Raw genomic sequence first — 115343 nt, 5'->3', positions numbered from 1 at the left:
GCGGGCCCGCCGCCGCTCCCCGGCGTCCAACGTCGTCGGCGCAACCGGCGTGTCCGCGCGCACGAGCCACAGGGCGGGCGGTGGTGTCACCCCTGCATCACCGCTTCCACCAGGTCGAGGGCCAGGTCCAGGGTGTGCTGAATCTGCAGGCAGTGATCGGTGTACCAGTCATCCGTGGCCTCCGGGTGTGGTCCGGCGACCGCCACAGGACCGCTGCCGAACCGGGTCACGAGGGCAGCGGGGGTGCCGTTGTCGTAGGTGGCAAGGATCCTCGCGTCGGCGTTCTCTTCGAGGATGAAGAGGGGGCCGTCCTGGAAGAACACGGTGCGCGGGCGACCCCGCCACGTCACCTGGACCAACGTGTTGCCCTCGTCGTGGACTCCGGCCCCCGGAGAGCGGATGTACTGGTCGGTGTCGCCCGGAAGGAGACCAAACCCCGGGGTGACCCCGGCGAGGTAGCCGCCGAGGCAGAAGCCCAGATAGCGCCCGCCGCCGCGGACGAAATCGCGGATCGTTCGGCGCTGCCGACGCAGGGTTCGCCAGGCGGCGGCGAGTGTGCCCCCGCCGGGCTGGGCGTACAGCACGGCGCGGGACAAGGACTCGGCTGACAGCGGGCATGTCTCGTCCGGGCCGGTGAAGCGGACGTCCAGACCCCACGGACCGGAGGCGAGGAGTCCGGCGACCGCCTCGGGACAGCCGGGCAGCGAAGCCGGCCCGCGGTAGACGAGAGCGAGGCGACGGTGCCCGGCCGGGGGATCGGCGGCTGCCATGGCAGCCTCACCGCACCTGCTTCGTCGGTCCGGCGGGCACAGACCGCACGGTGGGCGGTATGCCGAGCCCTTCGGCGGGGAGCCCGTGCCAATTCGTTCCCGGCGTCAGCCGCTCGCCCTTCATGACCAGGGACAGTGCCCCGAGCCGGACACCGGCACCCACCACCGCGTCGTAGAGCACGATCGTCCGCGGGCCGATGCTTGTGCCGGGGCCGACGGTCACCGTCGACATCTTCATCACGCGGTCCTCGAACAGGTGGGTCTGCAGTGAGACGTGCAGGCCGATCGCGGCGTCGTCGCCGATCTCCACCAGGTCGAACTCGGTGAGGTACGTGGTGCCGATCCAGGTGCGCCGTCCGATGCGGGCGCCGAACCGGCGCAGCACCGGGGGCAGGAACGGCGTCCCCGCCAGGACACCCACACCTGCCGGGACCGCGGCCGCCTCGAACAGGCCGGTGACGAACTCCGTACGACGCACGAACAGGCTCCACAGGGGCTCGACGCGCGGCCGGTACCGTCCGGCGACCACCCACTTGGCCAGCGCGCAGTACCCGATGACGGCCAGCGTGGCGCCCATGGCGAGGAGCGGCGACACGAGCAGCGGCACCAGCGGCCCCGTCCGGCCGGCGATGCCGGCCAGGACCAGGAGGTAGAGGCAGGCACTGGTGGCGAGCACGGAGGCAGGCACGGTGGCGCGGAAGAACTCGATGGCCAGGCGGACGAGCACCGCCCTGCGCGTGGGCCGGAAGGTCAGTTCCTCGGGGAAATTCCCACTGCTCTGGCGCACCGGCAGCCGCAGTGCGGGCGAGCCCAGCCAGGTGCTGTCGGCGGGCACATGGTCCAGGGACGGCACCGTTCCCACACCGATCAGAGAGCCCGGGCCCAGCCGGGTTCCGGCGGGAACGAGCGCCGCGTTGCCCACGAATGCGCGCCGGCCGACTTCGGTGGGCAGGAATGCCACGCGGTCGAACGCGAAAGTGGCGACGCCGATGCCGGCCATGTCGGCGACGAAACTGCCGTCGCCGAGGTCGAGCAGGTCCGGGTCGATGTGTGCCGCAGTGGAGACCTCGGCGCTGCGGCCCACGCGGGCGCCGAGCAGCCGCAGCCATGGGGCCGTGTAGAGCGTGGCGTAGAGCGAACTGGTGAGGAAGAGGCTGTGCTCGAGCAACTTGTCGGCGAACCACTTGCGCACGCCGAGTGCCGAGCGGGCCGGGTGGATCCCGGGGGGTGTCCTCCGCAGGACCGCCCGCTTCCCGACGGCGACGATCAGGCACGCCGTGGTCACGAAGAGCGGGCCGGACAACGCGGATGCGACCAGACCGGCGGCTGCTCCGCCGTACAGCCAGGCCCACCAGAACAGGGCGACGCCCGGCAGGGCCATGGCGACCACCGCCGCTTCGAGCATGGCCAGGCCGAGGACGACGGCGGCCAACTGCCGTGGGTGCCAGCGGTCCGTCCCGGCCCCGGTGCTCAGCATCTTCTCGACGAGCGGGGAGAGTGCCTCCACCGGGCGTGCGGGCGATCCGGCACGGCGCGCCCCGGCGGGGACCGCCTCGTCGGGGCCTGCCACGGACTGCTCGCCGAGCCCGGACCGGGGGCCCAGGCACGCGCCGGGTTCGAGGACCGCGTTGGCGCCGACGTACGCCCGCTCTCCGACGGTGATCGGGGCGACCGTGACCCATCCGTCGGAGACCTGCCAAGGGCGCAGCGTGGCGCCGTAGCCGATCGCGGCGTCACGGTCGATGCGCAGCAGTGTGGGCAGGCCGACGAAGCTGGTGGCGATGGTGGCGCCAGGGCCGATGCGTGCGCCGAGAAGCCGCAGGTAGTGGCCCATCAGAGGGGACCCGCTCAGTACCCGCAAGGGGCCGATGTCGTGCAGCAGCACGTCCAGCGCCCACACACGCAGATACGTCGCTCCCCACAGCGGGTACCGGCCGGGCCTGATGCCCGCCGCCAGCGGTCGTGCCAGGGCAAGGGGAACGAGCCAGCGAATGGTGGTGTAACCGGCCAGCACGGCGATCGTCGACACGACGGCCCCCCAGCCCGATGTCCGGCCGTGGTTCAGCGCGTAGGAGATGGCCACCGGTCCCGTGAGCAGGAACAGCAGCCCGTAGAACGCCGCCGCCTGGGCCAGTCCGGCACGCGCGATCCGTGCGCGGCTGTGCCGGAGGGGCGCGGGCCGGGCCCGACCCATCGGGCGAGGCGCGTTTGCCGAGGAACGCAGACGTGCCGCGAACGAACGCACGGTCGGGTTCTCGTACAGGTCGCGCAGGGTCGGGCCGGTCCCGCCGTCCTGACCCCGCAGCAGCGATACGGCACGGGCGGCGAGCAGGGAGTGACCGCCGAGGTCGGTGAAGAAGTCGGCCTCTGCCGACAACTCCTCGGGGGCGATGCCGAGCGTCTGCGCCCAGGCGCCGCGCACCGTCGTCTCCAACTCGCCGCGGGCCGGCGTCACGCGGCCGGTGTCGATGAACCGGCGGCCGGTTGGTGCGGGCATCCGTGTGTGGTCGGCCTTGCCGCTCGGCATGACCGGCAGCCGGTCGAGGAAGTCCAGTGTCGAGGGCACCATGTAGGCGGGCAGCGAGCGGCGCAGGCGCTCGTGCAGCCGTCCGGCGAGGATGTCGTCAGGGATCACGCCGTCGCCGGCGCGCACCACGTAGGCGGCCAGGACGCGGTCACCGTCGTACCCGTTGTCCCGGGCCACAAGAGCGGTGGCCGCCTGGGCCGCTCCGGAGTCCTCCAGCAGTACGTTGTCGATCTCGTCCAGCGACACGCGATAGCCGCGGATCTTCACCTCGGCGTCGGCCCGGCCGAGGTAGTCGATCTCCCCGTCGTCGGTCATCCTCCCGAGGTCCCCGGTGCGGTACAGGCGGCCGCCGGGCGCCAGGTGGTGATCGACGAAGCGGTCGGCGGTCAGGTCCGGCCGGCCCACGTAGCCCCGGGCAAGGCCCGGACCGCCCAGACAGATCTCACCGACGGCTCCCTGCGGCACGGGCCGGCGCCGCTCGTCGAGGAGAACGACCGAGTACGTCGGCAGGGGGCGGCCTATGGTCACCGGGCGGCCCGGCCGGAGTTCCTGCCAGGTTGCCGTGACCGTGGCCTCGGTCGGCCCGTAGGTGTTGAGGATGCGCCGTCCTGGCCTGCTCCATCGTTCGACGAGCGAGGCAGGGCACGCTTCGCCGCCCACGACGACGCTGCGGATCCGCGGAAGGCTGTACGGGATCGTCGCCAGCAGCGTCGGCACGCAGTACAGGACAGTCACGTCCTGGTTCTGCAGGAAGTCGGCGAGTTCGGCGCCCAGCCGTCCTGGACCGTCCGGTCCGGCAACGAGCGTGGCACCGGCCGTCCAGGTCGGCCAGATCTCCTCGATGGAGAAGTCGAACGAGATGGTCATGCCCTGATACACCCGGTCCTGGGGCCGGACGCCGTAGATCGGGGACACGACGCGCAGGAAGTTGCAGATGCTCGACTGAGCGATCTCCACCCCCTTGGGCCTGCCGCTGGATCCCGAGGTGTACATGATGTACGCAAGCGGATCGTCCGCGCCCCGCTCCTCGGCGGCCGGGCGCGAGGACGGCAGCGGGTCGAGGTATCCGGCGCACGCATCGATCTCGATCACCGGGCACACCTGGCGCAGCCCCGCCCAGGCGGCGCCGGCAGCGAGAGCGGACGTGGTCAGCACCGCGGTGGCGCCCGCGTCACTCAGGATGAAGGCGACCCGGTCGGGCGGCGCGGCGGGGTCGATGGGAACGAACGCCGCGCCCGTCTTGCAGACGCCCAGCAGGCACACGTACATGTCCACGGACCGGGGCAGCAGCAGGGCCGCGCGTCTGCCCGGGCCAATGCCGATACGGCGCAAGTGGCGGGCGACTCGATCGGCTCGGGCGTCGAGTTCTGCGTAGGTCAGACGGCGCGGGCCGCATTCGAGGGCGACGGCCGAAGGCGTGCGGTCGCAGGCATCCTCGAAGAAACGGTTCAGTCCGCCGACGGTGCCCGCCGCCCCCGAGGTGGTGCGGTCTCCCGTAGGAACGACGGGCGGGGCGGCGGTGTGGGAGGCCATGGATTCTCCCTTTCCGGTGCGAAAGGTGCGCGGTCATTCCCGGTGACTCTTTCAGTCTGGGCGACGCCCGCTGAGAGGACGCTGAGAAGCGGATCGGCGCGTGATGGCGCAGCATTCGCGGGCGCCCGCGAACAGAGGGATCGACTGCGTGCAGGGCGCGAGTTCCAGCCGTATCCGTGAATTCCGCCCGTACTGCATGCCGGCTCAGGGCCGCCACACCGATACCGTCAAGTTCGGTCGGATGACGACGATTTGGTGGATTCGTCGCGGACGTCACTCGAACTCGGAAAACGTCCCGCTCCCCGCCATGGGGAGGGCGGCGGCCGTCGTGATCTCAACTCGGCGGAACCGCCCCGTGGCCGAGGAGATTCTGTGCCGTGAACCCCAGCAGCCTGCGCGCGGCCGAGGTGTCGACCGGCGCCGCGCGACCCGGCAGCGGGCGCCGCAGCACGGTGGTGGGGTGATAGCGGCGCAACAGCTCTTCCGTCGGGTACGGCACGATGATCTCGGGGGCGCAGAGGTGTACCGCGTGCGCCGCACGGCCGGGTACGTCCAGGGCCAGCAGCGCGGCCCTCGCCGCGTCATGGACCTCGAGGTACGTCCACAGGTCCCTTGCCCCCGCGGCCGGGTCGGCCGTGAGCCGGGCGGCGTGGGCGTGCAGCCGTTCCTCGAATCCGCCCACGTACGGATAGCGCAGGCACACCACGCTCATCCCGTGCCGCCGCGCCATCATCTGTGCTGTCAGCTCGTCGACCTGTTTGGACAGGCCGTAAGGGTCGGCAACCTGGGAGGCCATTGCCTCATCGACCGGTGCGTACGGCGGATGCGGATCCTCGACGTCCGTCCAGGGCAGGCCCGTGACACCCCAGGAGCTTGCCACCGCCGCATGCCGGATCCCGGCCCGGCCGGCCTCCTCCAGGACGGTGAAGGTGGAGAGGCTGTTGCCCGCGAAGACCTCAAATGCGGTGTTGCGGGCGGGAGTCGGGATCGCCGCCAGGTGGATGACCGCGTCAGCGCCTTCCAGGGCCGCCCGCACGGTCTTCGCGTCGGCCGCGTCACCGGTCACGACCAGGCGCGCCGCGAGATCACCGGGGTCATCGAGGACCAAGGCGTTCGCCTCGATCCCGCGCTCGGCGAGCAGCGCGAGGACTGCTCGCCCGATCCGCCCGGCGGCCCCGGTGACCATCGCTCTTCCGACCATCCAGTCACTCTCCTGCGTCGGTGCTTCTACTCGTAGGCGCGCACGGCGACGACGTGCGCCGACGCCGCCCCGTTGGTGGCTTCGACGACGACCCGGATCGCCGATGTGGTGATCGGCTCCGCCGGCGTGTGTGTCTCGCGTCGCCGCCGATTCTGTGTCGAACGGGCGATGACGCGCCAGGTGCCGTCAGTATCCAGTGCCTCGACGCGGTAGTCGCGAAGGAGGGTGGGGAGGGTGTCGAAGGGCGTGCGGTGGTGGTGCAAGTTGATCAGGTCCTCGTTGACGTCGTCGTCGGCGATGACCTCGATCCGGCCCAGAGCGACCGGTTCGGGCCAGGCCAACTCGAGCCAGGGAGAAGGGACGTCCGCCAGTGGTGCGGAGACCCACATGTGCGGTCCCGCGTACGGGCGGGCATAGCCGTCGGTGGCCTTGGCGGGGGAGTAGGCCGCGGTCTCTCCTGTTCGGAGGCAGAAGGTGCGGCGCAGCAGACCCATGTCCGTCCACTCGCGCAGCGGCTGCGGCGATTCGTCCGACGGGCGCAGGGGGACGCGCGTGAAGCACAGGACGCCGGGGGTCGGGCGGTCGGAGCGGTGCAGAGCGAGGGCGTCGTTGGCGCGGACCACCAGGAAGGCGTTGCGCGGGGTTTCGGGAGACCAGTCCAGGCCCGTCTTGAGCCACTGCCGGGCACCGGCGGCGACGGGCAGAGTGGTGGAGGTGACGAGGCGGCGCGGGACGTAGTTCTGGCCGAGTTCGGGGTCGTACAGATCGATCACGATCTCGGTGTCGCGGTCGGCGTCGACGAGCAGTTCCACCCCGGAGAGGTCCGGGTCCGCAGGGAGGACGAGTCCGGCGTCCGCCGCGAGCGGCCACAGCGCGTCGGAGTCCTCGACTGCCAGGCCGGTCAAGGTGGATGAGGCGGTGGCCCTCGCCCGCAGGGCCAGGTCCTCCGGGTCCGTCGAGGCGAGGCCGATGAGCGAGGCATCCTGGCGCAGCAGCGCCCGGTGCAGCTCGGGTATGGGGAGTTCGCGCGGGGTGACATCTCCGGTGGCGCAGAGTGCCGCCGCCGTGCCGGCCGCCTGTCCGATCGTGGCGCAGGTCGCCATGACGCGGGTCGAGCCGAAGGCGACATGGCTGGCGGAGATGTTGCGCCCGGCGAAGAGCAGGTTCTCGGTGTTCACCGAGTAGAGGCTGCGGTACGGAATGTGGTAAATGCCGTCCGCGTAGAGCTGTCTGGCCCCTGCCTCGGTGGCGAACATGCCCTGCGGCGGATGCAGGTCGATCGACCAGCCGCCGAAAGCAACCCGGTCGGAGAACTCGGTCTGGCCGAGGATGTCGCCCTGGTGCAGGACGTAGTCGCCGAGGAAGCGCCGGTACTCCCGTTTACCGGGGACCGAGCCCACCCACTCCAGGGTCATGTTCGCCGCGTCGAACTCTCCGGAGTTCTTGATGTGGTCCCAGATGCCGTGGATCACCGACCACAGTTCGTCGCGGATGCGTTCGTTGTCGTGGACGGTGTCGAGCTCGCCGCCGAACTCGATCCACCAGTACGCACAGCCGTTGTCGCCCGCCTTGATGATGCGGCGCTGCGGGATGGAGGTCCGGGTGATGTCCTTGGCGAAGTCCGGAGCAACGAATTTGACCGGGTGACCGGCATCCTTCGTATAGAAGAGGAGAGTTGAGCCCAGAGTGATGTCGTCGGCCGTCTCCGGAGCCCATGCCTCGTCGTACTCGGCGCGCGATTCCCGGCCAATGCGGTGGTGTGCGCCCGCCAGGTGGCCGATCAGGCCGTCTCCCGTGCAGTCGAGGAAGAGCGAGCTCTCGAAACGTATCCGCCGTTCCGAGCCCATCATCCAGCCGGTGACCGAGGTGATCCGCCGGGCCTCGTCCGGACCTTCGGCGTCGACCTCGCGCACGTCGGTGTTGAGGTAGAGCGTGATGCCGGGCTCGGCGCGCACGGCGTCCAGGACCACGGCATCCCAGTAATAGGGGTTCCCGTCCGGGTTGCGGAACTGGTTCTCCACGAGCAACTCGCCCATGATGCCGCCCTCGCGGGCATGGTGATTCTTGCCGTGGCCGGTCGCGCCGCACACCCAGACCCGGACCTCGCTGCTCGCGTTGCCGCCGAGCACCGGCCTGTTGTTGATCAGCGCGACGCTTCGGCCGAGCCGGGCCGCGGCGATCGCCGCGCAGACCCCGGCCAGGCCGCCGCCGACGACGGTGACGTCGTGCCGTGCGGTTTCATTCCTCATGTCGTACGTCACCTACTTCCAGTCGGGATTGGCGGCGAGACCGTAGTAGACGCGCGGGGCACCGTCGAGAGTGAGGGTGACCTTGCCGTCGGAGGCTTTCAGAGAGCGCTCCTGACCGATGCAGTTCAGCTCCCGCACCCTGCCGTCGACCGTCCCGGAGTGGGCCACGACCGTGGTCTTGGTCGTCCAGGTGTCGATCCATGGTTCGGGCGATGCGTACCAAGGATCCTCGCCGTGCTCAGGGTTGAGGATGTACCCGTCCTTGCGGCTCCAGATGATCGACACCGGTCCGCCGGGAGTGGTGAAGAGGAGCCCCTTGATGTCCTGGTCCGCGAAGGCGAGATGCCGGACGAACTCGGCCTCGTCCAGGACCCGGGCGGCGGTCGCGAAGGCAAGGAGCGAGGGCTTGGCGCTCGTGTCGCGGTTCATCAGGCCGTAGTGGTACTCGGGGTTGGCCGGGTCGGCCTCCTGGGGGTGGTGGATCGTCGAGTCGTGCAGCTGGTACCAGTTGACGGCGCGTACCTTCTCGGACTTGGCGAGGGCGAGCGTGAGCAGCGTGTTCTCGGCGGCGTGCCGGTAGGTGTCGCTCCACCACGCGTTGGGCCGGGTCGGTGCGTACGCCTCGGTGAGCCAGAGCTCCTTGTCGCCGCCGTACTCCTCCAGGACCTGGTTCGCCTTGCGCAGTGCGCCGAGGAAGTTCCAGTACGTGCCGGACGAACCCTGCGTCCACTCCTCGGGCGGCGGTGCGAAGTCGGGGGTGAAGTTGCCGCGACCGGGGTGGAAGGCGAAGGCGTCGATGAGACCCCAGCCGCCCGCGTCATGGAAGTTCTTGGTCCATACGTAGTCCATGCCGCCGAGGCCGGCGTTCATGACCTTCATCCGCGAGCCCGCCGCGTCGAGGCGCGTGGTGACCTGGCGCAGACCGTCCCTGACGTAGGCGTCGGCGCCGCGGCCCGACATCCAGGGCTGGTTGACCTCGTTGCTCACCTCGAAGTACGCGGCCTCGGCGTCCAGGGCCTTGGCGACATTCGTGTCGGCCCAGGCCGCGACCTGCTCCGGACTGCCGCCCACGGGGATGCCGCTCAGCTCCACGTTGTGCCCGATGCCGTTCGCGTCCAGAGTCGCGGTGTCGATGCCCGGGGCGCCTGCGTAGGCGATGCGGATCCACTTGATGCCGAGCGTCCTGACCAGGCCGAGTACGGCGTCCTTGCCGGGCTTGAGCAGCCAGGGGTAGTTGGCGAGGCCGAACATCGACTCCTTGCCCGCCTTGTACGTGAACTCCGGGAGCACGCTCAGATTCGTGCGGGCCAGCGCCTTGTCATTGCCGCTGACCGCTTCCACCTCGGTGAACACGATGTTCTGCGAGGGCGAGGTCAGAGGAAAGGAAGCGTTCCAGGCGGCGCCCGCCGCGAGGCTCTTGGAGAGCGTTCCACCGGCGATCTTCTTGCCGCCGAAGTCCCGCGCCCACCAGGTGAGCGTCACCGTCCTGGCCGCGGCGGAGCCGTTGACGACCTGTGCCTTGAGCGTCATCGTCTGCCCGGCCGCCTTGTAGAGGTTGAACGGCTGGTCGGTCCACACCTCCACGCCGAGGGGCCTCTTGGCAGCGAGCGCTCCCGCCCCGCGCGGCCGCAGATCACCGAGGACCAGATCGGCCTCGGTCACCGCGGTGCTCGCGCCGGTCGAGGTGCCGGGGGAATGGAGCCATGTGGCATTCGTGCTCGCCGGGTTGGTGGACGAAAGGCAGAAGAAGCCCTGCGATCCCGCCCACGTCTCCACGTACGCGCCGCCCGCGTTCACCTCGTACGGAATGCCGCCTCGGGCGTCCCGCTCCCAGACGGTCAGCGCTTCGTACGACTCCGCCGCGCTCGCCTCGTACACCGTGCGGGAGAACATGAAGCCGGCCGGTGTGAGTGTGCTGGAGCCGCTGACCTCCCACTTCATGTGTGCCTTGTGAGGGGTGACGTCGAAGGTGCCGCGCACCGTGACTCCGGACACGCCGCTCGACATCGTGTACGTGACCTGAATCGCGGGCCGCCCGTCGGGGAGCGTGATCCGGGCGGGCGAACCGCCGAAGGTGCGCTGCTGGCCGAAAGCGCTGTCCTTGATCATGAAGTGGTTGAGCAGGATGCGGTCGGCGCCCGCACCGTCCTGCACGAGGACGCTGCCGTCGCTACGGCCGATCAGGGTGATGCCGTCGGCTTCGATGGTGACCGGGGCCGCTGCGTACGCGGGATTGGTCGGCAGCAGTGCGGCGCCGGTGGCGACAGCCGTGCCCTGGATGAATCTGCGGCGGGCGACTGACATGGAGGTGCCCTTCTCTTGGTCGGGATGCTCCGAAGGCTCCGAAGCGGAAGATGTGGTGGGGAAGTTGAGGGCTCGGCCGTTGGCTCCGGTGGAACTCAGCCCTTGACTCCGGTGAAGCCGAGCCCGGCGACGATGTACTTCTGGCAGACGACGAAGACGAGCACCGGCGGGGCGACGGCGAGCACCATCGCGGCGATCAGCTGGTCCTGCGGAGCCTGTGTGGCGAGCTGGGCGAGAGCGACACTGATCGGCTGCTTCTCGGGGTCGGTGATGGCCACCAGCGGCCAGATGAAGTCCTTCCAGGAGTGCATCACCGCGAGCAGACTGATCACGGCGAGCACCGGCTTGCTCATGGGCAGCACGATCTTGGTGAGCAGTTGCCAGGTACTCGCCCCGTCGACCCGCGCCGCGTCGAACAGCTCCTTCGGCAGGGCGTCGAAGAACTGCTTGGCCAGGAGCACCGTGAAGGCGTTCGTGCCGGCCGGCAGCCAGATCGCCCAGTAGGTGTCGCCCAGGTTGAGGTGGAGGAACGGCACATCGATCACGGTCATGAAGAGGCTGACCATGTTCACCGTGTACGGCACGAACATCGTCGCGAGGATCGCCCCGTAGACAGCCTTGCCGAACCTCGGCCTGAGCACCGACAGGGCGAAGCCCGCCGTGGCCGAGACGAAGAGCTGCACGAACCACGATCCGCCGACCACCAGGAAGGTGTTCATCAGATAGCGGCCGACACTCAGATCGGTGTACGCCGCCGAGAAGTTGCCCAGGGCCGGCCGGTCCGGCCAGAGGGCCAGGGGCTGAGTGGTGAGCTCGGTGGGCGTTGAGACCGCACCCTTGACCATCCAGTACAGCGGTCCGATGCCGATGAGCAGCAGCAGGATCAGGGCGAACGCCTGGGTGGAGCGCACTGCGGCGCGTACGCCGGGGCGTCGGCGGTCGTTGGTGGAGACGAAGGTGGTGAGCGTGGTCATGACGTGCTCCAGCTGCGGGTGGCCCGCAGATACACCGCGGAGAGCAGGGCGAGGGCGAGCACCATCAGGAAGGAGAGCGCGGCGGCCTGGCCGTACTCGCCGTCCTGGAAGGCGTACCGGAAAATCAGCAGCAGGACCGTGAGGGTGGAGTTCTCGGGTCCGCCGCCGGTGAAGACGTACGGCTCGGTGAAGACCTGCACCGTGTTGATCAGCTGGACGAGCAGCAACAGTCCGATGACAGACCGGAGTTGCGGCAGCATCACATGCCAGATCCGCCGCCAAATCCCGGCGCCGTCCACCTCGGCGGCCTCATAGAGTTCGCCGGGGACGCCGACCATCGCCGCGAGGTAGATCAGGACGGCGCCGCCCATGCCCGCCCAGGTGGCCTCCAGGACCAGCGAGAGCATGGCGCTGCCGGAGGACTCCAGCCACGAGTACGGGCCGAGCCCGACCTTGCCGAGGACGTTGTTGAAGAGCCCGCTCCCGGGGTCGTAGAACCACTTCCAGAGCAGGATCGCCACCACTGGCGGGATGACCACCGGCAGATACACCAGGAAGCGGTAGACGCCCGCGCCGCGCCGCACCGTCGACATGATCGCGGCCAGGATCAGCGGCGCCGGGAAGCCGATCAGCAGGCCGAGGACCACGAAGAACAGGGTGTTCCCGACGGCGGTGCCGAGCAGCGGATCGTCGAACAGGGTACGGAAGTTGTCCAGGCCGACCCAGACCGCGGGCTCGACGAGGTTGGTCTTCTGGAAGCTGAGCAGCAGGCTGCGCACGATCGGCCACCAGGCAAAGAGCCCGAAGACCAGCAGCGCGGGGACGAGGAACAGCCAGGCCGTGAACTGCTTGCGGGAGCCGGTGCCACGCCGCCGCTGCGGCAGGGTTCGCGGCACGGGCTTCTCGGCCACTGCGGCCGGGCGCCGGGACGGAGTGAGCAGGGCCATGGGCCGACTACTTCTGGTCCGCGGCGAGCTTGGCATTGACGTCCTTCTCGGCCGAGGCCAGCAGGGAGTCGATGTCGGCATCGCGCTTGGTGAGCACAGCCTGGACCACCGGGTCGAGCACGGTGTACAGCTTCTGCGCCTGGAACGGCGGCTCCGGCTTCAGCTTCAACGAGGAGAGACCGTCGATGTACGGCTTGAAGTTCTGCAGCTTCACATTGACGTACGGCTTGATCGCTGCGTCGATCTCGGTCTGCCGTTCTTTGTCGAAGACCGGAAGCGTCGGCACACCCACCGCGGACTTCGGGTCGGCGGAGAGCGCCTTGGCCTGCTCGGCGGCGATGTCGGTGCTGTACTGCGGCTTGGCGTAGGCGAAGGTCAGCCACTCGACGGCCGCTGCCGCGTGCTTCTTGTCGGCGGACTTCGGGACCATGTAGATGTCGCCGCCGGTGAGTGTCGCATCGCCGCCGGACTGCGGCATCGGAGCCACTCCGAAGGCGTCGGTGTTCTCCATGCCGAACTGCATCTTCGCCAGTCGGTACGTCCCCGGGCTGCCCATGAACATGCCGACCTGCCCGGCAGCGAACTGCTTGATCACGTCGTTCTGATTGTTGAGCAGGGTTCTGCCGAGCGAATCGTCCTTCCAGCGCATGTCCTTGAGCAGTCGCAACCCCTTCTTCGTCGGCTCCCCGGTGAGCGTGGCGGCGTACTTGCCGCCCTGCTCCGTCTCCAGCTCGCCACCGAAGGCGTACGACAGCATCGTCAGTTGCCAGCCGCCCTGGTTGTCCTTGGACTCGTGGACGAAGCCCGCCTTGCCGGTACTGTCGCTGATCCTCTTGGCGGCTGTGCGGACTTCGGCCCAGGTGGCCGGCGGTCTGTCCGGGTCGAGGCCGGCCTTCTCGAAGAGCTCGCGGTTGTAGACCAGGCCCTGGGCGTACGGATTCTGCGGTACGCCGTACACGTCGCCGGCGCTGTCGGTGAGTGGCTGGAGGACCTGGGGGTTGAACTCCTTGAAGTGCTTCCACTCCTTGAGCTGCCCGGTGATCGGCTGCACCTGCTTCTGCTGGATGAGCCGCTGCGGTTCGGTCAGCGGCACCTTGATGACGTCCTCGACATTGCCGCCGGACAGCTTCGCGGAGAACGTCAGCGGGTCGAAGACCGTGGTCGAACCCTTGATCCTGATGCCCGGGTTGGCCCTCTCGAAGTCGGCCACCTGCTTCTTGAACAGGGCGACCCCCGGCTTGTCGGTGGCCGGCGGCATGCCCTGCACCCGCAGCACGAGATCGCCGTCCCCGCCGGCACTGCTCGGGGTGAGGGAGGAACAGCCCGCAAGGGTCGCGGTCAGTGCCATGCAGCCAAGTATGGCCGCACAGCGGGAGTTTCTGGGCATAACGGCTCCAAGAAGGGCAGGAGTGGGCTCGGTGCGGTGCAGTGCCGTGTTTTGCTTGTTGTGTGGTGTGCGCCGTGGATCAGTGGGCGGGTGCGGGTCCCGTCGAGGCGCGGGGGATCAGGCGGGAGCCGATTTCCACGAAGCGGGAAGTGACTTCAAGTCCCGGCCCAGCGCTGCCGGTTGAGCTCGCGATTGTCTCGATCAGGAGGTCCCCCGCGCGCGTGGCGATCTCTTCGGGGTCGATCCTGATCGTGGTGAGGCTGGGGGTGGAGACGGAGGCGAGCAGCGTGTCATCGATGCCGATGACGCTGACGTCGCGCGGCACGCTCACGCCGAGGTTGGCCATCTGGTGCAGCACGCCGAGGGCGACCAGGTCGTTGTGGGCGATCACGGCCGTCGCGTCGTGGGCGGCGACGAGGGTGGCGGCGTGCACCCCCGTCTCGAACCGCGGCTCGTACGGGCCGAGCTCGGACAGGGAGAGGTCGAGCGCTTTGAAGGACTCCTGGATGGACTTGCCGCGGCTCAGCTCGGCGCGGGACGCGTTGATGAAGACGCAGCGCCGATGGCCGTACGCCTTCAACTGTTCGGCTGCCTGTGCGATGCCGGCGGACAGCGAGATCCGGACCTCGGGGATGCCCGGCACATGACGGTTCACCACAACCAGCGGCATCTGGCCCGCGAGTTCATGGAGCCGGCCCTCGGTGAGGGTGGAGGCCCACAGGATCAGGCCGTCGACCCGTTTCGATACGGCCGCGATGGCGGCCAGCTCGTCCGCCTCGCGCTCGTCGCTGTCGGCGACCAGGACCGTGTAACCCAGGTGCCGGGCGCGGGCCTGCAGCGCCTTGATGATCGGCGGGAAGAACGGGTTGGCGATGTCCGGGACGATCAGGCCGAGTGTTCCGGTGCCGCCGCCGCGTAGTGAACGGGCCGCCGGGTTGGGGGAGTAGCCGAGCTTGGCCGCGGCGTCGAGGATGCGCTGCCGCGTCGTCGGCTGTACCTGGTCGGGTGCGGTGAACGCACGGGACACCGTCGACACCGAGACGCCTGCGGCGCTCGCCACCTCCCGGATCGTGACTGCCACGGACGGCCTCCTCGTCGTCTTGAGCCGGGGGACCCCGGTTGTCTCGCATCTGGATCCTGCGAATGCGGTTGATGTTTGCGAACGTTCCCAGAGCGTGTCAAGACGTGCGTCAGGACTATTTCATTGAGGAAAGCCTTCTGGATGCATGGGTCTTGTGCTTCGACTCGACTGCTGCCGATGATGTGTTCTCAAGAACGATGCTGAAATTGCGGGAACGTTTTCATAGAGGAGTGGCATGAAGATCACCGGCCTGGAAGTGCTGACTCTCCCCGACCACGGCGACAGCATGATGCTGGTCGTGGTCGACACCGACGAGGGCATCCACGGCTTGGGCGAGGTCGGCATCAGGTCGCGCCAACGGGCGGTCGCGGGCGGCCTCGAGCACCTCGCGGAGCTGATCGTCGGCGAGGACCCGCGACGGATCGAGCACCTCTGGCAGGTGATGTTCCGGCGTGGGTTCTTTCCCGCCGACCGCGTACTCGGCGCCGCCATCGCAGCGGTGGACGTGGCGCTTTGGGACATCCGCGGCAAGGCGCTCGGCGTACCGGTGCATGAACTTCTCGGGGGCCGGGTGCGTGATCACGTACCCGCCTATGTGCATGTCGGCGACGGCTACCACGACCGCGCATGGTTCCTGGACCGCTGCCGCGACCTGGTCGCCGAGGGCTGGCGTCACCTGCGGTTCGCCTCGCCGCACGACGCCGACGGCACGCTCGACGCCCGCCGCTGCCTGCGCGACTCGGTCGACCTCTTCCACCAGGTGCGGGACGCGGTCGGCGACGAGGTGGAGCTGATCCTTGACGTCCATACGCGCCTGGATCCGCCGGAGGCGCTGACCCTGTGCCGGGAGGTCGAGGCGGCCCGCCCGTACTTCGTCGAGGACCCGCTGCGTTGTGAGAACCCGGACAGCTACCGCATGCTGCGGACCCGTACTGGCGTGCCACTGGCCGCAGGTGAGCAGTACGGCTCCAAATGGGAGTTCAGAACACTCATCGAGGACGATCTCATCGATTACGCGCGCGTGGACGTCGGGGTGGCCGCGGGCCTGACCGAGGCGAGGAAGATCGCGGCGATGGCGGAGACCCACCACATCAAGCTCGCCACCCACAACCCGCTCGGCCCGGTCACCGCCGCTTCCTCGCTCCAACTCAACCTGGCCTGCCCCAATGTGGCGATCCAGGAGCACCAGACAGACCCCGATCCGGCCATCGCCGATCTCTTCACCGCGCGGCCGACGATCCTGCCCGGTCGGGTGGAGCTGAGCGAACTGCCCGGCATCGGCGTCGACATCGACCGGGAAGCGGCGCGCCGGTGCCAGGCCGCGGCGGCCGAGCGCCCGCACTTGCGCACGGCGGACGGGGCGTTCACCAACTGGTAGTCGGGCAGGGCCGGTCCGCAACGCGGGCCCGCCCCTGCGCAATGGAAAGCCGCGTACAACCCTTGTGTCCCATCCGGTACCGAACAGGAGACCGGACAACGAGCGGGTCCCCTTCCGGTTACTGGCTGGGAAGCCGCACACCATGACAACGGGGCATTCGTATCACTGCCCCGGCGGGCCCACAGCCCGCGTCTGCACACCAAGTACGTATTCCCACTCCAGAAAGTGAGGCGAGTTCCGTCGTGCTGTTCAGAGGAGCCGCGAGACCGGTCGAACTGGGCCTTGCCGGCGTAGCGTTCATGGGCGTGCTGATAGGCGCGTCGGCGACCCCGGCCGGCAGCCAGGAACGCGAGAAGCTGCAGGTGTCGGTCGTGTCGTCGCGGCCCGGCACGGTGTCGGGAGACGACGCCCTGATCCGTGTGGAGGTGCCCGCCTCCGTAGCGGCCGACAAGGTCCGGATCGAGGTGGAGGGCCGGGACGTGACCTCGAACTTCCGGCCCTCCGGCGAAAATGCGCTGATGGGCGTGGTGAAGGAGCTGTCCAAGGGCGACAACAGGCTCACGGCCAGGGCTCAGGGCGCGGGCTCCGGACAGCTGACCGTGAAGAACCATCCCATTACGGGGCCGGTCTTCGCCGGGCCGCACGAGCAGCCGTTCGTCTGTGACACCGCCGAGTTCAAGACGGTCGCCGGCGGCACCCTGGGGCAGCCGATCGACAAGGACTGCTCGGTCAAGACCCGCGTCGACTACATGTATCGCACCACGGCCGGCAAGTTCGTTCCGTTGCCCGACGAGAACGTCCGTCCCGCCGACCTGGCGACCGCCACGACGAGTGCGGGCAGGAAGGTCCCGTACATCGTCCGCGTCGAGACCGGCACCATCAACCGCGGCATCTACGAGACGGCCGTGCTGCACGACCCGAACGCCGGTACCCCCGACCCGCTGCAGCGTGGGCCGGGCTGGAACGGGCGCCTCGTGTACGGCTTCGGCGGGGGCTGCAACGGCGGCTGGTACGTCCAGGGCCGCAACACCGTCGGCATCATGAACGACACGTATCTGAGCAAGGGCTATGGCGTCGCATCGTCCACGCTGAACGTCTTCGGCAACAACTGCAACGACCTCTTGGCCGCCGAGACGATGAGCATGGTCAAGGAACGCTTCGTGGAGACGTACGGCGAGCCTGCTTTCACCATCGGAAACGGCTGCTCCGGCGGCTCGTACCAGACCCACCAGATCGCCGACAACTACCCGGGTCTGCTGGACGGCATCCTCTCCGGCTGCAGCTTCCCCGACGTCGGCTTCGGGACGATTCAGACGCTCAGCGACGCCCAGCTCCTGAACCACTACTTCAAGGAAGTCGCGCCGGACGCGTTCACCAAGGAGCAGCAGAGGGCGGTCTCAGGGTTCGGGAAGTGGGAGAGCATCGGCAGCCTGGCCAGGGCCGGCGGCCGTATCGACCCCACGGTGTTCTGCCCGCCCCAGCTGCCCGAGGGGCAGCGCTACGACCCCGACACCAACCCGGACGGTGCCCGCTGTGACGTCTACAGTCACACCGTGAACGTCTACGGCGAGGTGCCGGAGACCGGGAAGGCGCGCAGGCCGCTCGACAACACCGGTATCCAGTACGGACTTGAGGCCCTGAACAAGGGGACCATCGACATGGACCAGTTCATCGACCTGAACCGGCGCATCGGCGGCCTCGACGACGACGCCAAGCCCGCCGCGGAGCGCACCGTCGCCGATCTCAAGGCGGTGCGGACGGCCTACCGCACGGGCCGCATGCTGAACGGCGGTGCCGGCCTCGCCGACATTCCGATCATCGACTACCGCGACTACACGGACGACGCGTCGGCCGGCGACATGCACATGCGCTTCCACTCCTTCTCCACCCGGGCGCGCTTGGACAAGGCCAACGGCACCCACGCCAACCAGGTCATGCTCACCCGCTCCAATGGGCACGGATTCACTCTCGCCGGGATGCTGTCCGACATGGACCAGTGGCTCACCGGCATCAAGGGAGACGCCGGCAACGACGCCCCTATCGAGAAGATCGTCCGCCACCGGCCGCAGGGTCTCACGGACGCCTGCTGGAGCCGCGGCATCGGTGCGAAGAAGATCGCGGAGCCTCAGGTCGAGGGCATCGACAACACCGAGTGCAACACCCTCTACCCGGTGTGGACGTCGCCGCGGATGGTCGCCGGAGCCGATGTGGCCAACGACATCATCAAGTGCCGCAAGCGTCCCGTGATCCGCTCCGACTACCGAGTGCCGGTGACCGACGGCCAGTTCAAGGATCTGAAGGCGATCTTCGCGGACGGTGTCTGCGACTGGTCCAAGCCCGGGGCGGGCCAGCAGGACCTCGCCGGTACATGGCTCTCCTTCGACCGGAAGTGACAGGATCGCGGCAGGTGAGCCAAAACGGGGGCAGGCACGACCTCCTGCTTTGGTGTCAGTGGTGGTGAACTCCCGCGTTCGTCGAGTTCAGCACCTCTTTCAGGTCCGCTGAAGCATCGTCACCCCTCCTCTCTTCCCCTCCTTGTCGTCAATGAGGGGAAGAGAGCATCGGGGGTGGGGAGCGGCCTGGCTGCTTTCCCAGCCCCGGCGGGCCGTGTCCAGCGCCTGCCGGGGACCGGACGCGGCGGACGATGGCCGCGAGCGCCGGCCGACGGCGCCGACGAGCAGACCGCCGATCACCGGTCCCGCAACGGGGGCGACCTGTCCGGGCACGGCCACGATGCCGATCACCCGTCCGTGCTGCTCGGGCTGAGCCGCCTGAGTCAGGATCGTCATGCTCAGCGGCACAATCACGCCGCCGCCGATGCCTTGGAGGGCCGGGAACGCGATCAGGCTTGCCATCGACCAGGCGGCCCGGCACAGAACCGAACCGGCGAGGAAGGCGCTGAGCGAGAACATCCACGTGGCTCGGGTGTCGAAACGTTAGGCGAGACGGCCGGTCGCCGGGATGGCCATCGCGATGGCCGGCAGGTAGGCGGTACTGACCCACTGGACCGTGGTCACTGACGCGTCGAACGTACGTGTGAGGTCGGCTGTCCTGATCGTCGTAGGTGTACGTCTTGGCAGTGCCGCCCTGCCCACGTCCTCGCCAGCTGAAGTCGAACTGATCACCTCAATGCACGAAGCGGCCCCCGCCGCCCGGATCGAGTCCGGGCAGCGGGGGCCGCTTCGTCGTCGCCAGAATCCTTTGAGCCCGCGGTGGACTACTCCTCGCCCGTGATCGGAACCAGCCGGGACGTGGGTTCAGCGACGGTGAGTTCGATAGACAACCCGAGGGTCCTCCCGAGAAGGTTGCCACCAACTGGCCGGACCGAGAGTCCTGCGTCTTCACGCAGCACGGTCAAGTGGACGGCAAAGGAGGCGGCGCCGAAGCGGCCCAAAGCACACCCGCAAACAGCAGCCTGTCCATGGCGAGTTGCGCCACTCACGGATCCCGCTCTGCGACGTTCGGGCCATCGTGGGCAGCCCGACTGCGGGCAGGAGCCCCAGTGCTGTGCTGGCCGCCACCCGACTGGTGAACTGTCCAGTCCACGCCGGCGCCAACGCGGTAATGACGACACACAGCGGATCAGCGAAGTCCGGCGAAGAGATCGTTCTCGGGTACGGCCGCGCCAGTGGCGTCCTTGACACGTACGACGGTCTCCATGCCCATCAACTCGCCGAACCTCTCCTTGCCCATCTTGAGGAAGAAGATGTTCTCGCCCTGACTGGCGTGCGCGGCCAGCGCATCGAACTTCTGACCGCTGAACGCGGTGGTGTCCACCCACGTGGTGATCTCATCGTCGGGCAGGCCGATCTCGGCCATCGCGGCGGCCTCGGCAGGATCCAGTTCAGGCATGTCCCCACGAAACTCGCGCATGGTCTCCCCGAACCGCTGCATCATCGAGCGGGGCATCGTGGTCCAGTACACCTTCGGTGTCAGCGCGGTCATCTCCAGCGCCGCCATCGTGATGCGGTGGGCCTGGATGTGGTCGGGGTGGCCGTAGAAGCCGTTCTCGTCGTAGGTGACGACCACATCGGGTCGGTAGTGCCGCATGAGTTCCGCGAGTCGGGCCGCGCCTTCCTCCACGGGGGTCCGCCAGAAGGATCCGGGGGCGTCATTGCTCGGCCAGCCGATCATCCCGGAGTCGGCATAGTCCAGCAGCTCCAGATCGCTGACCTCCAGTACGTCACAGCTCGCCTTGAGTTCTTGGCGGCGCATCAGGGCAACGGCCGCCGGATCATGCCCGGGATCGCCCGGCTTGACACCCGCCGGTCCGTCACCGCAACCGCCGTCGGTACACGTCACGAGAACCGTGCGGATACCTTCCGCCGCGTACCGCGCGAGGACCCCTCCGGTTCCGGTGGCCTCGTCGTCGGGGTGAGCGTGCACTGCCATGAGCGTCAACGGCTGCTCAATCATGAAACAGTCCTCCTGCAGAAAAACGGGTTGGTCCGAGTGCGCGGCGGGCGTACCGCGATCCTGGGGCCCGGATCCTGGCGGGGCGGCCCCCTTGCAGTCTCCGCGTCCCCCCGCCCGTACGGCGCCGGTCCCTCGGTCGATGTAACCGTGCCGACCGGGCCGGCTGTTCCCGGCACAGCCAATTGGCCTTCCAGGCGCCGGAGTTTCAACGCGAACGCGGTACAGGCGCGACCTGCACGTGGCAGCTCCACGTCGGCCTCCGTGCCTTGCACCAAGCCGCCAGTCAACCGAGTTCAGTGCCGCATGCTGCGCATCGGCCGCACAACACGTGCCGTCGCCGAACCGTTGCTCCGCGTGCTCGAAAGCGGAGGGCCGGGGTACAACGGTGTCCGCGCCGAACGCTGCACGCCGTCGTAGCCCCGCCGCGCCACGAAGCCCCGCCGGATATCCGTCAGGGCTTCGTCGTCGCACGCACTCTGCCAGAAACCGGCACCATGAGGACGACGCTCGGTGCCCAGGATCTCGATGAACTCCGGCACGTCACGCCAGTGCCTCGAAACCCTACGGGTGTGTGCCCCTCCGCCCGCCGGGTGGTGGGTGCAGGTCTCACACGGTTGCGATGCCCGGGTCGCTCACGCCGACCTGACCGTTGTCGACGTGCCCGGCCAGACGCCGCAGGTATCCGGCGTTGCCCTCGACGACGACCGTCAGGTCGTACCAGCGTTTGGTGGCGCGCAGGTCCATGCTCTGCACGATGGTGGCGCCGGCGTGGACCGTGTGGGTTTGATGCTCGCCGCCGTACGCGTTGGTCACGGTGAGGTGCGCGTCGGCGGTCGACGGGTTGGTCAGGGTGAGCTTCAGGTTGCCGGCGTCGTGACGTACCGTCACCTCCGGTTCGGCGGTTTTGTTGTTGCCCCTGAAGGTGCGCAGGAAGCCGTTGGGGCCGTGGACCGTGAGGTCGTAGCTACCGCCGGAGTACACCGAGTTCCAGCTGTCGGAAACGGGCTTCCCGGCTGCTGCCGTGTACGTCCACGGGCCGTCGGTGCGCTTCTGCGAGCGCACCTGGAAGGCGGCGCCCGCCCGGTCCCCTGCGCTGAACGTCAGCTTGTACTTGCCGGTGGTGAGGTCTGCGGCCCCGTCGACGTAGGGAGCGTAGGAGAGCGGGCGGCTCGGCCGTGCCCCGGCCTCTTGCCGGGGCAGGGTGCCCTGGGCGGGTGGCTTCGGCACGTAGCTGTTGTGGCGGTCGCGGTCAGGCGGGGTGTAGCCCGCGGTGTCCGGCAGGTCAGCCGGGTCTGTGATCTTGAGGGAGAAGTCGAAGGCGGATGTGAGGTCACCGCAGATGGCGCGCCGCCATGGTGAGATGTTGGTCTCCTTCACTCCGAACCGGTTCTCCATGAAGCGCAGGATCGAGGTGTGGTCGAAGGTCTCGGAGCAGACGTATCCGCCGGTGGACCATGGCGAGACGACGATCATTGGGACGCGTTGTCCGAGACCGTAGGGGCCTGCGGCGTATCCGATACTGCCCTTGTAGTGGTCGAGTGTGGTGTCGACGGTGGACAGGCCTTGGCCGGCGGAGGCCGGCGGGTAGGGCGGCACGACGTGGTCGAAGTAGCCGTCGTTCTCGTCGTATGTGATGAACAGGGCGGTCCTGCTCCATACGTCAGGGTTCGAGGTGAGCGCGTCGAGTACGTGGGAGATGTACCAAGCGCCGTAGTTTGCAGGCCAGTTGGGATGTTCGGAGAACGCTTCGGGGGCGGCGATCCAGGAGATCTGCGGGAGCCTGGCGGCTTTGACGTCGGCTTTGAGGATGTCGAAGTATCCGTCTCCTGCCTTGGCGTTCGTGCCGGTGCGGGCTTTTTCGTACAGGGGGTCGCCGGGCTTGGCGTTTCGGTAGTTGTTGAAGTACAGCAGGGAGTTGTCGCCGTAGTTGCCGCGGTATGCGTCGTTGATCCAGCCCCAGCCGCCGGCCGCGTCGAGGCCGTCGCCGATGTCCTGGTACACCTTCCAGGAGATGCCTGCCTTCTCGAGGCGTTCGGCGTATGTCGTCCAGCCGTAGCCTGCTTCCTGGTTGCCGAGGACCGGGCCGCCGCCGGTGCCGTCGTTGCCGACGTGGCCGGAGAGCATGTAGTAGCGGTTCGGGTCGGTCGCACCGATGAACGAGCAGTGGTAGTCGTCGCAGATGGTGAATTTGTCGGCGAGGGCGTAGTGGAACGGGATGTCGTCCCGTGTCAGGTACGCCATGGTGCCGGTGCCTTTGGCGGGGATCCAGTTGTCGTACTTGCCGTTGTTGAACGCGCTGTGGCCGCCGGCCCAGTCGTGGTCGAGGCCCGCGATGAATTGCATGCCCAGGTCGTCGGCGTCCGGGTGGTAGGGCAGGGTTTCCTTGCCGCCGCTTGTCTGGTGCCATACCGGTTTGCCGCTGGGCAGTGTCACCGGGCGGGGGTCTCCGAAGCCCCTGACGCCCTTCATCGACCCGAAGTAATGGTCGAAGGAACGGTTCTCCTGCATGAGGACGACGATGTGCTCGATGTCCAGGACGGTTCCGCTGCGCCGCGCCGCGGGGATGGCTGCGGCGCGGTCGATGGAGCCGGACAGGGCGGCGAACCCCGTGGTGGCTCCGGCGATTTGAAGGAAGCGACGCCGATTGATTCCGGTCATGGCTGTGAGGGTCCTCCTGTTGTGTCGGTGATGTCCGTCCTTGAAGAGGGGCAGACGGAGTATTCAAGAGGACCCGGACTTGAGGAAAGTGGGCCGAGGTGACGGTCGAGCAAAATGTGGGCGGCCGGCGTGCGGGCCGTCAGGGCGTCGTGGGGGATTCCGGAGCCGTTCGGCCGCCGGGGCCAAGGCGCTGATCAAATGTTCGGGACCGTTCATGGGCTGGATGCTGCTCGTCGCTCCGGCGGTCGGCGCTCTGAAGATCGTGCCGCAGCCATGGAACGTGGAGGTCGTCCCGTTCACGTTCGGAGCGCGGGAGGCACCCCAATGTCACCCCCCACCGATATCGGCCGGCACCCGCTTGCGCGAGGTGCCGTCGCGTGAGTTCCCCGGCCGCGACGACAGGCCGTCCCGAGAGGGCTTTCTTCAGGCGCCCGAGTTGACGGTATATCAAATGGGTCATCCGTCCCGGACTCTTGACTCAATGTCAGGTCCGCGCCATTCTCGACGGGACCTACGCGCGAGTAAGTTGGCGCGCGCCCATCCCGGACAGCGAAGGTAGCCCGGATGACCCTCCTCCGCAGACGTGGACTGTTTGCCGTTGTCGTCACCCTCCTACTGGCTCTCGGTGTGGGCTCCCCGCCCGCCGTCGGAGCCGACAGCCCCTGGTGGGAGCCCACGGCACGGCCGACCGCCGATTCACAGATCAACGTCACCGGCGAACCCTTCCGCGGCACGGACAGCCAGGGCCGGGTCCGTGGCTTCGTCGACGCGCACAATCACGTGATGTCCAACGAGGGCTTCGGCGGCCGCATCATCTGCGGCAAGCCGTTCTCCGAAGCGGGCATCGCCGACGCCCTCGCGGACTGCCCCGAGCACTATCCCGACGGCTCGCTCGCCCTCTTCGAGAACGTCACCGGTGGTTCGGACGGCCACCACGACCCGGTGGGCTGGCCGACGTTCAATTCCTGGCCCGCCCACAACTCCCTGAGCCATCAGCAGAATTACTACGCGTGGCTGGAGCGCACCTGGCGCGGCGGCCAGCGGATCCTGGTCAACGACCTGGTCACCAACGGCCTGTTGTGCTCGATCTACGTCAGGGACCGCGGCTGCAACGAAATGGACGCCATCCGTCTCGAAGCCCGCAAGACCTACGAGATGCAGGAGTACATCGACAAGATCTACGGCGGAACGGGTAAGGGCTTCTTCCGTATCGTCACCGACTCCACCCAGGCCCGCCAGGTCGTCGCGGAGGGCAAGCTCGCCGTGGTGCTCGGCGTCGAGACCTCGGAGCCCTTCGGCTGCAAGCAGATCCTCGACGTCCCCCAGTGCAGCCAGGCCGACATCGACAGCGGTCTGGACGAGCTGTACAAGCTCGGTGTGCGCAGCATGTTCCTGTGCCACAAGTTCGACAACGCCTTGTGCGGGGTGCGGATGGACTCCGGCACCATCGGGACGGCCGTGAACATCGGCCAGTTCCTCTCCACCGGCACCTTCTGGAGTACGGAGAAGTGCAGCGGTCCGCAGCACGACAACCCCGCCGGTAACGTGGCCGCCCCGGCCGAGGTGACCAAGCTGCTGCCCGCCGGCACCAAGGTGCCCGGATACGACAGCAGCGCGCAGTGCAACACCCGTGGGCTGACCCGCCTCGGCGAGTACGCCGTCAAGGGGCTGATGAAGCGCAACATGATGTTCGAGGCCGACCACATGAGCGTCAAGGCAGCCGGCCGCGCCCTGGACCTGCTGGAGTCGGCGAACTACCCCGGCGTGCTCTCCAGCCACAGCTGGATGGACGACGGCTGGCTGGAGCGTGTCTACCGCCTCGGCGGCTTCAAGGCCTCGTACATGACCAGCGCCGACAGCTTCGCCAAGGAATCCGCCGCCACCAGGGCGCTGCGCCAGAAGTACGGCGTCGGAATCGGCTACGGCACCGACATGAACGGCGTCGGCGGCTGGCCGGGACCGGTCGGACCCAGCGCCCCCAACGCGGTCAAGTACCCCTTCCGCAGCGCCGACGGCGGCTCCGTCATCGACCGTCAGCAAACCGGCCAGCGCACCTGGGACTTCAACACCGACGGTGCGGCCCATGTCGGGACGGTGCCCGACTGGATCGAGCAGATCCGGCTCAGCGGTGGCAAGGACACCGTGCAGGACCTGCTCGACGGCGCGGAGTCCTACCTTCGTACCTGGAAGGCGACCGAACTCCACAAGCCCGCACCCAACCTCGCCGCCGGCGCCGCGGCGAGCGCCGGTGAAACGGAGTGGAACCCGTTCACCAGCTACGCCGCCGAGAAGGCCGTGGACGGCGACACCGGCACGAGATGGGCGAGCGGCTGGTCGGACGACCAGTGGCTGCGGCTCGATCTGGGCAGCTCCCGTACGGTCGGCAAGGTCTCCCTGGACTGGGAACAGGCCTATGCGCGGGCCTACCGGATCGAGGTCTCGGACGACGGGACCACGTGGCGGACCGTGTGGTCCACGGACAGCGGGGACGGAGGTCTGGACAACGCGGTGTTCAGCCCGGTGCAGGCGCGGTACGTCCGTATCCAAGGCGTGACGCGGGCCACCAAGTACGGCTACTCGATCAACGAGGCAGCGGTGTACAGCCGCTGAGCTACTCCCGCACCAACGTCAGGATCTGGTCTGCGACGATGTCCAGCACGTCGCCCGCCTTCTCCTCGTCGCCCAGCACGAGGAAGTTGAGGGTGAGCCCGTCGGTCAGCGCGGCCAGATACCTGGCGGCCGCGGGCTCGGGCACCGTCAGCTCCACGCCGAGGACCGAGGGGAGCTGACGGATCACTGTGGTGTGTGCCGTGAGATAGCGCTCGTACTGCCGCCGGGCGAGATGCTCATAGCCGGGCTCCCGCAGGGCGTACTGGGTGAGTTCGTACGTCAGCATGTGCTCGCCGGGATTGGCCAGCACGTGATCCCAGTACGCCTGGAGCCCGGCGCGGATCGTCTCGCGCAGAGTGGGCCTGCGGATGAGCGTGGTGAGGACATCCGACTCGGAGTGCTCGGAGATGGTGTCCATCACCGCTTCGAGCAACTCCTGCTTGGAGTCGAAGCAGTAGTGGAAAACGCTCAGCGAGACACCCGCCTCCGCCACGACGGACCGTGTTGTGGTCTTCGCGACGCCATCGCGGGCCATCACCCGGATCGCGGCCTCGACCAGTTGCCTGCGCCGCTGCACCGACGGCATCCGCCCCATGGCGCCTCCTCCCCTGACCGGCGCAAGCATACGCTGCGGGGCACGCGCGGCAGCGGGCTGCGAGGCCATGCGGCCCCACAGGTCATCGGACACCCGACAGATCCTGCCGGTGCATCACACAACCGCTTGGAATCACAACGAACGTCATTCCGAAGCGATCAGTCAGCAGCGGATCAGGGACCGGGGCCAACAGGCGGTCGGCCAGAGCTGCTGCGGCGCCGAACCGTGCCCCGTCCGGCGCGGTGGCCCCGCCCGGCATCATGGTGGTGCGTCTCAACGATGTGCTTCGGTGGCAGTGCCGACGAAAGGCATGGGCAGGTGGATGAGGGTCACCATCGTGGGCGGGGCGTCGTCGGGCCGACCTGCGCCCTGGGCCTGCACGCCTGCTCGTTGCCTGCGACCTCACGGGACTCCACGGTTCCGCAGCAAGACCGATGAGCCGAGACTCCGGGCGTGGTGTCGGCGTTCTCATCCCGGTGGCGTGCATGAGCTTCCCGCCGGAACCGGCAGCGGCGCGCTTGTCGGGGTAGACCGCTACGCCTCGGGCGTTCCTCGCCGTTGGTCAGGCTGCATGGCCTGAACCGGCCCTTATGCGCGGCCCCTTGAGTGGGACCCCCGATCGGACTGGGAGAATGATCAACTGTGCTTCGTCATGGCCGTGACGACGGATTTCACGGCCTGTCCGGAGGCCGTGGGAGAAGGGGAGGGCAGGGGATGAGAGACAGGTTGCGGACCCGGTTCCGGTATTGGTTCGACGGCACCATGGACCGGGGAACGCCGGCCCTGATCAGCTGGTTGGCGCTCTCCTCGGTCGCGCTCATCGCGCTGGCCTCGACCTTGGTCGTCCTGTTCACAGACACGGACGCGGAGGCCAACGGCGGCTGGCTGGGTGTCGCGTGGATGAGCCTCCTGCGGACCCTCGACGCCGGAACCATGGGCGGGGACACCGGCGGCCCGGTGTTTCTCGGCCTGATGCTGGCGGTGACGCTCGGCGGCATCTTCATCGTCAGCGCGCTCATCGGTGTCCTGACCACTGGTCTGAACCAGAAGCTCCAGGAGCTGCGCAAGGGCCAGTCGCAGCTCATCGAGCGCGGGCACACCATCGTTCTGGGCTGGTCGGACCAGGTCTTCACTGTGATCTCCGAGCTCGTCGAAGCGAATCAGAGCGAACGCCGCTCGTGCGTGGTGATCCTCGCGGACCGGGACAAGGTTTCCATGGAGGACGCGATCCGGGCCCGCATCCCCGACACCGGCAGCACACGCGTCATCTGCCGCTCCGGAAACCCTCTCGTGCGGGCGGACCTGGAACTGGTCAGCCCGGACACGGCGAAGTCGATCATGGTGCTGCCACCTGTGGGCGATGACCGTGACGTCGACGTCATCAAGGCCCTCCTCCTGCTGCACAGCCGCCAGTGGGCCGGGAGCCGCCCACAAATCGTCGCCGCCGTCCACGACTCGGAGAACCTGGCGGCGGCCCGACTGGCCGCCGGCAGGAGCGCCCTCGTGATTGACGCCGAGGACATCGCGGTCCGCCTCATCGCGCAGGCGCACCGGCAGACGGGCCTTTCGACCGTCTTCAACGAACTGCTGAGTTTCGTCGGCAACGAGTTCTACTTCCACGAGGAGCCCGCCCTGGTGGGTTCGACGTACGGGCACGCCTTGAACGCCTTCGACCTCGGCGTCCCGGTCGGGCTGGGCGCCGGCATGGGAGACGTACTGGTCAATCCGCCGATGGACACCGTCATCGGCCCCGGAGACCAGATACTCGTCGTCGCCGAAGACGATCTGCTCATCCGGCTGTGCGAGGCCCGCCCGGCGATCGTCGAGTCGGCCATCACGTCGGCTCCGGCGCAGTCACCGACGCTCGACCGGACCATCCTGATCGGCGAGAACTCCCGTACGGCAAAGCTGGTCACGCTGCTGGACAGCTTTGTTCAACCCGGTTCGACGCTGGACATCGCCGCGCCACGACGGCCGGAGGCCGCCCTGAGCGATACGCTCGCCAATCTCACGGTGGGGTTCAAGGCCTGCGAGCCGACGCGGAGGTCCTCGCTGGAGGCCCTGGACTTGGGCGGCTACCAGCACATCGTCGTGCTCTCGGATGACACCATCGCCTCCGGCCCCGCAGACGACCGGACCCTGGTGACCCTGCTCCACCTGCGGGACATCGAGGAGTCGCTCGGTGACCCGTATTCGATCGTCACGGAGATGAACGACGACGGCAACCGTGAGGTCGCCCAGGTCACCAAGGCCGACGACTTCATCGTGAGCACCAAGGTGATCAGCTTGCTGCTCACCCAGCTCACCGAGAACCGCCACCTGCACGCCGTGTTCACCGATCTGTTCAACCCGGAAGGCTCGGAGATCTACATCAAGCCGGCATCCGACTATGTGGTCCCCGGTGTCGAGGCCAATTTCGCCACGGTGATCGAGGCCGCACGGCGACGGGGGGAATCCGCCATCGGCTATCGGCTCGCCAGACGCGGTGAGGAGCCTCCCAACTACGGCATCTTCCTCAACCCGTCCAAATCGGCCCCGCTCGTGTTCGGCTCGAAGGACGCGGTCGTCGTCTTCGCCGAAGGGGAGGCTGCTCCGGTGGGCGGCGACGGGCGCGGCCGGTAGTCGTGGTGGCCCAGTGGCGGTGGCGGTGGTGGTTCCTGAGGGCGCCGCGGTGACAGCAGTCTGTGCGTCACCGCGGGAGCGCGTCGACCTCCTCGGCCGGGTCATGGCCGCTGAGGTCCGAACCCCGCAGGGCGACCCCGCCATGCCGGTCGAGGGAGTGTGTTCGTCGAGCGGGCCAGAGCATCGAGGTTCTGTTCCGCTTCTACGCCAGGTTCCTCGGCGGCCTCCAGGAGCACGCCAACCGCCTCATCGAACAGTTGATGAAGGATTGGGACCGCGCCAGTCGAGGCGAAGACGTAGTCGAGCGATCCGCCCTGGACCGGAAATGGACCGGAACAGCTGGTCCGGAGCGGGATAGCTATGGGAGAAACTGGGAGTTTCCACGTGAATCGATCTCGACTGTTTCTGAACCGAGCGACAGGCGCCTGACCGGTAAAAGCCCAGGTCAGGCGCCTCTTCTCGTGCGTCTAGAAGAAGCCCAGCTTCTTCGGCGAGTACGACACCAGAAGATTCTTCGTCTGCTGATAGTGCTCCAGCATCATCTTGTGGTTCTCCCGGCCGATCCCCGACTGCTTGTAGCCGCCAAATGCAGCGTGGGCCGGGTAGGCGTGGTAGCAGTTCGTCCAGACCCTGCCCGCCTGGATGGCACGGCCCGCCCGGTACGCGGTGTTGATGTCGCGGGTCCACACGCCCGCGCCGAGCCCGTACAGGGTGTCGTTCGCCGTCTTGATCGCGTCGTCGAAGTCCGAGAACGACGTCACCGCGACGACCGGGCCGAAGATCTCCTCCTGGAAGACCCGCATCCGGTTGTCCCCCTCGAACACGGTCGGCTGCACATAGTAGCCGCCCGCGAGTTCGCCGTCGTACTCGATGCGCTGACCGCCCGTGAGAATCTTCGCGCCCTCCTGCCGACCGATGTCCAGGTACGAGAGGATTTTCTGCAACTGGTCGTTGGACGCCTGCGCGCCGATCATCGTGTTCGTGTCCAGCGGGTGCCCGGTGACGATCTTCTCGGTCCGGGCGATGCCCGCCTCCAGGAATTCGTCGTAGTGCCCGCGCTGGATCAGCGCACGCGACGGACAGGTGCAGACCTCGCCCTGGTTGAGGGCGAACATGGTGAAGCCCTCCAGAGCCTTGTCGCGGAAGTCGTCGTCGGCGTTCCATACGTCGTCGAAGAAGATGTTCGGAGACTTGCCGCCCAGTTCCAGCGTCACCGGCTTGATGTTCTCGGAGGCGTACTGCATGATCAGCCGGCCCGTCGTCGTCTCGCCGGTGAAGGCGATCTTCGCGACGCGCGGGCTGGACGCGAGAGGTTTGCCGGCCTCCGCGCCGAAGCCGTTGACGATGTTGACGACGCCGGGCGGCAGCAGGTCCGCCACCAGCTTCAGCCATACGTGGACGGAGGCAGGGGTCTGCTCGGCCGGTTTGAGCACCACCGCGTTGCCCGCCGCGAGGGCGGGAGCCAGCTTCCAGGTGGCCATCAGGATGGGGAAGTTCCACGGAATGATCTGCGCCACGACCCCCAGCGGCTCGTGGAAGTGGTACGCGACGGTGTCGTCGTCGAGCTCGCCGAGGGATCCCTCCTGCGCGCGCAGCGCACCCGCGAAGTAGCGGAAGTGGTCGATGGCCAGCGGGATGTCGGCGGCCAGGGTCTCCCGCACCGGCTTGCCGTTGTCCCAGGTCTCGGCGACCGCCAGTTCCTCCAGATGGGCCTCCATCCGGTGGGCGATGCGGTTGAGGACCGAGGCGCGTTCCGCCGCCGGTGTGGCTCCCCAGGCGGGCGCCGCGCCGTGTGCCGCGTCCAGGGCCCGCTCGACGTCCTCGGCGGTGCCGCGGGCGATCTCGGTGAAGGGACGGCCGTCGACGGGGCTGGGATTCTCGAAGTACTGGCCTCGCGCGGGCGGTACGTACGCGCCGCCGATCCAGTGGTCGTAGCGGGATTCGTACGAGACGATGGCGCCCTCGGTGCCCGGCGCGGCGTAACGGGTCATCTCTCTGGCCTCCGGATCCGGTGCCGCCCGCCGTTGGACGGCTCTCGGAGTGAGAGTAGAGGGCAGGACGTTGCAATCCCGTTGCAACGGCGCGCCCCTACCTCTGTTCGGCCTCCAGCGCGCCGATCCTCGCGAACACGGCAGCACGCCGACCCGTGGGCACCGCCGCCGCGAGCGCACGCCAGACCGGCAGGTCGTTCTCGCCCCAGGAACTGTGGACCCAGTCGGCCAGCAGCGTCGGGTCACCGCGTGCGATCAGTGCGGCCCGCATCTGCGCGTCGAGCCGGTGTCGCAGCCGGATCACGGACGGGGCCTGCGAGCCGGGCAGCAGCGGACCCGCATAGGCGTCGAGTGCCGATGCCACCGCCCCGGAGGCCAGCCTGCGCAGGACCGTGTCGAAGTCGGTGTCGACCGGAACCGCGATCCGGTAGGGGCGGGAGAGGAGAAGTTCCGGTCCCAGGAGCCTGCGCAGCCGGGAGAGTTCGGCGCGCAGCGTCACCGGGGCCACCGGCTCGTCCTCGTGGAGTTCGACGAGGAGCTCGTCACCCCCGAGGCCCTCGGGATGGCGTGCCAGCGTCACCAGGAGTTCGCTGTGCCGTCTGCTGAGCCGGATCCTGCGGCCTCCCACGACGAGCAGGGCCTCGTCCCGCCCGAGCGTGCTGAGCCGCACCGTCCCCTCGGCCGGGGAAGGCGCCAGCAGCGCGAGCTGCGATTCGGCGGCACGCGCCACCGCCTGCACGAACGCCAGGCTGTGCGGGTGCGCGAGCCGGTCCCCGCCGGTGACGTCCACCGCGCCCAGCACCCGACCCGTGCACGGGTCGTGCAGCGGCGCCGCCGCGCACGTCCACTGCTGGACCGGACGCAGGAAGTGTTCGGCGGCGAACACCTGAACCGGTCGGTCCACCGCGATGGCCGTGCCCGGCGCGTTCGTCCCGGCCACCGACTCCGCCCACCGCGCGCCCTCCACGAAGTTCATCCGGCTCGCCGCTCGCCGGGCCGTGGCGTGTCCCTCCACCCACAGCAGCCTGCCGTGGGCGTCGCAGACGGCGAGCAGGTGCTCCCCGTCCGTCGCGTACCCGCACATCAGCTCGCGGATCACCGGCATGACGGGGGCCAGCGGATGCCCGTCGCGGTAGGAGCCGAGGTCGTCGGCGCCCAGCTCGACCGGGGCCGTGCCGTCGGGACTGACCCGGGCCCGCGCCGAGCGGCGCCACGACGCGCCGACCACCGGACGCACCGGCGTTTCCAGTCGGCCGGCCGTGGTGAACACCTCATGTGCGGACCGCAGTCGGCCGAGGTGCCGTCCCGGGTCCGTACCGGCGTCCAGGGCCACCCAGGGATCCGTCAACTCAGTCTCCCGTCCCGCCGCGTCGTGCACACCCATCGTGGCCGCAGCCGGTGTCCGCGGCAAGCGTGGTGCGGACGGCAGCCGGACGGGGGCCGCGGTGCGGGTGTCTCAGCCCGCCGAGTACAGATTGACGAGACGGATGTAGCGCACCCAGTCCCAGTTCGGCCCGGGGTCGGTGTGGTCGGTGCCCGGGACCTGCGCGTGCGCGAGGATGTGCGCCCGGTCCTTGGGGATGCCGTGACGGTCGCAGATCGAGGCGGTCAGCAGCGCCGACCTCTTGTACATGGCCGAGGTGAAGTACGAGGGCTGGTCCACCCAGCCCTCGTGCTCGATGCCGATGCTGCGCGTGTTGTAGTCCCAGTTGCCCGCGTGCCAGGCGACGTTCTGTTCACGCACGCACTGGGCCACGTAGCCGTCCCCGGAGCGCACCACGTAGTGCGCGGAGACCTGCTTGGCCGGGTTCTGGAAGATTCCGAGCGTGCTCGAGAACGTCTCCTGGGCCACATGGATGATCACGTATTGGACGGGATACGTCGAAGGGCGGTTGGACGCGGTGTAGTTGGACGTGGACGCAGGGGCCCAGTGGGCGAGGGGATAGTCCGTGTCACCGGCCGTCGATGCGGCCGCGGCGCGGGCCGAGGCCGGGAGCAGTGTCGCCGCGGCTGTGGCCGCCGCGCCCTGAAGGATCCTTCTGCGGTGCATGAACACTCCTGTTGCGTGTGGGGAAAAGAGCAGGGGAAGCGGTGAGGCGATCGGCGACGGGACGACAACGCCGCGGTCCCCGCGCGGGTGACGGCGCAGTCCGCGACGGCGTGTCCCCGGGGCAGCCGCTCCTCGCGGATCTCCGCGACCCGATGGCGTCGCGTGGCAGCCCGCTGCCCGAATCCTCCCGCATGCTCTGGCTCCTTGGTCCGATGCTCGGAGGACGTCGTCCGATGTGCGACCGAGCGTCGCGCGCCCCACCGTACGGGCGGCGTGCGGGAGACGGAAGACACTGAGCGCCCAAGTGGAGTACCACCGCGGCGGGTTGAGCAGGAGCGCGCGGTATGTCGCCGAGTCAGGCCACACCGTTCACGCCGCGCTGCTCACCTCGCTCTCCCCGTTCCCCTCTCCCCGTTCCGCTCACGCCGTTCCGCTCACGCCGTCGAGCGCCGCCGCCGGATCGTCGTCCGCCGGTCCTGCCGGAACCCAGCGTCCGTCCTCCTCGCGGAAGGGCCACCAGCGCCCGTCCCGCCCGTACCGGAGCTGCACACGGTCCTCCGTCGCCGTCCAGCGATTGCCCGTGCACCGCATCCGGGGCCGCTCGCTCTCCTCCCACGCGTCGGCCAGCCGCGACCGGGCACCGGCCAGCACCTGGGGGTCCGGCGTCCACTCCTCGTCGAGTACGGCGAGCCCTGCCGCCCCGCCGTATCGCCAGGCCCGTACCGCCGCGTCCAACTCGGCCCGCTGTCGCCCCGATGCGGCGGCCAGCCGGGCCGCCGTCCAGCGTTCGGGCCGGGTGTCGGCGAGCAGCCGCACGGCGTCCTGCTGCGGTGTCAGTCCGGTCGGCAACGGCTGCCGCGCATGGTCGGGGGCGAGGGCGTCGGCCAGCATACGACGGGCGCGTGCCGCGCCGTCCGCGGCCAGCAGTTCCAGGACCGCCGCATCGACGCCGGGTTCCGGTGCGGTCTCCGTGTCGAGCGACGGAACCGGGCCCGGTTCCTCGGGAAGCGGCGGCGGGGGAGGCAGCGGGGGCAGGATGTCCCGGGCGGCGAACGCCTCGTCCGCCCGCACACCGTGCCCCGGGTCCACCACCGCGTCGCCCCCGTCGGCGTCGGTGTCCGGTTCGGACGGCCCCCGCCCGGTGGCGCGTGCCGCGATGCGCAGCTGGAGTTCGTCCAGGAGGCCACGTTCGCCCCGTCCTCGCAGGAGCAGGAGGACGAACGGGTCCTGATCGAGCAGCCGCGCGACCTGGTAGCACAGGGCGGTGGTGTGTGGGCAGTGGTCCCATGCCTCGCAGCTGCACCGAGGGTCCAGATCGCCGATTCCCGGCAGCAGTTCCACCCCCGCCGCCGCCGCGTCCTCGACGAGATGGGGCGGCATCTCGCGGTCCAGGAGCGCCGCGACGTGCCCGGACCTGGAGGCGGCCACATCCAGGAACCGTTCCCAGTCCGCCTCGCCCAGTTCCTGGAGCAGCACGTCACCGCGGTGGCTCGACGCGTCCCGGTCCCGGACGACCGCGGTCACCCGGCCCGGACGCACGGATACCGCGCCGACCCGGCCCTCGCGCGCCAGCCCGCGCCCCTTCTTGAGCTGGGCGCCGTCCAGAGCGGTCTCCTCCAGGGCCTTCAACCACGCCCGTCCCCACCAGGACGACGCGAAGGCGCGGCCGCGTGCGGGCGGCAGCGCGGCGAAGGTGCGTTCCGGCTCCGGCGCGCCGTTCGCCCGTGCGGGACCGTCGGCGTCGTCGGCGTCCGCGTCGTACCCGTCGCCGTCGTAGGTCTCGTACCCGTCGTTCATCGTGCGCCCCCTCGCAGCTCCACCAGCTCGGCCAGTTCCGCGTCCGTCAGTTCGGTCAGTGCCGCCTCCCCGGAACCGAGCACCGCGTCCGCCAGCCCCTGCTTCCGGGCCAGCAGGCCGGCGATCCGGTCCTCGACGGTGCCTTCGGCGATCAGCCGGTGCACCTGCACCGGCTGGGTCTGGCCGATCCGGTATGCGCGGTCGGTCGCCTGCGCCTCCACCGCGGGGTTCCACCACCGGTCGAAGTGCACGACGTGCTCGGCCCGGGTGAGGTTGAGTCCGGTTCCGGCCGCCTTCAGGGACAGCAGGAAGACCGGCGCCTCGCCCGCCTGGAACCGCCGCACCATGGCCTCCCGCTCCGCGACGGGCGTGCCGCCGTGCAGGAACTGCGTGCGCACTCCACGCGTCGCCAGGTGCTGTTCGAGCAGCCGGGCCATCTGCACGTACTGCGTGAACACGAGCACGCTCGCGTCCGCCGCCAGGATCGTGTCGAGCAGCTCGTCCAACAGCTCCACCTTGCCCGAACGGCCCTCGATCCGCGGTTCGTTCTCCTTGAGGTACTGCGCGGGGTGGTTGCAGATCTGCTTCAGCGCCGTCAACAGCTTCATGACCAGGCCGCGCCGGGCGAAGCCGTCGGCATTCGAGATCGCGTCCAGCGTCTCCCGTACCACTGCCTCGTAGAGTCCGGTCTGTTCGGCGGTCAGCGACACCGCCCGGTCCGTCTCGGTCTTCGGCGGCAGTTCGGGTGCGATGCCCGGATCCGACTTGCGGCGCCGCAGCAGGAACGGCCGTATCAGCGCGGCGAGCCGTTCGGCCGCCGCCGGATCGCCACCCTCCGCGGTCCGCGCGTAGCGGGTGCGGAAGGTGCCGAGGCGGCCCAGCAGACCGGGCGTGGTCCAGTCGAGGATCGCCCACAGCTCGGACAGGTTGTTCTCCACCGGGGTGCCGGTGAGCGCGACCCGGGCGCGGGCGCCGATCGTGCGCAGTTGCCGGGCCGTCGCCGAGTACGGGTTCTTGATGTGCTGGGCCTCGTCGGCGACGACCAGCCCCCATCGGACCTCGGCCAGCCGTGCCGCGTCGAGCCGCATCGTGCCGTACGTGGTGAGCACGAACCCACCGTCGGCCGATCCCGTGAGGTCGCGCGAACCGCCGTGGAAGCGGCGCACCGGCGTGCCCGGGGCGAACCGCTCGATCTCCCGCTGCCAGTTCCCCATGAGCGAGGTCGGGCAGACCACGAGAGTCGGCCCGGTGTCCGGGTCGGTGTCGAGCCGGTGCAGGTGCAGGGCGATCAGCGTGATGGTCTTGCCCAGTCCCATGTCGTCGGCGAGGCAGCCACCGAGACCCAGCGACGTCATGGTGTGCAGCCAGTTCAGGCCGCGCAGCTGATAGTCGCGCAGTACGGCGGCGAGCGCCGTCGGCGCACCGATCGTCCGCCGGCCGGGGCGCGCCCCGTCGGACTCCGGGTCGGTCAGCAGCCTGCGCAGGTTCTCCAGCGGGCCGGTGGCGCGCACCTCGACCCGGCGGCCGCCGACCTCGGCGGAACCGGTCAGTACCGCGCCCAGACCGTCGATCGGTGTGACCTTGCCGTCCTGCAACTCGTGGGCGCGCCGTACCTCCTCGGGGTCGATCAGCACCCACCGGTCGCGCAGCCGCACGACCGGCCTGGCGGCCTCGGCGAGACGGTCCAGCTCGGCGCGGCCGAGATCCTGGTCGCCCAGGGCGAACCGCCAGTCGAACGCCAGCAGCGAGTCGGCCGACAGGAGCGGCGGGGCGTCCGAGGCGGCGCGGGCGGACCGATCGTGCTCCGGGTCCGCTCCGTCGTCGGGCGAACCGATCACGGCGCGTGCGGTGAGCGTGCGGACGAGCTCACGGGGCCAGTGCACCTGGACCCCGGCTGCGGCGAGGGCCCGTCCGGCCGGGCCGAGGAGTTCCGCGAGTTCCTCGTCGGCCGGTTCGACGGAGCCGGGCACCGCGGCCGACAGGAGCGGTGCCAGAGCCGGCCAGGCCCGGGCGGCCCGCCGCAGCGCGAGCAGCGCGTCCATCCGGGCACGGGGACCGAAGGCACCGGTGGCCGGTCCCGTCCAGACATCGGCCGCATCGGCAACCAGCGTCGGATCGTTGACGCCGTGGACCTGCACAACGGCCCGGAAGGACGGACCGTCGGCCGGATCGGCGTCCTCGCCGGTGCCCTCGCCGGGGGCCGCGGGGCTGGTCATCTCCATCCGCAGCGAGAGCCGTACGCCCGCGTCGTGCCCGGCCGCGACGTCGGTGGCCCAGCCCCGCTGCTCCGGGACGCGTTGCGGCGCGTCCGCGGCGAACGCGGGGCTCCCGGCGGCGAGTTCGGCGGCGGGCGTGCGCGGCAGGCCGTCCGCCACCGCGTCGAGGAACGCGCGCAGCAGTCTCTCGGGTTCGGGCAGCAGCACGGGCTGCGCCGCCGCGTCGAGCGGTACCGCATGGGCGAAGGGCGGCATCGAGGCGGCGAGCGTACGGATGCGCGACTGATCGTCGGCGGTCAGCGGGCCGGCCCGCCAGGCATCGTGGTCGGTTGCCGTGAGCCCGGGCAGCAACAGGCCGCGGGCGGCGAGTTGCAGGGCGAGGAGGGCGGCGGCGCCCCAGAACGCGGCAGCTCCCGAGGCGTGCTCGGAGACCCGCGCACGTGTCAGTACGGGCAGTGCGTCGCGCACCGGAAGCATCAGCGCCGGCACGGCGTACACCCCGGTGTCGGCACCCACGACGGTCAACTCCTCGACGGAGCCGGGACCATCGGGCGGACTGCTGCCGTCCGGGTGCCAGAAGGCGACGCGGCCGGTACGGGACGGATCTCCGGGCACGAAGACCACGGAACAGCCGGAGAGCGCGGAGACCTCGGAGAGAGTTGCGGCAGGGAACCTGTGCACAGAGATGGCCGAATTCCTCAAATTTGACTAGTGAGGGCTGGGGGCGCCGAGCGTACTCCACTCGAACGCGATCGACGTCCGGAATCGCCGTGATTCACCTCACTTCCGGGAGTCCGGGTGGTTCGGTACGGGGGTGGGCGGGGTGAGAACCCCGTCGTCGATGGGGGTGGCCCCCGGGTGTCCGGGTGCTGGCCCCCCGTGGGCGACGGGGGGTGGCCCGTGAGAGATCGGGGGGTCGGCCCCGAGGAAGTCCGGGGGCTGGCGCCATGGTCGCCGAACCTCCCCTCGCCCTACGTTTCTCCAGGTCAGCGCCGCTCTTCAAAGACCGGAGAACTCATGTCCCAGGCCACAACCCCCGTTGTGGAAGGCCCCAGCGACGGCACGGAAGACGTCGGCGGAGCCGAGGGTTCCTCGACCGCTCCGAGCCGGGGCAGCGACTTCGCACCCCTGCTCAGGACGGTCAGGGGGCAAGGGCTTCTGGAACACCGCGCCGGCTGGTACGCGGCAGGCATCGCCGCCAACCTGATCGCCCTCGGCGCGGTCGTGGCCGGCATGTTCCTCCTCGGCGACACCTGGTGGACCCTCCTGCTCGCACTGCCGCTGGCACTCTTCTGGTCCCGCACCGCGTTCATCGGGCACGACGCCGGACACGCCCAGATATCCGGCGACCGCAGGGCCGGCCGGGCCATCGGCCTGGTGCACGCCAATCTGCTGCTGGGCATGAACGAGGCATGGTGGAACGACAAGCACGTCCGCCACCACGCCAACCCCAACCACATCGACAAGGACCCGGACGTCGGAGTCGGTGCCCTGGTCTGGACGCAGCACCAGGCGGCCCGCCGAGAGGGCTTCGCCCGTTGGCTCACCCGTAACCAGGCAGGGCTGTTCTTCCCCATGCTGCTCCTCGAAGGCATCGCCCTCAAGATCTCCGGCTTCCAGTACCTGGGCCGGCAGCCCGCCCGGGAACGCGCACTCTCGGCACTGCTGCTGGTCGCGCACCTCGGTCTCTACGCGGCGCTGCTGCTCACCGTCATGTCGCCCGGCAAGGCGGCCGTCTTCGCGCTGCTGCACCACGCGCTCTTCGGGCTCCACCTGGGCATGGCCTTCGCGCCCAACCACAAGGGCATGGAGATGCCCGACCCCGACGGCGAACTCTGGGGCCACCTCCGGCGCCAGGTACTCACCTCGCGCAACGTACGCGGCGGCATCCTCACCGACTGGTTCCTCGGCGGCCTCAACTACCAGATCGAGCACCATCTCTTCCCGAGCATGCCGCGACCGCATCTGCGCCTGGCACAGCCCCTGGTGCGCGCACACTGCCAGGAGCTCGGCATGCCCTACACGGAGACCGGACTGATCGAGTCGTACCGGCAGGCATTGCGGCACATGCACGAGGTGGGCGAGCCGCTGCGGTGAGACTCGGGCAGGCTGGAACCTACGGGCCCGTACGGGCGTTCTCACAGCAGAAGCGGTTCGGGCCGCAAAGGAGGCATGGACCATGTCGAACAGTGCGAAGATCGCCATCGGGGGAGTCGTCGCTGCGGTCGTCCTGATGCCCTTCATCGGCTTCTGGCTGTCGTTGCTGGTCCTGATCGGGGTTCCGGCGGTCGCCTACCTGATGCTGGACCCCGCCCAGCGGCGCAGGCTCCGCCGGATCACCCGCAAGGAAATAGGACGCTGACGCCGGGGGCGCCGACGGGGGCCGTCCCGGCGATGCCGAAGCCCCCGGCGGACCGGCGCAGGTCGCCGGAGGGGTGCGCGACAGGACGCCCACGCAGGCCCCGCATGCCGGGACGGGCGAGCGAATCGGGGTGACGCGCAGGGCCCGCTCGGCCTCTTCAGGCGGGCCTCACCGCGATCGCCTCCAGCGACTCCAGCAGACCGGGCAGTGCCGCGCCGCGCCCGACCGGCAGTACCTCGCCCGGTTCGTCGTCCAGCAGGACGAATGCGACATCGTCCGTCCGGGCGACCAGTGACCAGCCCGGTCCGTCGGCACGCAGCATCCGGGCATCGCCGCCGGCGAAGGAGGAGCGGACCCGGCCCGGTGGCGGCGGCGCTTCGAGGTAGGAGTGCGCCTCGGCGAGCGCACGCCGCAGACCGGCGTGGGACACCGGGGACGTGTCCCCGGTGAACGCCCCGGCGGCCCCGCGGGGCGTGTCGCCCCGGTCCGGCGCTTCGGCGTCGTCCGCCGGGCCCGCGGAGGTGCGGGCCCGTTCCTCGTCGAGTTGTTCCCGCCACGCCGCCCACCGGTGTGCGATCTCGTCCGCTCCCATGCGCCGCTGGGCGGGCCCCCACGCGTCCGTGTCGGGGGGCGCCAGCAGAACCGGTCCGGTGCCCCCGGTCCCGGGGCCGGACGGTGGATTGTGCGGGGCGGGCAGATCCGGGGCCGCGACGGCGACGGGGAGCGGCCAGCCGGGCAGGGCGCAGACCATGGAGCGGTCGTCGGGGGAGAGGTCGTACTCCATCCCGCAGTCCCAGGCGGCGATCGCCGCGGCGACCACTGACACGTCGTCCACCGCGACGGTCCAGCGCGCACCGTCGGAGTCCTGCCCGAGGACCAGGCCGTATCCCTCGGCGTACGGTTCGAGGGCGAGCGTCGCACACGCGGCGGGGTAGTCGTCACCGAGCACGCTCGGGAACTGTGCGGGTGTCAGCAGCGCCGCGGTCAGCACGTACAGTGCGTCCTCGGCGACCGCATCGCTCGTCCCTGCCACGGCACCCTCCTCGTCCGGCACGGTTGTCCGTCGGCGCACCTTAACGAGCGGGTAACCCACTCGTCGAGGCCCTGACAAGTGGTTCGCCGGTCGAGGGGTGGCACTCCTTCCACGGTGGCGGACGGCGATCCGCTCCGATCGATGGTGCGATCGTCCGCGCGATCCGATGCTCCCTCGCCGACGTAGAGTGGGCCCTCCGGCAGAGGCGAGGGGCAATGCGGTGAAGAGGTACGACCGTCTGAAGGAGATCCAGCGGCTCGATCCGGAAAGGGATTTCCTGCGCATCTACCGGATCACCGCGACCTACGAGTTCCCCTGGGACATCGCCCGCGCACTCGAACTGGCCCTGTACCGCACCTATGCCGTGCCGAGCATCGGCCAACTCCTCGCCAAGACCGGGGAGCTGACGGACCGTTCGCAGAAGCGCTACGACGACACCGCGCTTCTGCTCGACACGGTCGTGGAGCACGGCTTCGCCGGCGAACCCGGGCGTACGGCCCTGCGCCGGATCAACCAGATGCACCGCAGTTACGACATCAGCAACGACGACATGCGCTACGTGCTGTGCACGTTCGTCGTCACTCCGAAGCGATGGCTCGACCGCTACGGCTGGCGTCGGTTGTCCGCCCACGAAATGCGGGCGTGTGCCGCCTACTACCGGACCCTGGGTGCCCACATGGGCATCAAGGACCTCCCGGAGACGTACCAGGACTTCGAGCGCACCCTGGACTCCTACGAGGCCGAACACTTCGGCTGGGACGAGGGGGGCCGCCGAGTCTCCGACGCCACGCTGGAGCTGATGGCCTCCTGGTATCCGGGCGTTCTTGCCCCCGTCGCGCGAAGGGCCGCCCTCGCGCTGCTCGACGACGCGCTGCTTCGCGCCTTCCGGTACGAGCGTCCGGGGCCGGTGGCCCGCAACCTCACCCACGGTGCGCTGCGGCTGAGGGCGCGGGCCCTGCGGTTGCTCCCGTCACGGACCACTGCGCACTACGCGCGGCAGAACCCGGAGATCAAGGGATACCCGGACGGGTACGAGGTCTCCGGGCTCGGGACGTTCCCCACTCCCGGCCTGCGGGGCTGTCCGGTCCCGCACCGCCGACGCGACGAGCCCTCGGCGAAGGAATGAGGACGTGCGGGACGGTCCGGGCGCGCGCCCTCTCCCCGCGAACCGGTGGAGCGGCGGGGAGAAGGCCGCGCACGACGCCCGTACGGTCCTCGGATCAGACGTTGACCCCGTAGTCGGACGCGATACCTGCCAGCCCCGATGCGTAACCCTGGCCCACCGCCCGGAACTTCCACTCCGCGCCGTGGCGGTAGAGCTCGCCGAAGACCATGGCGGTCTCCGTCGAGGCGTCCTCGCTGAGGTCGTAGCGGGCGAGCTCGATGCCGTTCGCCCGGTTCACCACACGAATGAAGGCGTTGCGGACCTGACCGAAGCTCTGGCCGCGGCTCTGGGCGTCATGGATGGAGACCGGGAAAACGATCTTGGCGACATCGGCGGGGACGGCTGCCAGGTCCACATTGATGGACTCGTCGTCGCCCTCGCCCTCACCGGTGAGGTTGTCGCCGGTGTGCTGGACCGAACCGTCGGGGCTCGTCAGGTTGTTGTAGAAGACGAAGTGCAGATCGGAGAGGACCTTGCCGGATTCCGAGCACAACAGCGCACTCGCGTCCAGGTCGTGGTCCGCGCCGGTCGTCGTGCGTACGTCCCAGCCCAGGCCGACCGTCACCGCGGTCAGGCCGGGCGCCTCCTTCGACAAGGAGACATTGCCGCCCTTGGCCAGGCTCACACCCATGAACATCCTCCATTGATCCAGTGGTACAGCGATCCGGTGAGCAGCGCGTCGTCGGCCGCCACCTGGGTAAACGACCGCGACACTTCCATGGTTCCCACATTTGCGCAATTCTTGAAGTGATCGATGAGGAGGGCTGACCGGCATCCGGGCGGCGCCTGCGGACTCCCCGTCCGGCCCGGGTCCGCCCCCGTCGGCGGGCGTCACCGTCCCCGTGGTAAGGGCATGCGCGCCGGACACTTCGTTCCGGTGCTTCGGGCGTGTTTCCGCCCGTCTTCCGCGGGAAGTGCTTCAGGCTGACTGTGAGCAGGTCCGATGATCCTTCAGAACAGCGGCACTCGCTACTTTGCGCAACTGTAAAACCACAGGGCGGTGGAACGCGTCTTCCCTCGGGGAGGCCGGGGGCTTCCGCCTTGAACCGGACGGACGGGGTGGCCGATGACGACAAGCAGCAGGAATGCGACCGGCAGGTCGAGAGGAAGCCGCCTGCGCCGAACCGCCGTGTCCGGGCTCTCCTTCCTGGTGCTGCTCGTCGCGGGTGTCGGGTGGGTCTACCTCAAGGTGAACGGCGGGATCGGCACGTTCAGCGCGGACGGAATCTCCGGGGACCGGCCACCGGGCTCGTCGGGCGGGCAGAACGTTCTGGTCATCGGATCGGACTCGCGCTCGGGGGACAACAGCGAACTGGGCGGCGGCACGGGCGCGGTGGGACGCTCCGACACCGCTTTCCTCCTCCATGTGTACGGCGACCGCAAACACGCCGTCGCGGTGTCGATTCCCCGGGACTCCCTGGTCGACATCCCGGCCTGCAGACTTCCGGGCGGCACATGGACCGCACCGCAGCACGACGTCATGTTCAACGCGGCGTTCTCGGTGGGCGAGACCGCCGAAGGAAATCCGGCCTGCACCCAGAACACCGTCGAACACCTCACGGGCCTGCGCGTCGACCACACCGTCGTCGTCGACTTCGCCGGTTTCTCCGCGCTGACCTCGGCCGTCGGGGGCGTGCCCGTCTGTCTGCCCCACGACATCCACCAGCGTGATCTCAGCCCGAAGATGCCCACGCAGGGCGCGCGGATCTTCGCGAAGGGCCCGCAGACCGTCTCCGGGCAACGGGCGCTCGACTACGTACGGCTCCGCCACGGGATTGGTGACGGCTCCGACATAGGGCGGATCAAGCGCCAACAGGCGTTCGTCGCCTCCCTGATCAAGAAGGTCAAGTCGCGCGGCATGAACCCGACCACGCTGCTGCCCCTCGCCGACGCGGCCACCGACGCGATGACCGTGGACCCCGGACTCGGCTCGGCCGACCGGCTGCTGTCGTTCGCGATGTCGATGAAGGACGTCGACCTGCACAACACCAAGTTCGTCACCGTCCCGTGGCGGTACGAGGGTGCCCGCATCGCGATCGTCGAACCCGATGCCGATGCGCTGTGGGCCGCGTTGAAGGCCGACCGGACGGTCGACGGCCGGGACGCCAGTGGCAAACGATCCGCCGGGGACGACCGGGCCGAAGAGGCTGGGACACCGACACCGACACCGGACGCCGACGCGCTTGTGGGCAAGGGCATCGACGTCGCCGTCTACAACGGCACCACGGTCACCGGACTCGCCGCCCGTGCCACCGAACTCCTGCGCTCCCGGGGCTTCAACGTCACCGCCACAGCCACGGCGAGCCGCCAGGACCACGCCACGACGGTCGTCGACTACGGGCCGGGTCTGCGGAGCGAGGCCGAGGCCACAGCGCGAGTGCTGCCCGGGGCCGGGACGACGGCGTCCGACGCCCCGGGAATCCGGGTCGTTCTCGGCAGCTCCTTCGTCCGGAACCCCGCGGTCGCGACGCCGGATCCCCACCCCTCCGGGGTGCCGTCCGCCGTTGCCGAGGGAGTCCGTTCGGCCGATGACAACCCGTGCGCCAACCTGTCGTACGGCTGACCTCCGTCGGCCCCCGAAACCTCGCGGCGTCGACTTCGGTACGGTTCGGCCCGCGGCGTCGTCACCAAGACATCCGGACCGGCCACATGGCCGAGGAGTGCTTGCCCGTTCGTGACCAGTGCGCAAGGCTTACGCGAAACGTGGGGCACGGGGAACGCATGAGCGGGGAGGAGCGGGGATATGGCGCTGGACAAGGAACTCGACTGGCTCCTTGACGATCTCACGAACAGGGTCGGGCACATACGGCACGCGCTGGTGCTGTCGAACGACGGCCTGGTGACGGGGGCGAGTACGGCGCTGGCGCGCGAGGACGCCGAACACCTCGCCGCGGTCTCGTCCGGGCTGCACAGCCTCGCCCGTGGCTCCGGACGCCACTTCGGTGTCGGCAGGGCCCGGCAGACCATGGTGGAGTTCGACGAGGCGCTGCTGTTCGTGACGGCCGCGGGCGAAGGAAGCTGCCTGTGCGTATTGACCGCGGCCGACGCCGATGTCGGCCTGGTCGCCTATGAGATGACCCTGCTCGTCAACAGGGTCGGAGAACACCTCGGTGTCGCGGTGCGCCAGTCGGGGAACGGGGAGGACGACCAGATCTGACCGGCCTCGGGAGTCGGGTAAATCGCTCGCACCGGGGAGGTCGCACGGGCATCCTGACCAGATGAGAATCAGGCAAGCCACCGACGAGGACTGGTCGGTCGTCTGGCCGTTCTTCCACGAAATCGTGGCCGCGGGCGAGACGTTCACCTACCCGCTCGATCTCGGGAAGGACGACGCCCGATGGTGGTGGCTGCTCGACCCACCGAACCACACGGTCGTGGCGGTCGACGACGACGGCACGGTCCTCGGCACCGCAAAGATGAACAACAACCACATGGGCAATGGATCGCACGTCGCCGGCGCCAGCTACATGGTCGACCCCAGGCACGCGGGGCAGGGGGTGGGACGGGCCCTGTGCACGTACTCGTTGGACTGGGCCCGCGCATCGGGCTTCCGGGCCATGCAGTTCAACGCCGTGGTGGAGACGAACGTCCACGCCGTCACGCTTTACGGGTCGCTCGGATTCGAGATCCTCGGTACCTTGCCCGAAGGGTTCGACCATCCCGCACACGGACTCGTCGGACTGCACATCATGCACCGACGCCTCTGACGCCCCTGCGTGGCTGTCGTCCGGCACCCACGTTCCCGTCGCGCCACGACCCGTGTGCGCAGGAGCCGACGGACGCCCCGCTGCCGCCGTCGCCGACGACTTCCGTTGAGTTTCCGTACGACGATGCCGGTGGGAACGGTGAGGATCATCAGTACACCGCATCCGACGAGGACGGCGGGGGCGCTGGTCCGGTCGAGGAGGAAGCCCCCGAACGCGGCTCCGACGGGGGAGGCCGTCAGGAGCACGGCGCTGCGCGCAGCCAGAACCGTGGTGAGCAGGTCGGCGGGTGCGCGGTCCTGGATCAGGGTGAGGGAGAGCGCGGCGTAGGGGCCGTAGACGAGTCCGGCGAATGCGAAACCGACCAGGGAAGGGAGGGCGGTGTCCGCGAGGGCGAACGGGAGCAAGCCGATGCCGTGGCCCCCGATGATGCCGAGTATCGTCGGCCACAGGGGAAGCCGTCGGGCCGCGCCCAGGGCGAGAGCGCCGATGAACGCTCCGATGCCGAAGGCAGCCCAATAGGCACCGAGCAGCCCCGCGCCCGCACCGAGGCCGTCGGAGACGAACAAGGGAAGGGCGACTTCGACCGGGCCGAAGACGAGGTTGAACACCCAGGTCACGAGGAGCAGGCCGAGGAGTTCCGGCTGACGGCGCAGAACCCTCAGCCCGTGCTGTGCCCCGCCGGTCACCGGGGGCAGCGGTGACCGGGGCAGGGCCGTGCGGCCGGTCCGGACGGCGAGCACGGCGAACGTGGCGGCGTCCAGGCCGATGATCCAAGCCGGGGACACCGCTCCCACGAGAAGGCCCGCAAGAGCGGGGCCGGCGATGGTGGCGCTCCACAGGCTGGTGCTGAGCACGCTGTTGGCAGCCAGGCGCTGGTCGGCAGGGAGCAGAGGACTGAAGAGTGCGTGCTTGCCGGCCTTGCCCCAGGCATGGAGCAGCGAGGAGGCACCCAGGAGCCCGACATACACGGCCGGGGTGAGCAGCCCCGCCAGGTGCGCGAGCGGTATCGCCCCCAGCAGCAGGGCCCGTAGCGCGGCGTCGGTGACCAGGAGCCGCCGCGCGGGAAGCCGGCGCATCCACCTGCCCAGGACCAGCGCGCCCAGGGCGCCGGGCAGGACGTAGGCGGCGACAGCGATGCCGGCCAGCGCGCCCTGGCCGCCGTCGGGCCCCAGCGCGAGCGCGAGCCACGCGACCGCGACCACGGTCATGCCGTCGCCGAGATCGGACAACGCGAAGACCGGCATCAGCCGCCGAAAGGTGCGGTCGGCGAACAGGGAGCGGTAGGGGCCCGGCAGCAGGCGTCCCGTTGCGGCTGAGAACATGCTGGTCACAGTCGTCCTTCAAGCACGCTTGAAGTCAAGACCGGACGGGGACCGAGGAAGGAGCGGGCATGCGGTATCTGCCCATCGGCGAGCTCGCGGACAAAGCCCGCGTGCGACCATCGGCGCTGCGCTACTGGGAGGAGCGCGGTCTGCTGCCCCGCGCGCGACGCGAAGGAGGACGCCGGGTGTGGCCCGCGACCACGGTCCGCCGGGTCGCCCTGATCAAGATGGCGCAGCGGGCAGGGTTCACCCTCGCCGAGATCACGCAATTGCTGGCCGATGACACCACTCCGTCCGCCACCCGCCAGTGGAGGGACATGGCTGCGCGCAAACTGCCCGAGCTCGATCGGCACATCGCGCAGACCCGGGCTCTGCGCCAGGCGGTTGCGGACTGCCTGGAGTGCGGCTGCATGAAATTCGATCAGTGCGTACTCCTCGACACCACGGATGCGACGCCAACCGGCACCACAGCAAGCGGGGCGTGAGGCCGTGGACGACATCACCTGTCGTGCGGCGGAGAGCGAGCGGGACAAGTCCGCCGTCATCAAGGGCGAGTTCGTCTCGGGCGCCGTCTTCGAAGTGGCCGTTTCCGAGAGCGGGTTCTCCCTTCGGCTCGCCGAGCTGGACCCGCCGGTTCACAAGGTCTTCCCCGACGAGGAGCCGGAGCACGCCGAGGTGGCGGAGGGCGGTCGCCGGTTCGTCGCGCTGGATCGCGATCGTGTGTGCGGCTATGTCGACACGGAGTACGAGCCCTGGAACCGTCGCCTGACCATTGCCGATATCGAGGTGGCCGGGCCATACCGGGGCCGGGGCATCGGACGCGCGCTGATGAACCATGCCATCGACTGGGCCCGGGAGTGCGGTGCCGGGCACGTCTGGCTGGAAGTGACGAACATCAACGTTCCGGCCATCCGCGCCTACGAACGGATGGGGTTCGTCCTCTGCGGCCTCGACACTTCTCTCTACAGCGGCACCGAGTCCGACGGGGAGACGGCGCTGTACATGAGCCTCTTCCTGGACTGATCCGCCGATCGGCGGCAGGCCCGGGGATTGGATGTGAAGGCGTAACGACCTGGGGAGCAGGAGCCCGCTGAACCGGGACCGGTACTCGCTGCGGTTCCGCCGCCACGGAGGCAGGAGAGCAACCGCGCGATGCGCAACCGTCCCGCGCCGCTGTGCTCATGCCGCCCGCGCCCGTCGGCATCCCGCAGTCCGAGCCGGGCACCCTGCCCGCCGGGTACCCGAACCCGCCGCGCAGAATGTCAGCGGAAGATCGTCCGGGTACGACGGGCGATACGGCACAGCGGTCGACCGGAGCAGCGCATGAACCATGACGATTCCGTTCTGTTGCACACGGAGGGGCACCTCCGGCACATCACGCTCAACCGCCCGCGTGCCCTCAACGCGCTGAACCACGCCATGGTGCTGCGCATCGACGAAGCACTCGCCGAGGCCGAGCGCGACGACTCCGTCATCGCCGTCCTGATCACGGGCGCGGGGGAGCGGGGCCTGTGCGCGGGCGGCGACATCCGCTCGATCCATGACGACGCCAGGGCCGGTGGCACGGCGTCGACGGCGTTCTGGCGCGACGAGTACCGGCTCAACGCCCGTATCGCCCGGTATCCGAAACCCTATGTGGCGATCATGGACGGGATCGTGATGGGCGGTGGCGTGGGCGTCTCCGCCCACGGCGACGTCCGTGTCGTCACCGAACGTTCGCGCGTCGCCATGCCCGAGACCGGCATCGGATTCGTCCCCGACGTCGGTGGGACGCGTCTGCTCGGCTCCGCACCCGGCGAGCTCGGCACCCACCTGGCGCTCACGGCACAGGCGGCGGGAGCGGGCGACGCATTGCTGTGCGGGCTCGCCGACCACTTCGTGCCGACGCGAGACCTCGCCGCCCTCACCGCGGAGCTCGCCGACTGCGGCACGCCCGGCGAGATCGAGGCGACGGTACGCGACCACGCCGGGCCCGCGCCGGACAGCGAGCTGGCGGCACACCGCGAGTGGATCGACGCCTGCTATCGCGCCGACTCGGTCGAGGAGATCCTCGACCGGCTCGACGGCAGTGGTGTTCCCGCCGCCGGGCGGGCCGCCGAGACGATTCGCGCCAAATCCCCGACCGCTCTCAAGGTGACCCTCTCCGCACTGCGCCGGGCACGCGAGCTGGACAGCCTCGAAGCGGTGCTGGACCAGGAGTACCGCACGTCGTGCACCGCCTTCGCCGGGGCCGATCTGGTGGAGGGCGTGCGCGCCCAGATCATCGACAAGGACCGCTCCCCGCGCTGGAGCCCGGCGGAGCTGGCCCAGGTCACGGAGGAGGACGTGGCGAGGTTCTTCGCCCCGCTGGGCGACCGTGAACTCGGGCTGGCCCCCGCCCGGTGGACGGTCGGCTGAACCGGTTCGGCCCCGCGCCGAAATCGGCCCCCTGACTCGTCCGTCAGCGCCCGCCACCAGGCATGCCCGGCCGGAGCGACCGCACGAGGTCGAAGAACCGTGATTCGTTGCCGCACAGTCCCGCGCGCTCCAGAGCGCCGTCGGCCTCGGCGATCGGTGAGGCGAGCAGTGGCACGTACAGCGGCCCGTCCTCGGGCTCCGCGAGTGCCGCCCGGGTGGCTTCCAGAAGGCGGACATACGCCTGGGCCGCGGCGAGTTCGTCGTTGCGCATCTCAGCATCTCCCGATCGGATCGGAGGTGTCGGACCCACCAGCATTCCCCATGGGTCCGACAACGCTCTCGCACGGCGGCGCCGGAGCACCCGTCAGGTGCCGTTCCGGGAGCCCGGCGACGGGAATCCGACCGGCGGTCGGACGACGGCCCGCACACGGCCCGCGCCCGTCACCGTCCGCCGGCCGGGGCCCCGGCCGGCGGCTCGACCTCCAGGAACCTGCGGCGGCGCGGCCCGCGGTAGAGCAGCACCGTCCAGCCCAACTCCCGCAGCGCGGCAGCGCACCGGCCGAGCTCACGTTCCTCGGCGTGCGCGGCCCCGCTGCCGACGGGACCGAGCCACTCGACCCGCACGCCGCCCGGTGTCTCCCCCCGCGCCACGCGGTACCCGGTCGCCGTCCGTGCTCCCGTGCCGTCGACGGCCGACGCCGTCAGACCCGATGCCTCCAGGGACAGGGCGACCGCCCGTATCGGCCGGTTCGTCTCCCACGGCGCGGGCACTCCCTCCGGGTCGGGGAGCGACGCGTTGGTCAGCCGCCGGATCTGCAACATCCCCTCGAACGCGGCCCGCACCGAAGGGGCGCGCCGATCGTCCGGCTCCCTCGGCGGGCCGTCGCCCGTCGCCGGTTCGAAGGCGGTGTCCTTCTCGATGCCCATCGGTGTCCCCTCCGCCACGCCGTACTGCCACCAGTGTGCGTCGCGCCACTGACATCGGTACCGACGCGCGCGTCGCCCGTGACCGTGCCGCCGGACGCGTCGCGTCGTCGAGGATGTCCTCGACGGTCGGCTGGACACGGGAACGCGCCGCACGGGCGCGAAGTCCCGGGGGCGGACGGGCGCCCGACGCGTACCGACGGGGCGACGGCCGGACGGGCCGAGGCGGTCCCGGCACCGTCCGGCGCGGTTCCGGCCGGTGGGAGCGGCGGAAGAGGACTGGCGACGACAAGTCCGCGCAGGGGCGGTCACCGGTGGACCACCGAACGGGACGGGGCGGCCGACCGCGTGCGTAGCGGCGTGAAGAGACGCTCCTGCGTCGGGGAACGGGAGGACGGGCGCCATGGCAGCCGGGGCCTTCGGCGGTGGTGACGGTGTGCCCACCGGCGCGCACGGGCGACGCCCACCGATAGAGTTGGCTGTCCGAAAACTCTTGCGCCCCGAAGGACCCACGCACCGTGCCCGACAACGTCCAAGGCCCCGGAAGCGGCCGCACGGCACTGCGTGCCGACTGTGCGAACTGTTTCGGACTCTGCTGTGTCGCCCTGACTCTCACCAGGTCCGCGGACTTCGCGATCGACAAGAAGGCCGGCGAGCCCTGCCGCAATCTCCGGGAGGACTCCCGCTGCGGAATCCACTCCGAACTGCGCACCCGCGGCTACCCCGGCTGCACCGTGTACGACTGCTTCGGGGCCGGGCAGAAGGTGTCCGGCGAGACCTTCGGCGGACGGGACTGGCGCGCAGATCCGGACACCGCCCGGCGGATGTTCCAGGTTTTCCCGGTGATGCGACAGCTCCACGAACTCCTCTGGTACCTCACGGAAGCACTGTCCCTGGAACCGGCCCGCTTCCTGCACGGCGAGCTCCGGCACAGCCTCGACGAGACGGAACGCCTCACGCGCCTTCCGGCGGACGAGCTCGCCGACCTGGACGTGGCCGCGCACCGCGAGACGGTCGCCGCACTCCTGCACGAAGCCGGCCGGGCGGTCCGGGCCACCGCACCCCGCGGCAAGAAGCGCGACCGCCGCGGCGCCGACCTCATCGGCGCCCGGCTCAGGGGCGCGGATCTGAGGGGTGCCGACCTGCGCGGCGCGTACCTCATCGCGGCGGACCTCACCGGGGCCGACCTGCGCCTCGCCGATCTGATCGGCGCGGACCTCCGGGACGCCGACCTGTCCGCCGCCGATCTCACCGGAAGCCTCTTCCTCACCCAGGCCCAGCTCAACGCGGCCGGGGGCGACACGGCGACGAGGCTGCCACCGTCGCTCGACCGCCCCGCGCACTGGGGCCGCTGACCACCGTCCCGGACCGCACCATCGTCGGCCCGGACACCACCGTTCCGCCCCGGGGCACGTCTCCCCTGCGGACGGGCACCGCCGGCGGCCGCGGTTCGTTGCACCTCGTGACGCACCCGGAGCGCCTTCGACGACCGGACCGAGGAGTCCCGCACATGCCCAGCAGTACCGACAGCACTACCGAGCACAGCCGTACCCGCCTGGTCGAGCGGCTCATGGAACAGTTCCCGCACGTACCCCGGGAAGCCGTCATCAAGGAGGACCTGCTGCGCGGAGGCGTGGCGTTCGACGAGTCCGCGCTCAGCGACAACGAGGACGGCGACGTCAAGCCGAAGTCGTACTTCATCTTCTCCTTCGACCACGGCACGCTCCCCGAGCTCGGCGCCGCCGCACTGCGCCGCCCCCCGGAGGAGATCGTGCTCACCGGCGGCCCCTACGAGCTGCGCCGGACCGTGGTGTCGGTGCGCGTCAACCCGGCTTCCCCGTATCGCGTCGCGGCCGACGACGAGGGGGTGCTCGGGCTTTACCTGGACGGCCGGAGGATTTCCGACGTCGGTCTGCCGCCGATGCCCGACTACTACCGTCACACCCTCGAGAACGGCAAGTCCGTGATGGAAGTGGCCCCCACCATCCAGTGGGGCTACCTCGTCTACCTGACGGTCTTCCGGGTCTGCCAGTACTTCGGGGCGAAGGAGGAGTGCCAGTACTGCGACATCAACCACAACTGGCGCCAGCACAAGGCGGCGGGGCGCCCCTACACCGGGGTGAAGCCGGTCGAGGAGGTCCTTGAGGCACTGGCCATCATCGACCGGTACGACACCGCGAAGGCGTCCACCGCCTACACTCTCACCGGCGGTGCCATCACGTCCCACATCGGCGGCCGCGACGAGGCGGACTTCTACGGGCAGTACGCCAAGGCCATCGAGGAGCGCTTTCCCGGCCGGTGGATCGGCAAGGTCGTCGCCCAGGCACTGCCCAAGGCGGACGTCCAGCGGTTCCACGACTACGGCGTCAAGATCTACCACCCCAACTACGAGGTGTGGGACCGTCGGCTCTTCGAGCTCTACTGCCCGGGCAAGGAACGCTACGTGGGCCGCGACGAGTGGCACCGCCGCATCCTGGACTCTGCCGACGTGTTCGGCGCGCGCAACGTCATTCCCAACTTCGTGGCGGGTGTGGAGATGGCCGCGCCCTTCGGCTTCACCACGGTGAAGGAGGCCATCGAGTCGACGACCGAGGGGCTGCGGTTCTTCATGTCGCACGGCATCACACCGCGCTTCACCACCTGGTGCCCGGAGCCCACCACCCCGCTCGGCAGGACCAATCCGGACGGGGCGCCGCTCGAATACCACATCCGCCTGCTCGACGCCTATCGCGCCACCATGGAGGAGTTCGGCCTCAGCTCGCCTCCCGGATACGGCCCGCCGGGAGCCGGCCGCGCCGTATTCTCCGTCAGTTCGTTCATGGACAGTCTTCCGGCACGTCCGGACGACTCCCAGTAGCACCGGGCCGGACCCCGGTGGGCGGGCGCTGCACCGGGATGCGGCGCCCGCTGCGGGACGCCGCATCCCGGACCGGGGCGGCGCCGCCCGGAGCCGGGGTGCCGCGCCGGGGCGCGCGGTGCGGCTGTTTCGACCCCGGCCGGGGTCGGCCCGACGGGGCCGGGCCCGCGACTCGGGGACCACCCCGGCCGTGCCCTGCGCCGGACGTCGGCCGGTGGGGCTTCCCACGCCTTCCCGCCGATGACGTCCGGCAGCGGTGGTGATTCGCTCGCGCGACGGGCTCGTGGGCAGGCCCTCGACGGGCGGAGCGGAGGCCGGAACCTGCACACCCGTGCCGTACGTCGTCAGGCACGCCATTCCGCCGTGCGCTCCGGCGACGCCTCGGCCAGCGCCTGCGACACGGCCTCGACGTCCCCCCGGTGACCGTAGACGGGCGTGCCCGGCTGCTGCCTCCACGACTCGTCGAGGCCACCCGCGTCGACCGTGTCGAAGCCCAGCTCGTCGATCAGCCCGCGTACGAGCTGTTTGGCAGCGGTGTCGTCACCGGCCACCGGCAGCGCCTGACGGCCGGGGCTTCCCTCCGGACGGCCGTTGTCGAGGATGTCCTGCGCATACGTCCCGTTGAACGCCTTGATCACCGGGTGGCCGATCTGCGCCTCCGTCCACCGGCTCTCCGGCAGACCGTCCTCGATCGGGGCGATCCGGCCGTCGCGCTGTTGCGGGTAGTAGTTGCCGGTGTCGATGACCACGACCCCCTGGGCGGCCCCGTCGAGGAACCCGGAAGGCAACTGGGGAACCGCCTTGAGAGGCACGGTGACCACGACGACCTGGGCTCCCCGGGCGGCCTCCGCGGAGGCAACCGCCGTGGCGCCGGTTTCCTCGGCAAGCGCCGTGAGTGTCTGCGGTCCGCGGGAGTTGGCGACGGAGACGTCGTGTCCCAGCGCGGTGAGGCGCCGGGTGAGATTGCCGCCGATGTTGCCCGCTCCGATGATGCCGATCTTCATGGGTCCGACCTTCCGCCGATGACTGGGCTGGTGTGCCTGTTCTCGTCGCTTCCACGAACCGTCGGCCGCGGCACGCTATTCCGGGAATTGGCAAAACGGTTCGCCTGTTCACCGCACGGATGGGACCGAACGGCCGCGGGCACGTACAGGCGGAGAAGCAGAAAACGGCGAGCCGATCTGGAGGCGGTGCCATGCTGCACGGTGTCGATGTCAGCGCATATCAGTCGTCCTTCGAGACGGACGGACTGGACTTCGTCTTCATCAAGGCCACGGAGGGTCGTTCGTACGTCAACCCTCGTCTGTCCGAGCAGGTCAAACGCGCCCGGGACGCCGACTGCGTGGTCGGCTTCTACCACTTCCTCTGGCCCGGCAACATCGCGGCACAGGCGGAGTACTTCCTGAGCAAGGCGCCGGAGAAGGCGGGGGATCTGCTCGCCGTGGACTGGGAGGAGAACGGCGAGGGCACGCGGGCGAGCAACGCCGAGAAGGACAGCTTCATCCGTGCGGTCAAGAGCCTGCGCCCGCACCACAGGGTTCTGCTGTACTGCAATCGTCAGTTCTGGCTCGACCACGACACCACCTCGTACGCCGGGGACGGCCTGTGGATCGCCGACTACGTGACCGCGGGGAAGCCGAGGATCAAGGCGTCCTGGCGCATCCATCAGTACACCGACCGGCCGCTCGACAAGGACGTCGCCGCGTTTGCGTCACGGTCGGCCCTGCGTGACTGGGCGCGGTGCTGACCGGGTTCGGAACGATTCACGGCGCGGACGGCCGGTCGGCAGCTTGCCGAGGTGCGGGGAGACGCCCGGGCCGTGCCGCGCGCGCCGACCGGGCCCGACGGGCGCAGTGGGCGTCGGCCCGGCCCTCGACGGCATCGGTGATTCGATCGACGAAGTAGTGAGCGGCAGTTCGGCACGCCCGGTCCTGGACCGGCGCCGACGAGCACGCCTGAGGGCACGTCGGAACGGTTCGGGGCGCCGCCCCGCGGCAGCAGGACGTCCCGTGGCTGCGTTCGGCGTGGGCCGGATCGCGGGGGGTCGCGGGGTGGCCGGTTTGGGTGGGCAGGTCCCGCGGCACGGCTCCGTCAGAGGCCCCGAACCGCTTCTTTGGCATGGACCTGCCGATGTCTCTGGGCTACAGTCCGTCTGCGGCCTGCCTGAGAGCGCTCTCAGGCATGGTCTCTCGGACACCCCGCTGTTCCTCTCCACGATGTCGGAACAACAGAAGGGTCATCGCCTTGACATGCTGGAAAGCGTTACGCATGAGTCTGGCTGCCACTCTTGCCATCGGTGCCTGGGCGGTCGTCGGTGTCACCCCCGCCTCCGCCACGGATCCGCAGGACCTCGCGGGCCGGGCCGACGTCTCCGAGGCTCCGGCGTCCGCGGGTCTGCTCGCCGCCATGCGCAGGGACCTCGGGCTGACGGAGCGGCAGGCCGAGGTACGCCTGGCCGCGGAGAAGGAGGCGATCGCCGTACAGGAAAGAGCCCGACGAGCCGCCGGGGAGTCGTACGCAGGCGCCTGGTTCGATCCGTCCACGGGCAAGCTCACCGTGGCGGTCACGGACGGCGGCAAGGCGGACGCCGTATCGGCGTCCGGTGCGCGCGCCCGGCTGGTGCGCCACAGTGCGCGTCGGCTCGACGCGACGAAGGAGCGGCTCGACAGGCTGTCCGCACCGAAGGGCGTCAGCAGCTGGCACGTCGACCCGAAGGCCAACCGTGTCGTTGTGGACGTCGTCGAGTCGGCAAAGGATGACAACGATGTCCGTGCATTCGTGGAGCGGGCCCGCGAAGAGGGCCCCGTCGCGGTGCGACACACATCCGAGGGGCCCCGGACCTTCGCCGCCGGCACGGTGGGAGGGGATCCCTACTACACGGGCAATGTCCGCTGCTCCATCGGATTCTCGGTGTACGGCGGATTCGTCACGGCAGGCCACTGCGGACAGGCGGGCGCGGAGGTCAGGGGCTGGGACGGCTCCGTCATCGGCAACTTCCAGGGCGCGTCCTTCCCGGGCGACGACTACGCATGGGTCGGTGTGGGCAATGGCTGGTGGACCGTGCCGGTGGTCCTGGGCTGGGGCACTGTCTCCGACCAACTGGTCCGGGGCTCCGCGGAGGCGCCCATAGGCGCGTCCGTCTGCCGATCCGGCTCCACGTCCCACTGGCACTGCGGCAAGGTACTGGCCACCGACGAGACCGTGAACTACAGCCAGGGTGCCGTCCACCAGATGACCAAGACGAGTGTCTGTGCGGAACCGGGTGATTCGGGTGGATCGTTCATCAGCGGTGATCAGGCCCAGGGAGTGACATCGGGCGGCTGGGGCGACTGTTCCGGCGGGGGCGAGACCTGGCACCAGCCGATCAACGAGATCCTCAACCGGTACGGACTGACGCTGCATACGGCGTGATGGCCTGACGGCCGCACCTCTTGCGGCCGGGCCGGGGGCACCGGGTCCGGCCGTGCGGCCACCGTTGCCCGGGCGCGGTGGATGCGACCGTCGCTCCGAGCGGTCGGCGGCGACGCGGCTCGGGCAAGGACGGTGCACAGGTCCGTCCGCCCCGCGCGCCGGAGGATCCGTCAGCCGCGCGCCCCCGACCGGTGAATCCGCTGGTCGGGGGCGCGGTGCCGAGCGGTGGCGGTCCGGGCGATGTCGCGGTCGCGTGTGTGTGCCGCGGCGTGCCGAGGCGGCAGACACGCGGATCGTCGGAATCCGCCTCGGAGGCGGCGTGCAACCGGCCGCGGCCGAACGGGAGGTGCCGCGGATGAGGGCGGCTCGATGCTGTCAATGAAAGACACGCCGTTCCCGGGGTGAGCGCGTTTCAGGAAGTCCCTCGGATGGGGCAATGGCATGTCAATTCGACTACCTCGCATGGAAGTTAGAGGCTCATCGGATAATCCATAAATAGCATTTGGCGTACTTTCTGTCCCTCGATCGGCGTTCCGGCGGTGCGAGCCAACGTGTCCGATATGACAGGTATGGGGTCCGTCAGTACGTTCAGTCTCGGGCCGACTGCTCAGCCGGCCTCTCTGAGACAGGAGAAGTGACATGGTTACCCGTTCCACCGTTGTGACCGCCGCCGTAGCGGCCGCCGCGGCCCTGGCGGCCACCGGCATCACCTACGCCTCGGCCGCCACCACCGAGCCGGTCCAGGCGGCCCCCGTCGTCCAGCAGGCCCCCGCCCCCACCACGGCCCTCACCGGCGGCGACGCCGGCAAGGGCAACGAGGGCAGGGGCAACGAGGGCAGGGGCAACGAGGGCAGGGAATACGGAAAGGGCCGCGACCGCGGACGCGAGCACCACGAGGGCCGCATCCACATCAACGAGCGTACCTACGCCGCCGAGCGTGGCGGCTGCATGGTCATTGTCAGCGGGCTCGGCTCCAAGAGCCTCAACATCCGCAACGACAGCCGCCGGACTGTCGAGGTCTTCCGCGGCGCCACCTGCGACAACGGCGCCCCGATCGCGACCGTCGGACCGCACAGCTCCAGCGACGGGGTCTTCCCCGGCCACGTCAAGGGCGGCGTGCACGTCCACAACGGGGTCGTCGGCAGCTTCCGCGTGATCGGGCACCACGGCGACCGCGGGGACGACCGCGGGGACGACCGCGGCGGCGACCGCGGCGGCGACCGTGGTGGAGACCGCTACTGACCCGACCGTCCATCCGACCGCACATCACACACGCAACCCCGGCCCGCCGGAATCGGGCCGGGGTCGCGTGTGTGCGGAGCAAGCCGACGAACGACCCCTCGCACGCGGTCGGACGGGTTCCGTAGCGCGTCCCGGTCGGTCGGTCCACGACCGACCGACCGGGACGCCCGGACGCACCGGACGGCGGGCCCGTGGAGCGGTGCGGACGGCTACGCGCCCGGCTTGACGCAGGTCCGGTCGCTCGCGGGCAGCTTGCCGGTGACCAGATAGCGGTTGACCTGGTCGTCTACGCAGGCGCTGCCGTACAGGCCGTAGATCGCGTGCCGGTTGGCGCCCTTGAGGGTGATCAGCCCGGAGCTCGGCAGCATGGTGTGCAGCGCGACGCTCCCCGTGTAGGGGGTGCGCGGGTCGCCAGTGGCGGCCACGATCAGCGCCGGGACATCGTGGCGCACCCGGGTCGGCTCCTCGCGGGGCCGGTCCCAGAAGGCGCACGGCCCGATGTTGTTGGTCAGCGGGCCGACCACCGGGTGCGCGGCGCGACTGCGCTCGATGTCGCGCCAGTAGCGCTCCGGGTCGCGCGGGGCGGCCACGTCCCCGCAGAGGATCGCGGACTGCACACTGCCGACCTGCGCGCCTTCGTCGGTGAGCATGGACCGCAGCGCGCCGGCGAACTGCGGCGACAGTTGGGTCGGCCGCCCCTTCGCCGCTTCGGCCAGTATGGAGACCTGCTCGGCGAGGGCCGCCCGCGCCTCGTCGGTGTCGTCCGCGTCTCCCATGAAGACCACCAAGGGCACCAGGGTGTCGTCGAGCCGGAACGTCTCGGTCCCCGTGCCCACGGTCAGCGGGTGGCGGGCGGACGCCGCGATGACACGGTCGATCGTGGCGAGCACCTGGTTACCGGTGCGGCCGAGGCCGTAGGTGCTGTGTCGCTGTGCCGCCCAGGCAGCCCAGTCGGCGATCGCCCGGTCGTTCTCGCGCTCCACGCCCCGCATCAGCCGCGGGTTGTAGCGGCGGGGGTCGAGCGCGCCGTCGAGCACCACCCGGTCGTAGCGGCCGGGGAACATCTGGGTGTAGACCGTGCCCAGGTAGGTGCCGTACGAGATGCCCAGGTAGGAGATCTTCCGTTCGCCGAGCGCGTCCCGGACGACGTCCATGTCGCGGGCGGTGTTGCGGGTCGTGATGTGCGGCAGCACGGACGCGTTGGTGGCCCGGCACTTGTCGGCGAGGTCCTTCTGGAAGGCGACCTGGCGGTCGAATCCCGCCCTGCCGACACCGGCCGAGAAGAGGGTGGTGCCGACGGGCCAGCCGCAGTTCAGCGGCGTGCTGCGGCCGACGAAGCGCGGGTCCATCCCGATGATGTCGTACCGTGCTCCGGCCTCCTTCATCACCGTGCGGATGAGCGGGGCGAGGCCGATCGCGGAGCTTCCCGGGCCCCCGGGGTTGAACAGCAGCGTGCCGATGCGGTGGCGGGTGTCGGTCGCCTTCAGCCGGGAGATCGCGACGGTGATGGTGCGGCCCCGGGGCGCCGTGTAGTCCAGGGGCACGGTCACGTCCGCGCACTGGGCGCCGGCCTTGTCCAGGTCCTGGCCGGTCGTGTCGTCGGGACCCGTGGTGCAGGTGTGCCAGTCGAGGCGCTGATGGTGGAACCGGCCGAGTCCGGGCGTGGACATCGCCCCGTCGTCGGGGCCGGCGGACGCAGCCGCCGCGGTCGGTATCGCGGTGAGACAGGCGGCGAGGGCGAGGCCCACGGCCGATCCCCGGCGCGTGGCTGCTCTGAGGGGGGTCACACGTTCTCCTTGACCTGATCGATGCGTTCCGCGCTGCGGAAGGTGGTGACGGCGACGGCGGGGAGGCCGTGCCCGGGCAGCGGCGTCCACCGCGTCCGTCCGGGCCCGCTCCCGCGTCCGGAGCCGGGCCCGCCGTATCCGCATGAACGGGTCCCGGTGCATCGGCGGTGGAGGCGCCGGAGGGAGTCGGTGGCCGACGGAACGCGAGGAACGCGGTGCGTCCCCCCGGAGCCTGTCGGCCGCCCGGCTTCGTCGCGTGCGCCAGCCTTCCACGGCACACATCGTCATGTCGTCGTCACATCGCACTACCGCGCGCGTACGTCAGCGGCATCAGGCCGAGCGCGCGCCGTGGCTCCGGGAACGTACCGGGCCCGGCCGCCCCGACGACGTCCGTGGCCGCCCGGCCGCGACCGGCGGGGTACGGGGTGCCGCTGCACGATCGGGCCTGTGCCGATGCACACGATGTCGGCGCCGCGTCCCGGCCCTTCTCGCAACATGGCGTTCCCCGGTGACGTCAGGTGTGCCGAGCCCCCGATCCGACCGGTGCCGGTCCGTGCCCGCCGCCAGGACCCGGTCCGGACGGATCGGCAGGTGCCGGTGACGCACACCGGTCGCGTGCCACACCGCGTTGGCGACAGCCGCGGCGACACCCACGACACCGATCTCCCCGATGCCCTTCACCCCGACCGGATCGTCGGGCACGGGGTCGTCCACCCAGTCCGCCTCGATCGGCGGCACGTCGGCGTGGGCGGCGAAGTGGTAGTGGGCGAGGTCGGCGCCGACATGCCCGCCGGAGGAATGATCCCTGACCGCCTCCTCGTGCAGGGCCATGGAGAGCCCCCATGTCATTCCGCCGATGAACTGGCTGCGGGCGGTGAGCGGGTTGACGATCGTGCCCGCGGCGAAGATGCCGAGCAACCGCCGTACCCGCACTTCGCCGGTGGTGATGTCCACGGCGACCTCGGCGAACTGCGCCCCGAAGGAATGCCGTTCCTTCTTCGCGAGGGCGGCGACGGCCTCGGAGGTGTCCGACCGGGCCGTGACTCCCTCGGGCGGGATGCCGCCCCCCGGGCCCAGTCGCTTCCCCAGTTCCTCCGCCGCGACCGTCACCGCCCAGGCCCAGGACCGTGTTCCCATCGAGCCGCCGGCGATCACCGCCGGACCGAGGTCGCTGTCCGCGATGCGCACCCGGATCCGGTCCGGATCCACCGCCAGCGCGTCCGCCGCCACCAGGACCATCGCGGTTCGCGCGCCGGTACCGATGTCCGCCGCGTTGACCCGGACCGTGAAGGTTCCGTCCTGCTCAGCGGTCACGGCCGCGGTGGACGCACCGACGCCCGAGGGATAGGTTGCGGCCGCCGTTCCGGTGCCGAGCAGCCAGCGCCCTTCGCGGCGCGCTCCGGGTCGCGGGTCGCGGTGCGCCCAGCCGAACCTGCGGGCGCCCTCCTCGAAGCAGGCGAGCAGCCTGCGGCTGCTGAACGGCAGCCCGGACACCGGCCCCGTGACGGGTTCGTTGCGGGCGCGCAGCGCGATCGGGTCGATGCCGCACCTCTCGGCGAGTTCGCCGAGGGCGGACTCGACGGCGAAGGAACCCGGCGCCTCTCCCGGCGCACGCATCCAGGAAGGGGTCGGTACGTCGAGCCGCACGAGCCGGTGCAGGGTGTGGTGCGCGTCCGCGTCGTACATCACGCGTCCCAGCACCGCGCTCGACTCGACGAACTCGTGCACCGTCGACGTCAGGTTGAGTGCCCGGTGGTCGAAGGCGCGCAAACGCCCGTCGGCATCGGCACCGAGCCTGACCCGCTGGGACGTCGGGCTGCGGAACCCGATCAGGGAGAACATCTGGCGGCGCGTCAGCACGACGCGGACCGGGCGGCGCAGAAGGGTCGTGGCCATCACGGCGGCCACCTGGTGCGGGCCCACGCCCTTCGAGCCGAAGGCCCCTCCGACGTGTTCGGACCGCACCCGCACCGCCGCCGGGTCCAGGGAGAAGAGCGAGGCGAGTTCGTCCGCCACCCAGGAACTGCCCTGATCGGAGTCGACGACAAAGAGTCGGCCGCGGTCCCATCGGGCGGTCGCCGCATGCGGTTCCATCGGGTGGTGGTGTTCCCCCGGCGTCGTGCACTCCTCGTCCACGACGTGGGCGGCGGCGCCGAGTTCGGCCTCTACATCGCCCTTCGTGGTCTCGGCCTCCGCCATCGGATTGTCGTCCGGCGTGTACGCGTCGGCACGCCCGGAACGGAAGTCGATGTCGTGCGGCTCCTCGTCGTACCGGACGACCAGCGTCTCCGCGGCCTCCCTTGCCTGTTCCGGCGTCTCGGCCCCGACCAGTGCCACCGGCCAGCCCACGAAGGGCACACGGTCGTGCTGGAACAGGCCGACGACCGGGTTGGGCCGTCCGAGCGCCCCCACGTAGTCGGTGTCGACGCGCGGCGCGTTGCCGTGGTGCAACACGGTGAGCACCCCGGGCATCGCCAGGACGGAGGAGTCCTCGACGGACCGGATCCGGCCCCGGGCCACGGTTGACAACACCAGCCAACCGTGGTCCGGCCGAGTGAAGGGAATCTCTCCGGCGTAGCGGGCCGCGCCGGTGACCTTGTCGCGCCCCTCCACACGGGTGTGCGTGGCGCCGAGGGCCCCGCGCGACGGGGGCGCTGCCGGTGTGATGGTCATCGGGTGGCCTCCTCGGCGATTCCGGTGAGCACGTCCACGACGAGGTTGCGGATGAGGCCGCGAGATCTGTTGGCGACGGTCGCGCCGATGCGCAGTGAACCGTCGCTCGTCACCTCGACACCGTCCAGGGGAAGCCGGCCCACATCGACGAGCAGCGCGGGCCGCTCCACGCCTGCCCTCATCAGATCGACCACACGGTCCGCTGACACAGGCCGTCTCCCTCCTGTTGGACGCGAACGAGGCGGCCGGGACCATCCGCCCCGGTGTCGCCCCCGAGGACTTCCTGCTCGCCATCGCCGGGCTCTGGCAGATCGACCCCCGCGGGGAGTGGCAGCCGCGCGCGACGCGACTCCTGGACCTCGTGATGGACGGGTTGCGGGCGGGAGCGCCGGGGACGCGAGGCCCGGCGCCGGACGAAGCCCCGGCGCGCGGTTCGGGGACGGAGCGTAGTTCGGCGGGCGTTCCGGACCGAGGGCGGACCGGTGCGCCGGGTCCCGGCGCGGGCGGATCCGACCAGGAGATCCGGACCGTCTGACGCTGCGCCACCGGGCCGGGGCGACGACGGGCCGACGACGCACCCGCCGACGGGCCGGGCGCGCCGGGGAAGTCCGCTTCCGGTGCCGACGGGCGTGTTCGCACGTCCGGCACAGCGGCCCGCCGCCGCGCCGAACGGCCGCGGAGCCGTCCCGGCCCCGACCGGAAGCGGCCCTCGGCGATGCCGGGCCCATGATGCGGCCGTGCGTCGAACGCCGTCGCGATCCACGCACCGCCGTCGTTGTCAGTGGTCGCAACTATGTTCAGCAGTGTCCCGCCGACCTGGCGCGGAAGCCCCTTGCTGCTGAGGAGATGGTGTGTTGTCAGATAGGGAGAGGTCGAGCACGGAACGGGTGGTTCCGCCCGCCCGCCCGCGCAAACTGGCCAAGGTCCCGTTCGTCGAACTTGCCGACGGACGCCTGCAGGGCGTGGTGTCCAGCGGATCGGACATCGCGCGGGTCTACGTCTCGTCGGTCGAGGCCGGCACCTACGCATTCGCCTGCAGCACCAACAACAACCGGCCCTGCGGCGGTGCACGGGGTTCGTTCTGCAATCACATCCGGGCGCTGATCACCGAGGCGGTGCTGCAGTACGGCGCCGAGCGCGTCGCCCGCTACCTGAAGGCCGACTCCGCGGAACCGAGCGCCCAGACCCTCGCCGCCGACATGAGCGCCACGCGACCACCGCAGGGGGACACCAAGGCCGCCGCGCCCGTCTTCAGCCGCTTCCTCCGCCACCTGACCTACCTGGAACTCGCCCCGTCCACCGAACCGCTTCCGGAGATGCAGTGGTTCCCGCCGACCAGGGCGGTGGCGTGATGCGTGCGGACCTGCTCACCGAGGCCGTCGAGGGGCTCGACGAGGCGCTGGAGGCCGTCGATGCCTTCGACCGGGTACTCGTCGCCGGGCTGCTCCGTCCCCAGCCCGACCAGACCGCCGGCCTGACCGGGCTCGCTCACGCCGTCGCCGGGACGCCGCTCGCGGCCCGGAGCGCCGAGGCCGCCGAGAAGGCGGCCGCCGGGGCCGCCGGCGAGGATCACTTCATCACCCTCGCCGCCGCCCGCACGGCCCTGCTCGGTTCCGTCCACGACGCATTGACAGCCCGCATCGACGAGGCGACCGGCCGCCCCCGCGGCGAGGAGACCGCCGCCGTGTCCGGCGACCGCCCGGCGGCCAACCTGCTCGTCGCAGCCCGTTCCTGGCTGGCCGACCTCGCCCGCTCCGGGTGGCACGGCATCGACCACGAACTGGTCTCGGGATCGGCACAGATCGTCACCGCGATGCTCCGGGAGCCGGCAATGCGGCGCCTGGCGACCCTGCTCGACGGCTTCTCCGCCGAACTCGCCGCGTCCTGCCCCGGGGCGTCGCTGGAACACGTCCCGGTGCGCCGTTGGGCCGATCTGTGGTCCCGCGCGATGCTGCTGACGCTTCCCGGCGCGGCCGACGCGCCGGCGACCGGCACTGCCACCGGGCGCCTCCTGCCCCTCGGCGTCGACCTCCAGGAACACGCCACCGCCGCACAGGCCCAGGTCCACGCAGTGTTCGAGCCCGCCGACGGGACCGTGCCCCGCCTGGTGCGCGCCGGGGTGTCGGTGCCGAAACCCGACACCGTCGTCGGAGCCGGTGTCTGGCAACTGCTCCGCCCGCACATGTCGCTCCTGGCCGCCCTCGGCAACGGCCTCTCGATGGAACTCACCGACATGCCGATCACCGCCGGGGGCGACCTCATCTGGAACGACGAGCACGCCCGCCCGGGTGAGCCCGCCGACGCCTTCACCACCGCCCGCGTCGCCCTGCCCGCCGCCACCGACGCGGCGACGGCACCCCTGGACCGGCACCCGGTGCGCATCGCCGTCCCCGTGTTCCTGGAGGGTCACACCATCACGAAGGACGACGACGTGACGGCGTTCACCGTCGCCGGGCATGCCATAGCCGTCGACACCGACCGGATCCCGACCGCCGGACCGCTCACGCCCGACGCCGTGGCGGCGTCCGGCTCGTGCATCGGACTCCTGCGCTGGGACGCCGGATCGTTCAGCATCCAGCCCCTGGCCGTCGAAACGACCGTGCGCAAGAAGACCGTCGCGCTCCACGCCGGGGGATGGGCCGGGGGCACGGCCGACAAGACCGGGGCCAGGGCCGAGAAGGCCGCCACCGACGCCACCTCGGTACTGCGCGAGCGCGCCGGAAGGCTGCTGCGGAAATGACCGGACAGACCCCCGAGACGGAAGCCCCAGAGATTCCCGGAGCCGACCCGCACGACAACCGCCGCCAGGTCCTGTACTGGCGGCTCCTCGCCCGCCTCTTCGACCCGGAGGAGCAGCCCGGCCTGGAATCGGCGAGCCTCGCCGTCGTCGAGGACATCGGCCTGCCGACCGCGCTGCTGGACCCACAGGCCTCGGTCGACTCGGTCGTCCAGCGCCACCCGGGGCTGGCAGACGAGTTCGACGGCCTGATGGTGCCGGACCCCGACCCCGGACCCGACGACGGCGCACGGGACCGGGCGGCCGAAGTACGGCGCGCGGCACTGGTGTCGAAGGTGCTGCTCAACGTCTTCGCCTCCGGTTCCGGCGCGGTCACCGCCGGACAGCTGGCACGGTGGCAGTCCGACGCGGGCTGGCTGGAGCGCGCACTCGGCTGCAAGCCCGGCGAGCTTCGCGGCGGCCGCGTCGGCACGGGGGCCGCAGGACGGGGCGCCGGCCCGACCGGAACCGGCACCGCGGGCACCACCCCCGACCTCGGCCGGCTGATTCCGGCGATCGGCCCCGAACTCGGCGCCATCGAAGCCGACCTGGTCAAACGGATGCGTCTGCGCGAGGTGCTCGCCGATCCGGCGCTGGCCGCGCAACTGACCCCGAGCATGTCCCTGATCGAGCAGCTGCTGCGGGACAAGAACAACCTGTCCGGTGTCGCCCTGACCAATGCCAAGGCACTGATCCGCCGGTTCGTCGACGAGGTCGCCGAAGTGCTGCGCACCCAGGTGGAGAAGGCGACCGTCGGCGCACTGGACCGCTCGATCCCGCCCAAACGGGTGTTCCGCAACCTCGATGTCGACCGCACGATCTGGAAGAACCTCACCAATTGGAGCCCGGAGGAGGAGCGACTGTACGTCGACCGCCTCTACTACCGGCACACCGCCCGCAAGACGACGCCCCAGCGGCTGATCGTCGTCGTGGACCAGTCGGGATCGATGGTCGACTCGATGGTGAACTGCACCATCCTTGCGTCGATCTTCGCCGGGCTGCCGAAGGTGGACGTGCACCTGATCGCCTACGACACACAGGCGCTCGACCTCACACCGTGGGTGCACGACCCCTTCGAGACCCTGCTGCGCACCAACCTCGGCGGCGGCACCGACGGAACGGTCGCCATGGCACTGGCCCAACCGAAGATCGCCGAGCCCCGCAACACCGTCGTCGTGTGGATCTCGGACTTCTACGAATGGCGCACCGAGCAGCTGTTCGCGAGCATGGCCGCCATCCACCGCTCCGGCGCCAAGTTCATCCCGGTCGGCTCGGTGACCAGCTCCGGGCGCGGCAGCGTCAACCCGTGGTTCCGGGAGCGCTTCAAGGACCTCGGTGCCCCGGTGCTCTCCGGCCACATCCGCAAGCTCGTCCACGAGCTCAAGACGTTCCTCACGTGATTCGGCACCTTTTCGCATTCCACTGATTCCTTCACGAAAGGCCCCTGAGATGTCCGACCTGCTGCGCGCCCCCGCCGAGATCAAGTACGCCGAGGAACTGGATTGGCTGGAGTCCGTCGACGACAACCCCAAGCCCTTCTCCTGGCGCCTGTCCCCGAAGATGGTCCGCCTGTTCATCCTGGGATCCGAGCGATCCGACGGCCTGGACCGGGAGATTTCCCAGAAATGGTTCGGCGACCGCAGTTTCGTCGAGCGCTCCATCGTCACCCTGGCCTCCGACCGGGGCCTCCTGCTCATCGGCGATCCCGGCACCGGCAAGAGCTGGCTGGCGGAACTGCTGTCCGCCGCGATCAGCCGCAACTCCACACTCGTCGTGCAGGGAACGGCCGGCACCACCGAGGACCACATCAAGTACTCCTGGAACGTGTCCATGGTCATCGCCAAGGGCCAGTCGAGGGAGTCGATGATCCCCTCGCCGATCATGACGGCGATGGAGACCGGCACGATCGGCCGGTTCGAGGAACTCACCCGCTCCACCAGCGACGTCCAGGACGCGCTGATCTCGATCCTGTCCGAGAAGTACATCTCGGTCCCGGAACTGGACAGCGACGGCATCGTCTTCGCCAAGCCCGGCTTCTCGGTCATCGCCACCGCCAACAGCCGCGACCGGGGCGTCAACGACCTGTCCTCGGCGCTCAAGCGCCGCTTCAACTTCGTGCGCATCCCGGTGGTGACGAACAAGAAGAGCGAAACGGAGATCGTCCGCTTCCGCACCGAGGAACTGCTGCGCCGACACCGGATCGAACTGGACGTCCCGCCGACCCTGCTCGACGTCCTGCTCCAGAGCTTCGCCGACCTGCGTGCGTCGGCAGCCGCGGCCGGGAGCGACGACGAGAAGCTGGAATCCGCACTGTCCACCGCCGAACAGATCGGCGTGCTGGAGGACGCGATCCTGCACAGCAACTTCTTCGGCGAGCGCGCGCTGACCGCCCACACGCTCGCCTCCTCGCTCGTCGGGTCGCTGGCCCGGCGCGACCCCGAGGACCTGGCCATACTCAACAAGTACCTGCACGGTGTCGTCGAACCCCGGAGCAAGGAAGAAGGCGGATCCTGGCCGGAGTTCCTGGAGGGCGGCCGCGACGCGATCGCCACCCTGTCATGAGCAGCGAGAACGAGGGCGGCTTCGGAGCACTGCGCGGACAGTTGCGGGAGGCCGCCACGACGTTCGCCGACGGGCCCGATGCCCTTGAGGGCATCCTTCTCGGCATGGTCGACGACGTCGACCGCGCGGTGCGCGAGCCGCTGGAGGTCTTCCCCGTCTGCCACCACTCGCCCGCCTCGGCGTCCGCGATGGCCCGCCGCCTGCGTCAGAAGCAGCCCAAGGTCGTGTACCTGGAGCTGTGCGAGGACATGGCGCCGCTGTTGACCGAACTCCGCAACTGCAAGCTCCCGGTGGCGGTCCAGGCGTTCGCGACCGAGATCGACGGCTTCCCCGCCGAATGGTCCCCGCTGTCCGTCGTCGCACCGATCACCGAGGCATCGGCCGAGTACCAGGCGATCGCCTACGCGTTGGACACACCGGGCGTCGAACTCGTCCTCGTCGACCGTTCCTCGGACCACGTGTTCCAGTGGGACGCGCGCAGGACGCGCACCGATTCCGGTGACGCCCCGGCCCCGGACGCGCCACCCGCCGACGAGGAGGCGGCGCTGCACGGCGACGCGCTCGGGGTGGAGGTGGGTGACCTGCGGCCCCGCTTCGCCGAACTGGAGGAACACCTGCTGCGCCATGGCAGGGTGCGGCACTGGTCGGAGTGGTGGCACCAGTACGTCGAACTGCCGCTCGGCGACAGCGACCACGACACCTACCGCCAGGTCATGCTCCTGATCGGCAGTCTCTTCCGGCGCCTGGCACCCGGCGACCCCCACCGGGTCCGTGTCGACGAGGACCGCGAACGCCACATGTGGACCCGGATGCGCGAGCATCTGGCCGCCACCGGCACCGACCCCGCGGACTGCCTCTACGTCTGCGGCGCCTTCCACGCGGTCAGCCGCGTCGCCGAGTTCGGCGCCCACGGCACCGACACCTTCGAGATCGGCCCACGCACCGCCACCACGTGGCAGCACGGCCTGATCCCGTCCAGCCACGCGGCGATCGAGGCGCAGTTCGGCCTGGCCGCGGGCTCGGTGTCGATCGCCGCGACGGTCTGGGCGAAGAACGCCCGGCGCACCGGCGTGAAGCCGTTCCGACTGGAAGGACAGGCGGGCACGCGGAAGTCGAGGGCCAAGAAGGCCGTGACGGCGGCTCCCGAGCCGCAGATCCCGGCCTCGGACAAGCTGACCGGTTTCCTCCGGCAGCCACCCGTGCTGGACCGCCTGGACGAGGCCGAACTGCTCGGCTGGTCCGTGGAGATCGTGCGCGCCGCACGCCGCAACGGCTACCTCGCCTCCACCGCCGACGCCATCGCGGTCTTCGAGACCTCGATCCTGCTGGCCGGGATGCGCGACCGGGCCAAGCCCACGCCGTACGACTTCCAGGACGCCGCGGTCACCTGCATCGAGAAGGACACGGTGCCGGGCCGGCGCGACGTGCGCCGCCTGGTGGAGATCATGATGGGCGGCGACCGGATCGGCCAGGTTGGATACGACGCGCTGCCGCCCCTGGCACGCGACGTGCACGACCGGCTCGCACCGCTCAACCTGAAGCTCCAGCAGCGCGGCGTGCAACGGGCACTGCTGGACATCGCCGCCGCGCCGGAACTGGAGCGTTGCTCCGACATGCTGTGGATGCTCCGCCGCCTCCTGCCGCAGGGCGCGGCGCGCCCGATCATGGGCGAGCGCCGGCTCGGCGAGCGTTCCGTCCAGGAGTCGTGGGACCTGTCGCTGGGCACCCACCAACGGGCGCTCATCGAGCTCGGCTACGAGGGCGTCAGCATCGAGCAGGTGCTGGAGCAGCGGCTGCGCCGCGCCGCGTACGGCCCGCAGGCCACTGCGGCGACCGTCCTGGTGGCCGTCGAGGACGCGACGCTGTACCTGCGCAGCCGCCGTCTCGCCGACGAACTGGGGACCCACGCCCTGGAGGTACTCTCGGCCGAACGCAGCGTCGACGACGCCCCGGAGGTGCTGCGCCGCATACGTCGGCTGTTGGCGTACTACCGCACCAGCGAGCCGGTGTTGCCGCCGTGGATCGAGTCCTTCGTCAAGGCCGGGTACGCGCACTACTGCACCTTGCTGCCAACGGCGTTCGCCGACGACGACGCGGGCGTGCGGCACGTGGCGGCGATGCTGGGCTTCCTGTTCAGCATGGAGAGCCTGGCGCTGTCCCTGGGCTGCGACCGGACGCAGCTGGAGCTGGCGGTGGCGCAGTCGCACCCGCAGGACCCGTCGAAGACCGCCCTGTTGTGGGCGGCCCGGACGCACCTCGGGCTCCTCTCCCGTGCCGAGCTGCGCGAGCGGTGCGACGAACTGCTCGGCAACCCCTTGGTGGTACCCGCCTATCCGCGCTATCTCAGCGGCTTCGTCCACGCCCTGGAGCCCGTTCCGGGCCTCACCGATTTTGTCGTGGAAGCCGTGTCGAACGCGTTCGGGCGGCTGCCGGACCCGGTGCTCCTGCCGTGGCTGCCGACCCTGATCAGCACCCTGAGGGCCGACGGCGCGGAGCTGGCCCCGCTGCTGATCCGGGAGGCCGGGCGGATCTTCCCCGGTCGGCTCGCGGCGCTGGACGAGTGGGTTCCTCCGTGGCGGGCCCGGCCGGAGCCGGAAGCCGCGCATCCGGCACGGGGCGGGAAAACGGGGCCGGGCGTCGCCCTTCTCGCCGTCCATCCCGCAAGCTGCGATGCGGTGGCGGAGCTGCTGGGCTGCGACGGTGTGTGGGAGACGCCGGAGCCCGGTCCGGTGTCGGGCGCGGCACTGGTCGGCCGCCATCCGGATACGGCGTTCGCGCTGGGAGCGCTCCTGGCCGGTCCGTGACGACGGCCGGGCCGTGGGCCCTGCGGCAATTCCGCGGCGGGCGGCGACGTGAGCCGGTGGCGCCCCGGTCGGCCCGGCCGGGGCGCCACCGGACGGGCCGCGTCGTTCCGGGGCCGCGGGGCCGACCGGTGCCGCGGCCGATCGGGTCCCGTACCGGCGTGATCCGCCGCGGCCCCCGGTCCGGACGTGAACGCCGGGCGCCTCGCGTCCGTGCGGGGCCCGGCGCGGCCGAGAAGGGGCCGAGCGCGGCACGGCCCCGGACGTGCGCAGCATCCCCGTGCGTCCTCGACAGGCGTTCCGGCCCGGCGGCCCGGCCGCCTCGAAACCCGGTGCGGTCAGTGCGTCGCAGTCCCCGACGCCTTCGCCGCGGCGTTCTCCTCCGCGAGCCGCTCCATGCCGCTCTGCGTCTTGAGCGGCTTCTCCTTGATGAACAGCACCGCGATCAGGGCGAGAACCGCGAACGGGGTTCCGAGCAGGAAGACATCCGCGGTCGCGACGCCGTACGCGTGCTCGACCACCTGCCGCGCCGGTTCGGGCAGCGTGCTCAGGTCGGGCACGCTGCGCTCGCCGCCGCCCGCTCCGGCCGCGGCGCCGCCGAAGCCCTTCTCCAGCTCGCTCGTCACCCGGTGCGCGAGCACGGCGCCCAGCGCGCTCGTGCCGATGGCCCCGCCGAGGCTGCGGAAGAACGACAGGACCGAGGTCGCCGCGCCGAGCTCCGACGCGGCGACGTCGTTCTGGGCCACCAGCACCAGGTTCTGCATCAGCATGCCGACACCGACACCCAGTACCACCATGTAGACGCTGAGCAGTCCGAACGAGGAGTCCGCACCGATCGTGGACAACAGGCCCATGCCCGCCGTCATGATGATGCCGCCCGCGATCAGGAAGCCCTTCCACTTGCCCCGGGCGGAGATGATCTGCCCGGCGACGGTCGTGGAGACCATCAGACCGAGGATCATCGGCAGACTCATCAGCCCCGCCACGGTCGGCGACTTGCCGAGCGAGATCTGGAAGTACTGGGAGAGGAACACCGTGCCGCCGAACATGGCCACACCGACCAGCAGGCTGGCCAGTGTCGTCAGCGTCACGGTGCGGTTGCGGAAGATGTCCAGCGGGATGATCGGTTCCTGAACCCTGGACTCGACCACGATCGCGGCGATGAGCAGGACGGCTCCGGTGACGACCAGGGCGGCGGTCTGCCAGGACCACCAGTCGAAGCGATTGCCCGCGAGGGTCACCCACAGCAGCAGCGCGCTGACGCCGCTCATGATCAGGACCGCACCGAGATAGTCGATCTTCACTTCCCGGCGGACCGTGGGCAGCTTCAGGGTCAGCTGGAGCAGCACGATCGCGAGCAGGGCGAACGGTACGCCGATGAAGAAGCACCAGCGCCACCCCAGCCAGGAGGTGTCCACGAGCACACCGCCGATGAGCGGTCCGGCGACGGTGCCGACGGCGAAGACGGCGCCGAAGATGCCCGAGTAGCGGCCGAGTTCGCGCGGCGGAATGATCGCCGCCATCACGACCTGGGCCAGTGCGGTGAGGCCGCCCGCTCCGATGCCCTGCAGCACACGGCTCACGATGAGCAGGCCGACGCTGTGCGAGAAGCCGGCGACGAGCGAGCCCACGACGAACATGGAGAGGGAGAGCTGGATGAGCAGCTTCTTGTCGTAGAGGTCGGACAGCTTGCCCCAGATCGGGACGGTGGCCGTCATCGCCAGGAGTTCGGCGGTGACCACCCAGGTGTACGAGGACTGGCTGCCGTGCAGATCGGCGATGATCCTGGGCAGGGCGTTGGCCACCACGGTGGAGGCGAGGATGGCCACGAACATGCCGGCCATGAGCCCCGACATGGCCTGAAGTATGTGGCGACGTGTCATCGCCGGTGGGGCGCCGTCGGGAGCGCCGACGGCGTCGGGTGTGACAGCAGCGGTCATCGGCTGATGTTCCTCATTCTTCGATGAAATGGAGCCCCCGAGGGGGCACAGGCGGTGTTTCAGCCGCTCAGGCCGGCGGCCAGTGAGGTGAACGCGTCGCGGTGGATGCTCTCGAACGTGCGGGTCTGTCCGGTGGCCACCCAGAGCTCGACCGAGGCACGCACCGCGGCAATCGCCACATGGGCGAGAAGCCGGGGGCGGAGGTCGGACTCGGGGTCCTGACCGAGGCGCTCCGCCACGGCCGTGATCAGCGCACGTTCGTCCGCGCCCTGGGCGGCCAGGAACCCGGGCAGCAGGGACGGGCTCGTCCGGAGCGCGGCCATCTGGAGTCCCCAGCGTTCGTGATCCTCCTCGATATGGGCGAGTTCCTGCTCCATGGCCTCACGCAGGGCGTCGAGTGGGGTGAGCTCCTCCGGCGCGTCGAGGACGGCACGGCGGACCCGCTCGGCGTTGTCCTGGTCGGGTCGGGTGATCGCGTCTTCCAGGCACGGGAAATAGTTGAAGAAGGTGCGCACGGAGACCCCCACCGCATCGGTGACCGCCTCGACGGTCACGTTCTCGATGCCGCGGTCGGCGGCCATGCGCAACGCCGCGCACGTGAGGGCGTCGCGCGTCGCGCGCTTCTTGCGTTCACGCAGCCCGAGGGACATGTCATCGGAACTCACGAACGTGCATGTTATGCAATATTGCTCAGCGTGCAAAATTAGAACGGGTGCCTGTGCCGAGGTGACGGATTCCGGGCCGAGGAGCGGCCGTCCTCCGTCGTCGGCGTGCCTGGATCGGCGGGCTCGGCCGGGGCCGGGCAGGCTCCGCAGGTCGCCGGGTCACCACGGGCCGGGGAGATCGAACAGGCGCTGCGCGCGGCGGGCGTTCTCGCCGCGCACGGCCGCGCCCCATGGCCACGGCCACTGCCTGTCGGCACGGGGGAACGGGCAGACGAGAATGTGGGCGACTCGGCAGAAGGCGCCTGGGGTGGGCTCGGCGTCCCAGGTGTTGATCGCGGTGCCGTCCGCACCGATCACCCATCGTCGGCGTGGCGGCAGCTGGTGGGAGGGAACGGAGACGCCGGGCTCCAGCAGGACCCAGTGCCCTTCGTGGAGGGTGGGGTAGCGGTCCTGTCCGAGGCCGCAGTCCGGGCAGTCGGGAGGCCGGGGCGGTCGCGGAGCCGTGGCGCCTTCGAGAAGGGCTTGGAGATCGTCGTCGGGGCGGTCCGGGCCTGTCAGGAAGGTTTCGGTTTCCCCCATAGGGCCAAGGGTCCGGACGGACGGCCGGGTTCGCCAGTGTTGCGACCGGAAATGACGGCCGGGCGTTGCGGGCCGCGAACATTTCCGGTCACGGGGCCGTGCAACTGGCGTCCCTCCCGGCACCGGTGCCCGAACAGGCACCGCCGTACCGTCGCGACGCCCGGCACCACGTTCACCGAACCGGCCGCACGCCCGCGTACGTTCCCTGTGACGGCGTGCGGCCGCCACACCGGTGACACGCACCCCACGCCGCTCGTCGGCGGGCACACCGTGCCCGCCGCACCATCGCCCAGGTCGGCCGTGGACCCGGCGTCGGCAGGCCGGGCGCGGAGCGGCCCCGCCGCTTCCCGGCTCCGTACCGGAGCGGGGGAACGGCGGGGCCGCTCCGCATCCTCGGACCCGCTGTCGGGCCGGGTGGCGGTGGAATTGCCGTCGGCCGTCGGGCGTCCACCGGGTGCGCAAGGGCGTGGGGGTCAGTCCTCGCCCTCGAGGCCGCCCTCCGTCTCCAGGTACACCCTGCGCAGTTCCTCCAGGACGGCGGGATCGGGCTCGGCCCACATCCCCCGCGACTGAGCCTCCAGCAGCCGTTCGGCGATGCCGTGCAGGGCCCACGGGTTCGCCCGCTCCAGGAACTCGCGGTTGGTGGGGTCCAGGACGTAGGTCTCGGTGAGCTTGTCGTACATCCAGTCGGCGACCACACCGGTCGTGGCGTCGTACCCGAAGAGATAGTCGACGGTGGCGGCGAGTTCGAAGGCGCCCTTGTAGCCGTGGCGACGCATCGCCTCGATCCACTTCGGGTTGACGACCCTGGCGCGGAAGACGCGGGAGGTCTCCTCGACGAGGGTGCGGGTGCGGACCGTCTCGGGCCGGGTGGAGTCCCCGATGTACGCCTCGGGAGCCGTCCCGCGCAGCGCGCGGACGGTGGCGACCATGCCGCCGTGGTACTGGAAGTAGTCGTCGGAGTCGGCGATGTCGTGCTCGCGGGTGTCGGTGTTCTTCGCCGCCACCGCGATGCGCCTGTACGCCGTCTCCATCTCCTCGCGGGCGGGACGGCCGTCGAGTTCGCGGCCGTAGGCGTAGCCGCCCCAGACCGTGTAGACCTCGGCGAGGTCGGCGTCCGTGCGCCAGTCGCGGGAGTCGATGAGCTGGAGCAGGCCGGCGCCGTAGGTGCCGGGGCGCGAACCGAAGATGCGGGTGGTGGCGCGGCGTTCGTCGCCGTGGGTCGCGAGGTCCGCCCGCACGTGCGCCCGGACGTGGTTGACGTCGGCCGGTTCGTCCAGATCGGCGGCCATGCGCACGGCGTCGTCGAGAAGGCCGATGGTGTGCGGGAAGGCGTCGCGGAAGAAGCCGGAGATGCGCAGGGTGACGTCGATGCGCGGACGTCCCAGTTCCTCGTACGGGATCGGTTCGAGCCCGGTGACCCGTCGCGAGGCGTCGTCCCAGACCGGGCGGATGCCCAGCAGGGCCAGCGCCTCGGCCACGTCGTCACCGGCGGTGCGCATCGCACTGGTGCCCCACAGGGAGAGGCCGACGGAGGTCGGCCAGTCGCCGTTGTCGGTGCGGTAGCGCTGGAGAAGGGAGTCCGCGAGCGCCTGGCCGGTCTCCCAGGCGAGCCGGGACGGGACGGCCTTGGGGTCGACGGAGTAGAAGTTGCGCCCGGTCGGCAGGACGTTGACCAGGCCCCGCAGCGGGGAACCCGAGGGGCCCGCCGGGACGAAGCCGCCGGCCAGCGCGTGCACGGCGTTGTCGATCTCATCGGTGGTGGCCGCGAGCCGGGGGGCGACCTCGCGCGCGGCGAACTCCAGGACGGCGGCGACCTGTTCGCCGTGTTCCGTGGGCACCGCGGCCGGGTCCCAGCCGGCGTCCTCCATCGCCTGGACCAGCGCGCGGGCCCTCTCCTCCGCCTCGTCGGCGGTGGTCCGGGTGGCGGCGGACTCGTCGAGCCCCAGGGCCTCGCGCAGACCGGGCAGGGCGGTCGTGCCGCCCCAGATCTGGCGGGCGCGGAGGATCGCGAGGATCAGATTGACGCGGTCCCCGGCCGCGGGCGGAACGCCGAGGACGTGCAGGCCGTCGCGGATCTGGGCGTCCTTGATCTCGCACAGCCAGCCGTCGACATGGAGCAGGAAGTCGTCGAAGCCGTCGTCGTCCGGCCGGTCCTCCAGTCCGAGGTCGTGATCGAGACGGGCGGCCTGGATGAGGGTCCAGATCTGGGCGCGGATGGCGGGGAGCTTGGCCGGGTCCATGGCGGAGATCTGGGCGTACTCGTCGAGGAGTTGCTCCAGTCGTGCGATGTCGCCGTAGGAATCGGCACGGGCCATCGGCGGCACCAGGTGGTCGACGAGGGTGGCGTGCACGCGGCGCTTGGCCTGCGTGCCCTCGCCGGGGTCGTTGACCAGGAACGGATAGACGAGGGGGAGGTCGCCGAGCGCGGCATCGGGGCCGCAGGCGGCGGACAGGCCCGCGTTCTTCCCCGGCAGCCACTCCAGGTTGCCGTGCTTGCCCAGGTGGACCATGGCGTCCGCCCCGAAACCGCCGTCGGCCTGCGGGGCCGCGATCCAGCGGTAGGCGGCGAGGTAGTGGTGGGAGGGCGGCAGATCGGGATCGTGGTAGATGGCGATCGGGTTCTCGCCGAAGCCGCGGGGCGGCTGGATGAGGATCAGCAGATTGCCGTGGCGCAGCGCCGCGAGGACGATGTCGCCCTCCGGGTTGCGGCTGCGGTCGACGAACATCTCACCGGGCGGCGGGCCCCAGTGCTCCTCGACGGCCGTGCGCAGTTCCTCGGGCAGCGTGGCGTACCAGCGCCGGTAGTCGGCCGCCGGGATACGGACCGGATTGCGGGCGAGCTGTTCCTCGGTGAGCCACTCCTGGTCGTGGCCGCCGGCCTCGATCAGCGCCCGGATCAGCTCGTCGCCGTCGCCGGACACCAGACCGGGGACGGCGGTGTCGCCGTAGTCGTACCCCTCGTCACGCAGCCGGCGCAGCAGGGCGACGGCACTGGCCGGCGTGTCCAGCCCGACCGCGTTGCCGATCCGGGAGTGCTTGGTGGGGTAGGCGGACAGGACGAGCGCGAGGCGCTTGTCGGCGGGCGCGATGTGCCTCAGGCGGGCGTGGCGCACGGCGATCCCGGCCACCCGGGCGGCGCGCTCGGTATCGGCGACATAGGCCGGAAGACCGTCGGCGTCGATCTCCTTGAAGGAGAACGGCACCGTGATCAGCCGGCCGTCGAACTCGGGCACGGCGATCTGGCTCGCCGCGTCCAGTGGGGAGACGCCCTCGTCGTTCTCCTCCCAGGAGGAACGCGAACCGGTCAGACACAGGGCCTGGAGGATCGGCACGTCGAGCGCAGTGAGCGCACCCGCGTCCCAGGACTCGTCGTCGCCCCCGGCCGACGCCTCGGCAGGCCGGGTACCGCCCGCGGCCAGCACGGTGGTGACGATCACATCGGCGGCGCGGAGCGCGTCGAGCAGTTCCGCCTCGGGTGCCCGCAGGGAGGCCACGTACAGCGGGAGCGGCCGTGCGCCGGCCTCCTCGACGGCGTCGCACAGTGCGTGCACGAAGGCCGTGTTGCCGCTCATGTGATGGGCGCGGTAGTAGAGCACGGCGACCGTCGGGCCGTCGACGCCGTCGCGGGCCTCGCGCTCCAGCGGGCCCCAGGTCGGCGCGGGCGCGGGCGGCTCGAAGCCGTGGCCGGTGAGCAGCACGGTGTCGGAGAGGAACCGGGCGAGCTGTTCGAGGTTGGTGGGACCGCCGTGGGCCAGATAGGCGTGCGCCTCGGCGGCGATGCCCACCGGGACCGTCGAGGCGGCCATCAGCTGGGCGTCCGGAGCCTGCTCACCGGTGAGGACGACGACCGGGCGGCCGTCGGCGAGCAACAGGTCGAGGCCGTCCTGCCAGGCCCGGATGCCGCCGAGAAGGCGCACGACGACCAGGTCGACACCGTCGAGCAGGGCCGGGAGTTCGTCCAGCGCGAGGCGCGAGGGGTTGGCGAAGCGGTAGGGGACCGGGCCGCTCGCCGCACGGGCGCTGAGCAGGTCGGTGTCGGACGTCGACAGGAGAAGGAGCATGCGGCGTCTGGCCTTCCTCGGGGTCCGCGCCCCGGGCGGTGTCGGACGGCGGGAGTTCCTGACTCGCCCGCCCCCTCGGGGGCGGGCTCACAGTGGCGGGACCGCGCCGGATTCGCACCGGGCTTCCTCCCCTGTCGCCGTCGTGGCGATGGTGGATCGGGTGATCCACCGATGAGCATAGTAAGGGCCCATCGGAAGAAGGCGGAGCGTGCCGCCGGTGTGATGATGGGTATGCTCGCCGCCATGTCCACGGCTGCCCTCCCACCATCGTCCCAGGCCACAGCGGTCTCACGGGACCGTGGCGATGCCTGCCCGGGCACGCTGCGCCTGCACGGGGCGGACGACGGCGCCCTGGCCCGGATCCGCGTCCCCGGCGGCGTGCTCACCACGGCTCAGGCCGAGGCGCTCGCCGACGCGGCACAGCGGTTCGGCGACGGCAGGCTGCACCTGACCTCGCGCGGCAACGTCCAGGTGCGCGGGCTGGCGGACGAATGCGGAGCCGAGCTCGCCGAACTGCTGACCGGCGCCGGGCTGCTGCCCTCACGTGGCCACGAACGGGTCCGCAACATCGTCGCGTCGCCGCTGTCCGGTCTCGACGGGCACGGGCTGTGCGACGTGCGACCCTGGCTCATCGGCCTCGACGCCCTGCTGTGCGCGAACGAGGCGGCACGGGAACTGTCCGGCCGCTTCCTGTTCGCGCTCGACGACGGACGGGGGGACGTGGCCCGCCTCGATCCCGATGTGACCGTGCGCGCGACCCCGGACGGCGGCGCCCTGCTCGGCCTCGGACCGGGCGACGCGGCGGTGCGCGTCGCCGCCGTGCACGCGGCCCGAGCGGCGATGACGGCCGCGGAGACATTCCTGGACGAGGTCCGGGCGAGCGGGAACCACGTCTGGCGCGTCGCCGAACTCGGCCCTGCCCAGGACCGGTTGACACACCGGCTCCACGCACGGCTGACGGCCGCCGGCATCGCCTTCGACGAGCGTGGCCGTGACGGCGGCCGTGCGGACGGTCCACCGCCGGGGATCGTGGGCGCCGCGCTGTCCGTGCACGTCCCGCTCGGCTCCTTCTCACCGCACCAGTGGCGGGAGTTGGTCCGGACCGCCCCGGACGAGCTGCGACTGACCCCGTGGCGCGGCGTCGTCGTCCCCATGCGGGGGGCGATCCCCGACCGGCTCACCGACGCCCTCGCACGCCTCACCGCCACCGGTCTCGTCGGCGACCCCGCGTCGCCCTGGCCGCGCGTCGGCGCCTGCATCGGTCGGCCCGGATGCGCCAAGTCCCACGCCGACGTACGCCTGGACGCGGCACGCGGCCTCGAAGCGGCCGACGGCGGTGGCCTTCCCCTGTACTGGTCCGGCTGCGAACGCCGCTGCGGACACCCCCGCGGCGACCGGATCGACGTCGTCGCCGGCCCGGACGGCCGCTACCGGCTGTCCACCGCCGCGGCGGGACGAGAACCGCGCACCGTGACCATGGACGACCCCTCCCGACTCGCCGCCGCCCTGGCGGCGATCACCTCATGACCCGTACGACGACCGAGAGCAGCGAGAAGACCACGGTGACCACTTACGACTACGAGAAGGACGGCGCGGCGATCTACCGCGAGTCCTTCGCCACCATCCGCGCGGAGGCGGACCTCGCGGCCCTGCCGGCCGACATCAGCCAGGTCGCGGTCCGCATGATCCACGCCTGTGGAATGGTCGACCTCGTACGGGACCTGGTCTGCACGCCCTCCGTGGTGACCGCCGCCCGGAGGGCCCTGCGCGCCGGGGCACCCATCCTCTGCGATGTGCAGATGGTCGCCAGCGGCGTCACCCGCAAGCGGCTGCCCGCCGACAACGACGTCCTGTGCACCCTCTCCGACCCGGCCGTCCCGGAACTCGCGGCGAAGCTCGGCACGACGCGCAGCGCCGCCGCCCTGGAACTGTGGCGGGACCGGCTGGAGGGATCCGTCGTGGCCGTGGGCAACGCGCCCACGGCCCTCTTCCGGCTGCTGGAGATGATCGAGGAGGGCGCACCCCGTCCGGCCGCCGTCATCGGGGTACCGGTCGGCTTCGTGGGCGCCGCCGAATCCAAGGACGCCCTGACCACGCACCCGTCCGGCCTGGAGCACCTGATCGTGCGCGGCCGTCGCGGCGGCAGCGCCATCGCCGCCGCCGCGCTCAACGCGATCGCGAGCGAGGAAGAATGAGCGGCAAGCTGTACGGGGTCGGCCTCGGCCCCGGTGACCCCTCGCTGATGACCGTGCGCGCCGTCGAGGCCATCGCCGAGGCGGACGTGATCGCCTACCACAGCGCCCGGCACGGCCGTTCCATCGCCCGGTCGATCGCGTCCCGGCACCTGCGCGCCGACCACATCGAGGAACCGCTGGTCTACCCCGTCACGACGGAGACCACCGACCACCCGGGCGGCTACCGGGGCGCCATGGAGGAGTTCTACGCCCGGTCGGCCGCCAGGCTCGCCGAGCACCTGGACGCGGGCCGCACCGTGGCGGTGCTCGCCGAGGGCGATCCGCTGTTCTACGGCTCCTACATGCACATGCACAAGCGGCTCGCCGACCGGTACGACACCGAGGTCGTCCCCGGCGTCACCTCCGTGTCCGCCGCCGCCGCCCGTCTGGGCTCCCCGCTCGTGGAGGGCGAGGAGGTGCTGACCATCCTGCCCGGCACCCTGCCCGAGGAGGAACTGACCGCACGGCTCGCCGCCACGGACACGGCGGTGGTGATGAAACTGGGGCGCACGTTCCCCAAGGTGCGACGTGCGCTGGAGGCATCCGGACGGCTGAGCCGGACGCGGTACGTGGAACGGGCCACCATGGAGGGCGAGCGGACCGCCGAACTCGCCGAGGTGGACACCGAGTCGGTGCCGTACTTCGCCGTGGCCGTGCTGCCCAGCCAGGTGGACGCCGAGCGTCCGGAGCAGGAGCCGGGCGAGGTCGTCGTCGTCGGCACCGGACCGGCCGGTCCGCTGTGGCTGACTCCCGAGACGCGCGGGGCACTCGCCGCCGCGGACGACCTGGTCGGCTACACCACCTACCTCGACCGCGTCCCGGCGCGCCCCGGCCAGGTCCGGCACGGCTCGGACAACCGGGTGGAGGCCGAACGGGCCGAGTTCGCGCTCGACCTGGCCCGGCGCGGACGCCGGGTGGCGGTCGTCTCAGGCGGCGACCCGGGCGTGTTCGCGATGGCCACCGCCGTTCTGGAGGCCGCCTCGCAGCCCGAGTACCTGGACGTCCCGGTGCGTGTGCTGCCCGGGGTGACGGCGGCCAACGCGGCGGCGGCCCGCGCGGGCGCCCCGCTGGGGCACGACTACGCCACCATCTCCCTGTCCGACCGGCTCAAGCCGTGGGAGGTCATCGCCGAGCGGCTGCGCGCGGCGGCCTCGGCGGATCTGGTGCTCGCCCTGTACAACCCCGGTTCGCGCAGCCGCACCTGGCAGGTCGGCAAGGCACGCGAACTGCTGCTGGAGCACCGGGCACCGGACACCCCGGTCGTGGTCGCGCGGGACGTGGGCGGCGCCACCGAGGAGGTGCGGATCGTCCGCCTCGGGGAGCTCGACCCGGCCGAGGTCGACATGCGCACGGTGCTGCTGGTCGGCTCCTCGCAGACCCGGGTCGTACGGCGCGGGAACGGTGAGGAGATCGCCTGGACGCCCCGTCGCTACCCCGAGGACTGAGCCGGGGCGGGCGCCCCGCCGCCCGCGCTCAGCCGGTGTGCGGGCCGGCCCCTTCCAGGACCCAGCGGGCGGCGGCGACGGGGTCGGGCACGACCGGGACCCCGTCGGGCACCGGCGGCCGACGGACGACGACCACGGGCAGCCCGGCCTCCCGCGCCGCGGCGAGCTTCGGCGCGGTGGCCGCCCCGCCGCTGTCCTTCGTCACGACGACGTCGACACGGTGGCGGCGCAGCAGTTCGCGTTCGCCGTCCAGGGTGAAGGGGCCGCGGTCGAGCACCACCTCCATGCGGGGCGGGTGCGGGGCCCCGGGCGCGTCCACGGACCGGACCAGGAACCACAGCTGCGTCAGGTCCGCGAACGCCGCGAGACCCATCCGTCCCGTGGTGAGGAACACCCGCCGCCCAAGCCCGGGCAGCAGCCCGGCGGCCCCGGCCAGCGAGTCCGCGGCATGCCACCGGTCGCCCTCGACCGGGACCCAGCCGGGGCGGCGCAGCGCGAGCAGGGGAACATGGGCCAGGGCGGCGGCCCGTGCCGCGTGAAAACTCATGACCTCGGCGAAGGGGTGGGTGGCGTCGATGAGCGCGTCCACGGCGTGTTCGCGCAGCCACGCGGCCAGTCCCTCCGCCCCGCCGAAGCCGCCGATCCGCACCCCGCCCGGCGGCAGCCGGGGACTGGCGACCCGCCCGGCGAGCGAGCTCGTCACGGTCGCACCGGGCGTCGTGTGGAGCAGTTCGGCGAGGGCGCGGGCCTCCGTGGTCCCGCCGAGTATCAGTACGTGCATGGAGGTACGGGTCCGTTCATGAGCGGTGGAACACAGGGCGGCGGCACGCCGAAGGGCGGCCGCTCCGCCCAACTCAAGCACACCGGCCTGCGGCCGGGGTGGACCACGGGCGCCTGCGCGACCGCCGCCGCCACGGCCGCGTACACGGCCCTGCTGGACGGGGACTTCCCCGACCCGGTGACCATCACCCTGCCCCGGGGCCAGACGCCGTCGTTCGCGCTGGCGGCCGAGGAGCTGACCGGGGAGTACGCGATGGCCGGGATAGTGAAGGACGCGGGCGACGATCCCGATGTCACGCACGGCGCACTGGTCCGGGCCACGGTGCGGCGGCTGCCCGCGGGCTCCGGTGTCGTCTTCCGGGCGGGTCCCGGCGTCGGCACGGTCACCCGGCCCGGCCTTCCCCTGCCCGTCGGGGAACCCGCCGTCAACCCCGTTCCCCGCGAGCTGATGCGGAAGCACGTCGCCCTGGTCGCCGAACGATACGGCGGCACGGGCGACGTCGAGATCACCGTCTCCGTCGACCACGGCGAGGAGATCGCCCGCTCCACCTGGAACCCGCGCCTCGGCATCCTCGGCGGCCTGTCGATCCTCGGCACGACGGGGATCGTCGTGCCGTACTCCTGCTCGGCCTGGATCGACTCGATCCGGCGCGGCGTGGACGTGGCCAGGGCGGCAGGCCGCCGACACGTCGCCGGGTGCACCGGATCGACGTCGGAGAAGACGGTCGTCACGGAGTACGGCCTGCCGGAGGACGCCCTCCTCGACATGGGAGACTTCGCGGGCGCCGTCCTGAAGTACGTGCGACGCCACCCGGTGGACCGGCTCACGGTGTGCGGCGGGTTCGCCAAGCTGTCCAAGCTGGCCGCCGGGCACCTCGATCTGCACTCCGCCCGTTCCCAGGTCGACAAGGGCTTCCTCGCCGAACTCGCCCGGCGCGGCGGTGCGGACGAGCCCCTGGCCGTCGAGGTCGCCGCGGCGAACACCGGCCTCGCCGCGCTCCAGCTGTGCCTGGCGGCCGGGGTGCCGCTCGGGGACCTGGTCGCCACGGCGGCCCGCGACGAGGCACTGGCCGTACTGCGCGGGGCGCCGGTCGCCGTCGACGTCATCTGCATCGACCGGGCCGGCACGGTCGTGGGTCGCAGCACGATCGCCTGAGGGCCGGCCCGCACTCCGGTGCCGGATCGGCCCGCGATTCGGTCGGGGTGCATCGTGCGGCGCGGGAGCGCCGGCATGCCGGACCGCCTGCGGGCGTACGTGGGCGCTCCGGCGAAGCCGTGGAGTGCGGGGCCGTCGTCGGGCGCCCGCCGGGAACGACGGGACAGCCCTTGCCCCGTGTCGCCGAGCTGCCGTCCGCCGCGCGCCGCCCGGCGGACGGCAGGGCCCAGCACGGCGAGGCACGGTACGCGAGCCCCGGGCTCGGGGCGTCAGCACACGTGGCGTTCGCGCTCCGCGGAATACAGGTGACTGTCCCGGAACTGCTCCGCCCCCAGCGTTCGCCCGACCATGATCACGGCGGTGCGCAGCACCCCGGCGTCCTTCACCTTGCCGGCGATCTCGTCCAGCGTCCCCCGGATGATCAGCTCCTCGGGGCGGGAGGCGTACGCGACGACGGCGGCAGGGCAGTCGGCACCGTAGTGGGGGAGGAGCTCGTCGACCACCCGGTCGACGTACCTGGCGGCCAGGTGCAGGACGATCAGCGCACCACTGCGTCCGAGGGTGGCCAGGTCCTCGCCCTCGGGCATGGCGGTGGCACGGTGGGCGATACGGGTGAGGATGACCGTCTGACCGACGGTCGGCACGGTCAGTTCCCGCTTCAGGGCGGCGGCGGCCGCGGCGAACGCGGGCACCCCGGGCACCACCTCGTACGGCACGCCCGCCGCGTCCAGCCGCCGCATCTGCTCGGCGACCGCGCTGAACACCGACGGGTCGCCCGAGTGCAGCCGGGCCACATCGAGCCCCTCCTCGTGCGCGCGGACCAACTCGGCGGTGATCCGGTCAAGGTCGAGCTGCGCGGTGTCGACGAGACGTGCCCCCGGCGGGCACTCGGCCAGCAGCTCGCGGGGGACCAGGCTGCCCGCGTACAGGCAGACCCGGCAGGCGGCGAGCGTACGAGCACCGCGCACCGTGATGAGGTCGGCGGCGCCGGGGCCGGCGCCGATGAAGTACACGGTCATCTGACTGCTCCTGGAAGGGGATCGACGGTCTTTTCCACGCTCCACTGGGTCACCGGCATCGCCTGCCGCCACCCGGTGAAGCCGCCCACCGGCACGGCGTGCGCCACGGCGAGCCGCACCAGTTCGCCACCGAGACGCCGACGGGCGTCCGCGAGCAGGGCCTCGGACTCCAGCGTCACGGTGTTGGCGACCAGCCTTCCCCCGGCGGGCAGTGCCTCCCAGCAGGTGTCGAGGAGACCGGGGGCGGTGAGTCCGCCGCCGATGAACACGGCGTCGGGGGCCGGGAGTCCGGTCAGGGCGGCGGGTGCGGCACCGGGAACGACCCGCAGCCCCGGGACACCGAGTCGTTCGGCGTTGCGGGTGATGCGCTCCGCACGCACCGGATCGCGCTCGACGGTGATTGCCCGGCACGAGGGATGGGTGCGCATCCACTCGACGGCGATCGACCCCGATCCGCCGCCGATGTCCCACAGCAGTTCGCCGGGTGCGGGGGCGAGCGCGGCGAGAGTGGCCGCGCGCACGTGCCGCTTCGTGAGCTGTCCGTCGTGTTCGTAGGCGTCGTCGGGGAGTCCGGGCACGGCACCGAGCCGCGGCGCGTGGTCGGCGCGGTGGCATTCGACGGCGACGACGTTGAGGGGGTCGCGGGCCGGGTGCGTCCACGCGTCGGCGGTCTCCTCGGCGGTCACGTGTTCCTTCTCACCGCCGAGTTGTGCGAGCACCCGCAGCCGGCTCGGACCGAAGCCCCGTTCCCGCAGCAGCGCGGCGACCTCGCGGGGCGTCCCGGCACCGGAGCTGAGCACGAGAAGCCGGCGGCCGTCGTGCAGAGCCGCGGCGAGGCGGGCGACGGGCCGACCGACCAGCGTCACGACCTCGACGTCCTCCACCGGCCAGCCGAGCCGGGCGCAGGCATGGGAGACCGAGGAGGGGTGCGGCAGCACCCGGACCGAATCCGCCCCGATCTCCTCCGTGACGGCGCGGCCGATTCCGTGGAACATCGGGTCACCGCTGGCCAGGACACACACCCGCCGCCCCGCGTGCGCGGCGAGCAGACCGGCGACGGCGGGGCGCAACGGGGAGGGCCAGGCGATCCGTTCGCCGGCGCACCCTGCCGGCAGCAGGTCCAGCTGGCGCGGTCCGCCGATCAGGACGTCGGCGTCGGCGAGGGCCTCACGGGAGGCGCGGGGCAGACCGTCCCAGCCGTCGGCTCCGATGCCCACCACAGTGACGGCGGGGGACGGGCCTGGTCGTGCGGGGGTCACGCTCGCCACCTCTGGATTCGGGAGTGCTGGTCGGAAGGGATTTCCGCAGGGCAACAGTCGCGCACTCTACTGGGCGGCGGCGCGTGTCCTCTCAGGCGGGTGCGCACCGCGGAGCATGCTTTTGCCGCGCGCGATCCACGACCGTCACCGAGGGGAGAGGCCGGGTGCGGGGCGCCGCGTCCTCCCGGACGAGACCGGCGCGGGCCGCGCCAGGGAGGGGCGGCCGGTAGGTCGTGCGCCGACGTCGGGCACGGACGAAGGCGCGGCACGGTCGTGTTCGAGGCCGCGGGCCGCGGGCAGCCGAACGCCGTCGGGCCCGTGGTCCGGCGTGCACGGGGCGAGGCCGGGTTCGGGCCCGTGTACTTCGGGCCCGCGCACGTCGGAGCGGTCGCCCTCACCACAGGACCGGATCTGTCGGTCACCCCAGGACCGGGCCTGTCGGGTGCGGCCGTCGGCGGTCTCCTCGTCCGCGTGGATGGCGGACCGGCCGTGCCCGACGTGCCGGTCGACCCGTCGGCGCCCCCGGCCCGCGCTGGGTCGGGCCGGGGGCGCCCGCGCCGTCCGGCGGGGGCGCCCAGCGGTGGGTCCGTCGGGCGGTCACCCGACGAGGGCCTCCCAGGACTTCGGTCCCACCAGGCCGTCGACGGCCAGGCGGTTGGCGCGCTGGTAGGCACGTACGGCGGAATCGGTCACCGAGCCGAAACCGCCGTCGACGGCGAGCCCCGCGCTGTGCTTGTTCAGCACCGTCTGGAGGGCGCGCACGTGAGATCCCGAGCTACCCGAACGGAGCGAGTGGACGAGGTGCGGCCAGGTCTTCGGGCCCACCTGACCATCCGCCACCAGCCCCCGGGCGGACTGGAGCTTCTTGACCGCGTTGACCGACACCGAACCGTAGGCGCCGTCGGCGACCAGCGAGGTGCCGCGCTGGGTGATCAGGTACTGGATGGCCTTGACGGTCGCCCCCGCGGCTCCGGGGCTGATGGAGGACCAGCCGCCACCCAGGTCCACACCGCGCGCGGCCAGGTAGGCGACGGGGTTGGTCGTGGACCCCAGCTTTCCGGTGTGCGTCTCGAAATGGAGGTGGGGGCCGGTCACACGACCGGTGGCGCCCATGTCGGCGATGCGCTGACCGGCGGCGACCTTGGCGCCGAGGGCGACCCGGAAGGCGCTGAGGTGCCCGTAGTAGGTGTACCGGCCGCCGCCGTGCGAGACGACCAGGCCATTGCCGGTGCGCCCGGTCAGGACGTTGGCGCCACGGCGGATCACCGTACCGGCGGCCGCGGCGTAGACCGCCGTCCCCGTCGAGTTGGTGACGTCCTGGCCCGCGTGCGGGTATCCGCCGCGCGAGGCGCCGTAGTGCCCGCCCGCGGGGAAGTGGCCCCGGGCGGGATTGCACCAGCTGCCGTCCTTGAGTGTCGCCGCCGAGGCGGACGAGGTGAGGGCGGGCAGGCCCGTCAGCGCCACGCCGAGCCCGGCACCGGCGCCGATGAGGAGCCCTCTGCGGGACGGGCCGGCGGCACGTCGATCCTGCTGTTCCTCGGCCGCACCGTCACCCGGACCGCACTGCTCGCGCATGTATCCGTCCTCCTTGGAGACCCCGTTGGTTCTACGCGCGTTGGTTCTACGCGCGTTGCTTTGGCGAGAGCATGCCAGAATAGGGTTTGCCGCTCCAGGGCCCGGAGCACTGAATCGGGGCGGTTGTGCGGCCCGTGCTCCGCCGCCGGGCGGGAAACGGCGGGGGCGGAGCGGATCTCCTATCATCTGTCGATGATCACACGCACTGACCGGCGCGAACATGCCGTCCACGACATCCCGGGCGTCCGGAACTTCCGCGACGCGGGCGGCATCGGATCACTTCGTCGCGGGGTGCTCTACCGTTCCGGTGCCCTGGACGCCCTGACGCCGGAAGGCGCGCAACAGCTGGGGGAACTCGGCGTGCGCACCGTGATCGACCTGCGCAGCGTGCCGGAGGTCGAGGCCAAGCCGGACCTGCGTCACGGCCTCGACCACGAACACAGCCACCTTCCGGTCTTCGTCGAGCAGCGCTGGCCCGAGGACCAGCGGGAGCTCTACCCCGCCATGGCCGAGTGCGCCGGCCGGACGACGGCCGCGATGATCCGACGGCTCGTCGCCCCGGGGGCGTTGCCCGCCCTTGTGCACTGCGCCTCGGGCAAGGACCGCACCGGGGTGACCGTGGCCGTCCTGCAGACTCTGCTTGACGCGTCCGAGGCGGAGATCACCGAGGACTTCCTCCGCTCGAACACCGCCCTGGGGCTCGCCGACGCACGGACCGGGGGAGGGCGCGGACACGGCCGGCGCCCCGTCACCGCGACCCACCTGCGCCGCGCCATGGTCTGGATCCGCAGCCACTACGGGTCCGTACCCGAATACCTGCTGGCACACGGCGCCGAGGAGGCCGAACTGCGGGCGCTGCGCACCGCCTTGACGTGATATCGCCCGACAGGACGGCCGCGGGGCCGGGGAGCAGGAGGAGGACCTCGTCATGACCGATGCCACCGGGCTCGGTGAGCAGGTGCTGAAACGTGCCGCCCGGCACGAGCAACGCTTCAACACACTCTTCGAGGAGTACTTCGACACGTTGAGCACCGGGCTCGACATGCCGCCGTTCAGCCGATTCACCCCGGAGTGCCTCCGGCTGCTGCGGGATCTGTCCCTGCGCGGCGGCAAACGCATGAGAGTCGTCCTCCTCCACGAGGCGGCCCGCCTGACGACCACCGAGCCGGTCGACGGGCTGGACGCCGCAGCACTGAGCATCGAGCTGCTGCAGACCCACGGCCTGGTGCATGACGATCTCATCGACAACAGCCCCACCCGCCGGGGAGGCCCTTCCACCTACTACGCCTACCGAGACCGGTTCCCCCGCCATCCGCAGGTGGCCCTCGGCCTCACCGTGCTCGCCGGTGACCTCGCACTCGCGCTGTCCCTCCAGGTGCTCCTGGACGCCGATCTGCCCGTCGCGGTGCGCCAGGCCATGGTCGAGGTGCAGACGAGGGCGGCAGCCGACACGTTCATGGGGCAGATCGCCGATCTGGAGCGGGACTTCACCACCCCCGACGAGGACGTCCTGCACGGTGTGGCCGACTACAAGTCCGCCCGCTACTCACTTCTCGCCCCCCTGCAACTCGGGCTCCTCGCCGCAGGGGAGCAGCCCGCGCCGTTCGACGCGGAACTGCGCCGGTACGCACGGCTGGTGGGGATCTGCGGGCAGATGCGCGATGACTACCTGGATCTGTTCGGGGACGCCACGACCATGGGAAAACCGACCGGCACGGACATACGCGACGGGAGGCGCAGCTACACCGTCGACGCCCTGCTCCGGGCCGCGGACGGAAGCGAGCGAGCCCTGGTGGAGGCTGCTCTCGGGGATGCGGGAATTACGCCGGAGACCGTTGCCGTCATCCGGGAGATCGGCGAACGCCGCGGTGTGCCGGCCAGGATGCGGGCCGCCATGCGGCGCCATGCGGAGCAGGCCGCGGCGGAGGCGGTCGGCTGGCGGTCCCGGTGGCGTGCGGACGCGGTCGCCTTCTTCGAGCAACTGCCGCGGTGGAGCATCGCGCGAACCCGGTGACCCGGCCCGTCCACGGGAGCCCCGATCTCCCCGGGGAGCTGCTCCCTCCTTCCCGTCGGCCGCCGCGCACCGTCGGCGCCGCGGCCGGAGGCATCACCGGGATCGTGGTGGGTGCGGCTCGCGCTCCGGCGCCTGACGCCGCACACGTGCCGCTGATTCCTGAGCTCCAGGACCGCCTGTTCCGTCGCGTCAACATAGGTTGGCCTTGCCCGAGTTCATCGAAGGGGGATTCGTGGCCAATCCATTCGAGGGCGAGGACGAGGACGAGGACGAGGACGGGGACGGCGTGTGTCTGGGGCTCGTCAACGACGAGGGACAGCACTCGCTCTGACCGTCCTTCGTCGGGGTGCCCGGCGGTGGTGTCGCACTCGGCGCCGACGTGCCGCTCGACGACGACAGCGGTGCGGAAACGCATACCGCTCGCGGCTGCCCCTGCCACCGGGGCCGCGGGGGAGGAGTGGCCTCCCGGCCGTCTTCATGCGCGCCGCCACCGCACGGCTGCATCGAGGGCGCCCGCCTGCACACATGCCCGCGGACGCACGAGAGGGCTCCGGCCTCGGGGCGAGTGCCGCCGCGCGGGCGGTCCGGGGCAGCAGTTCGTCCGCACGCGGACTGCCGCTACCGGCGCGGTCCCGTCCGCCTCTTCCCGAAGGCGCCGGTGGATCCGCCGGGAGGAGGCGTCGGGGGCCGGGACGTCCCACGCGCTCGGCGCATTTCCGGACCGCTTTTGCCTGGGGCGACGTTGCCGCTGGTCATCGACGCGTCGTCGTCGGCGGGGAGCCTCTACGAGCGTTTTCGGCTCCCGATGGCGGAGCAGTATGCGCCGGAATTGTCCACAATGTACTTACCTTGAGGTAACTCCGTAGAGGCGAGGACAGCGGGATGGGAGCATCCACCGAGGACGCTTTGGGCCGGTCGTTCCCCTTCGACGACATCGCCACGGCCGTGCTCGATGACCGGGGCATCGTGCTGTGCTGGTCCCGGGCGGCCGCCGACCTGCTGCAGCGCACGACCCAGGAAGCCTGCGGTTCCCCCCTGTGCAGCCTCCTCGACGCCTCCTCCCGCAGACGATGCGAGGACAGCCCGCAAGGATCCGGAATCCCGTCGGCGGGCCGCGCGGTGCTCCGCCGCACCTCCGGCGATCAGATCAAGGTCGCCTTTCGCGTGGTGCGGCTCGAGGGCTCGTCGCAGAGCCTCGTCCTGGCCCTTCCCGCCCGACACCTCGACACGTGGAACCAGGACACCGCCCTCGCGCGCGCACTGTTCGCCCAGGACCGGATCGAGATCGGCATCCACGGGCCGGACCTGACCACGGTGCGCACCAATGCCGCCGCCCCCGGTGCGTCCGACGCTCCCGCCCTGCTCCTGGGCGGCCTCCTGGGGGAGACGCTGTCGCCGCAGGGCGCGGAGGAGGCCGAATCGGTGTTGCGCCGGGTCCTGGACTCGGGGGTGCCGCTGATCGGGTGGGAGCATCAGGCGGGGGGCCCAACGGTTCCCGGCGGACAGTGGTCGCTGTCCGCCTTCCGCCTGGAGGACGCCCGGGGACGGCCGACGGGTGTCGCCACCATGCTCGCCCCCTCCGCCGCCCAGCAGCGGGACCTCCACCACCTGGATCTGCTTCACGAGGCGTCCGAGCGGATCGGCACCTCCCTGAACGTCCTCCGTACCTCGCAGGACCTGGCCGAAGTCCTCGTCCCGGCATTCGGCGACGTGGCCTGGGTGGAACTCGCGGAGGCCATGCTCCAGGGCGACGAGCCCCCCAAGCTGGTCGGCGCGGGGCTGTGGCACCTGCGCCGCGCCGCGGTGGTCTCGGCCACCGGCGCCGTCCCCAGCGATCTCCTGCAACCGGGCAAGGACGTCCCCCCGTTGCCCGACCCGCCTGTCCTGCGGAGGCTGCGGTGCGGCGAGACCGTCCTGGCCTCCGTGCAGGAGGCGAGCGAGCAACTGGGACCCGAATTGGCCCCTCTGTTCGTGCCCGAGCGCGGGCACTCGGTCCTCTACTCCCCGCTGTTCGCGCGCGGCCTGCTGCTCGGCGCTGTCGTGGTCTGGCGAACCGACCGCCCCGATCCCTTCGTCGAGGAAGACCGCAGACTCCTGTCGGAGATCGCCTCCCGTGCCGCGCTGAGCGTGGACAACGCCCGTCGGTACACCCGGGAGCACCGCGCTTCCGTGGCACTGCAACGGCGCCTGTTGCCCCGCACCACCAGTGACATCCCCGCGGTCGAGGCGGCGGGCAGCTATGTGCCGGCGGGAGGCGGGGCCGACATCGGCGGTGACTGGTTCGACGTGATTCCGCTGCCCTCGCTCCGCGTGGCGCTCGTCGTGGGGGACGTCGTCGGTCGCGGTCTGCACGCCGCCGCGACCATGGGGCGGTTGCGCACGGCGGTACAGACCCTTGCCGATCTCGAACTGGATCCCGACGAGCTGCTCACCCATGTCGACGACCTGGTCCAGCAACTCGCCGAGGAGGCCCGGCCCGGCCAGCCGAGTGTTGTGGGCGCGACCTGCCTGTACATGCTGTACGACCCGGTCAGCCGCCAGTGCGCGCTGGCCAGCGCGGGCCATCCGCCGCCCGTTCTGCTCCACCCGGACGGCACGGCCGGGCTGATCGAGATCGCGCCCGGCCCGCCCCTCGGAGTGGGCGGCATGCCGTTCGAGGTCACCAACCTCCGGCTGGAGCCCGGCAGCGTTCTCGCGCTGTACACCGACGGGCTCGTCACCCTCGACGGGCAGGACATCGAAGACGGCATGTCGGAGTTGGCCGACAGGCTCGCGGCGATCTGTCACGGCGAAGCGGCGCCGCCCCTGGACGACGTCGGCCGGTCCCTGCTCTCCCGGACGACCGAGGCGCCGTCCCGCGACGACGTGGCCCTGCTGCTCGCCCGAACCAGGGCGCTGGCGGACGACTCGACCGCCGCCTGGCGGTTTTCCGCCGATCCGGCCATCGTGACCGAGGCCCGGGAAGCCGTCACCCGGCAACTGGCGACGTGGAGTCTGGACCATCTCGCGTTCACCACAGAACTTATCGTCAGTGAACTGGTCACCAACGCCATCCGGTACGCGGGCGGCCCGATCGTCCTGCGGCTCATCCGCGACAAGGTGCTGATCTGCGAGGTCTCCGACCCCAGCAACACCCAGCCACGGCTGTGCCGGGCCCGTTGGACCGACGAAGGAGGCCGCGGCCTGTACCTCGTGGCCCAGCTCACCACCCGCTGGGGCAGCCGATACGGCCAGCGGGGCAAGACCATCTGGGCCGAGCAGTCCCTCGCCCCTGCCGTGGACCAGAGCCCTTCCGGAGCCATGATCGCTTGATCTGTTCCTGCCCGTTGGCGGTACGCACGAAGGTAGCTTGAGACGGCCCTGTGGGCTGCAACTCGGACGTGAACAAGGTGGCGACGGCGGACGTCACCGTCCGGTGACACCGCTCGCCCGATTCCGTGGCCATGACCAGGAGTCGGCGCGGTCCGCCGTTGCGGTCCCGCGCCCGTTTCCGGCCGTTCCCGCAATGTTCACCGCGACCGGCCGGTACCCGATGGTCCCGGCCCGGAACGCGAGCGGGCCACGACCCCGCCACGCCCGTCCCGCCGACCCGACCAGCAGCTCATCACCTTGACCGCCGAACCCGGCACGCCGAGCCGCGACCGTCTGCGCATCCTCGCCCCATGGGCCGCACAAGCCGACGAACACCCTGCGCCGGACCCCGTAGGGCCTGTCCTGCGGGCCGTCGCGGGATTGCTCGGCACGGCTGCGCTGCCGAGGTGCGCCATGGCCGACCGGGGCCCCGCGTCCGGAGCCGAGCCGAGCCGAGTCGCGCCGAGTCGGTCCGGCGCAGTCACCTGAACGATGGCCATCGGGCGGCGGCCCACTCTCGCCAGTCCACCCATCCAAGGGGCGGGCCGACGGCCGCCCGGCCTCCCAGTTCCGCTGCGTCGGGTTCTTCGAAGTGCGCCCGTCCGTACAGGATGTCCGCCTCGGTCATCGGGAACGTCTCCTCGGCAGCGGTCGTCCTGCGCCGGGCGATCCGGGCGCGCTGGGTCTCATCGTCCACCGGCAGGTAGACCATGCGGAAGCACGCGCCCTCGGCCTCCACCAGCCGGCGGATCGCTGACCGTTCGTCCCGGGACCAACAGCCGAAGTCCAGCACGACGTCGGTGCCCAGCCCGATCGCATCCAGGGCGAGCCGGAGCATGCGTCCCTCCAGCACATCGCGCTTGCCGTCCGACTCCGCCTCGCCGAAGAGGGGAAGCATCCAATCGTCGGGCGTCAGGCGCAGCGCGCCGTACCCCTCGGCGAGCTGACGGGCTCTCGTGGTCTTTCCGGCCCCTGGTAGGCCGACCATCAGGAACAACGTGGTCACACACGGATCGTGTCAGAGAAGCCGGATCGATGACCACCGTTGTGTCCGGCTGATCACGGCCTGAGCCACAGGCGGATCGAGACGGTGGTGACGGGTGCAGCGGAAGACGTGGACGCGCTCGTCGTGGCGCGCGGCCGTCCGATGGCAGGGACGAACACCGCGAGGCGGAAGTGCTGCGCGGGGCGTCGCCGACGCACTGCACCGCTCGGACGTCGCCTCTCGGAGGCCGGGGACGTCTCGGTGACGAGCAACGGCCGCCCCGGGTCCGGCGAGTGGCACGGAGAACGGGGCAGCGGCGGCGCCGGCTCCGTGCTCCGCGCCGATTCAGCAGGTGACGCCGCCCCTCGGCAGCCCCGGACCGGAGCGATGTGCTCAGCCGGTCCCGGCGGCGAAGGGGCCGCTGTCGCCGAACGCGAGCCGACCGAAGTTCTCGCCGATACGGCGGTGAGCCGCGGGATCGGGGTGGACCTCGTCGGGCAGTGGGAACTCGGCGTAATCCTTCTCGCCGTACAGGTCACGGCCGTCGAGGTAGTGCAGCTTCGGGTCGTCGGCCGCTCGCTGTTCGACGATCCGGGCGAGCTCGTCGCGGATGATGCCGAGCGTGAGACGCCCGGCGGCGCGTTCGGCCGGATCGCCCGTGGCCTTGAACCGCAAGGTCCCGCCGTCGAAGTCGGGCATGAGGGGGCCGGGGGTGTCCTCCTGGACCGGACACAGGATGGGCGACACGACGAGCAGCGGCGTGGTCGGGTGCCCGTCGCGGATGGTGTCGAGGAATCCGTGCACCGCGGGGCCGAAGGCGCGCAGGCGCATCACGTCGCTGTTGACGACATTGATGCCGATCTTCAGGCTGATCAGGTCCGCGGGGGTGTCCCGCATCGCACGAGCGGTGAACGGGTCGAGCAGCGCGCTGCCGCCGAACCCCATGTTGACCAGCTCCACTCCGCCCCGGGCAGCTGCCAGGGCGGGCCAAGTGGCAGTCGGATGGGTGGCGTTCGAGCCGTGGCTGATGGAGCTGCCGTGGTGCAGCCACACCCTGCGCCCGCGGTCCGTTGCCGGTTCGATGGGGGCATCGGTGCGCAGGGCGATCAGCTCGGTGATCTCCGTATGCGGAAGCCAGATCTCGATGTCCTTGTCATGTTCGGGTAGACCAGTGAACCGGGCGGTGCCGACGGGGCCCTCGGTCAGCTCGGAGGACTGGGTGACCATGTCGGTGATCGTGCGCACGTTTCCGCCGGCCACCGTGGTCCGGGCGGCGAGACGGCCGTCGATCAGCAGGTCGTACACACCGTCGGGCGGGGACGGAAAGCCTCGGTAGACCCGCTTGGTGGGCAGTGTGTCCAGGTCGATGTGCGTGGCCCGGGTGCGGAAGGCCAACCGCACGCCGGAGGGCTGGGCCTCGGCCACGGCCAATTGGGTGTCGGGTATCTGCCGACGGGCCCGAGCGGGCAGCCGATGCGGCAGCAGACCGTGCGCGGTCGCTTCCACGTCGAGGTGACCGCGCAGGATGTCCGCGGTGACGCGTGTGGTGATCCAGTCGTGCTCTGCGTTCATTGCCTCAGCCTTGCTCAGGGTTTTCGGTCATCGGGCATGTCGGTTCCCGGCGTGGGCGATTGCCTCCGGCGGCGCAGCCGCATCTGGTCGGCGTGCGCCGCGGTTCCGTAGCAGAGTGTCGAGGGAGTCCACGATCCAGGCCCAGGATTCCTGCGCCCCGGGGGCGCTGTGCTCGAAGCCTCCGGCCAGCTCCAGGCTGACGTAGCCGTGGAACACGCTGCCCAGCATTCGGACCGCGTGCGTCTGGTCCGGCTCCGTCAGGTCGTAGCCGCGCAGGATCGCCCGCGTCATCTGTGCGTGCCGCACCCCGGCACTGGCCGCCGCCGTCTCGGGATCGAGCCGGAGGCGGGCGGCGGCGTAGCGACCGGGGTGCTCCCGGGCGTAGTCGCGGTAGGCATCCGCGAAGGCGGCAAGGGCGTCCTTGCCCGCACGTCCGGCCAGTGCCTCGGCCACTCGGTCGGCGAGTTCTTCCAGCGCGAACAGCGCGATCCTGGTCCGGAGGTCCTGGGAGTTCTTCAGGTGCGAGTACAGGCTCGCGACCTTGACATCGAACCGCCGGGCGAGCGCCGAGACGGTCACCTGGTCGAAACCGACCTCGTCGGCCAGCTCGGCCCCCGCCAGCGTCAGGCGCTCCGGGGTCAGTCCTGCTCTAACCATAATCTTCCTCCGATCTGGCGAGTTTCATTATGTATTTGCCTAAAGCTTTTAGGCAAACTGGCCTACGGTTCATGAAACCCCTGACCGAGCGGGAGATCCGCACCGCCTTCGTGAACTGCACCGAGGGCGAGGCCAAGCGCCTGTCCATCCCCCCGTGACTCGGTCGAGCGCCCCTGGGACGATCTGGACTTCCTCGGCTGGAGGGACCCCAGGCCCCCCGGCCGGGCCTGCCTCGCCACCGAGTCGGACGGCCTACCGACGGCACTCGCCCTGCGCTGCCCCGCCAACACGCCCAGGCGGACGCGACGCGGCATGTGCTCGATGTGCATGACCACCCACGCCGGGGGAGTCCCACTCATGGTCGCCGCGAAGGCGGGCAGGGCGGGACAACAGGGAAACTCGGTGGGCGCCTGCATGTGCAGCGATCTCGCCTGCCCGCTGTACGTGCGGGGCACGAAGGACGCGAGCATCGGCGCACGGCTCCACGAATCGCTCACCGTGGAGGAGAAGATCCAGCGGACCGTGACGAACCGCGCGGCGTTCATCGCCAAGGTCACCGCATGAGGTGACCCGCCGCGCACATCACGCGGTGCGTGCTCAAGAGCCGACGCGGGTGCCTCGGGTCCCGACGGTTGCTCCCGCCCGTGCTCGTCCACGAGCTCGGGCGGCGCCAAGGACACGCACCCGGCACGGAGGTGTGCGACCGACTCACCCCCACCGGCACTGCCGGCGATGGCTCGGCCCCTGCCGTCGGCACCCGGGGCGAGGCCGACAGCCGGCCGAGGGCGCTTCGACATGGGTATCGCTCCCCTCACGCGTGCGGCGCAGCGCGTCGTGGAACTGTCGACAACCGCTGCCGAGCTCCGACCGGTGAGAACGCCGATACATACCGGAGCGACACGATCGTGCCGGGCAGCCTGCCATCGGCAGTGCCTCCACCCACGGGCCCGGGCGCTGAGCCCTCCACAGGGACAGGCCATTGCAGCCCGGGCACCGAACGCGCGATGGCCCGGCTTGCCCGACACCGTTGCCCCATCGCCGCCACGAACGAGGGCCACTCATTTCCTGGCCTCCGCGGACATCGTCTGCGCCCGCATCCATCACGGACCCACCGGACGGGACACCGCTTAGGCTCGTCACATGAGCGATCTCTATGAGCTGCAACTCGCCCTCGACCTGCGAGACTCGCTTTCCCCTGCCGAACTCGGCTATCTGCGAGGGCACTTGGGCGAATCCATGGATGCGACAGAGGAGGCCGTCATGGCGGAGGGGGACACATATCCGCTCCTGTCCTCGCGCGGCCCCGCGTGGCGCATCGGCGGTGTGCTGGTCGGCAGCCTCTGCCGAGGGAGCCGGGGCTGGTCGCTGACGATCAGGCAGGAGGTGCATCCCGACCAGTTCGATGACCTCCAACACCTGCTGACTCTGCTGGGAACATGGACGACGTCGGTCGGCACCATCGGATACCTGCGCTTCTACGAGACCGAGGCCCCGGACGTCCTGATCGCCGACTCGGGACGAGTGCGACGACGGAGCCTCACCGGTCCGGACTCGGACGAGGAAGACCTGCTCCCCGTCTGACCTGTCGGCCCACCTTCCCGGACCCCCTCGCCCCGCACCCGGCGTCGTTCCGTCATCCCGCCGTCCCCTCGGATCTCCGGAGGGCAGATGTACCCGCAGGCAGGGCGGGGCGGCGCAGTCCCGGAGCCATGGGGCGAAGGAAGCGTCGCCCCGCGTAATTCCGGACAAACCTTGAGCGGCCGGCGGACAGGGGGGCGAGCGGTCGGTCCCGACGAAGTCCTGCCCGCCATCGGCATGTTCCTGTTCGCCTGCGGTTCATCGGCCCGGGCTCCGGCTTCGCCACGGAGCGGCCGGATCGCCCGTCCGCCGGGCAGGGACATCACCGTTTCGCGGGTTCCTCGGCACCAATACACGAGAAGCCGCTGGCGAACCGTTTGAATGGTGGCCTCGGTCCGCCTCGGGAATGGCGGCATCCCGATGCCGACGCTGAGCGCTGCGACTGGTTCCTGGAATTTCTTCCGATCCATGGGCAGGCCATGCCTGCACGACGTCCGCAAGGAGAACAAGAGGATGAACGCGCCGATGAGAACCGTGGCCGCAGGAGCGGTCGGCATCGCCGTACTGGCCCTGGCAACACCCGCAGCGAGGGCCGTCGGCGAGAACACGGGCGGGAAGCCCGGCGTCATCTGCGGCACCGATGGCACATCGGGGCTCACGGTGGGGACGGCCCATGCCAGGGACTGCGCCGCAGCACTCCAGGTCGCGAGCGCCTACACGCGGGGCTGGAACAACGGCGCTGATGGGGTCACGATCGTCCATGCCGCCGGATCGGTCTGGAGCTGTCGGGAACGGACGGGCCCGCTGAATCCATATCAGGAATGTGTCGAGACAGGCGGTAACAATCGGAGGGTCACCCTGACGTCCTGACCGAGACGCCCGTCGATGCCGCAGGCCCGCTGGCGGTCCCGTCCCGCCGAGTGCGGGCGAACCCCCGGGACGACTGAACGCCGTCGCGCGCGGTGCCGAATGCTGCTGGCACGTCCGCGAAGCTACTGCCTGAGCACCGCAAGGACTTGCTCGAACTGTGCGCGCAGGGTGACGGTCGGACAGGTGGTACCGCGGCGGCCGGGACATCGATCACGCCCAGGGCGTCATCCGTACCGACCGGCGACCGGACCGCTCCTGCCTCCTCCGTGTCCGGTTCAGCGGTGGCGGTGTTCGTCGGCACGGAGGCCCGGTCGGCCGACGGGATCGGGGCCTGCCCCGATCTTGCCCGCATGTAGTGGCCGTTGACGCAGGTGCTTGCGTGCTCAGGCGCCTGTGGTTCCGTCGACGCCCTCACGCAGGAGGTCCGCGTGTCCGTTGTGTCGGCCGTACTCCAGGAGCACGTGCATCATCACCATCCGCAGTGATACTTCCTCGCCCCATCTCGGCTGATGTCCGGCCTGGTCCAGCGAGTCCGCCTCCTGCTCGATGCGGCGTGAGGTCTCCACCTCGGCCTCCCAGGCGGCGAAGGCCTCGCCCCCGGTCGACGCGCTTGCGTCGTACGCCGCCTGGAAGTCGATCTCGTCGGACCAGACCAGGCGTGCATCGTTGTCCTCGAAGACTCGACGGAACCATGCACGCTCCACCTCAGCCATGTGCCGCACCAGACCGAGCAGGGAGAGTGTGGACGGCGGCATCGACTGCTGTCGCAACTCCTCGTCGGTAAGCCCTTCGCACTTCATGGCGAGGGTCGCTCGGTGGTAGTCGAGGAAAGCCCGCAGCATCTCGCGTTCGCTTCCGAAGGCGGGTGGTCCTGTCCGGCTGTCGCTGCCCACTGTCCGTGCTCCTCATCCGTGCCTGCATTCAGGAGCAGTAATCTATTCCCGCTTGGCCGTCCGCGGACGAAAAATATCGGCCCGTTCGAGGCTGTCACTGCGAAGGCCGCTGGTCACGGCAGTCTGCGCGGCTCATCGGTCGCCCGCGGGCCGATCGCTCGCCCGGGCTGCCCGGCGGCTCGGAGAACTCGACTCCCGGCTCGCCGACGTCACCAAGTCCGACACCGTTCACGCACTCGTCGACACCGGCGATGTACTGATCACGGCTGTCGGACCGTTCGAACGGTTCGGATACAACACAACACAAGTAGTTGTTGATGCCGGTGCCCACGACGTGGGCTCCATCGGAGACGGCGGGTTCGTGCGCGACCTGCAACAGCGCCACCGCAACCGCGCCCGCGCCGCCGGCGTCGACGTGATCCCTGTCTTCGGCTCCGACTGCGTCCCGGGCTTCCTCCCCGGCACCATGGCAGCATGACAGGTCGGCACGTACGTGCACGGACTGGACATCGGCTACTTCGTCACCGCTCACTGTGCGGCGGGCGAGGACTCGGCCAAGGCACCCGCAAAACTCTCGCAGACGACATCACCCGCCCCACCGCCGTCCGGAAGCACAACCGGCTGGTCGACGAACGAGCCGCACGCCACGTTCGCACACTCACCGTGAGAGGACGCGCCAAGCACCCCTGGACGCAGGGGGCGGAGGAGAAGGCACCTCAGCCGACGTCTGCTCGCACACGAGAGCACCGACGACGGCATCGATGACCTGCTCGTTCGGACAGTGCGGCCGGAGAAGCGCGCCCGTTGCGTGCCCGATGCGACGGGGGCGCAGAGAAGTACGGGGAGCACAGAGACGTATCGCGACCCTCCGAAACGGCCGTGGCCTTCCCGCTTCCTCAGGGGCGTGGAGTTCCGGCAGTCGGCGGCTGCTCGGTGCCGCAGTGCCGACATTTTGCGGCAGCGACCGGCAGGTCCTCGGACAAGCAGGCCGGGCACGTCTTGACGGGCCCCGGTTCTTCGAAGGCCACCACACCATGCCGCGCCGAATAGTGCTTGTACGGTACGACGATGAGGAAGTAGACGACGGCCATGAAGATGATGAAGTAGATGACTGCCGAGATGAAGGAACCAATATCAAGATACGTGGCCTTGTTGCCGGCCTGGCCGAGTTGCCAACCCAATCCGACGGAATGGCCGCCCTGGGCACGCGCAATGATGGGGTTGATCACGAAATCGGTGAATGCCTTGATCAAGGTACTGAAGGCCAGCGCGATAATGAGGCCCACAGCTACGACGATGATATCGCCGCGCATCAGGAAGTTCTTGAATCCCTTGAGCATTTCCGGCTCCTCACGACTGGGCCACCGGTCGGGGCCGGGCAGCACGCTACATTCTTCGGCATTCACTGAGTCCTGCGGCACCGGCGCGGCAGCCGTTTTTCCCTCGGCTGCCGAACTTCACCGGAGACCGGTACGCCATCCGGGTGAATAGCCACACCTGAGAAACGAAGAACTCGCGGATTTCACCCCGGCCCGGGGCCGGAGCGATGTCACCCCGGCAACCCGGCTTGCCGGGGACAGCGACTACCGCCAGGGCGGCCCGGGGCAGATCAGGGCATCCGACCTTTGCCGACCACTACGGGACCGCCCCCCCGTTCCGTGCAGCGGGTGGTCGAGGACCTGAAACCGGCAGGGCTCCAGCGCCCGGTCCTCACCGCTGTCGCCCTGTACATCGACCGCGCCGTGCTCGTCCGGCAGATCGCCCGTGAGGAAGCACGGCGTCGCGTTCCGGCCGACCTCCTCGACGGCCGGGGTGCGGCACCTGGGACCTCCTGATCCTGCTCGTCGGGCGGGTCCGATGCCGGGGCGGTCTGCGGAGGGGCAAGTCGAGGTCGACCACGGACCCCTGCCGGACTCTCGACGCCGCCGCTGCCGACCCCGACCGGCAGGGCCGGGGGTGGGCCGCGCGGGGATCATTCCTGCCGTGTCCCGAGCCGCTCGGCCAGGAAGGCGATGATTTCGTTCCGGGCCTGCACGGTGGGGTGACCGTCCTGATCGACGAGATGTGCCGTGACGACGCTGTGGGCGCAACCGACGACATCACGAAAGAAGGGCGGTGGATTCGTGTTCGCAGTCCCGGCTTTGACGACACGGCCGTCGAATGCGTCCCCGAGCAGTGCGCGGTAGGCCGCGAATCGTTGGCCGGTGCACCACCTGTCGTTGTCGAAGCGGTAGGCGAGAACCTTCAATCCGTCTCGCGCCACGCGTTCAGCCACTGCAGCAGCGTCTTCGTCGCTGATCTCCAGACCGCCGGCGTCGTCGAGCGGGAGCGACGGATGGTTCACCACTGGTGCGATGACGGCTGGTTCGAGTGCCATGGTCAAGGCGAAGTTGCCGGTAAAACAGAGGCCGACGGCGCCGACGCCGGGTCCGCCGCGTTCGGCGTGCGCCAGGCGAGCGAGGCCGCGCAGCCATGTGACGACGGGGCTCGTACCTCCACCGGCGAATGCTCGGAACTCGGCGCTGACACACGCGCGTCGAACGACGGTCTCCTGTGCCTCGGCGAGCGGGTAAGCACCGTCGACGCCGAAAAGAGACGGCAGGTAGACGCAGAAGCCGGCATCGCGGACCCAACGCGCGAACCGGGCGACGTCGGGGCTGATACCCGGCATCTCGGGCATGAGGATGATTGCTGGTCCTGACCCGGCGACATAGACGGTCTTGTCGACGTCATTGACGCTGACGGTCCTTCTCGAGAAGTCGTCCAGGGGGTCGTTCTGTCCTCGCATGATTGTCATGACCAAGATGATGGCGAGCGGCCGCCCTCCCGAGAAGCGGCGACATCGCCAGGTGTCCCGGTAATATCGCCATCCGGTCAAAGAGCTGGAGGCGGTATGGGCGTGCTGCGGGTAGGTGTGCTGGCCTACCCCGGCTGCTTCGCGTCGGAGGTGTTCGGGGTCCCCGACCTCCTGACGATGGCCAATCACGTTGCCGCAGCGCACGGATCGGTTCAGCCGGCTCACGAGGTGTCGGTCGTCTCGCCCCGGCGGCGTGTGATCGCGTCCGGCGGCTCGGTTCTCGACGTGTCGGCGATCCGCCCGGTGGACGTCCTGATCGTGCCGGGCTTCGAGCTTTCGCCCATGCTCGATCTCGACGCGACACTCGCAAAGCTGGGACCGGAAATATCGTCGATTCGATCGCAGGCGGCCTCCGGGACCGCTGTCGTATCGATCTGCGTGGGCGCATTCCTGGTCGCCGAAGCCGGGCTGCTCGGCGGGCGCGAAGCGACCACGTCCTGGTTGTTCGCGGACCGATTCGCCCGCCGGTACGCCGATGTGCGCCTTCGCCCGGAGAGCTTGGTCGTGACCGACCGGGGGGTGACGACCACAGCTGCCTTCAGCGCCATGTACGACTTCGCGCTGCAGTTCATCCGCGAACACGACGGCCCCCGCGTCGCGCGCAGCACCGCTCGCATCGCGCTTGTCGACGATGCACGCTCCACGCAGGCTCCCTATGTCGACTCGCGGCTCGTACCCACTGCGGGCGGGGACTTCTCGCTCGGCGTCAAGCGGTGGCTCGACCAGAACCTCAGTGCTCGCTACGACCTGCCCGCACTGGCCCAGCAGTTCCACGTGAGCACGAGAACCATGCTCCGTCGCTTCCGCGACGAAGCCGGCGAGACGCCACTCGCTTACCTGCAGACGGTCCGGGTACGTCGAGCCAGACATCTGCTGGAGACGACCGAGAAGACCGTCGCAGGCATCGCGGCCGATGTCGGATACCTCGATCCCGGGGCGTTCAGCAGCGTCTTCGTCAGACACACGGGGCGGCGGCCGGGGGAGTATCGCGCGATATTCCGTCGTCGCCGCGACAGATAGCAGCGACCGAACCGCCAACGCGCCTCCGTATGCCCGTCCCGCAAGATCCCCGCAAACGACCCGGTCCCTGTGCAGGGGGTGGACGGGATACGCCCGCGCAAGTATTGAGGGAATCGTCCTGCCGCAGCGACGCCTTACCGTTCTCTCCGAAGGCTGAGCACCGCCCCTGTCGCAGCAGGCCGAAGACCGTCGGAGGGCGGGGCCGTGCTCCCTTCGGAATTCGGGCCGATGAGCCTGGAACCCGGGGGTTGAAGTTGCCGCTGCGGCAGCTCCTACCGTCCTGGACAGGGCCGGAGAGACCGGCCCGGTGAGGCGATAGTGCGGGAGACTGCGATGGACTGGCCGATCGCGGAGGTCGCCCGGATGTCGGGAGTGACCGCTCGGACCCTGCGGCACTACGACGAGATCGGCCTGCTGCCCCCGGCCCGGATCGGCAGCAACGGACACCGCTACTACGAGGAGCACCAGCTCCTGCTGCTTCAGCAGATACTCGTGCTGCGGGCGCTGGGGCTGGGGCTGCCGGAGGTCGGTCGAGTCCTGGCCGAGCAGGTCGACGAGGTGGAAGCGCTGCGCGGCCACCACCGACGGCTGCTCGCCGAGCGGGACCGGCTCGATGCCCTGGCCGGTGCTGTCTCCCGCACGATCGCCGACCTGGAGCAGTCCAGGAAGGACGGCAGACCTATGACCATCAACCGCCCGGAGAACCTGTTCGAAGGTGTGACACCCTTCCAGTACGAGGGGAGCCCGCACGACTTCCCCGAGCACGGCGAAGCGGTCGTCGGCAGGGTCGATGCGATGACCCCGGAGGACATCGAGGCCGGGCAGCGCGAGCGAACGGCGCAGATGATCCGCCTGGCGGAGCTCATGGCCGCCGGGTATGCGGCTGACGCGGAGCCGGTGCAGGCCGAGATCGACGCCCAGTACCGGGCCCTGACCGCGCTGCGGACCGTGACCGCCGACGAGTTCCGGGCCATGGGCCGTTCCTGCGTGGACAACGACGCCTGGCACACCGCGTACGAGGCGATCGCCCCGGGCCTGGCCGTCCACCAGCGGGACGCCATCGAGGTGTACGCCGACGCACGGCTGGGCTGACCGGGGCAGTACGAGGGGCTGGATCCCGGGCTCCAGCCCCTCGGTCCCACGCACCGTCGGCAGCACCGCTTTCTCCACCAGCCGGGAGAAGAGGCGCGATCCACGTTCGCGAGCAGCGGGTCCACTTCGTCGGGCAGTTTCCCCGCCGTTCGTCGTCGGGCCGTCCCCGCTCCACGGGCCCTGGACTGCACCGGCCCCCGTGGCACAGCCTCGGGACCCGGCACAGCCACGGTTTGTTCAGGTCGATCCCCTATCGTGCGCGCGGAACGCGGGAACATGTCCGCCGGTTTGGCCGACAAGGGGCGACGACATTGTGACCACCCGCTTCACCACCTGGGAGCAGATCACCGGCGTCACCGGCCGACCTACCGCGGCCTGAGCCCAGGCCGACACCCGGCCCCACCACACCTCGACGCACCATCAGACACCCACACACCCAACAACGTGACAACGCCCTGTAGAGGGTTAGCTGCCGGTGGTGCCGTCGGCCAGCTCGCGCAGGATGTCGAGATGGCCGTTGTGGCGGGCGGTCTCCTCAATGAGATGGTGGAGGATCCAGCGGAGGGTGAATGTCCCGCTCTTCCCCTCACGCTTCGAGGGCGTGTCCAGGTCGAGTTCGGCGATGAGCTGCCGGTACTTCTCGGCTTGGGCGTCGTACTCCTCGAGCAGGGTGGCGATGGAGACGTCAAGGGCGACCCGCATCTCCCGGTCCGGGTCTTCCTCCGTCCAGGGGCCTTCGTCCTCACCGCCCAGCAGCATGACCTCGATCCAGTAGTACTCCACCCAGCGCAGGTGGCTGATCAGGCCCGACATCGTGGTCAGTGGCGAGCCGGGGAGCGGAGCGCTGCGGGCGTCGTCTTCGCAGATCCCCTCGCACTTCGCCCGCGCTGTCGCGCGGGTGTAGTCGAGGAAGGTGAGGAGCATCGTGCGCTCATCCCAGGATGTGGGGTAATCGGTTCTGTTCATAAGGCGCCGATGCTGGCATGCTGCAGCGCTCTTGTCGACGGGATTCTTCCGGCCCTTCCCGGCGGGCCTTCCTCGTCATGAACCCGCCTGCGTCTCGTGATCTTTTGTGAGGGATGATCCTGGTATGCGCGGTGAGGATGGGCTGTTCGAGGTCGAGCCGGTCGAGGTGAAGCGGCCGCAGGGCCGTGCGGCGGTGGACAAGACCTTCCGGGCGTTCGACCCGCATCAGGTCCTGCTGCTGCCACCGTCGCTGGACGACTGGCTGCCCGAGGGCCACCTGGCCCGGTTCGTCGCGGACCTGGTCGACGAGGTCCTGGACCTCTCCGCGGTCCTGGACCTCTCCCCGGTCCTGGCGGACTACACCGAGAAGCGCGGCTACCCGCCCTATGACCCGAGGCTGATGCTGCGGCTGCTGATCTACGGCTACACCACCGGGGTGCGCTCCTCGCGGGCGATCGAGCGCAGGTGCGTCGATGACGTCGCGTTCCGGTTCCTGGCCGCTGACCAGCCCCCGGACTTCCGCTCGATCGCCAGGTTCCGCCGCCGCCACCTTTACGCACTCGCTCACCTGTTTACCCAGTCGCTGCACCTCGCCATGAGACTGGGCATGGTCAAGATGGGCCGCGTCGCCTTGGACGGCACCAAGCTCCAGGCCGATGCCTCCAAGCGCAAGGCAATGAGTTACGGCCGCCTGATCGACAAGGAAGAGCAGGTCGAGGCCGAGAACGCCCAGTTGGGGGCCACCACCCAGGCCCTGCTGACCGACGCCGAGGCCACCGACACCGCCGAGGACGCCAGGTTCGGCGTCGACGGCAAGGAGGTCGACCTGCCTGCCGAGCTGGACCGGCGCGAGAAGCGCCTCGCCCGGCTGCAGGCCGCCCGCGCCCAGATCGAGGCCGAGGCCGCCGACAAGGCCCGCCGCGACGCCGAGGACACCGAACACCGCGGCCAGCAGCGCGCCAACACGGCCAACGAGCAGGCCGTTGCCGAGGCCGGCGAGAAAGCCGACGAGCGCCTGGACGGACAAGGTGATCAGGCCCAGCGGAGCGCCGGGGATCAGGACGATGGCGGCCGCGAGCAGGACCAGCAGGCTGTAGGAGGCGTAGAAATGCTTGGCCTCGCCGAAACGCCGGTGGAGGGAGTGGCGCAGGCGGAAGACGTCACCGAAGGCGTAACTGGTCGCCAGGGTGACGGCCGCAGCTCCGATGATGCTGGCGTCCAGCAGGACGATGGCGAACAGCACGCCCCGCAGGTGATTGTGGCGGCCGAGTGCGTCGGCGACCCCGGCGGCGTCGGAGAAGTGGCCGTGGGCGGTGGTGCCCCGGGTCGCGAAGCACCCGCACCAGCCACTTCGCAGCACTTCGCCCCGCCGATCCGCAGACCGACGAGGCGAAGCAGACGACCCCGAATTGACCAACAGCATCCGGCAGTTGTCGAGGAGCGGGGCACGGCGCGGGCAGGGCCCGGGATCAGCCGGTCGGGGCGAGGGCATAGTCCCACCACACACCGTGCTCCCTGACCAGTTGGATGTGTACGTGCCTCCTGCCCGTCAGGGTGAGTTCTGCCTCGGACGTGCCGCCCTGAGGTGACCTGAGACGCTGCAGGATCGGCCGGTTGTCGCGTACGGGTTCGGTACGGGCCGTGACCGGACCATCCACCGCCGCTGCCGCGAGGGGACTCAGGAAGTCCGAGGACTCCCGGGTCACCGCTGTCCCGTCGGAGTAGCCGTCGTGCAGTTCGTTGATGCCCTTTACATCCCCGTTCGCCAGGCGCTGGACGAACACCGTCAGGAATGTACGCACCTCTTCGGGCGGACGCTCGCCCTCGTAGACGACGCCCACCTTCGGCGAGGCGGCGAGTGCGTACGGAGTGTCGTCGGTGCGGTTGAACCACCAGACGGCAGCCACGCAAAGCACGACGAGGACCGCGGCGGCCCCGGCGAGGGCGGTGGTGCGCTTACCAGCGCGGAGTGACATGGGCGATCCAGACTGAGTAGGGGTGGTTACGGCTACGGGCAGCTGCCATGGTCGACGTGCGGTAATTGCTGCTGTGCTGCGCGATGGTGACGCTGCTGCCAGACATGGCGATGACCACGGCCGCGTCCTGGATGGGCTTGTTGCTCTTGAACTTCCAGAAGACCACATCACCCGGGGTGGCCTGACTGTCGCACTTGCGCCAGGTCACCTTCGCTTCCTTGTTGCGGGCCGCAGCCTCGGCGGTCACCCCGTCCATCAGCGGCCAGAAGGTCCCGGCTGCCGCCCAACGCTGGAACACGCCGCAGACTGAGCTGCCCCGAGTTTCGTAGAGTCCGATCTTGATTGGTTCAGGCGGACTGCGGGGTTTGCTCCTGGCTGCGCCAGAAGGCTTCCTCGTACTCGGTCGGCGGTACGTAGTCGAGCGCGGAGTGAAGGCGTTCTTCGTTGTACCAGGTGATCCACTGGAAGATCGCCCGCTCGACCTGGTCGACGTCCTTCCAAGATCCTGCATCTCGATCAGCTCGGCCTTGAAGGTCCCGTTCAGCGCCTCGGCCATCGCGTTGTCATACGAGTCCGCGACGGAGCCGACGGAGGCGGAGGCGCCGATGTCGGCGAGCCGGTCGGTATACCGAATCGATACGTATTGCGACCCGCGATCGCTGTGGTGTATCAGTCCGGAGTCCTTCTTGATCCGGCGCCGCCAGAGCGCCATCTCCAGGGCGTCCAGAGGGAGTTCGGTCCGCATGTGGTTCGCGACCTGCCAGCCGACGATCATCCGCGAGTACACGTCCAGGACAAACGCCACATACGCCCATCCCGACCAGGTGCGGACATACGTCATGTCCGCGACCCACAGCTGATCGGGCCGGGAGGCGGTGAAATCGCGGTCGACCAGGTCCGGCGGACGCGGCGCCGACGGTTCCGGAATCGTGGTCCGACGCCGCCGGCCACGGATGACGCCCTCCAGGCCCAGCTCGGCCATCAGCCTCTCGACGGTGCAGCGGGCCACCCCGTGGCCCTTGCGACGAAGCGCGCGGGTGATCCGGCGGGCGCCATAGGTGCCGCCCGACTCCGCGTGGACCTCCTCGATCAGCGGCATGAGCTGCTCGTCCCGGAGCCGGCGGGCCGACTTCGGCCGCTTCTTGCGGGCGAAGTACGTCGACGGTGACAGCTCCAGCACCCGGCAGACGGGATCGACCCCAAGGCCCCTCTCGCGCAGGTGGTCGATCACCTGCTCGGCCTCGTCCGGGGACGGTCGATCTCCTGGGCAAAAAACACCGAGGCGGCTTTCAGGATCTCGTTCGCCCGCCGCAACTCCGCTACTTCTTTGCGGAGTTGCCTGAGCTCGTCCAGCTCGGCGGTGGTGAGCCGGTCGTCCCGTTCGCCGCGGTCGGCCTCGGCCTGGCGGACCCAGCCTCGCAGGGCCTCCTTGTGGATGCCCAGGTCCTTCGCGACGTGCGCGATCGGGCGGCCGGTGGCGCGGACCTCGCGGATCGCGCGCTCGCGCAGTTCGTCCGGATATTTACGGGGTGCTGCCATAGTGCTGGTGGTTCTCCTTCGCCAGGACGGTAACCCTGGCATCAGGGACTCCACAAATCTCAGTACAGCTCAACGGTGTGCGGCAGAATCTGTGGCGGGCCGTCGACCAGGACGGCAACGTCCTGGACATCCTGGTCCAGTCGAGGCGGAACGCAAAGGCCGCCAAGCGGTTCCTGGCCAAGCTCATGAAGAAGCAGCAGCGGGTGCCCAGAGTCATGGTCACCGACAAACTCCGCTCCTACGGCCCCGCCCACCGGGAGCTGATGCCCTCGGTCGAGCACCGTTCCCACAAGGGCCTGAACAACCGGGCGGAGAACAGCCACCAGCCGACCCGGCAACGCGAACGCGCCATGAAAGGCTTCCGCAGCATCGGAGCAGACCAGCGGTTCCTGGCCGCGTTCAGCGGCACCTCACCGCACTTCCGACCCCGCCGCCACCTGATGACCGCTCCCGGCTACCGCACCGAGACGACCATCCGCTTCGCCATCTGGGACCAGGTCACCGGCGCTGACGGCCAGCCCGCCCCAGCCTGAGCACCGGCCCGAAACCCGACCCCCGCCACGCCCCGACGCACCATCAGGCACTTACACACCCAACAACGTGACAGCTCCCTTTGGCGCAGGCCCAGAATGGCAACGCACTTCACGTGCGAGGTCATCGAAATCATGTCACCGGAAGCGACCTAGCAAGAACCAGCAGGTCAGACGCAGTCTCACACTCACGGGGAGTGGCTTTCACGCACTCGGAACGTCATCCGAGCGTCACAGCCGAAATGGATCAGCCTTGCTCGAACACCCTTTCCGCACCGGCGCGGTCACCCGCCACATCGACCACAGGTCTGCCTACACGGCACCCGACCCGCCGGGAACTTCACGCTTTGCGCACCCAGAACAAACCCCCGTGAACAACCCCGGCCAGGGTCGACGAAGCACATAGGGGCACCCCCAGCAGCACTCGGCAAACCGGAGGTGCCGACCGTCCGGTGGGGACGGCTCAAACGGTGAGGTTGCGCAGCCGCGCCAGGACGGTTTGCCGCTCCTCGGTGTCGTCGCTCCAGCCCTGTGCCCAGTCGAGCGCCGAGCCTCCCCCCGACTCCCGCAGGTGCGGGTCGGCTCCATGACACAGCAGCAGCTCGACGAGGGGCAGGTTCGCCTTGGCAGCGGCTGCGGCAAGTGGCAGTCCGCTGCGCCACCCCCGGGATTCGGCGTTGGGCAGGGCCCCGGCTGCCAGGAGCAGCTCGGCACAGCGGTTTTCGCCTTGGACGGCGGCGAGATAGAGCGGTGTGGCTCCGTCAGCGTCGCGGGTGTCGGGATCAGCCCCTTGGGCGAGGAGTCGCCGGAGAAGGCCGACGCGTCCGTCACTGGCAGCCGCGGCAAGCCGCTTCGGCAGCTTCTTACGCTTTCTGTTGTTCACGTGTTTCCACGGGCGCGCGACCTATCGCCTGGAGCTGCGGAAGGTGCAGTGGTGCGCCCGGTACCCCTTTCCGTACTTCTTGCTGATCTGGGCCTGTACATCTCGCTGGGCGGACTTTTCGGCCTCCGACTTGCTCTTTCCCTTTCCGGTGCCCTTGAGCTGCTTGTCTCCGTGGTCGCTGCTTCCGATCTTCTCGACACCACAGACGGCGGTGGAGTACCACGCCTTGGGCTTGGCCATGGTGGTGTCGGAGGCTTCGGCGGTTCCGGTGAGGGCGAGCAGGACGCATGCCGCTGCTGCGGTCCAGCAGGCGATGGACTTCTTCACGGTGCTTCGCTTTCGGTTGGCGGGGTGGACGTGGTGGCACCCGGCGGACACGATGGCATGCGCAGAGGATGGGACTGTGCGGCAGTTGAAGGCCGGAGTTGACGCGCGGAACGGTTCTTCGCCCATCGTCACGGGGGTGGGCGACTCTTGCGGGGCATGGTGGTTTCACGCCTTCGTGTGAATGTGTGGGGTGGTGGCAGCGGGTTGGGTGACAGCGGGTTCTGACGGCGCGGGTGGCTTGCTGAACAGCGAGTTCGTCGTTGGACGCTGTTGAGTTGTGGCTGCTGGGGGATGCCCATTCCGCTGTCATGGCATGAGGATTTTTCCTAGCACACCCATGGCCTGGCTGACACGAGGATGAGTTGTGAGGTTCGGGGAAGGTTTCTCTGGGGTGTTCGGGTTTTCTCACCATTGATGGGGCCTTGGGCCAAGGCCCCTCCGCAACTCATCCTCGCCGGACACACGCCCGCAGACATCGCCCGCCTGCTCCGCGACCACCCCGCCACCGACAGCAGCCCCGACACCACCACGGCGTTCTTCGCCGCCCTCACCGGCCACTGGCACCGCAACGCCCGCAAACCCGCGCCCCCCGGCGCCCCCGGACTACGCGCCTACCAGCACCAGGCCGCCGTGGCCGGTCTCGCCCTTCTCAGCCACCGCCTGAGCTGGCTGGACCGCCTCACAGAACCCCTCCCGGCCGCCCCGTAGTTCGGCCGGGGGGCCGGGCCCAAGATCTCCGCGGAGGCCGAGCTGACGGGCGTTGCGGTGCTGGACGCCGGCGGTCGGTCGGCCGAGCTGCCCCTTGGTCAACGTGGCTGCTGATCCGGCGGGCGGACCGAACTGCACCGGGTAGCCGGGGTCGGTTCGTACTTCCGGGGTGTACGAAGTCGTCGTTGAAAATTGAACGTGACGTCTGAATACCGCCGGACCCGCAGGGCGTTCCGGACGAAGATCAAGTCGTGTCCAAGACTGGAACGAGGAGTTCTACGGAGATGACGATGAACGGTGCGACGGCGCTCGACGGCAAGGTGGCGCTGGTGACCGGCGGCAGCCGGGGTATCGGGGCAGCGGTCGCGCTGCGGCTGGCCGAGGACGGCGCAGACGTCGCGCTGACCTACCACGGCTCGGCCGAGCTGGCCGAGGAGGTTGTCGCCAAGATCACCGCGATGGGGCGGAGCGGCTGGGCCGTCCGCGCGGACAGCGCAGACCCGGAGGCGGTGTGCGCCGCGGTGACGGCGGTCGCCGAGCGGTTCACGCGGCTGGACATCCTGGTGAACAATGCGGGTGTCGGCGCCGTCGGACCAATCGAGGCGGTGACATGGGACCAGATCGACCGGGTGCTGGCAGTGAACGTTCGCGCGCCCTACCTCTACGCCCAGGCAGCGCTGCAGTACCTGGTCGAGGGTGGACGGATCGTGAGCATCGGCAGCTGCATCGCCCAGCGCGTGGCCTTCCCCGGAAGCGCGCTCTATGCGACCAGCAAGGCCGCTCTGATCGGCTTCACCAAGGGCATGGCCCGGGAGCTCGGCCCGCACGGGATCACCGTCAACCTGGTCCACCCGGGCCCGATCGACACCGACATGAATCCGGGCGACGGCGATTCCGCCGACTTCCAGCGCGGCTTCACTGCGCTCGGCCGCTACGGCACGGCGGCGGAGGTCGCGGACGCCGTCTCATGCCTGGCCGGCGAGAGTGCCCGATACGTCACAGGCGCGGAGCTGGCGGTGGACGGTGGTTTCGCAGTCTGAGCCCACGCTGCTGGCGACGAGCAATACTCAGGCGTGTCGAATCCCTCGAAGGGTCGTCACGCTTTGTGACGGGTTGTGGGTCTTTCCCCGCATCTCGGGGGAACCCCGCTGGCGCCACCGGTCGGCGAGGTGTTGCTGGTGGTCGTAACAGCGGGTGGTGATCGCGCGTGCCGTCATCCACGCACTCGCCCCCAGGCGGTGACACCGCAGGCGCTGGTGGGCGCGGTATGCGGCACCCAGTGCGGGGACCGCCGCGGTGCGCAGCGGGGTGCTGAGCCTGGGGTCGGGGGCGGCCTGGTGGTGCCAGGGACAGACCAACTGGTGCCAGGGCCGGTGTACCCACGCGGTGCCGGTCGTGCCTCGGCTATAGCGTCGTGTGCACAGGGTGCAGGCGGCCACGGGCTGGTACAGGGCGTCGAAAGGTGTCCAGCGCGCGGTGGCCGCGCCGCCTGGTGTCGCACCGTCTTGGGGCAGGTGGGGCAGGGTGCGGGCGAGGTGGCCTATCGGGATCCGGCTCAGGATGGCGATGCGGTGGGCGGCGGCGAGGGAGAGAACGAGCCCGGCCGTGGGCGTGGTGCCGTGGCCGTGCAGGGTGATCCCGGCCCCATCGCAGAGCTGGGGCAGCGTCAGCCGGTACGTATGCGCGAGGCGCTGGAAGTAGGAGGCGGTCGCTTCGAACGCCAGCGGCCGTACCCGGAACACGCCCGCCGCCGGGGGCGGGAACTGCGCCCACGCCCCGACGGCAGACGCACCGTCTCGCGTGGTGTCGGGTGCGGTGCCCGAAGGGTCCGTGAGAACGGTCTGGTTCACCGGGAGCCCGACGACCTGGTCGGGGCCCGGGGCCGGTAGTGCTGTTCGGCTAGGTGATCCAGGCGGACAGCTTCCAGAGTGGATTTCGTGATGCGTTCGGTGCCGTCGTGGATGGCGGTGATGGCTGCTTGGCGGATGAGCCGGGTGAGGGACCCGATCCGCCCCGCGGTACGCGCGTGGAGGTACGGTGCCAGCCGCACCAGACTCCCAGCCTTGTGCCGGTGGAGGTCGAGGGCGTTCTCCATCGCCCGTACCAGGTCCTTGAACGGCTCGCGCGTACCGTCACGGGCGGGGAAGGGATCACAGTCGACGAGACAGGCCCGTGCGGCGAGCTGTTCCCCGCGCACCCCGGTGAACAACGGCGTACGGGTGACGTCGATGCCCGCGTACACGAACGTCGCGCCGATCCGCTCGGAGAGGTCTTTGAGGAGGTCGGCGCTCTGGGCGCCGGTGGTGGTGCGGGGGTTGAGGCGGTGGATTTCATCGATCATCACCAGCCGCACCCCCGCCTGTGTGTAGGCGTGGCAGACGCTGTTGACGACTTGGGCCTGGGACATGCGGGCGGTGACGGGGATGCCGAGGTAGCGGGCGAATTCCAGCGCGAGGGTTTTGGCGCTGGCAGCGGGCGGCACGAGCACGTAGGCGACCGGCACCCGTCCGGCCGTAGCCTCCTCGCCCTGGCGGCGGGTGTAGGCAAGGTGGCAGGCGCGGCCGACTTGGAGGAGCGCGGTGGTCTTCCCGGCCCCGGCGGGGCCGGTGACGATCAGGGACGGGCGCGCGGTCACCTGCTGATGCCCACCCAGCAGCATGAGGGTGCGCACCTGCTGGGCCAGGGCGTCGATGGCCGGGGTGCGTACGGTGACGAACCGCGAGTGATAGGCCAGCCGTTCGGCCAGGCTACGCGGCGGCGCCCCTGGTACGGGAGGAGTCGCGACGGGGGTGGTGGCGAAGCAGGCGAAGCCGTCCCACACCGTCACCGCCCCGGTCTGCGCCTGCCCACCGCCCGCGCCACTCGCGCCACCCGCGTCGTCTTCGGCGCGCCCCGCACAGTCCGCCAACCGGCGCGCGGCCGACGCGGCGCCGGCTTTCGACGCTTCTCCCGAGCCCGTAGGGCTGCTCACCACTGCTCGGCCTCCGCTTCGGCATCCCATAGCCCGTATCCGCCGCCACGGCCGTCGACTGCCGCCACATCCGTGTCCGCTTCCTCCGGCTCACCCGTGCCGGCCCGGGCCGTTGTCACCGTGGCGGCGAGTCCGTCGTCCAGGCTCTCGCCCTCCCATCCCCACTCCCCGCCCGGCACTGGGCCGTTCCGCGCTGCCCTTTCGGCTTCTGCCGGGCCCGCCGCGCTGTCCTGCACAGCACGTGGCGCGGTTTCAGGCTCTCCGGGCCGGCCGTCATCCGGATCGGCCGACTGGCGCGGGGCCGGCAGACCGATACTGACGGCGAGGCCCTCGAGTGCGCCCGTGCTGCCGGGCGCGGTGATGGAACTCTTGCGGCCCCGTCGCTTCGGCAGCTTCCCCACGCTCGCACGGGTGCGGCGCAGGAGCCGGTCGAGGGCATCAGCGAGGTCGGCCTCGTGCTGCTCCCGGTCGCCACGCTGGGCGACTTCGCCCTGGACGTGGCGCCACACCTGGTCGTTGAACGGCCGGTGTACATGGTCGCGATGGATCCACGGGATCTCGTGGAGATTCCCGTCGCTCAGGCGCACCCAGATCTGCCGGGCGTCATGCGGGTTGTGGTGGACCTCCCACTTACCGTCCCTTGGCCGCGACGCCGGAGCGCTGGCCGCGGTGAGGGTCGAGGACCTGATGGTCGTAGGTGCGGTAGTCGATGCGGATGCCGCGTTCGGTGACGGGCTGCCAGCGCACCGGCAGCAGCTCGAGATAGTCGGTTCCGGTCAGAGGCACGGGCACGTACCCGCACACGGCGGTCAGCGCGGCCCACATCTGGTTCGGGGTGAGTGCTGCCTTTGGCAGCACCGGGTGACGCAGGCCCTCATGAGGCCGGTTCTGCCACCCGCACACGATCCACTCATCCAGGAAGTCCTGCAGCTGCGGGATGGTCCAGCACGCTTCCGCCTCCGTGTCCTTCCCTCTCAGGCGAGGGCTTGACCCGGTATGGCCCGCGACGTGCTGACCAAACAGGTCGTTGATCGACCCGAAGGTCCGCTCCACCACACCCTTGGCCTGGGGCCGCCGCGGCGGGGCCGGCTGCACGCTTACCCCGAGCGTCTCGCACGCGGCGACGAAGCTCTCCGAGATATAGATCTTCCCGCGGTCCACGACGATCGTCTCCGGCACGATCACCGGCCGGGCCGCCGCTCCTTCCAGCCGCTCGTCCAGGGACAGCATCCGCCCGTAGGGCACCTGGGCTTGCGACAGATACAGCGCTGCGGGCCATGTCGGCCGGGCAGGGTGCGGCACGGCCATTTCCGCCAACAACAGCGCCGCATCCACCGCCTTGGTCCCATGCGGACGCAACACCGCGGCCAGGATCGATCGGGTAGCCACATCCACCGCGATCGAGAGCTCAGGACGTCCTAGGGTCTGTTTCTTGGATCATGTTCGGAGCCAGATCGCGAGGGCCGCGAGGGTGACGGTGCCGAGGTAGATGTAGGCGCGTTTCTCGTAGCGG

General features: G+C 70.3%; 85 protein-coding genes, 9 pseudogenes and 1 riboswitch. Of the genes and pseudogenes, 42 read left to right on the top strand and 52 right to left on the bottom strand.

Annotated features, from left to right (window positions below):
* Positions 1 to 86: 86 nt before the first annotated feature.
* The 9 genes from ACFC79_RS18040 to ACFC79_RS18000 form a co-directional block, all read right to left on the bottom strand.
* Positions 87 to 770 carry a BPL-N domain-containing protein gene (locus tag ACFC79_RS18040; protein ID WP_376241170.1) on the bottom strand — a complete coding sequence of 228 codons (684 nt, stop codon included), beginning with the start codon at positions 768 to 770 and terminating at the stop codon, positions 87 to 89.
* 7 nt (positions 771 to 777) lie between these two features.
* The gene (locus ACFC79_RS18035; RefSeq protein ID WP_376241168.1) at positions 778 to 4830 is read right to left on the bottom strand and encodes a Pls/PosA family non-ribosomal peptide synthetase; all 4053 of its coding nucleotides are present in this window, start codon (positions 4828 to 4830) and stop codon (positions 778 to 780) included.
* A gap of 334 nt (positions 4831 to 5164) precedes the next feature.
* Positions 5165 to 6031 (bottom strand): NAD-dependent epimerase/dehydratase family protein, encoded by an 867-nt coding sequence (locus ACFC79_RS18030; RefSeq protein ID WP_376241167.1) that lies wholly within the window; start codon positions 6029 to 6031, stop codon positions 5165 to 5167.
* 26 nt (positions 6032 to 6057) lie between these two features.
* Positions 6058 to 8280, bottom strand: a complete 2223-nt coding sequence (locus ACFC79_RS18025; protein WP_376241165.1) for an FAD-dependent oxidoreductase — start codon at positions 8278 to 8280, stop codon at positions 6058 to 6060.
* A 12-nt stretch (positions 8281 to 8292) separates the two neighbouring features.
* Positions 8293 to 10584, bottom strand: a complete 2292-nt coding sequence (locus ACFC79_RS18020) for a hypothetical protein (protein ID WP_376241163.1) — start codon at positions 10582 to 10584, stop codon at positions 8293 to 8295.
* Positions 10585 to 10679: 95 nt separating this feature from the next.
* A complete protein-coding gene (locus ACFC79_RS18015) occupies positions 10680 to 11558 on the bottom strand; it encodes a carbohydrate ABC transporter permease (protein ID WP_376241161.1) in 879 nt (292 codons plus the stop codon).
* A complete protein-coding gene (locus ACFC79_RS18010; protein ID WP_376241159.1) occupies positions 11555 to 12505 on the bottom strand; it encodes a carbohydrate ABC transporter permease in 951 nt (316 codons plus the stop codon). The genes ACFC79_RS18015 and ACFC79_RS18010 overlap by 4 nt, the downstream gene beginning before the upstream one ends.
* Before the next feature lie 7 nt (positions 12506 to 12512).
* Positions 12513 to 13853 (bottom strand): ABC transporter substrate-binding protein, encoded by a 1341-nt coding sequence (locus tag ACFC79_RS18005; RefSeq protein WP_376241157.1) that lies wholly within the window; start codon positions 13851 to 13853, stop codon positions 12513 to 12515.
* 118 nt (positions 13854 to 13971) lie between these two features.
* Complete coding sequence (locus tag ACFC79_RS18000; protein WP_376241155.1) at positions 13972 to 14973, bottom strand: LacI family DNA-binding transcriptional regulator; 1002 nt, start codon at positions 14971 to 14973, stop codon at positions 13972 to 13974.
* Positions 14974 to 15208: 235 nt separating this feature from the next.
* Here ACFC79_RS18000 and ACFC79_RS17995 point away from each other — a divergent pair, with 235 nt between their 5' ends.
* Positions 15209 to 16351 carry a mandelate racemase/muconate lactonizing enzyme family protein gene (locus ACFC79_RS17995; RefSeq protein ID WP_376241153.1) on the top strand — a complete coding sequence of 381 codons (1143 nt, stop codon included), beginning with the start codon at positions 15209 to 15211 and terminating at the stop codon, positions 16349 to 16351.
* A gap of 242 nt (positions 16352 to 16593) precedes the next feature.
* Entirely contained in the window at positions 16594 to 18744 is a 2151-nt protein-coding gene (locus ACFC79_RS17990) for a DUF6351 family protein (protein ID WP_376241151.1), read from the top strand.
* A gap of 99 nt (positions 18745 to 18843) precedes the next feature.
* Here ACFC79_RS17990 and ACFC79_RS17985 read toward each other — a convergent pair.
* From ACFC79_RS17985 to ACFC79_RS17975, 3 genes and pseudogenes are all read right to left on the bottom strand, one after another.
* Positions 18844 to 19275: pseudogene (locus ACFC79_RS17985) on the bottom strand (MFS transporter); the annotation flags it as partial.
* A gap of 658 nt (positions 19276 to 19933) precedes the next feature.
* The gene (locus tag ACFC79_RS17980) at positions 19934 to 20767 is read right to left on the bottom strand and encodes a PIG-L family deacetylase (protein ID WP_376241150.1); all 834 of its coding nucleotides are present in this window, start codon (positions 20765 to 20767) and stop codon (positions 19934 to 19936) included.
* 606 nt (positions 20768 to 21373) lie between these two features.
* Positions 21374 to 23425 carry a phosphocholine-specific phospholipase C gene (locus tag ACFC79_RS17975; RefSeq protein WP_376241148.1) on the bottom strand — a complete coding sequence of 684 codons (2052 nt, stop codon included), beginning with the start codon at positions 23423 to 23425 and terminating at the stop codon, positions 21374 to 21376.
* A gap of 564 nt (positions 23426 to 23989) precedes the next feature.
* On the opposite strand from ACFC79_RS17975, the gene ACFC79_RS17970 reads away from it, so the two are divergent.
* Positions 23990 to 26035, top strand: coding sequence for a discoidin domain-containing protein (locus ACFC79_RS17970; protein WP_376241146.1), 2046 nt, complete (start codon positions 23990 to 23992; stop codon positions 26033 to 26035).
* A 1-nt stretch (position 26036) separates the two neighbouring features.
* Here the strand turns inward: ACFC79_RS17970 and ACFC79_RS17965 are convergent, their stop codons facing one another.
* Positions 26037 to 26630, bottom strand: coding sequence for a TetR/AcrR family transcriptional regulator (locus ACFC79_RS17965; protein WP_376241144.1), 594 nt, complete (start codon positions 26628 to 26630; stop codon positions 26037 to 26039).
* 714 nt (positions 26631 to 27344) lie between these two features.
* Here ACFC79_RS17965 and ACFC79_RS17960 point away from each other — a divergent pair.
* Positions 27345 to 29252 (top strand): potassium transporter TrkA, encoded by a 1908-nt coding sequence (locus ACFC79_RS17960; RefSeq protein ID WP_376241142.1) that lies wholly within the window; start codon positions 27345 to 27347, stop codon positions 29250 to 29252.
* 467 nt (positions 29253 to 29719) lie between these two features.
* Here ACFC79_RS17960 and ACFC79_RS17955 read toward each other — a convergent pair whose 3' ends face one another.
* From ACFC79_RS17955 to ACFC79_RS17935, 5 genes are all read right to left on the bottom strand, one after another.
* Positions 29720 to 31243 carry an aldehyde dehydrogenase family protein gene (locus ACFC79_RS17955; RefSeq protein ID WP_376241140.1) on the bottom strand — a complete coding sequence of 508 codons (1524 nt, stop codon included), beginning with the start codon at positions 31241 to 31243 and terminating at the stop codon, positions 29720 to 29722.
* Positions 31244 to 31340: 97 nt separating this feature from the next.
* Positions 31341 to 32591, bottom strand: a complete 1251-nt coding sequence (locus tag ACFC79_RS17950) for a GAF domain-containing protein (protein ID WP_376241139.1) — start codon at positions 32589 to 32591, stop codon at positions 31341 to 31343.
* A 108-nt stretch (positions 32592 to 32699) separates the two neighbouring features.
* Positions 32700 to 33293, bottom strand: a complete 594-nt coding sequence (locus ACFC79_RS17945; RefSeq protein ID WP_376241137.1) for an N-acetylmuramoyl-L-alanine amidase — start codon at positions 33291 to 33293, stop codon at positions 32700 to 32702.
* A 420-nt stretch (positions 33294 to 33713) separates the two neighbouring features.
* The gene (locus tag ACFC79_RS17940) at positions 33714 to 35090 is read right to left on the bottom strand and encodes an SWF or SNF family helicase (RefSeq protein WP_376241135.1); all 1377 of its coding nucleotides are present in this window, start codon (positions 35088 to 35090) and stop codon (positions 33714 to 33716) included.
* The gene (locus ACFC79_RS17935; RefSeq protein ID WP_376241133.1) at positions 35087 to 37987 is read right to left on the bottom strand and encodes a DEAD/DEAH box helicase; all 2901 of its coding nucleotides are present in this window, start codon (positions 37985 to 37987) and stop codon (positions 35087 to 35089) included. Before ACFC79_RS17935 ends, ACFC79_RS17940 begins: the two co-directional genes overlap by 4 nt.
* Before the next feature lie 336 nt (positions 37988 to 38323).
* Between ACFC79_RS17935 and ACFC79_RS17930 the strand changes: the two genes are divergently transcribed.
* On the top strand, positions 38324 to 39403 hold the full coding sequence (locus ACFC79_RS17930; RefSeq protein ID WP_376241131.1) for a fatty acid desaturase family protein: 1080 nt from the start codon (positions 38324 to 38326) through the stop codon (positions 39401 to 39403).
* An 82-nt stretch (positions 39404 to 39485) separates the two neighbouring features.
* Entirely contained in the window at positions 39486 to 39668 is a 183-nt protein-coding gene (locus tag ACFC79_RS17925; RefSeq protein WP_376241129.1) for a hypothetical protein, read from the top strand.
* A gap of 157 nt (positions 39669 to 39825) precedes the next feature.
* Here the strand turns inward: ACFC79_RS17925 and ACFC79_RS17920 are convergent, their stop codons facing one another.
* Positions 39826 to 40701, bottom strand: a complete 876-nt coding sequence (locus ACFC79_RS17920; RefSeq protein ID WP_376241127.1) for a hypothetical protein — start codon at positions 40699 to 40701, stop codon at positions 39826 to 39828.
* 220 nt (positions 40702 to 40921) lie between these two features.
* On the opposite strand from ACFC79_RS17920, the gene ACFC79_RS17915 reads away from it, so the two are divergent.
* Entirely contained in the window at positions 40922 to 41827 is a 906-nt protein-coding gene (locus tag ACFC79_RS17915; RefSeq protein ID WP_376241125.1) for an oxygenase MpaB family protein, read from the top strand.
* A 94-nt stretch (positions 41828 to 41921) separates the two neighbouring features.
* Here the strand turns inward: ACFC79_RS17915 and ACFC79_RS17910 are convergent, their stop codons facing one another.
* Complete coding sequence (locus ACFC79_RS17910) at positions 41922 to 42497, bottom strand: TerD family protein (RefSeq protein ID WP_376241123.1); 576 nt, start codon at positions 42495 to 42497, stop codon at positions 41922 to 41924.
* 498 nt (positions 42498 to 42995) lie between these two features.
* Here ACFC79_RS17910 and ACFC79_RS17905 point away from each other — a divergent pair, with 498 nt between their 5' ends.
* The 3 genes from ACFC79_RS17905 to ACFC79_RS17895 all read left to right on the top strand — a co-directional run bounded on the left by ACFC79_RS17905 (position 42996) and on the right by ACFC79_RS17895 (position 45573).
* Positions 42996 to 44429 carry an LCP family protein gene (locus tag ACFC79_RS17905; protein ID WP_376241322.1) on the top strand — a complete coding sequence of 478 codons (1434 nt, stop codon included), beginning with the start codon at positions 42996 to 42998 and terminating at the stop codon, positions 44427 to 44429.
* 180 nt (positions 44430 to 44609) lie between these two features.
* Entirely contained in the window at positions 44610 to 45023 is a 414-nt protein-coding gene (locus tag ACFC79_RS17900; RefSeq protein ID WP_376241121.1) for a roadblock/LC7 domain-containing protein, read from the top strand.
* A gap of 61 nt (positions 45024 to 45084) precedes the next feature.
* On the top strand, positions 45085 to 45573 hold the full coding sequence (locus tag ACFC79_RS17895) for a GNAT family N-acetyltransferase (protein WP_376241119.1): 489 nt from the start codon (positions 45085 to 45087) through the stop codon (positions 45571 to 45573).
* Here the strand turns inward: ACFC79_RS17895 and ACFC79_RS17890 are convergent.
* Entirely contained in the window at positions 45471 to 46895 is a 1425-nt protein-coding gene (locus ACFC79_RS17890; protein ID WP_376241117.1) for an MFS transporter, read from the bottom strand. The two genes, ACFC79_RS17895 and ACFC79_RS17890, sit on opposite strands and share 103 nt — an antisense overlap.
* 68 nt (positions 46896 to 46963) lie before the next feature.
* Between ACFC79_RS17890 and ACFC79_RS17885 the strand changes: the two genes are divergently transcribed.
* From ACFC79_RS17885 to ACFC79_RS17875, 3 genes are all read left to right on the top strand, one after another.
* Positions 46964 to 47380: a MerR family transcriptional regulator gene (locus ACFC79_RS17885; RefSeq protein ID WP_376241115.1), complete on the top strand. Its 417-nt coding sequence runs from the start codon at positions 46964 to 46966 to the stop codon at positions 47378 to 47380.
* Between the two features lie 4 nt (positions 47381 to 47384).
* Positions 47385 to 47918, top strand: coding sequence for a GNAT family N-acetyltransferase (locus tag ACFC79_RS17880; protein ID WP_376241113.1), 534 nt, complete (start codon positions 47385 to 47387; stop codon positions 47916 to 47918).
* Positions 47919 to 48218: 300 nt separating this feature from the next.
* The gene (locus ACFC79_RS17875) at positions 48219 to 49292 is read left to right on the top strand and encodes an enoyl-CoA hydratase/isomerase family protein (protein WP_376241111.1); all 1074 of its coding nucleotides are present in this window, start codon (positions 48219 to 48221) and stop codon (positions 49290 to 49292) included.
* Between the two features lie 43 nt (positions 49293 to 49335).
* Here ACFC79_RS17875 and ACFC79_RS17870 read toward each other — a convergent pair whose 3' ends face one another.
* Entirely contained in the window at positions 49336 to 49563 is a 228-nt protein-coding gene (locus ACFC79_RS17870; protein WP_376241109.1) for a hypothetical protein, read from the bottom strand.
* Between the two features lie 170 nt (positions 49564 to 49733).
* On the bottom strand, positions 49734 to 50219 hold the full coding sequence (locus ACFC79_RS17865; RefSeq protein ID WP_376241107.1) for a hypothetical protein: 486 nt from the start codon (positions 50217 to 50219) through the stop codon (positions 49734 to 49736).
* A gap of 515 nt (positions 50220 to 50734) precedes the next feature.
* On the opposite strand from ACFC79_RS17865, the gene ACFC79_RS17860 reads away from it, so the two are divergent.
* Together ACFC79_RS17860 and ACFC79_RS17855 are read left to right on the top strand one after the other, a co-directional pair.
* A complete protein-coding gene (locus ACFC79_RS17860; RefSeq protein WP_376241105.1) occupies positions 50735 to 51571 on the top strand; it encodes a pentapeptide repeat-containing protein in 837 nt (278 codons plus the stop codon).
* A gap of 155 nt (positions 51572 to 51726) precedes the next feature.
* A complete protein-coding gene (locus ACFC79_RS17855; protein ID WP_376241103.1) occupies positions 51727 to 53073 on the top strand; it encodes a radical SAM protein in 1347 nt (448 codons plus the stop codon).
* A 344-nt stretch (positions 53074 to 53417) separates the two neighbouring features.
* Here ACFC79_RS17855 and ACFC79_RS17850 read toward each other — a convergent pair.
* A pseudogene (locus tag ACFC79_RS17850) lies at positions 53418 to 54128 on the bottom strand (NADPH-dependent F420 reductase); the annotation flags it as partial.
* 140 nt (positions 54129 to 54268) lie between these two features.
* Between ACFC79_RS17850 and ACFC79_RS17845 the strand changes: the two are divergent.
* The 3 genes from ACFC79_RS17845 (at position 54269) to ACFC79_RS17835 (ending at position 57726) form a co-directional block, all read left to right on the top strand.
* Positions 54269 to 54820 carry a glycoside hydrolase family 25 protein gene (locus tag ACFC79_RS17845; RefSeq protein ID WP_376241101.1) on the top strand — a complete coding sequence of 184 codons (552 nt, stop codon included), beginning with the start codon at positions 54269 to 54271 and terminating at the stop codon, positions 54818 to 54820.
* A 521-nt stretch (positions 54821 to 55341) separates the two neighbouring features.
* Positions 55342 to 56484: a S1 family peptidase gene (locus tag ACFC79_RS17840; RefSeq protein WP_376241099.1), complete on the top strand. Its 1143-nt coding sequence runs from the start codon at positions 55342 to 55344 to the stop codon at positions 56482 to 56484.
* 639 nt (positions 56485 to 57123) lie between these two features.
* Positions 57124 to 57726: a hypothetical protein gene (locus ACFC79_RS17835; protein WP_376241097.1), complete on the top strand. Its 603-nt coding sequence runs from the start codon at positions 57124 to 57126 to the stop codon at positions 57724 to 57726.
* A gap of 209 nt (positions 57727 to 57935) precedes the next feature.
* Here the strand turns inward: ACFC79_RS17835 and ACFC79_RS17830 are convergent, their stop codons facing one another.
* The 3 genes and pseudogenes from ACFC79_RS17830 to ACFC79_RS17820 form a co-directional block, all read right to left on the bottom strand.
* Entirely contained in the window at positions 57936 to 59513 is a 1578-nt protein-coding gene (locus ACFC79_RS17830) for an alpha/beta hydrolase (RefSeq protein WP_376241095.1), read from the bottom strand.
* 330 nt (positions 59514 to 59843) lie between these two features.
* Complete coding sequence (locus ACFC79_RS17825; protein WP_376241093.1) at positions 59844 to 62186, bottom strand: xanthine dehydrogenase family protein molybdopterin-binding subunit; 2343 nt, start codon at positions 62184 to 62186, stop codon at positions 59844 to 59846.
* A gap of 68 nt (positions 62187 to 62254) precedes the next feature.
* Positions 62255 to 62428 (bottom strand): annotated as a pseudogene (locus ACFC79_RS17820) (xanthine dehydrogenase family protein subunit M); the annotation flags it as partial.
* Between ACFC79_RS17820 and ACFC79_RS17815 the strand changes: the two are divergent.
* The 6 genes and pseudogenes from ACFC79_RS17815 to ACFC79_RS17790 form a co-directional block, all read left to right on the top strand.
* A pseudogene (locus ACFC79_RS17815) lies at positions 62380 to 62721 on the top strand (hypothetical protein); the annotation flags it as partial. The pseudogenes ACFC79_RS17820 and ACFC79_RS17815 overlap by 49 nt on opposite strands.
* Positions 62722 to 63040: 319 nt before the next feature.
* The gene (locus ACFC79_RS17810) at positions 63041 to 63538 is read left to right on the top strand and encodes a hypothetical protein (protein ID WP_376241320.1); all 498 of its coding nucleotides are present in this window, start codon (positions 63041 to 63043) and stop codon (positions 63536 to 63538) included.
* Positions 63508 to 64926, top strand: a complete 1419-nt coding sequence (locus tag ACFC79_RS17805; RefSeq protein WP_376241091.1) for a hypothetical protein — start codon at positions 63508 to 63510, stop codon at positions 64924 to 64926. Before ACFC79_RS17810 ends, ACFC79_RS17805 begins: the two co-directional genes overlap by 31 nt.
* A complete protein-coding gene (locus tag ACFC79_RS17800; RefSeq protein ID WP_376241090.1) occupies positions 64923 to 66362 on the top strand; it encodes a VWA domain-containing protein in 1440 nt (479 codons plus the stop codon). Before ACFC79_RS17805 ends, ACFC79_RS17800 begins: the two co-directional genes overlap by 4 nt.
* Before the next feature lie 49 nt (positions 66363 to 66411).
* Entirely contained in the window at positions 66412 to 67524 is a 1113-nt protein-coding gene (locus tag ACFC79_RS17795; protein ID WP_376241088.1) for an AAA family ATPase, read from the top strand.
* Positions 67521 to 70328, top strand: a complete 2808-nt coding sequence (locus ACFC79_RS17790) for a hypothetical protein (RefSeq protein ID WP_376241087.1) — start codon at positions 67521 to 67523, stop codon at positions 70326 to 70328. Before ACFC79_RS17795 ends, ACFC79_RS17790 begins: the two co-directional genes overlap by 4 nt.
* A gap of 335 nt (positions 70329 to 70663) precedes the next feature.
* Here ACFC79_RS17790 and ACFC79_RS17785 read toward each other — a convergent pair whose 3' ends face one another.
* The 4 genes from ACFC79_RS17785 to cobN all read right to left on the bottom strand — a co-directional run bounded on the left by ACFC79_RS17785 (position 70664) and on the right by cobN (position 77573).
* Positions 70664 to 72265 (bottom strand): MDR family MFS transporter, encoded by a 1602-nt coding sequence (locus tag ACFC79_RS17785; RefSeq protein WP_376241085.1) that lies wholly within the window; start codon positions 72263 to 72265, stop codon positions 70664 to 70666.
* A 59-nt stretch (positions 72266 to 72324) separates the two neighbouring features.
* Positions 72325 to 72915, bottom strand: a complete 591-nt coding sequence (locus tag ACFC79_RS17780; RefSeq protein WP_376241318.1) for a TetR family transcriptional regulator — start codon at positions 72913 to 72915, stop codon at positions 72325 to 72327.
* Positions 72916 to 73089: 174 nt separating this feature from the next.
* Complete coding sequence (locus ACFC79_RS17775; protein ID WP_376241083.1) at positions 73090 to 73509, bottom strand: DUF6083 domain-containing protein; 420 nt, start codon at positions 73507 to 73509, stop codon at positions 73090 to 73092.
* 473 nt (positions 73510 to 73982) lie between these two features.
* Positions 73983 to 77573, bottom strand: coding sequence for a cobaltochelatase subunit CobN (cobN, locus tag ACFC79_RS17770; protein WP_376241081.1), 3591 nt, complete (start codon positions 77571 to 77573; stop codon positions 73983 to 73985).
* Between the two features lie 52 nt (positions 77574 to 77625).
* A riboswitch (cobalamin riboswitch) is annotated at positions 77626 to 77702 on the bottom strand.
* 102 nt (positions 77703 to 77804) lie between these two features.
* Between cobN and cobG the strand changes: the two genes are divergently transcribed.
* The 3 genes from cobG to ACFC79_RS17755 are packed head-to-tail and all read left to right on the top strand — an operon-like array spanning position 77805 to position 81252.
* Entirely contained in the window at positions 77805 to 79100 is a 1296-nt protein-coding gene (gene cobG / locus ACFC79_RS17765; protein ID WP_376241316.1) for a precorrin-3B synthase, read from the top strand.
* Entirely contained in the window at positions 79097 to 79768 is a 672-nt protein-coding gene (locus ACFC79_RS17760; protein ID WP_376241079.1) for a precorrin-8X methylmutase, read from the top strand. The genes cobG and ACFC79_RS17760 overlap by 4 nt, the downstream gene beginning before the upstream one ends.
* On the top strand, positions 79765 to 81252 hold the full coding sequence (locus tag ACFC79_RS17755; protein ID WP_376241077.1) for a precorrin-2 C(20)-methyltransferase: 1488 nt from the start codon (positions 79765 to 79767) through the stop codon (positions 81250 to 81252). Before ACFC79_RS17760 ends, ACFC79_RS17755 begins: the two co-directional genes overlap by 4 nt.
* A gap of 28 nt (positions 81253 to 81280) precedes the next feature.
* On the opposite strand, the gene ACFC79_RS17750 is transcribed toward ACFC79_RS17755, so the two are convergent.
* Positions 81281 to 82033 (bottom strand): cobalt-precorrin-6A reductase, encoded by a 753-nt coding sequence (locus tag ACFC79_RS17750; RefSeq protein WP_376241075.1) that lies wholly within the window; start codon positions 82031 to 82033, stop codon positions 81281 to 81283.
* Positions 82034 to 82051: 18 nt separating this feature from the next.
* Between ACFC79_RS17750 and ACFC79_RS17745 the strand changes: the two genes are divergently transcribed.
* Positions 82052 to 83188 carry a cobalt-precorrin-5B (C(1))-methyltransferase gene (locus ACFC79_RS17745; protein ID WP_376241073.1) on the top strand — a complete coding sequence of 379 codons (1137 nt, stop codon included), beginning with the start codon at positions 82052 to 82054 and terminating at the stop codon, positions 83186 to 83188.
* 269 nt (positions 83189 to 83457) lie between these two features.
* Here the strand turns inward: ACFC79_RS17745 and cobM are convergent, their stop codons facing one another.
* From cobM to ACFC79_RS17730, 3 genes are all read right to left on the bottom strand, one after another.
* Positions 83458 to 84207, bottom strand: a complete 750-nt coding sequence (gene cobM, locus ACFC79_RS17740) for a precorrin-4 C(11)-methyltransferase (protein ID WP_376241071.1) — start codon at positions 84205 to 84207, stop codon at positions 83458 to 83460.
* Positions 84204 to 85466 (bottom strand): precorrin-6y C5,15-methyltransferase (decarboxylating) subunit CbiE, encoded by a 1263-nt coding sequence (cbiE, locus tag ACFC79_RS17735; RefSeq protein WP_376241069.1) that lies wholly within the window; start codon positions 85464 to 85466, stop codon positions 84204 to 84206. Before cbiE ends, cobM begins: the two co-directional genes overlap by 4 nt.
* A gap of 597 nt (positions 85467 to 86063) precedes the next feature.
* On the bottom strand, positions 86064 to 86930 hold the full coding sequence (locus ACFC79_RS17730; protein WP_376241314.1) for a peptidoglycan DD-metalloendopeptidase family protein: 867 nt from the start codon (positions 86928 to 86930) through the stop codon (positions 86064 to 86066).
* A 303-nt stretch (positions 86931 to 87233) separates the two neighbouring features.
* Here ACFC79_RS17730 and ACFC79_RS17725 point away from each other — a divergent pair, with 303 nt between their 5' ends.
* From ACFC79_RS17725 to ACFC79_RS17715, 3 genes are all read left to right on the top strand, one after another.
* Positions 87234 to 87917 (top strand): tyrosine-protein phosphatase, encoded by a 684-nt coding sequence (locus ACFC79_RS17725; protein ID WP_376241067.1) that lies wholly within the window; start codon positions 87234 to 87236, stop codon positions 87915 to 87917.
* Positions 87918 to 87969: 52 nt separating this feature from the next.
* Positions 87970 to 89055, top strand: coding sequence for a polyprenyl synthetase family protein (locus ACFC79_RS17720; RefSeq protein WP_376241065.1), 1086 nt, complete (start codon positions 87970 to 87972; stop codon positions 89053 to 89055).
* Positions 89056 to 89937: 882 nt separating this feature from the next.
* Positions 89938 to 92367 (top strand): SpoIIE family protein phosphatase, encoded by a 2430-nt coding sequence (locus tag ACFC79_RS17715; protein WP_376241063.1) that lies wholly within the window; start codon positions 89938 to 89940, stop codon positions 92365 to 92367.
* Positions 92368 to 92887: 520 nt separating this feature from the next.
* Here the strand turns inward: ACFC79_RS17715 and ACFC79_RS17710 are convergent.
* From ACFC79_RS17710 to ACFC79_RS17700, 3 genes are all read right to left on the bottom strand, one after another.
* Positions 92888 to 93412 (bottom strand): AAA family ATPase, encoded by a 525-nt coding sequence (locus ACFC79_RS17710; protein ID WP_376241061.1) that lies wholly within the window; start codon positions 93410 to 93412, stop codon positions 92888 to 92890.
* Between the two features lie 372 nt (positions 93413 to 93784).
* Positions 93785 to 94963 carry a GDSL-type esterase/lipase family protein gene (locus ACFC79_RS17705; protein WP_376241059.1) on the bottom strand — a complete coding sequence of 393 codons (1179 nt, stop codon included), beginning with the start codon at positions 94961 to 94963 and terminating at the stop codon, positions 93785 to 93787.
* A 27-nt stretch (positions 94964 to 94990) separates the two neighbouring features.
* A complete protein-coding gene (locus ACFC79_RS17700; protein WP_376241057.1) occupies positions 94991 to 95620 on the bottom strand; it encodes a TetR/AcrR family transcriptional regulator in 630 nt (209 codons plus the stop codon).
* A 71-nt stretch (positions 95621 to 95691) separates the two neighbouring features.
* Between ACFC79_RS17700 and ACFC79_RS17695 the strand changes: the two are divergent.
* The 3 genes and pseudogenes from ACFC79_RS17695 (at position 95692) to ACFC79_RS17685 (ending at position 98068) form a co-directional block, all read left to right on the top strand.
* Positions 95692 to 96184, top strand: a pseudogene (locus ACFC79_RS17695) (FBP domain-containing protein).
* Between the two features lie 576 nt (positions 96185 to 96760).
* Positions 96761 to 97201 carry a hypothetical protein gene (locus ACFC79_RS17690; RefSeq protein WP_376241056.1) on the top strand — a complete coding sequence of 147 codons (441 nt, stop codon included), beginning with the start codon at positions 96761 to 96763 and terminating at the stop codon, positions 97199 to 97201.
* Positions 97202 to 97711: 510 nt separating this feature from the next.
* Positions 97712 to 98068 (top strand): hypothetical protein, encoded by a 357-nt coding sequence (locus ACFC79_RS17685; protein ID WP_376241054.1) that lies wholly within the window; start codon positions 97712 to 97714, stop codon positions 98066 to 98068.
* A gap of 383 nt (positions 98069 to 98451) precedes the next feature.
* Here ACFC79_RS17685 and ACFC79_RS17680 read toward each other — a convergent pair whose 3' ends face one another.
* Complete coding sequence (locus ACFC79_RS17680; RefSeq protein ID WP_376241312.1) at positions 98452 to 98910, bottom strand: DinB family protein; 459 nt, start codon at positions 98908 to 98910, stop codon at positions 98452 to 98454.
* Positions 98911 to 99013: 103 nt separating this feature from the next.
* Between ACFC79_RS17680 and ACFC79_RS17675 the strand changes: the two genes are divergently transcribed.
* Complete coding sequence (locus ACFC79_RS17675; protein WP_376241052.1) at positions 99014 to 99439, top strand: hypothetical protein; 426 nt, start codon at positions 99014 to 99016, stop codon at positions 99437 to 99439.
* Between the two features lie 418 nt (positions 99440 to 99857).
* Here ACFC79_RS17675 and ACFC79_RS17670 read toward each other — a convergent pair whose 3' ends face one another.
* Positions 99858 to 100301, bottom strand: a complete 444-nt coding sequence (locus tag ACFC79_RS17670) for an MscL family protein (protein WP_376241310.1) — start codon at positions 100299 to 100301, stop codon at positions 99858 to 99860.
* A 327-nt stretch (positions 100302 to 100628) separates the two neighbouring features.
* Here ACFC79_RS17670 and ACFC79_RS17665 point away from each other — a divergent pair, with 327 nt between their 5' ends.
* On the top strand, positions 100629 to 100796 hold the full coding sequence (locus ACFC79_RS17665; RefSeq protein ID WP_376241050.1) for a hypothetical protein: 168 nt from the start codon (positions 100629 to 100631) through the stop codon (positions 100794 to 100796).
* A gap of 137 nt (positions 100797 to 100933) precedes the next feature.
* Here ACFC79_RS17665 and ACFC79_RS17660 read toward each other — a convergent pair whose 3' ends face one another.
* Entirely contained in the window at positions 100934 to 101758 is an 825-nt protein-coding gene (locus tag ACFC79_RS17660; protein WP_376241048.1) for a dienelactone hydrolase family protein, read from the bottom strand.
* A 96-nt stretch (positions 101759 to 101854) separates the two neighbouring features.
* Here ACFC79_RS17660 and ACFC79_RS17655 point away from each other — a divergent pair, with 96 nt between their 5' ends.
* Both ACFC79_RS17655 and ACFC79_RS17650 read left to right on the top strand, forming a co-directional pair.
* On the top strand, positions 101855 to 102838 hold the full coding sequence (locus ACFC79_RS17655) for a GlxA family transcriptional regulator (protein ID WP_376241046.1): 984 nt from the start codon (positions 101855 to 101857) through the stop codon (positions 102836 to 102838).
* Positions 102839 to 103171: 333 nt separating this feature from the next.
* A complete protein-coding gene (locus ACFC79_RS17650) occupies positions 103172 to 103930 on the top strand; it encodes a MerR family transcriptional regulator (protein WP_376241044.1) in 759 nt (252 codons plus the stop codon).
* A 465-nt stretch (positions 103931 to 104395) separates the two neighbouring features.
* Here the strand turns inward: ACFC79_RS17650 and ACFC79_RS17645 are convergent, their stop codons facing one another.
* Positions 104396 to 104896, bottom strand: coding sequence for a DinB family protein (locus tag ACFC79_RS17645; RefSeq protein ID WP_376241042.1), 501 nt, complete (start codon positions 104894 to 104896; stop codon positions 104396 to 104398).
* A gap of 142 nt (positions 104897 to 105038) precedes the next feature.
* Between ACFC79_RS17645 and ACFC79_RS17640 the strand changes: the two are divergent.
* Positions 105039 to 105902, top strand: a pseudogene (locus ACFC79_RS17640) (transposase); the annotation flags it as partial.
* Positions 105903 to 105953: 51 nt separating this feature from the next.
* On the opposite strand, the pseudogene ACFC79_RS17635 reads toward ACFC79_RS17640, so the two are convergent.
* The 4 genes and pseudogenes from ACFC79_RS17635 to ACFC79_RS17620 all read right to left on the bottom strand — a co-directional run.
* Positions 105954 to 106319: pseudogene (locus tag ACFC79_RS17635) on the bottom strand (divalent metal cation transporter); the annotation flags it as partial.
* A 46-nt stretch (positions 106320 to 106365) separates the two neighbouring features.
* A complete protein-coding gene (locus ACFC79_RS17630; protein ID WP_376241040.1) occupies positions 106366 to 106872 on the bottom strand; it encodes a hypothetical protein in 507 nt (168 codons plus the stop codon).
* Positions 106853 to 107170 (bottom strand): hypothetical protein, encoded by a 318-nt coding sequence (locus ACFC79_RS17625; RefSeq protein ID WP_376241038.1) that lies wholly within the window; start codon positions 107168 to 107170, stop codon positions 106853 to 106855. The genes ACFC79_RS17630 and ACFC79_RS17625 overlap by 20 nt, the downstream gene beginning before the upstream one ends.
* Before the next feature lie 49 nt (positions 107171 to 107219).
* Positions 107220 to 108411, bottom strand: a pseudogene (locus ACFC79_RS17620) (IS3 family transposase).
* A gap of 83 nt (positions 108412 to 108494) precedes the next feature.
* Here ACFC79_RS17620 and ACFC79_RS17615 point away from each other — a divergent pair.
* Positions 108495 to 108944: pseudogene (locus ACFC79_RS17615) on the top strand (transposase); the annotation flags it as partial.
* Positions 108945 to 109404: 460 nt separating this feature from the next.
* Here ACFC79_RS17615 and ACFC79_RS17610 read toward each other — a convergent pair.
* Together ACFC79_RS17610 and ACFC79_RS17605 are read right to left on the bottom strand one after the other, a co-directional pair.
* Positions 109405 to 109824 (bottom strand): ankyrin repeat domain-containing protein, encoded by a 420-nt coding sequence (locus tag ACFC79_RS17610; RefSeq protein ID WP_376241036.1) that lies wholly within the window; start codon positions 109822 to 109824, stop codon positions 109405 to 109407.
* Between the two features lie 21 nt (positions 109825 to 109845).
* On the bottom strand, positions 109846 to 110151 hold the full coding sequence (locus tag ACFC79_RS17605; RefSeq protein WP_376241034.1) for a hypothetical protein: 306 nt from the start codon (positions 110149 to 110151) through the stop codon (positions 109846 to 109848).
* A gap of 414 nt (positions 110152 to 110565) precedes the next feature.
* Between ACFC79_RS17605 and ACFC79_RS17600 the strand changes: the two genes are divergently transcribed.
* Positions 110566 to 110859: a hypothetical protein gene (locus tag ACFC79_RS17600; protein WP_376241032.1), complete on the top strand. Its 294-nt coding sequence runs from the start codon at positions 110566 to 110568 to the stop codon at positions 110857 to 110859.
* A gap of 284 nt (positions 110860 to 111143) precedes the next feature.
* On the top strand, positions 111144 to 111899 hold the full coding sequence (locus ACFC79_RS17595; protein ID WP_376241030.1) for an SDR family NAD(P)-dependent oxidoreductase: 756 nt from the start codon (positions 111144 to 111146) through the stop codon (positions 111897 to 111899).
* Between the two features lie 27 nt (positions 111900 to 111926).
* Here the strand turns inward: ACFC79_RS17595 and ACFC79_RS17590 are convergent, their stop codons facing one another.
* From ACFC79_RS17590 to ACFC79_RS17575, 4 genes are all read right to left on the bottom strand, one after another.
* A complete protein-coding gene (locus ACFC79_RS17590) occupies positions 111927 to 112709 on the bottom strand; it encodes a TniQ family protein (RefSeq protein ID WP_376241028.1) in 783 nt (260 codons plus the stop codon).
* Positions 112706 to 113686: a TniB family NTP-binding protein gene (locus ACFC79_RS17585; protein WP_376241308.1), complete on the bottom strand. Its 981-nt coding sequence runs from the start codon at positions 113684 to 113686 to the stop codon at positions 112706 to 112708. Before ACFC79_RS17585 ends, ACFC79_RS17590 begins: the two co-directional genes overlap by 4 nt.
* 140 nt (positions 113687 to 113826) lie before the next feature.
* Positions 113827 to 114417 (bottom strand): hypothetical protein, encoded by a 591-nt coding sequence (locus ACFC79_RS17580; protein WP_376241027.1) that lies wholly within the window; start codon positions 114415 to 114417, stop codon positions 113827 to 113829.
* 43 nt (positions 114418 to 114460) lie between these two features.
* A complete protein-coding gene (locus tag ACFC79_RS17575; RefSeq protein WP_376241025.1) occupies positions 114461 to 115219 on the bottom strand; it encodes a hypothetical protein in 759 nt (252 codons plus the stop codon).
* Between the last annotated feature and the right edge of the window lie 124 nt (positions 115220 to 115343).

It is taken from the genome of Streptomyces sp. NPDC056061, from assembly GCF_042266885.1.
Taxonomy (GTDB): Bacteria; Actinomycetota; Actinomycetes; order Streptomycetales; family Streptomycetaceae; genus Streptomyces.
Note: the sequence above shows the minus strand (reverse complement) of the source record. Positions and strands in the feature narration are given on the sequence as shown.

Excerpts from the sequence above, each read along its gene's own strand:
- ACFC79_RS17795 (WP_376241088.1), top strand. The coding sequence starts at position 66,412 with ATGTCCGACCTGCTGCGCGCCCCCGCCGAGATCAAGTACGCCGAGGAA.
- ACFC79_RS18040 (WP_376241170.1), bottom strand. The coding sequence starts at position 770 with ATGGCAGCCGCCGATCCCCCGGCCGGGCACCGTCGCCTCGCTCTCGTC.
- ACFC79_RS17760 (WP_376241079.1), top strand. The coding sequence starts at position 79,097 with ATGACCCGTACGACGACCGAGAGCAGCGAGAAGACCACGGTGACCACT.
- ACFC79_RS17775 (WP_376241083.1), bottom strand. The coding sequence starts at position 73,509 with ATGGGGGAAACCGAAACCTTCCTGACAGGCCCGGACCGCCCCGACGAC.
- cobN (WP_376241081.1), bottom strand. The coding sequence starts at position 77,573 with ATGCTCCTTCTCCTGTCGACGTCCGACACCGACCTGCTCAGCGCCCGT.
- ACFC79_RS18015 (WP_376241161.1), bottom strand. The coding sequence starts at position 11,558 with ATGACCACGCTCACCACCTTCGTCTCCACCAACGACCGCCGACGCCCC.
- ACFC79_RS18010 (WP_376241159.1), bottom strand. The coding sequence starts at position 12,505 with ATGGCCCTGCTCACTCCGTCCCGGCGCCCGGCCGCAGTGGCCGAGAAG.
- ACFC79_RS17895 (WP_376241119.1), top strand. The coding sequence starts at position 45,085 with ATGAGAATCAGGCAAGCCACCGACGAGGACTGGTCGGTCGTCTGGCCG.
- ACFC79_RS17630 (WP_376241040.1), bottom strand. The coding sequence starts at position 106,872 with ATGTCACTCCGCGCTGGTAAGCGCACCACCGCCCTCGCCGGGGCCGCC.
- ACFC79_RS17940 (WP_376241135.1), bottom strand. The coding sequence starts at position 35,090 with ATGAACGACGGGTACGAGACCTACGACGGCGACGGGTACGACGCGGAC.
- ACFC79_RS17835 (WP_376241097.1), top strand. The coding sequence starts at position 57,124 with ATGGTTACCCGTTCCACCGTTGTGACCGCCGCCGTAGCGGCCGCCGCG.
- ACFC79_RS17925 (WP_376241129.1), top strand. The coding sequence starts at position 39,486 with ATGTCGAACAGTGCGAAGATCGCCATCGGGGGAGTCGTCGCTGCGGTC.
- ACFC79_RS17725 (WP_376241067.1), top strand. The coding sequence starts at position 87,234 with ATGATCACACGCACTGACCGGCGCGAACATGCCGTCCACGACATCCCG.
- ACFC79_RS17785 (WP_376241085.1), bottom strand. The coding sequence starts at position 72,265 with ATGACCGCTGCTGTCACACCCGACGCCGTCGGCGCTCCCGACGGCGCC.
- ACFC79_RS17875 (WP_376241111.1), top strand. The coding sequence starts at position 48,219 with ATGAACCATGACGATTCCGTTCTGTTGCACACGGAGGGGCACCTCCGG.
- ACFC79_RS17790 (WP_376241087.1), top strand. The coding sequence starts at position 67,521 with ATGAGCAGCGAGAACGAGGGCGGCTTCGGAGCACTGCGCGGACAGTTG.
- ACFC79_RS17780 (WP_376241318.1), bottom strand. The coding sequence starts at position 72,915 with ATGTCCCTCGGGCTGCGTGAACGCAAGAAGCGCGCGACGCGCGACGCC.
- ACFC79_RS17975 (WP_376241148.1), bottom strand. The coding sequence starts at position 23,425 with ATGACCGGAATCAATCGGCGTCGCTTCCTTCAAATCGCCGGAGCCACC.
- ACFC79_RS18030 (WP_376241167.1), bottom strand. The coding sequence starts at position 6,031 with ATGGTCGGAAGAGCGATGGTCACCGGGGCCGCCGGGCGGATCGGGCGA.
- ACFC79_RS17945 (WP_376241137.1), bottom strand. The coding sequence starts at position 33,293 with ATGCACCGCAGAAGGATCCTTCAGGGCGCGGCGGCCACAGCCGCGGCG.
- ACFC79_RS17745 (WP_376241073.1), top strand. The coding sequence starts at position 82,052 with ATGAGCGGTGGAACACAGGGCGGCGGCACGCCGAAGGGCGGCCGCTCC.
- ACFC79_RS17900 (WP_376241121.1), top strand. The coding sequence starts at position 44,610 with ATGGCGCTGGACAAGGAACTCGACTGGCTCCTTGACGATCTCACGAAC.
- ACFC79_RS17600 (WP_376241032.1), top strand. The coding sequence starts at position 110,566 with ATGGGGCCTTGGGCCAAGGCCCCTCCGCAACTCATCCTCGCCGGACAC.
- ACFC79_RS17970 (WP_376241146.1), top strand. The coding sequence starts at position 23,990 with ATGACCCTCCTCCGCAGACGTGGACTGTTTGCCGTTGTCGTCACCCTC.
- ACFC79_RS17910 (WP_376241123.1), bottom strand. The coding sequence starts at position 42,497 with ATGGGTGTGAGCCTGGCCAAGGGCGGCAATGTCTCCTTGTCGAAGGAG.
- ACFC79_RS17890 (WP_376241117.1), bottom strand. The coding sequence starts at position 46,895 with ATGTTCTCAGCCGCAACGGGACGCCTGCTGCCGGGCCCCTACCGCTCC.
- cobM (WP_376241071.1), bottom strand. The coding sequence starts at position 84,207 with ATGACCGTGTACTTCATCGGCGCCGGCCCCGGCGCCGCCGACCTCATC.
- ACFC79_RS17865 (WP_376241107.1), bottom strand. The coding sequence starts at position 50,219 with ATGGGCATCGAGAAGGACACCGCCTTCGAACCGGCGACGGGCGACGGC.
- ACFC79_RS17965 (WP_376241144.1), bottom strand. The coding sequence starts at position 26,630 with ATGGGGCGGATGCCGTCGGTGCAGCGGCGCAGGCAACTGGTCGAGGCC.
- ACFC79_RS17720 (WP_376241065.1), top strand. The coding sequence starts at position 87,970 with ATGACCGATGCCACCGGGCTCGGTGAGCAGGTGCTGAAACGTGCCGCC.
- ACFC79_RS17690 (WP_376241056.1), top strand. The coding sequence starts at position 96,761 with ATGAGCGATCTCTATGAGCTGCAACTCGCCCTCGACCTGCGAGACTCG.
- ACFC79_RS17595 (WP_376241030.1), top strand. The coding sequence starts at position 111,144 with ATGACGATGAACGGTGCGACGGCGCTCGACGGCAAGGTGGCGCTGGTG.
- ACFC79_RS17660 (WP_376241048.1), bottom strand. The coding sequence starts at position 101,758 with ATGACAATCATGCGAGGACAGAACGACCCCCTGGACGACTTCTCGAGA.
- ACFC79_RS17885 (WP_376241115.1), top strand. The coding sequence starts at position 46,964 with ATGCGGTATCTGCCCATCGGCGAGCTCGCGGACAAAGCCCGCGTGCGA.
- ACFC79_RS17840 (WP_376241099.1), top strand. The coding sequence starts at position 55,342 with ATGAGTCTGGCTGCCACTCTTGCCATCGGTGCCTGGGCGGTCGTCGGT.
- ACFC79_RS17960 (WP_376241142.1), top strand. The coding sequence starts at position 27,345 with ATGAGAGACAGGTTGCGGACCCGGTTCCGGTATTGGTTCGACGGCACC.
- ACFC79_RS17670 (WP_376241310.1), bottom strand. The coding sequence starts at position 100,301 with ATGCTCAAGGGATTCAAGAACTTCCTGATGCGCGGCGATATCATCGTC.
- ACFC79_RS17705 (WP_376241059.1), bottom strand. The coding sequence starts at position 94,963 with ATGAACGCAGAGCACGACTGGATCACCACACGCGTCACCGCGGACATC.
- ACFC79_RS17750 (WP_376241075.1), bottom strand. The coding sequence starts at position 82,033 with ATGCACGTACTGATACTCGGCGGGACCACGGAGGCCCGCGCCCTCGCC.
- ACFC79_RS17700 (WP_376241057.1), bottom strand. The coding sequence starts at position 95,620 with ATGGTTAGAGCAGGACTGACCCCGGAGCGCCTGACGCTGGCGGGGGCC.
- ACFC79_RS17655 (WP_376241046.1), top strand. The coding sequence starts at position 101,855 with ATGGGCGTGCTGCGGGTAGGTGTGCTGGCCTACCCCGGCTGCTTCGCG.
- ACFC79_RS17715 (WP_376241063.1), top strand. The coding sequence starts at position 89,938 with ATGGGAGCATCCACCGAGGACGCTTTGGGCCGGTCGTTCCCCTTCGAC.
- ACFC79_RS17825 (WP_376241093.1), bottom strand. The coding sequence starts at position 62,186 with ATGACCATCACACCGGCAGCGCCCCCGTCGCGCGGGGCCCTCGGCGCC.
- ACFC79_RS18025 (WP_376241165.1), bottom strand. The coding sequence starts at position 8,280 with ATGAGGAATGAAACCGCACGGCACGACGTCACCGTCGTCGGCGGCGGC.
- ACFC79_RS17645 (WP_376241042.1), bottom strand. The coding sequence starts at position 104,896 with ATGAACAGAACCGATTACCCCACATCCTGGGATGAGCGCACGATGCTC.
- ACFC79_RS18005 (WP_376241157.1), bottom strand. The coding sequence starts at position 13,853 with ATGGCACTGACCGCGACCCTTGCGGGCTGTTCCTCCCTCACCCCGAGC.
- cobG (WP_376241316.1), top strand. The coding sequence starts at position 77,805 with ATGCTCGCCGCCATGTCCACGGCTGCCCTCCCACCATCGTCCCAGGCC.
- ACFC79_RS17800 (WP_376241090.1), top strand. The coding sequence starts at position 64,923 with ATGACCGGACAGACCCCCGAGACGGAAGCCCCAGAGATTCCCGGAGCC.
- ACFC79_RS17755 (WP_376241077.1), top strand. The coding sequence starts at position 79,765 with ATGAGCGGCAAGCTGTACGGGGTCGGCCTCGGCCCCGGTGACCCCTCG.
- ACFC79_RS17845 (WP_376241101.1), top strand. The coding sequence starts at position 54,269 with ATGCTGCACGGTGTCGATGTCAGCGCATATCAGTCGTCCTTCGAGACG.
- ACFC79_RS17955 (WP_376241140.1), bottom strand. The coding sequence starts at position 31,243 with ATGACCCGTTACGCCGCGCCGGGCACCGAGGGCGCCATCGTCTCGTAC.
- ACFC79_RS17680 (WP_376241312.1), bottom strand. The coding sequence starts at position 98,910 with ATGCTGCGGGCTTTCCTCGACTACCACCGAGCGACCCTCGCCATGAAG.
- ACFC79_RS17930 (WP_376241131.1), top strand. The coding sequence starts at position 38,324 with ATGTCCCAGGCCACAACCCCCGTTGTGGAAGGCCCCAGCGACGGCACG.
- ACFC79_RS17870 (WP_376241109.1), bottom strand. The coding sequence starts at position 49,563 with ATGCGCAACGACGAACTCGCCGCGGCCCAGGCGTATGTCCGCCTTCTG.
- ACFC79_RS18035 (WP_376241168.1), bottom strand. The coding sequence starts at position 4,830 with ATGGCCTCCCACACCGCCGCCCCGCCCGTCGTTCCTACGGGAGACCGC.
- ACFC79_RS18020 (WP_376241163.1), bottom strand. The coding sequence starts at position 10,584 with ATGTCAGTCGCCCGCCGCAGATTCATCCAGGGCACGGCTGTCGCCACC.
- ACFC79_RS17995 (WP_376241153.1), top strand. The coding sequence starts at position 15,209 with ATGAAGATCACCGGCCTGGAAGTGCTGACTCTCCCCGACCACGGCGAC.
- ACFC79_RS17980 (WP_376241150.1), bottom strand. The coding sequence starts at position 20,767 with ATGATTGAGCAGCCGTTGACGCTCATGGCAGTGCACGCTCACCCCGAC.
- ACFC79_RS17650 (WP_376241044.1), top strand. The coding sequence starts at position 103,172 with ATGGACTGGCCGATCGCGGAGGTCGCCCGGATGTCGGGAGTGACCGCT.
- ACFC79_RS17855 (WP_376241103.1), top strand. The coding sequence starts at position 51,727 with ATGCCCAGCAGTACCGACAGCACTACCGAGCACAGCCGTACCCGCCTG.
- ACFC79_RS17685 (WP_376241054.1), top strand. The coding sequence starts at position 97,712 with ATGAACGCGCCGATGAGAACCGTGGCCGCAGGAGCGGTCGGCATCGCC.